Genomic DNA, 96938 nt, shown 5'->3' on the forward strand with positions numbered 1-96938 from the left:
CAACCGTAGCACTGCCCGGCGCTACCGTGGAGCGACGTGAGGGAGCAAGTAAAGGAAATGTAGTTTGCGGAAACGGTCCGAATCGCAAAACGAGCGATACGAGCATTAGAAAAGACTACCTTGCTTTCGATCAAAGCCCTGTTACGCGGCTTAACCAGCGTCCTGGCTTTGCTGTGCGTATACGCCCCGCTGCTGCATGGTTAACTCCTTTACTGTCCGTTTTCGGCCTCTTCTTGCCCTACTGCTATTGGCAGGGGGGACCTACGCCCAGCAGGCTCCGGCTCCCCGTCCTTATCGCATTACGACGACAACCGCGGCCCTATTTGCGCAGGCACAAGCCCGCCCTGCCCCAGCCAGCATAGTATCCGACAAGCAGGGCTTCACCCGCAGCGGCGAAACGTTCACCCTCCGCTTGACCAAGGGCCGCCGCCTGCGCTTGGTGAGCAAACCCACCGCTGCATTCGAAGAAGAATCAGCCGAGTTGACTTACGTGGGAAAGCTCGCCCACTTGCCCAAGTACGTGCTGCACGTGCTGTATTACGAGGGTTCGGCCTACCTGCTGGTGGACGAGACGACGGGCGTCATCGATACGCTGCAAGGACCTCCGGTGCCGAGTCCCAAACGGGGGGCAGTAGCCGCCCTCTACCAAGGCTACCCGTTCGAGGGCGCCCTAAACGGGGTCGAGGTGTTTCAAGTAGCCGCGCCGCACTTGCGCCGCAAATTCAGCATTGCGCAGGGCAAGTGGGTGCCCTATGAGCTGGCGTGGGTCGATGAGCGTAACTTTCTGATCAAGTGCCTCCCCGTGGCGGTGGAAGAAGCCATTGACAGGGGCAAATTGCCCGAGAAAACCCGGCAGAACAGCCAAAAATTCACCTATCTGCGGGTGACAATGCGTTGAATACGCGGTAGTGCTTGCCTGCATTTGGACTGCTGCAGCACGGCGAGACAAGTTTAGCGAAACGGTCGAATAAAAAGACTGACGACTCAAAGTAACAGCATCGCCAGCCGTTTTCGCTGCCAGTACAGCAACCCCACTACCGGCACCAGCAGCCACCAGTAGCTCAGCCCCTGCTCGGTCGTTGCCGTGGCCACCGCGCCCGGTGCTGCCGCCACGGGCGCCTTGGGCTTGGTGACCGTGGTGGCCACCGCGCCGGCCCCGGCCGCGACGGAGCCGGCCGGCTTGGTCAGGGCCGTACTGCCGGCCCCCGTGGCCACGGCGCTGTGCTTGATTTTAACGGTGCGCGGCTGGAGGCCGGACCGGGCCAGGTTGGCGGTTTGGGCCTTCTGCCACTGCCGGCGCTGGCGGGGTGTGCTGCCGGCCGGTGCCGGTACCAGGTACGCCGGCAGGTCGGCCAGCGAGTCGAGCACCAGGGGAGTGCTCACAAAGGCCACCGATGGAGTGGGCGGCGGGGTGTCAACGGGCCGGCTGCCCACACAGGAAGCCAGGCTCAGGGCACAAAGGGCGAATAGTAGCGGGGTTCTCATCGTTGCAGGTAAAGGGCAGCCTCGCGGCCGCGGCGAAGGGTCAGGCCCCGGTTGGGCTCCAAGACGCGGGTGCGGGGGTTGGTGACCTTGTTCCAGGCCCCGAACGCGGCCGTGATAGCGGCGGCATCGGTGCTGCCCAGGTTAGCCAGGCGCAACACGCTCGACTTGTCAAAGCCCCCGGTCCCGATGTTGAAGCAGAAGCTCACCATCGCGTCAAACTGCTTCTGGGTCACCGCGCGCGTCAGCCGCTTCGCCACGTGGGCGCCGTACTTACTATCCACGTCGCGCTGGAGCAAGGCGCTGGCTTCGGCTTCGGTGAGGGTGGCGTAGAGGTACTTTTCCTCGCCGTGCAGTATCACGTGGCCGTAGCCAATGGTGGCCTTGCCGGCCGAGCAGAAGTACTTGCGGGCCATGAACCGCTCTTCTCGCTTAATCAGGTCGAGCCCTGCTTTAGAAATTTTCATGCGTTGGTTCTCTCGGCTTCGCGCCGGCGACGGGCCTGTTTGGCCAGGTTGAAAAAAGCGGTGTGCAGGCTCGTGTAAGCCACTTGCTCGTAGGTGCCGTAGGTGCCGCGCTCGGCCAACTCGGCCAGCATTTCCAGCACCTCCGTGCCATCGCCTTTGGGCTGGGCCTTCGGAGCGGGGCCTTCGCCGGCTGGCTCGGGCTTTTTATAGAGGTCGGCGTAGGCGCGGTGCACGAAGCGCTGGGCCTTCAGGAAGTGGTGCAGCACCACGACTTTGTGCCCCAAGGGCAAGTCGGCCAACTCCACGGCGCGGGCCTCGGCAATCTTGCCGTGGTACCGCTCCCGGCGCTGCCCGTCCCAGCGGGGGTCGTTTTCGTCGATGCCCACGGCGGCCGGCCGGCAGAGCGTGGCCACCAACTGGTCGAGGGCGCGGGGCTGCGGCTGGCGGGGCCGGGCGAAGTGGTGAAAGAAGAGCGTGGCCATCGCGTACTCCACCAGCACGGCATCCGTGAGGTTGGCCTCGGGTAGCAGGTACACCCGGCCCCGGTGCTTGAAGCTGGGCAAGGCCGAGGCGTCGAGTTCCTCTTTCCAGACCCAGCCCACCAGGCTCACCAGGTCCCACAGCTGCTCGGACGTGAGCCGGCGCAGCTGCTTATCCTTCAGTTGCGGGCACCAGGCCCGCACGATGGCCAGCCGGGCGGCCACCGAATCGTGCACCAGGTGCGGGGCCGCGGCCAGCAGCTGCCGGGCCGTGAGCTCCCCGTAGCGCTCAGGCAAAAAGTAGGGCCGCTCGTCGAGACGAAAACGAATCATAGGTTGGTACTTTATTCGCCGTGGGTTGGTACTTCAGCGGGGGCGGCGGGTGGCTCCGGCAAGGGCGGCTCGGCCTCTACGGCGCGGGTAATGCGCTTTTGTAGCAGGTCGGCCACGGCTTCATCGACTAGGCCCAGCTTGCCAAACGAGATAATGAGGCTGCGCATGTGGACGATGACAAACGGGGCCATTGCCAGCTGCGAGAGGAAGAACAGGCCCGGCTCGTGGGCGGCAAACCCATGGGCCAAACCCAGCAGCACGGTGTAGGCCACCAGGCGCAGCAGCAGGTTGCGGGGCACCAGCGGCTTGCCGGCGACTAGGTTGTTGGTCACCACGTCGAGCACCACCAGCACCAGCAGCAGGTAGTAGGTGTAGGCCGGCGACCAGATGTGCATTTCCACGAAGCTGCTGAGCCCGGCCAGCACCACGGCCCCGATTTCGAGGTTGAGAAAGCGAGCGCCGAGCATCAAACGACGAACGTGGGCTTACCCGAATTATCAAACAGCTCGGCCGCCCGCACCTCGGCCAGCGGGCTTTCAGCGTCAAGGTGCCGCCGCAGCCGCTCCAGGTACTGCGTGGCCAGGCCCAGGGCTTTGCGGCTGAGCGCGCCCACCACGTCGGCCGAGGCCGCCTGCCGCTGGCGAATGCCGTCGTTGTCGCTGAGCACGCGGATGCCGGCGCCGGTGATGCTCACCGATAGCTCGGGCAAGGCCGCAGCCATGGTCAGGTGCGCCAGCGCCGGGCGCACCAGGGCCAACAATTTCTGGTCGGGTTGGCTGGGCGCCCCGCTTCGGAGCGCCGTGCGCAGGGCGGCCAGGCGGTCCTCGCCGAGCAGCGGGGCCAACTCCAGCTCTTCGACCCGTTGCAGGAACGGTAGCAGGGCCAGGTAGGCGCGGCGGCTGTTCTTAATGCTCAGGTACTTGCCCAATTCGTGGGCGCTGTGCAGCAACTGCCCCCGGCTCAGCTGGTATTGTTCCGACTGCACGTATTCGGGGAACGCGCCGGCACCGGCCTTGAAATCCAGCCACATCAGGGCCACGTCCAGCTGCTGGTCGGCCTGCTCAGCGGCCGCGTCCACGAAGTTGTGGTACACCCACTGGCGGGTGGGCGTGGCGTTGCCGGCGCTCTGCTCGACCAGGCCCAACTCCCCCATCGCCACGGCCAGAAACGGCGCGGCTTCCAGCACGGCGTAATGCACCAGGCTGGCCCGTAACCGGGTGCGCAGGGCCAGGTAGTCAGCATCGAGCTCGGCCGTGGGCAAGCCCAGCTTTTCGAGCAGCTCAAAGCCCACGGCGGGCGCCAGGTGCTTGGGCTCGGCCTGCTCCACGAACGAGAGCAGGGTTTCGAACTTCATGTTCTTGTGCAGCGTGCCCAGGGACTCTTTTAGCTCCGCAGTGGTCGTAAACAGCATAAAATGCATCTTATAAGTGAAGCCAGAGCGGCCTACATGGACTTGTTGGCCACCTTCTGCTGCCCCGTGGGGTTCTCGGCCAGCGTGGTCAGGTCCACGTCTTCGAAACCGAACTGGTGCGCGCGGTTGAAGCCCATGATGGCGTGGGCCGCCTTGAGGGTTTGCAGCAGAATTTTGCGCTTGGTTGGCGTGCGCAGGGCGATGTGCAGCTGGTAGCTGATGCGCTTTTCGGACCCCGAGCCGCCAAACTTGCCGCCCGTGTCGATGCCGGCCAGCGAGGGGTCGATGCCGTGGCCGCTGGTGTGGGCAATGTTGGCCTGGGTGTTGACCGAATCGTAGGCTTTGTCGCTCATCTTGTTCTCGATGGGCACGATTTCCCAGCCCGGCAAGGCCTTGCCCATCGCGTCGACCGCGAACTTGGACACGAAGGCCTTGTCCGCGTTTTCTACGCCGGCCAGCATCTCGTTCATGGCCCCCATCAGGTCGCGCTCGGCCGCTTTCTGCTTCTCGGCGTCGCCGAACTGGTCGAAGTAGCCCTGCGGGATTTTGATGTGGTACTTCAGGTTGTAGCCGTTGTCGAGGCCCGAGCTATGGAAGCGCGGAATCTTGTTGCTCACCTCCGTCCACTTGCGCGTGCCCCAGTAGGGCGGCATGTCGTAGTACTTCTGGCCCGGCGTCCAGTCGCGGCCGTGCAGCAGGCACTCGCCGTACTTGGTTGGATTCCGCGGGTCGTAAGCCGGCAGCACCTTGGCCTCGTCGGCCTTGAAGTTGCGCCAGTCATGGTGCAGGGCGTACTTTTCCGGCCGGGGCTTGGTCGTCACTAGGGCGCGCACCACCGTGGCGTCGAAGCTCTGGATGCCCTCCACGTAGTTTTTCGAGGCCAGCGATAGCACCGAGAAGTAGTTGGCGAAGCCTTCGAGGTTGTAGGCCAGCGACTGCATGGCCGCGTCCCCGTCGATGCTTTCGAACCAGTCTTCCATCTCGGTGTCAATCACCGGCTCGACGACGATTTTGCCTTCCTTGATGCTGCGCTTGAAGCAGCCCACGCGGGAGCCGAGCAAGAAGTCCCGGGCCGTGGTAATGAGCTGGGGCTTGATGTGGTTGTTGTAAATCAACTCCAGCATCTGCTGCGGCTGCAAGTTGTCCTTGCCCCAGGGCGCAATCTTGAGCCCGCCGCTGGTGAGCGGCGCGGCCCCGAAATTCACGTCCTGCGCCTTGTCGCTCTTCGTGAGCTCGACCAGGGCCTGGGCGCCGGGCAGGATGAAGAGCCCCGCTCCTACTTCTTTGATGTCGCGTCTCATGGCCTTAGGCGTGCTGGATGCGCTGCCCGTTGAAGTGGGTCAGCAAGATGATTTTCAGGGCGAAGGATTTGTTGGTGGCGCAGTCCACCAGCTGCAGCGTGCCCTTCTGTTTGAGCTTGTAGCGAAAGCCCCCGCTGGTCGGGCTCGCCGCCGGGCCGATGCCGGCCAGCCCGCCCTTGCGCACAGCCGGCTTGCTGCCGCGGCGCCCGTCCGTTTTGTAGTACTGAAGCGAAAAGGCGCGGCCCTGCCCGTCCTGCTCGTGCTGGTCGATTTCGGCCAGCACCGTGCGTAAATGAATCCGTTGCATGGACTCAAATTGCCGTTTTCACTCCCCGCCGGGTAGGACGGAAATAAATTATTGCGTGTTTTTCCCCTACGGCCCAGAAAATCAGCCACAACGCCCGGCCGGCAGTCGTTTTTTTATTGCGTGACGCCCGCCAGAGAGCGCGCCCTTTAGCGTTTGGCAATTGCCAAACCGGCAATTTTTCAGGTATATATGAACGGCCTACCCTGGGACGAGCACAAGCAAAAAGGGCCTTGGCAATAGCGCCAAAGCCCTTTCTCATGTAGTACAGATGGCAATTGCCGCTTGCTGCGACCAGGGGTGCTAGTCGCGGCCTAAGAAGTAGACCGGTTCAAAGGTCTGGGCCTGCCCAAACAGGTGCCCGTACTTGCGGTAGACGATGTTATCAAAGCAGTCGCTCAGGTGGGTGGCCCGCTCCTGGTCGATGCTGCTTTTCTCCGAGTTCTTGTTCTTGGTCCAGTCGGGGTTGATGGGCGACTGCTGAATGGAGATGATGAGAAACTTGCACTTGTTGCGGTTAAAGCGCAGCACGGGCAGCCGGGCGTTGTTCTCGGCCAGCAGCTGGTTGATGGCAATGTGCTTGAGGCGGTGGTCGGGGTCGAGGCCCTGCACCATCAGGGTAGATTTCCACCCACGGGCGGCCAGGCCCTGCTGAATGGTTTGGTAGAGCGTGAGATTTGAGCCCACCTGTTTGTTGTTGCCGTTGCGGTCCCCGTAGATGAGCAGTTCCTTGCGCTCGTGCCCCTCGTAGCTGTCGCAGAACTTCTCCACCAGCGCATCGAGCACCGTGGTGTCGCTCTGCTTGACCCAGAGCGCATCCAGGGCGCGGAACTCGTTGCCGTGTTCCTGGTGGACGGTAAGGGAGGTAAACGCGGCGTTAAAGTCAAAGCTGAGCTCGAGTAACCGTTTGGGGTCGCGGTCCGAGTCGATGCTGTGCGTAAGGCCGGTTTCCTCGTCGTGGGTATAGGTGTAGGTTTTCCAGACCCCGTGCTTTTCCTCATTGAAAGATGGGTAGAAGCTGTTGGGTAGCTTGGTTAGCCGCTTGTTCATCACCTCCACGTCCCACTCCAGCGGGGTCATGCCGTTGCGCAAATCGCGCAGGTACTTCTCGCCCAGCACGGCCACGTTGTCGTAGGCCGTGGATTCGAGAAAGAAGTAGTTGTCGGGTTCCTCCTTGGCCAGGTCTTCGGTGTTGAACACCCACTGGCCCGAAGGCATCCAGGGCACGGACGTGTAATCGCAGAAAGTTTGGTGGTAGGGCGAATCGGGAAAGCGGTAGATGTTGCCCCGAATCATGGGCCGCAGAATCTTGTTGACGTGCTCCTGCTTCATGAGCGCGGATTCGTCGATGTGGCCTCCGTCGTAGTTGCCGCCCCGGGCCAGCTCGGCCCGGTCCATGCTCAGCATCTGAACGGTGTAGCCGTTGAGAAACGTAATCACGTTCTCGTAATTGCTGGGCGCCTGGTAGGGCTTAACCCACTCGCTGGGCGGCCGCTTGCCCTTCACGTAGTGCCCAAAGCCGCTTTTGGGGTCAAACTCGCGCAGCCCGTGGGCCTGCCAGGCCCCTTCCATCGCCGGCACCGTGTTGCTCAGCAGCTGCGTGTAGGTCAGCCCGGCCAGAAACACCTTGGCCCGGGGCAGGTAGTTCATCTCCACCCGCGTCTGGTGGCCGGCCACGGTGGTTTTGCCCGAGCCCCGGCCGCCGACGAACGTGCGGCGCTTGTGGGTGGAGGACAGAAATTGCCGCTGCTTTTCGTTGACGTAAATGCGCCGGGAACCGCTTTTTTGCTTATTCGACATCGCTTACGTCTTCAAAGTCGGTGTCTTCCGTCGTTTCCTGCTCGCGCAGCACGGCCGGGTCGGTGCTGAAGTCCATGGGCACCGGAATGAGGAAGGCCTTGGGGTCGAGCACCGTCTTTTCGGCCTCAAAGAGGCCCAGCAGCTTATCGGCGTTTTCCTGGGCCCGAATGGCCGCGCCGATGTCGCCGTTTTTGCGGGCCAGGTTGGAGAGCAGCTTGTAATTCTCGTGAGAAATGACGCGCTGGCCCTTTTTGTCCACTTCTTCAATCGAGCCGTACAGGGCGATGCTTTCGCGCACGATGGCGTAGAGCTGCGGCTGGCTCAGCTCAAATTCCTTCTCCAGCGTGGCCAGCACCTGGTTGCGGCCGAAACCCAGGCAGAGCAGCGCGTGGGCCTTGCGGTACTTGGCCAGCATCTCCAGTTCCTCGTCCTTGAGCTCGCCGCCATCGACCAGGTGCGAACGGTATTTGTCGAGCTTATCGCCCTTTCCAAGTTTCTTCATAAAAGCAGGGTTGCCACGTAAGTAGCAACCCTGCTCAAGCCAGCAATAGGACGCAAATCCCTATCTTCGCAGTTCATCATCGGTTTTGAGATGCCGGTGTGTGAGCTGATAAGAAGGCCAGGCGCAAGTCTGGCCTTTCTTCGTTTAAAACGGCGGCTCCTCTTCGCCTGCAGGCGCGGGCTGCCGGCCGTCGATGAGCCGGAGCAGGTCGGCCGCGTAGTGGTAAGTGAGCCGGAAGCCGGCGCTGCGCTGGAAGGCCTCGGCCAGCCGGTGCCCGATGGTCTGGGGCCGGTAGCTCTGCTGACCCCGGGGGTGCGCCACGATGAACTCCCACAGCTGGCCGGGCTCCACCGGCTGGCTTTCGTGGCTGAGCACCATTGCCTGCACGTCGAGGGCCTGGCCTTCGGGGCCGCAGTAGTTGCGCAGCAGCTGCGGGGTGAAGTGGTTCGCATCGCCCCAGCGCCGCAGGCTGGCCTCGGTGGTGCTCACCAGCCCGGCCGCTATCCGGCCCCAGGGCGTCTGGTCCGGCAACTCGTCGCCGCCCACGTCCACGAAGGCGCGCAGCTGCGTCATGGGGCAGTTGCTCTGCTCAATTATCCACTCCAGTATTTCTTCGCTCGGCAGCTGCGGCGGCTGGGGCCGGCCCTGGCCATCGAGCAGGCGCAGGGGCTCAAACCCGTAGGCGGCCAGCAGCTTGGCCGTTTGCACGTTAAAATGCCGCTGCTGGCCGACGACGGAGGCGAAGGCGTAATAGCCTGGCTCATCCAGGGTGCGCTTGCGCATCACCCGGTGCTTTTGGTCACCCTTGGGCATCGGGTTCCGGGAAGAGGCTCAACACGTTGGACGGGGCCGGCACTTCAGGCTGCGGCTCGGTAGGGAACAGCGATGGCGCCGGGCTGCCAACTGCGTCCATCGCCAATTGCTTGTACTCGTGCTCGCCCGGCACGCTGCCCGAGTCGGCCAACAGCGTGCCAGTAAAGAAAAAATGGCGCCACCCCCGGCCCAGCCGACGGCCGCGCTCGTTGTGCTTGTCCAAGGCCCAATCCGGAATCTCGTGGTGCACGTGCTCGTGCCGCATCCAGTGGTAGAGCAGCGCGTGGTCAATCACGCGGCTCTTCGGGGCGCGGCAGAGCATGAGCACGGCATGCGTGAGGAACAGGCGCTCGGGCTGGTTCTTGTCCTCTTTCTTGGTGGCTTGCAGCTTGTGGTGCTGGTAGAGCGCCTGGACCTCGGCCACGATGCCGGGCACGGCCAGGCCCACGTCCTCGCTGGCCATGATGCGCAGGCGCTTCCAGATGTACTCGACGTAGTTGGAATTGAACAGTTCCACGGCCCAATACATCGCCTCTTCTTCCATGCCGCGGCGAATGCACTTTTGCAGCGCGCTCGATACCTCGAAGAAGTCGTAGCCCTTCTTGGTTCTTAAATCGTATTTGCTCATTGGTTTGGGGAATGCAGTAGCACTTCCCCGACCTGTCGGCCGGGGAAACACCACTTATTCGTTGCGTTTTAAGGATTAAGCGCGCGCCATGTAGAACTGGTGAGCGTCGATGTGCCGGCCGATAATCAGGCCGCTGGGCGCGGTCTTCAGCGCCTCGGTGGTGTGGTTGTAAATGTCCCACAGGCTGCCGTCGCCGAAGTTGGTTTTCTCGCGTAACTCGCCGCGAATGATGCGCAGCTGCGCCTCGCTCACCACCGACTCGGAATAGAACAACTCGCCCAATATCTCGTGAATGATGCGCGGGTTGACTTCCACCTGCTTCATTTTCTCGGAGTCCACCTGCAGCTTGCGGTAGTGCTCTTCGAGCCGGTCAGCGGCCTTGCCCAGCATGGTGTTGAGTTCCTGCACCAAGTTGCCGTTGTGCATGGCCAGGGCCTTGAAATCGCCCGCGAACATCATGTTCGAGCAGACAATGACGCGGGAGCCGCCCACCACGCCCACCTGCATGCTCTTGTCGTAGCTATTGCGGAAGCCCAGGCACATGTCCTGCTCGCCGTTGAGCCCCTGCACGGTCATGTGCCCGAACATCTGCTGGCCCTGCCGATTCTGCGTGTACCGCTCGTCCTTGAGCTGCAGGCCCCGCTTGTCCAGCTGCTCCTTCACCGAGGTGATGAGGTCGAGGTGGCTCAGCGGCGAGTACGTCTTCGTACTCGCCGGCACCGCCGCGCTCAGGATGAGGTCGAGCGATTCGCTCCGGAACTGCCGGCGCTCCGCGGCGCTCACCGGATGCACCGGCGCGGGCGCGGGCGCCGGCGTGGCCTCGCGCACCACGGCGGCATCGAGAATGCCCTGGGCCTCGGCCAGTGCTTCGTTGGCCAGGTCCTCATCCGAGGGCTCGGGCAGCTGCTCGAGGCGCGACTGCTGGGCGACAAAGGCGGCGTCGGAGGCCTCCATGCTCTGGCTGGCCACGACCTCAGTGGCGGGCTGCGCTGCCTCCACTGGGGCCACGACGAGCGGGGCGGTTCCCTTTTTGGCGGCGCGCTTGGTGGCTAGCTTGGTCAGGGCCTCCGCGGCCAGCTCGTCGCGCAGGGTGTCGAGGGTTTTGCCGAGTTTGCTGCCCGCCGGCAGGTTCTGCTCGCCTTGGTACTGGCCGTTGATGAAGTCGAGCAGCAGGTCGAGCTTCTGGGCGGTGGTTTCGGCCGCGAGGGCGGTTTTGAGGGCGGCGGCTACGGTGGTCTTTTTCATGGGGGTTGAGATGGTTGGTGTTAGTGTGAACTGATATGTAAAGTTCTTCATACAGAACCATTTACAGAAACCAAACAACCTTTATTTACTAATAAGATACTGGCCAAAAAAAGCCCCGCAGCGGGTGCTGCGGGGCTTTACAACGATAACATCAATTACTCTATAACGCGAAAATTAACGTCCGGAAAGCTTTCGTGTTCTTCGTAGTGAATCTGAATTTTTTTGCCTTCTACCTCTAGAATTAGAGGCGCCGACTTAAGTAATTCTATTTCACGCGAGCTAAAGGAGCCGGTTATTGAAATAGCAGCATTTAAGGTCGCCATTCCATTGACGCCGGAAGTTCCATCTACAGTTGAAAGCTGGTGCTCTACTTCAGCTACCTTATCGATAAGCGGTTTGACTTCCTTCGTTTTTAAAGCGTGTATCGTTTGCTTGATTATACTAACCTTGTCGTCAGCGGGGCATTGTTTTTCGATAGCTGCGACCAATTCTCGGTCGGCAGCCGATGAAAGCCTAAACCACTCTTGCATGGCTCTCTCTGCCTCAAAAAAGTCTTTGATGTGTTGGTGAAGCCTGTTGATGAGTACTGCGGAAAATCTACTTGGCATAATTAAAGGAGTTAGGTGCCCCTAAAAGTAGGATTTCCATTGTTAAAACGGCAGCTTCATCGTCTTTTGAAACTGGTGCTTTCGTTTGGCCAGCTTGCCATCTCGCTTTTCCTGAATCACGTCGCCGAAGCAGCGGCGCAGCAGCTCGAAGTCCAGCCGCTCGGCATCGAGGTTGCGGAACTCGGCTAGGCCGCCCTGCCCCACGAACGTATCCTTCTGAATGAACGTGAAGCGCGTATCCTTCCAGATAAGGCGGTGGTGGTAGGCATTCAGACACGAAATCCAGTAGTCCTCGTTGCAGATGATATCGGAGTTATACCACAGCTTCGAGCCGGCCAGCAGCCCGGTGGCGCACCCGGTCACGTAACCGGTCAGCGCAATCGGGGCCAGCGTTTTGTACATCGTCGGGTTGGGGTTGCTGGTGAAGCCCCACAGGTACGCGCCGGCCTGCTTGGCCGCGTATGCCGTTTCCTGGATGATTGCCATGACCCGGTCCGGCGCGACGCTCACCTTCTCGCCGGCCGGCAGGTACATGCGCCGGAAGTCCGTGATATCGTCGTCGAGTTGGAGCATGTCGCCAAAGTGCTGGTACATCCAGTTACGCTTGCGGGCCAGGCCCACCACGCTATCGGGGTGGGTCACCAGCTCCGCGTCCGGATGCGCCGCCCGGTACTCGGCGGCCTGGCTCTCGGGAATGCAGATGATGGCGCCGGGCACCACGCCCAGGGTCAGGATGCGGCCCGCTCGCTTGTGGGAGGGAATTACGACTTTGACTTCCATTTCTCGCAAAACGCTTTCGCATCGATGACGCGGGTGGTACCAACTTCCTTGGCCTTGTAGCTCTGCTCCTTGCCCAGGCCCAGCACCTCGCGCACGTAGTTGGCGTCAATCTCATTGCGGCAGACGATAACCACGGCATCGTACTTCTCCGAAAACTCGGCCACAATCGGAAACTCGGCCGGCGCCGGCGGGGCGGCCTCCTCGCCGGCCAGCTGCTCGTCGAGGGCCGCCAGCTCCAGGCCCATCTCGCTGAGCACGTCGGCGTACTGGTCGCGCAGGATTTCGTCAATCCACTCCCCTTCGTTGATGTTGGAGGCCAGCACGATTTTCATCCGCTCCTCGCCCGTCAGCGCCCGGTTGGGCACCATCACAGCGAAGTGCTCCTGGCCCCGGCCCATGCCCATGAGCAGGTTGTGGCGCTTGTTGAAGGTGAGCAGCACGCCATCGGTGTCGAGCGTGGCCGCTTCAAAGACGCCAAGCTCCAGCAGCTTGAGTTCAAGGCGGCGGCGCTTTTCGGTGGTAATCTTCCCGAAGGGGTTGTTTTCCAGCGGCACCAGCGTATCGAGCCGGCGCTGTTCGGTGTGCCAGGCTAAGGGCACTACTTTATCTGTCTTCATGTCGGATTGGGGCGCGGTGCTCATGCGGGAAGCTGCTTAATCTGAAGTTCGAGCGTATCGAGTTCCACTTGAAGTTTGGCCACCTTCTCGGCTTTGAGCTGGTCGTCGGGCGTTTTGGCGGCGGCCTTCTTGGCCTTGCTCACCTGGCTGCGCAAATTGCCCCGCTTCTGGAGCAATTCGGCCCGGTCCACGACGGGAGCCGCTTCGCCGGCCGCGGGCGCCACGGGTGCCGTGGGCTCAACCTGAGTGGGCTCGCCGGCCACCAGGCGGCGGCGCTTTTCAGAGAGGGCGTTGTACTGGTTTTGCAGGCTCAGAATTTCGCCCACCACGCGGGGGCCATCGGCCTCGGGCAAGTCGGCCAGGCTGTTGCTCAGCTGGCAGCGCTGGTTATACACGCGCTGCATCAGCTGCGTGAGCTCGTCCACTTGGCCCTGCACCGCTTCAGGCACGGCCTGAGGAGCCGGCTCTACTTCTACCAGGAGCGCGGGCATTGTCACGCTGGTCACCAAGTTCACCGACGGGGCCGTGGCGCCCTGCACGGCCTGGGCAAAGTGGTTCATCACCTCGCCCACGTCCGCCAACCGGCCCTCGCAGCCTACTTTGCACAGCTCGTAGGTGAGCTTCTCGCGGTGGCCGGCCGACTCCTTCTTGAGCAAGGTGTTGACTAGGCTGCGGTGGCCGGTGAGTTCCTGCAGCAGCAGCACGCCGGCGCGGTAGTCGGCCGCATCGCCGGCTTCGAGCCAGGCGATGACTTTTTCGAGGTTTTCCATCGGAATAACGTTGATTTCAGGTTGATTGAAACCAAAGCTATCCGAATGAGCAAGCGGCGAATAGGACGTTTTTAGTCCTCGCCCAGCAAGTTACGGAAGGTCTGCACGACCTCCAATTGGTCGGTCATGGCCAGCCATTTATAGGGCTCCGCGAACTGGTTGGTTTGAAACAGCAGCTGCTGGCCTTCTTCCAGATACTCGTCCAGCAGCGCCCGCAGCGCCGTGAGCATTACCTGAGCGCCTTCCTCGTAATCGGCCAGTCCGTCATCGAGCGCTGCCTGCAGCTGGGCGTTGCCCTGGGCGCGCTGCACCAGGAAGCCGGCCAGAGCGGGCAGGGTCGAGAGCCGAAAGCGAGTGTTGGGCATGAGCAGCGCCACGAGGAAAGCCGGAGGAATCGCTGCTAATACCTGTGACGCCTGAACGCCCTAGAATTGCGGGACTTACACCCGCACGCTCCCCCGGCCGTTTCCAGATGGCACGGCGGATGGCATTCAGGGTAAGAAGGATAACAGGTATTAGCGGGGCGAAGATAAAAGCAAAAAAGCCCCGCCGGGTGGGCGGGGCTTTTTATTACTCCAGTACGGACGGCTACTTGCTTTCGGCTTCCGCGGCCGCGAGGGCGCGCTGCGCAGCGGCCGGCGTCTTGCGTTTGAGCACGTGGGTCTTGTCCACCAGCTCCTCGGCCATTTCATCGGTGATTTTATCGAACGGGATAAAGTCGCCTTTGTATTGCAGGCCCTTCAAGCCCTCGGTGTTGACCAGGTCAAATTTTTTCAGTCCCATGATAATGGTGCTAGGGTGAAAGGATAGATTTTATAAGCGAACGACGGGCCGACTGCCCTAGGCCGCGCCCTTCAGCGGAATGGCAGCGGTGTAGTAGTAGGGCACGTGGGTGAAGCCCTCGCCCGAGAACTTAAAGTCGGTGCCGTTCTTGTCGTTGCCCTTCTTGCCCGACTTGTAATCGTGCTCGAACTTCACGCCGCGCCGCTTGTCGCCGGCGATGCGCAAGTTGCCGTTGCTGTCGCGGCCAATGACCACGAAATCGCCGTTCAGAGCCGCTTGAATCACGGCATCGGTGGCGGCTGAGCCGCGGGGAACGTACACTGCCAGGTCGTGGGCAATGCTCTGGTTGCCGGCATCGCCGGAGCTCTTGTGGTTGATTTCGCCCGTATCCTGGGCAAACTCCCACGGCACGAAGCCGCAGCCCGCTTTGGGGATGATGGCGGTCGAGACGGTCACCTTGTCGGCACCCGGTTCCGGAAACGTCTCGATGTCGCGCCGGCGAATCACGTGGATATCGGTCAGGCCGCCCGGGTTGGGACAGTCGTCGAGGATGATTTCGGCGATGGGCACCACCACGCAGCCAAGCGCGGTACCGGGAATCGTCACCACCAGGGCGGTGAGCACGTCGGTACCGTGGGGCACGACCTGGGCCAGGGCCAGGGCCTGGTCGGGAAACAGGCTCACGCCTATCAGCAACACGGCCAGTAAGAACAGGCTCATTTTGAGAGCCGAGAACACTTTTTTCATGCGTACAGAAGAAAATTAAAAGCGAGGAATGGGGTCGGCTATGAGATGCAAACGGGAGCTGAAGACCAGGACCCCGGCTGCCTGGGCAGGCAGCCGGAGCCGGAGGCTTACTCGGCCGCGGCCGCGGCGCGCAGGGCCACGCCTTTAGCCAGCGCGGCGTCGTTGCACCAGACGTACTCGGCAATGGCGAAGTCCGGTGCCGCCTCGAAGTCGGCCATGATGTCGATGTTGCGCTTGCTCTTCTCGACGATGAACGACGAGCCGGGCACGCCGCCCAGCGGGCCGGTGAGCCACACCAGGTTCTCGCGGGGCGTCACAATCATGCCGCCGGTGTCGGCCAGGCCGGGCTCGGGCGTGATGGTGATGTTGGTGCCGTCAATGGTCGTGTGCACGAACCCGCCGGTGTTGTTGGTGTTGCTGCCGAACGTGCCGCGGTAGTCGCGGTTGTAGAACTTAGCCACGGTGGGCTCGACCAGCATCACCAGGTCGCGGTTAATCAGATGCGAGGGCACCTTGTCGGCCAGGCCTTCGAGCTGGTCGATGGCGTTGGCCTGGGTCACGGGCGCCCCGGCGAAGATGTTGGCGGCCGCAATCACGCCTGCGTTGGACATGAGGGGCAGCAAGCCGTCGAAGATGCGGTTGGCCTGCTTTTTATCGGGGTTGTAAACGGCCTTGAACACGGCGTCGAGGTGCATTTCCTCCTTGCCCTTCTCCGCCATCCGGTCCATGATGTACTGCTGGAACGGCACGTCGTACACGTCGCCGCGCTTGCTCTTGTTGATGCGGCCCAGGTAGCCCTTCCACATCGCGTTGATGACGGTGGGCGTGAGCGTGTAGTCGATTTTGCACGAGCGCACCTTGCCGATGCGGTTTTTAAAGCCCACCGTGCCCTTCGGGTCGAACGTGTCCTTGCCGCCGGGCTGGAGCACCGACGAGACGAAAATCTGGGTCAGGGCCTGCTCGTCCACCACGTCCACCAGCAGCCCCATGTAGTTAAGAAACGACTGGTCCGTGATGAGGATGGTGGAAAGCAGCTGCTGCGCCTCGCGCAGCGTGTAGCTGGTAATCTTGGCGGGCAAGCCCGAGAAATCTATTGCTGCCATGCTGGATATGCCGGAAAGCTAAAGGGTGAGGAATAAGAAATGAATGGTGTTTTTCTGGGCCTACTTCTCGCCCAGGCGCTTTTTGACGCCGGCGATTTGCGAGGCGGCGGCTACTTCCCACGAGGCCTGGGGACCGTCGTGGTCGCCGTCGAGGTCGTTGCTGTTGTCCTCTTCCCGGCCGTCGGTCGCTTTTTGCTCCTTCTTCCAGTTTTCGAGGGTGGTGACCTTCTCCTGCTCCGCGCTCAGCTTCGTGCTGGCGGTGGCCAAGTCGGTTTTGGCAGTATCGAGGGCAGTTTGGGCGGCTACCTGGGCAGCGGCGGCCTGGGTGGCCTTGAGCTCGGCCGCGGATTTCTCCTGCTCGAGCAGCGCGATTTTATCGTCAGCTGCCTGCAAGTGGGCTTCGGTGACCGTGTCGGTGTTCCCCTTCAGGCCGAGAAAGCCTAAGATGTGAGCGAATTTGCCTTCCATGCGTTGTTAAAATTTTGGGTGAATGATGAAGCGGAATTGCCCGCGCCAGCGCCCGACTGGGCCAGCTGCGCGGCTTTGTTGACGGCGTCCTGCAGCGAGCCGATGGCATCGACCAGGCCGTGCTTTTTGGCGTCGATGCCCCGGTAGACTTTGCCGGTGAACACGTCCTCTTTGGTGCTCAGCTTGCCGGCCCGGCCCCTTTCCACGGCCGCGATGAAGGTTTCCCCAATCTGGTCGAGGTCGGCCTGCACCGAGGCGCGCACCGCATCGGTGAGCTCCTCGACGCCGTTCATGCGGGCCTTGTCCACGGCGCGGGTCGAGCGCAGGATTTCCACCTTAAAGCCCTGCTTTTCGAGGTAAGCCCCCTGGAAGATGTTCATGCACAGCACGCCCAGGCTGCCGGCGTAGCCGGTGCTGGCCGAGTTGATGTAGATGTAGGCGGTTTGCGCGGCAATCCAGTAAGCGGCCGAAGCGCCCAGCCCGTCGATGTAAGACACGACGGGCTTGCTGGCATTGGCCAAGGCCTGGGCGAACTCTTCGGTCCCGTCGACCTGGCCACCGGGCGAATCGATGTCGAGCACAATGGCCGAAATCTCCGGGTCGCGCAGCGCGGCCGAGAGCATGCTCATCATGTCTTTGGTGCCCAAGGAGCAGTAGCCACCGCGCTTCTGGATGGTGCCTTGCACCGGAATCACGGCCACTTTCGAGCCGCTGGTATTCGCCGAGCTGCCACCCCGTGGGCCGGCCAGCGCGGCCGCCATGCTCGTGGCCAGATTCAGGCCGTGGCCCGCCGGGGTCGGCATGCCGGCCAACTCGCCCGCCTGGCTCACCCACATCGTGGGGTAGCCTTCGGCATCGGCGTGAGCGTACTTGCGCGGCTTGGCCTCCGCCGCCGAGAGCGCGGGCAGGCCCTTGCCAATGCGGGCCAGGATGCGCTCCTTGGCCATGCCGTAGTACTTCGATTCGAGGGCCCAGGCGGAGCTGGAAAGCAGGTCGTCCATAAGTGCACCGCCTAGGAGGCAGTATACAATGTTCGCCTTTTGAGCTACCGGCCTATAGGACGAAAAAAGCCCCGCCAATGGGCGGGGCTTTCGTGCTTTTGGTAAGGGCTCAGCGTCGGGGGCGGGATTTCCAGGCCACGCCGCCCAGCATGGCCAGCAAGAGCACGACGGCCATTTTGACGACGAGGGGCGGCAGTACCAGAATCATCGAAACTTACCCATCGTGTCGGCGCGGGCAATGTGGTCCTCAATCATGCCGTCAATATCAATGGGCGAATACTTGCGCACCATCATAAAATAATCCCCCTGGTACATCGTGGTCTGGGGGGCGTTCACGGCGTTTTCCCACTCCTCGGCCGGGTTAAGGCCGTGAATGGAGTGGTGACGAATAGCCAGCAGCTGGTCGGTCGCCGGGTCCACTATGGTTTCGTTGTCGGCCACCAGCTTCTGCTCGTAGCCGTCGTGGTCAAATCCCTGGCCACTGAGCACCGGCCCGGCCTGGCCGTCAACGCTGGCGTGTAGCGTCACCTGCACGGTAATGATGGCGCTGCACACGCCTTCGCGGGTTTGCTCGTGGTCCAGCTTTTTGAAGCGGGCGACCTGCTTAAACAGGGTTTCGCCAATTACCCGGTCGCACACGGGCGTTTCAATCAGGTCGCGGGGGGGTTCGTATAATGGCATGGCTCTGTTAAAAATGGGAGGCAAGGTTGGCAAACAGGACGGCGTTGGTGGCCGCGCCGGGGTAGGTGCGCAGAAATAGAATCTCCTGCATGGCGCCGGTGTAGCGGCGGCTCGCGTCCAGGGCGGTGTTGGAGTTGGCGTTGTAGCCGCCCAAAAAGAAGGCGTAAGAGGCATTCATGACGTAGGTGGCATCAATGGCCACGGCGGCCCCGACCTGCTGGAGCACCCCGCCTTGAAACTCGTAAGCGCTTTGCGACGGAATGCTGCGAATGGCTTGCTGGGATGCGACGCGCCACGTATTGAGCGCCCACGGGGAGGCCACCACTGCGGGAAAGCGGCTGGTCGTGTCGTGCCAAATCGGAAGCACCCCGTTCAGGTATAGCCAGGAATAGCGGCCGTTGACGCTGTTCAGGAAGGACTTGGCGTACACGCTGCTGGCCGTGTAGCTGGCCGGCTTGATGGCGCAGTAGCTAATCATGTCGCCGCTGCCGGGGTTGTAGCCGCTTTGCTCGATGGCTTTGTAGACTTCGGCGCCGGTGTAAATCAGGGTGTCGATGCCGTTGAGTGGAACGACGGCGCAGCCATAAGGGCATGTGCCTTCCAGTAGCAGATCTTTGCCGCTCAGCTCAAACAAGCGGGTAACCCGACCCTGGGCGTCTTTTATCGAGCCAAACGCCGGGCTCAGCCAGGCGCCTAAATTCAGGTTGTAGTCGTATTTGAGCTTGAACCGGGAAATGACGTACTCCAGGTTTACGTTGCTGCCTCCAGCGGCGAGTACGCGGTTCTGGTGCGCGTAACCGTCGCGGACCCACGGGGGGCTGCCACCCCAACCGGGGTTTTTGATGGATAAAGCGCCCTGCATTATTCGGGTGACCAAGTGGCCACTACGTCGGCTTCGTTGGCACCAAAGCACCAAAGCGTGAGGATGGCAAATTTCGTAGCGGCTAGGCTGCTGGGCTTCGAGTTATTGGTCCAGCGCCAGGCGCTGGGAAACAGCATCGTGCGGTTGGTGCCGTCGGCAATCACGCGCACTACCTTGCTTTTGGTGTCGGCCTTGTTGAGTGTGGCTAGGAACTCCAGGTTGCCCGATAGAGTAATGCTGCGCACGTTGGCGGCGTTAAAATCCAGCACTATCGTGGGGCTGTAATTCAGCGTCGTGTGCACGTCGAGCGGCATCTTGCCGGCCAGCGCGCTGGCCAGGGCGGCCTGGGCGCGGGCGTCGGTGAAGTACTTGTTGGCGGCGCCTTCGGCCAGCGCGTCGGTGTTGGCCAGGTTTTGGCCGGCCGGCAGCTGGGCGGCCGGCACCTTGCCGCCCACTAAGTCGGCTTTGGCAGGCAACGCCCCCTCCACGGCCGAAACCCGGGCTTTGAGGGCCGTGTCGTCGTAAATGGGGGCCGTGAGCGGCGCGAAGGGTTTGTAAATCGGGTCATCGTCGAGGCCGGTGGGCACCGGGTGCTGAAACCCGACGCTGGCTTCCCGCCACTCCAAGAGCCGCGTCACGGGCGGCACCAGCGCGGCGAAGGTGTGCTGCACCACTTCGCCCTTCACGTAGTCCTGGTCCTCGAGCTGAAGCACCGGATACGAGAGGATGCGCTCTTCTTCCGTGCCGCTGGTACGCACCCAGCGGGCTTTCACCGTCGCGGTAGTGGTGGGCAACTCGTCCACCAGCGCATCAATGGGGCCGGTGGACGAGTAGATGAGCCGGAAATCCATCGGGTCCACCTTCACGCCGGCGCCGGCCGTGGCCGCGTCCGTGCCGTTGGTGGCCCGGGCGTCCATGCCCAGGATGCGGGAGCGCACCGGAATCAGGGCCGTGTCGATGGTGGGCTGGCCATTGACGAGGAGAATCGTGGGCACGCGAAACAGCGCGCCCTTGACCTGGTTGGTGGTCAGCGCCTCAAAGCGGTCACTCAGCTGCTGGCGGGCATCGGCCACGACCTGGGCCAGCACCAGACGCATATGGGCCGGCGTAATCTTGGCCAGCACGTTGTCCACGATGTACTGGGCAATAACAGCAAAAACATTATTCGGGTCGTACGGCATCAGCTAAAGCCAAAGGAGAACCCGGCCGACCAGGCGCGGCGGGCGTCGGCGGGCAGGAGCTCTTGTTCGAGAAAAAAGGGAGCCCGCGCCGGCAGCACGCCGGTGAAGGTGAAGGGCAGGGCGTTGCGGTCCGTGGGCTTGCGGCCGGTTTCGGTGCCGATGAGCAGCTTCAGCGGCCACTCGGGCGTACCGGCCAGCTTGGTGCGGCCGTTGCCGTCGAGAAACGCGGCCAGGTAGCGGCCGCCCGTCAGCCGGGCCACGGCCTCGCTCACGTCGGGCGCGTCGCCGGCCACGAGCAGCTGGAGCTTGACCTTATAGAAGTCGCCCTGCTCGTTTTGCTCGGGGTCTTCGTCGTAGCTGGCCGACTCGTCGAGGAAATAAATATCGGCGAAGTTGGCCGGGTCGAACAGGTCGAGCTCCGTGGCCACCACGCTGGCCACCGGCTCGGCGTAGCCGCGCACGTTGCCGGCCGGCCACACCCGCAGCCCGCGCAGGCCGCCGATGTTGAAGCACTCGCTGGGCGGTATGGAAATTACCGGCAGCATCAGGCGATGGTCAATTCGATTGCGCCGAACGGGAGCAACGCCCCCATGAGCTTTTCAAAGGCTTCCTGCGACTTGTAAATCTTGGTGTGGCACGGCAGCTTGGCCAGCCCCACCAGCACGCAGGCGTCGCTGTCCTTGGCCGTGGTGCCGGTGTGCATCCGGACGCCCCACTTAGCTGGCACCTTCTCGGACACGAGCAGCGGCATGAGCTTGCGAAACTTCGGGCTCTGGTTTAAGAGCACTTGGTACGTATCGGCCGGGATGGCCACCCCAATGCGTTCGAGGGTGTAGCAGAAGAAATTGCCGTTGAGCGACAACTCGCCCAGGATGCAGCCGTGGGCGGGCTTGCCGCGCTTCAGGGCCAGGAGTGCTTTGTTCATGGGCCCAAGAAGCCACATTGCCCTCCCGGGTAATAGGCCGCTTGCCGGCAGCGGCTACCGGGCGATTGGCCCGGCAATTGCCACCGGCCGCGGCAACCCTTCCGGCAACTCCCCGCCCGCCTCCCCTGCCCTTCCCGCGCCGGCCTGGGGAACAACTGGCAAATCCTGGGGAAGAACTGGCAAGTTTATTTTTTGCCGGGCCCAGCCTTTTTTTTTCGATATTCCGTTAGCGGTGCCCTCACACGCGAAGGTGTTCTCACACGCGAACCAGCTCCGCGACCACCGGCTTGCGCAGCGGCACCGTCACCGAGAGCTTGCGCACCAGGTACTCGATGCCGTCGAGCCGCACCTTGCGGGCCAGCTCCAGCCGGGCCAGGTCGAGCACGCTCAGCCGCAGCGGCTGCTTGACCACCACGCCCCGGCGCTTCACCTCCAGCCAGCCGCGCAGCAGTTGCTGGTAGGTGCCGGCCGCGCCCTCCAGCCGCAAACTCAGCTGGCCCACTACGTCGCCGGCCTGGTTCGTGGCCAGGGGCGTGACGAGCGGGTACAGGGTGCCGTCGCTGGCCGGCTGCATCCCGCGCCAGAACAGCAGGCGCAGCGCGGCCGGCCGCGGCGGGGCATCGGGCGAGGCGTTGGCCGGTTCGAAGCCCGCCCGGCTCAGCGCCGGCACTTCCATGAAGTCGGTGGCCAGCGGGTCGAGCTGCACCGCCAGCTGGGGGTCGGCCTGAAACGGGGCCCGGCCCAGGTGGGTGTAGGCAAAGCCCTGGGCGTATTCGGTGCCGTCCGTGCCGCCCACCTCCACCCCTTCGAGCGCGGGGGCCAGGTAGCGCCACGTCAGGTCCACGGTGGTGCCGCTGAAATTCCACACCCCGCTGCTTTGGTAGTACGCGCCCTGGGCCCGCACCAGCCGGGTTTCCAGGGGCGCGCCCACCAGGGCGGTGGCCGGCAGATCGGCCAGTTGCTCCACGGCCGGGCCCAGCGTGGCCGGGTCGGGGGCCTGGCGCAGCAGCTGCTCGGTGAGCAAATCGTCGGGGTCGGTTTCGTAGACCAGCTTCAGCCGCCCGGCCTCGGCAATTTCCACCTCCGCCGCCCCGGCCAGGCGGCCCGTCAGGTCGGGCACCTCGGCCGCGGGGGCCGCCACCACGTCGCGCAGCAGGCAGGTGCTCACCCGGCGGTTCACTTCGTCGATGAGCACGACCAAGCCCAGGCCCTTGCGCACGGCCCGCAGCAGGCCGGCCACGTCGAGGGCGGGCAACGCATCGGCCAGGTGGAAGCTGCTCTGCACCACGCCCGCCGCGTCCCGGCTCGTGCGCAGGGCATTGGCCGGGCTGAAAATGACGATGTCGCCCAACTCGCCGGGCAGAAAGTTGGGCTCGTCGATGACCAGCCCGCTTTCCTCAAACACGCAGCGCAGCACGTAGCGCAGGCGCGGGAACGGGCAAGCCAGCTGCCCGTACGCCGGCAGCAGCTGGCCTTCGGAAGAGCGGTAGGGCCGCGAGGCGGCGGGATTGAAAATATCGTAGAGCGGCACCACCAGGCGCTGGTAGCCCACAAAGCCCACGTGGGCGAAGCTACCCCCGGCCGGCACGCCGTACCCGGGATTCGCGCCCCCCAGCCAGGGATTGATTACGACGGGCGGGTGCGCCGGGGGCGCGGGCGGCTGGCCTTCCACGACTACCGGCGCGGGCGCGGGGTCGTAGAAGTCGTCGCAGCGCACCGGGGCAAACACGTAGTCATACGCTTCCGGATGCCGCACCACTTCGTTGGCGTGGGCCACCCAGCCCGGCACCTGGAACAGGCCCCCGGTTTCCCCGCCGCCGAAGGGCTGGGCGGGCGGCAGGTGCCGCACCCCGCCGTAGCCAAAGCTGGCCAGCATCCGGCCGGTCAGGCTCGCCCCCACCGCGCCCAGGGCTCCGCTCAGATTCACGCTGTAGCGCTTGGTGCTGGCCGAGCGCACCCGCTGGGTGCCCACCAGCAGCGGCACGCCATCCAGGCGCAATTCGGCCGGCAGTTCCGCGCCCGGCGCCACGTGGGCATCGAGCCGCTCGGGAAAGCCGTAGAGCGGCCCGTTGGGCGGGGCCGGCACGGCAATCGAATACGAAAACGTGCCGCGCACCACTTCCTCGTCGAAAACGGGCGAGTGGTACTCCAGCTGCACGCTGGTGCCGGGGCTGAGCACTACGGGGCGCTCGTCGGAAAGGAGTTCCAGCATCGGGATTAGGGCAAGTAGTTAAGGCAAGTCGGCGTAGGCGGTGGGCGCAAAGGCGTAATCAAATTCAAGGAGCATGCCCCGCAGCGGAGCCTCGTCGCTTTCCGGGACCAGCACGCGCTTGGTGGGGTCCAGCGGCCAGAGCCGGCCGCCCTTCCATTCCCAGATTTCGCGGGCCAGCACCAGCTCCTGCAGCCAGCGCAGCTGCGCCGCCTTCAGCCAGCCGGTGGCCAGCTTCAGTTTGCGGGAGCCGGTCACGTCGAAGGCCTGGCGCTCGGCGGCCGGGCTGCTGCTACCGGGCACGGCCGGCAGCTCAAACCGGTCGGCCGAGGCCTCCAGTACGCCTTCGAGCCGCCCTTCCGTGCGCAGCGTGTCAAACCCGCCCAGCGAGTTGGTGAAGTGCAGGTAGCGGCTGCGCGCCGTTTCCGGCACCAGCTGGTAGGTGCTCACCCCGCTGAGCGGTTCGCCCAGGGGCGAGTAGAGCGCCACGCTCATCGAATCGGTATCGGCCCGGGGCCGCACCGGAATGGCCAGCAGCTGGGCCAGCGGGCCGCGCCCGGCGCTCAGGTCCACCGCCTCATCTTCCACTTCGGGCGGGGCTTCGGCAAAGCCGGTGCGGTAGTAACTCCGGCGCACGGTGAGCACCGCAGGCGCGGCGCTCGGGCAGAGCCAGAACAGCCATTCGGGCTGCTGGGCCGTGAGGCGCTTGCCGGCCGGCTGCCAGCTCAGAAACGGCGGCTGGCCGAAGGCCTCCAGCCGGTAGGCGAAGTAATCCACGTGCCGGTGCTCTACCGGCAGCCCGCCGCGCAGGGCCGTGCGCAGGGCACTGGTGACAAAGGCGGCGGGTACGCCCTCGGCCAGCACCGTGGCCGTGCGCACGAAGTAGTTAACCAGCGGGGTGCGGCACAGCACGGTGGCCAGCGTGGACGTGGGCGGTACCACGGCCGTAAGCAGCGGGGCCAGCAGCGTATCGAGGCGAAAATCAACCCGGCCGCTGGCGCTGGCCCGGCGCCGGGCGCGAAACACCAGGGCGAAATCCTCTTCCCGGTGCTGGCTCTCGGCGTAGAGCTCCAGCAGCACGTCGGCCCCGGCCGGCGCAGCCACCGGGTACCAGAGCGGCTGCAACACGAAGTCCACGGCGCTGGTGGGCCCCACCGGCGCGGCGGGCGGGGCGGGCACGGCCACGTCGAAGGCCACCGAGCGGGCGCAGTTGGCCACGCCGGTGTCGTTCACGGTGAGCACGTGGCGGCCGGGGCCCAGGCCGTAGAACTTGGGCGAGGCCTGCGGCAAGCCGCCATCGAGCCGGTAGCGCACCGCGCCGTGGCTGTCCTCGTACTGGGCCGCCAGGTTGGCGCCGGTGGCCGTGGCCGTGAGCTCGTAGTACACGCTCAGGTTGCAACTCGGCGGCACGGCCGGCACAAAGCCGCAGCTGAGGCTATCCGCCGTGGGCACCAGAGTAAACCCGCCCGCCCCGTCGTGGACGTAGCTCAGGTAGGTGGTGCCGTCGCACTTGCTGAAAAACTCGCCCTCGACGCTGTAGTTCTCGGGCGGGTTGTGGTTCTGAAAGTCGTCGTAGCCGCCCGTGGTGTGGGTTACCGTCTCGTTGACCTCGTCAAATTCGTAGCGGTCCACGTCATAGGTCGAGCCGTACACCTGGGGCGTGTTCGGGTCCTGGTAGTTGGTCTGATTCGAGTAAGCCAGCAGAATTAAAATCATGCGCCCTGCCCTCCTTCCTCGTCGGCCCAGCGGCTGGGCTCGTATTGCATCTCCACGTAGCTGCTGAGCTCAAACTCGAAGCGCCAGCCGATTTCGTTGTCCACCGTGAGCGTGGCGATGGGCTCGAGCGGCCGCTCGTTGAGCGTAAAACTGAACTTGCGCTTCTTGCGGTCCCGCACCATGCGGCTGAGCACGTCGAGGGCAATCTGCTCGCTGGCTGCCCAGCCGGCATCCTGCGCGTCGTAATCGTCACTGGGCACGTCCTGAAGCACCACAAACGCGCACTGCCGCCGCCCCAGGGGCGCGGTGCCGTCCTTCTCGCTAAAGCCCAGCGTGGGCGTTTCCAGCCACAGGCACGGATAGGTCATGCCGCTGCGGCTGCCACTAATAATGCGCCCGGCCGAGCCGTGCACGAAGCTGCCGGCCAGGGCCCGGTTGGCCCCGGCCAGCTGCCGGAAATAGTCAATAAAATCGGGGAGCTTGTGTGGGTCCATGACCCAAAGAAACAGCGGGCGGTTACCCCCTATTAGGACGCAACCGCGTAGTCGGAGCGCAGGGCCGAGCCGCCGTTTTCGTACATCAGCTCGTAGTGCTTGTTGCCCTTCATGATTTTATCGCGGTAGTCGCGGTACACCTTGCGGGCCTCCTCCAGGTCGTAATCGCTGGGGTTGATTTCGTAGAGGTTGTAGAACGAGCGCAGCGCGGCCCGCTCGTTTTGGGTGACGGCCACCTGGCCCTTGACAAACGCGATGAGCTGCTGCTGAAAGAACTTGTCGAGCGTTTCCCCGATTTGCTTGGCCGAAGCCGGCGTGAGCGTGTGGTGCCGCAGGGCCGTGGGCAGGCTGATGAGCAGCACCGGGCCCTGGGCCGGCACCGGCCGGTCCAGCTGCCGGAAGGGCAGCTTCTCCACTTTCATGCGCACGGTGCGCCCCATGTAGGTGTTTTGGTGAATGTTGACGGGTTCCGGACCCAGTTCCTTTAACAGGAATTGCCGCACGTGGGCCTGTACGGGAAGGGCGAAGACAGGGCTCTTGCTCAAGGAAAAGAATTAGGAGTAGAATATGCTCAAATGTATCGGTGCGTAACGCGGGGAATTAGGACGAAAGTGCGGCGGTTGCGGCCGCTTCCAGCGCGGTTTTTACTTTCTGAACGGTGTTGGTGGAGCAGTTCGCCAATTTCGCAACGTCCCGAACACTCAGCCTCTTCTGCAAATGTTCAACCACTTTCGGGTATTTGCTAATGGTTTGTGCCGACGACTTCGTGGACCCGGCCGGCCGGCCCTTCTGCGCGCCGGCCGCGAAGGCCGCGGCCTGGCCGGATTTGATGCGGTGGCCCATCCGTTCGGTTTCCATCTCGTCCACTTCCATGAGTACGGTCATCACCAGGCGCGCCATCGGGTTCACCTTGCCGTCGGGCAGCAGGTAGCCCAGCTGAATGTTGAGGGCAAAGACCGACACGCCCAAGTCGGCCAGCTCTTCGACCACGGCCCGCGTCTCGCGGGCCCGCCGGCCCAGGCGGCTAAGCTCGGTGACGAGCACCATCCGGATGCGGCCCGACTTGGCCAGGTGCAGCAGCTGGTCGAGGTCGGGGCGCTTGGCCCGGCTGCGGCGCGAGCCACTCAGCTTCTCGGCGATGGTGGCCACCACCTCGTAGCCGGACCGGTCGGCGTGGCGCTGGGTGTCGAGCAGCTGCCGGCCAAAGTCCTGGGCTTCCTTGCTCACGCGGGCGAAGAGGGCAACGGGTAGCGGGTCGGCGTGTGTCATATTAAGCAAGTGGTTTTCGAGCGACAATTTTAGGGAAGTAAAAACGCCCCGGAAACGGTCGGTTAAGGGGTGTTTTTGCGCAATACTTTTTTTGAGACAAGAATCGAAATTGTTCAGCTTGTGGAGCGCATCACGGTCAGTTAGTTTTGAAGTTGGTCCCGTGCGGGATGTTAGTCTGGTAATGATTTAGGTAATTAGTTAAAGTAAATTGTGATGAAGATTCCTGCTTTCCATTCCCAGTGGCGGGGCTTGGCATTGGAAGATGCCTGGCACGACAACGACGAGTGTTTTATTGTCAAAAGCATTCCCCGAGCCCATCGAATTCCGGGCAAGGAAACGGTCACGCGCAAGCACTGCCGGTACTGTGTTTTGCTCAATGAGCCCGCAACCAGCAAACCGCTGCCTCGGCTGCTTTCAGCGGAATCCGACTACTAGGTGTGTTCTCACCAAACGCAACGCATCGCTCCTAGGGGAGCGGCTCTTTTCCTCCTTGTTCAGTACCACACCGTACCCAAAGGGTTTTTAGGTAAATTTGATGAGGTGCTCGAGATTGAGCGATACCTGCTGCACCTTGCCCAGCACCACGTGGCCCGAGTAAGAATGGGGCCACACGTAGAGCATGAGGGCCACCAGCTCGTCGCACCGGAGGCGAAACTGGACGGGCTTGTTTTTGGGCACGCCCACGCGGCGGAGTTCGCGGTCATCGAGGCGCTTGAGCCGCTTGGCCACGCGCAGCAGGGCCGGCAGCGCGACCACCACGCCGGCTGATTCGACGCGGAGGCCCTGGTTCTGGTGAAGCCGGATGGCATTGCGGCGGCCGCAGTCAGCCACGGCCCACCAGAGCTGGCCGGCTTCGCCGCGGTTAAGTTCAATCACTTGGTCGAGGTGTGGAAAACTCATAGCCACTGCCCGTTTTTCATGCGCGCCACCTCCTGCCCGGTGTGCACGTCGTAGAGGATGGCCACGTTGATTTTGGCGTGCACGCTCTCGGCGTACTTCTTGAGCCGCTTAATCTCCAGCTCGCGCGGGTCGAGCGGCACGTAGGTGCTGGCGTTGCTGCGCCCGTAGAGCGTGCGGGCGTTGCCGTCCTTGAAGTAAACGAGCAGCTTGGTGTGGGCGGCGGCCTTGAGCTTCTCGCCGGGAGTGGGTGCCGGATGGGACATGGAAATGGGCTGAGATGGGTTGGGGTGAGCTGAATGAAGAATGAGTATTAGGCGTTGCGCTAGACTTTGCCGCCGGCGGCGATGAAGTAGAACTTGTCCAGGGCCCGGGGGTCGCGCAGGGCCTGCACCTTCTTGAGGTGCTTGTGGTAGAGTTGGGCGGCCGTGAGGGCCAGCACCCGCTTGCCGGCCGTTTTTAGCCGCCAGCCCCGCATTTCCGCTCCCGCCCGACGCAGGGTGGTGGCCACGTGGTACTCGTGGCGGCGCAGCATCTTCTGGGCCAGCCATTCCTCGGTTTTGACGAAGCCCAGCCCGTTTTCGCGGTCGAAATAGCCCCGGCCCTTCACGATTTCGGCGTAGGGCGCCGGCAGGAACCGGCCCGGGTTGCGCTTGAGCCAGTCGGCCACCAAATCCACCCGCTCGAGGGCCTGCTGGTGGTAGAGCTCGTACTCCCGCTCCGAAAGCCCGGCCTGAAAACCGGCGAATACGCCAAACCAGATGGCGTTCTGGGCCTTGGCGTGCTGCGCCTCGTCAAAGGCCACGTCCCCGTAGAGCTGGGGCCGAGCATAGGCCCAAAACGACATCACAAGCCGCTTTTGAGCCAGCGTCGGCCCCGTTTTCGGCGCGCTGGCCGCGGTCTGGGCCAGTTTGCGGGCCTCGGCCCTCGGCCGGCGCCGCGCCCCAGCCTGCCCCGTTTCTGCCGCTGCCCCGAGCGGTTCCGGGTCGGGCTGCGGCCCTGTGTTGCCAGTGAGTGTTGCCTGTGTTTCCAGTTTTGGAGCCGGCGGCGTTGCCACCACTAACTTATCCACCTGGCTAGTTTCCAGTTTCCGTGTTTCCAGTGTTTCAAATGCTACACTAAGCGGAAATTTTGTCGGCTCACTGTTGAGAATCGCGCCGATTTGCAAGCGGTCCAAATCGCTTTCCACCGGCATTTCGGGGGCTTGCCACACGTATTTGGGGTTTATCCACAGCTCAAAGTCGGCGCGGGTGCCGTGCCAGGCCTTGCGCACCAGCGCGCCCATCTTGAGCAGCAAATCGATGTGGGTGCGCACGCTGCGCGACGACATCGAGCGGCGCTTGCCCAAGCTCTTGCAGTTCACCGCAATCGGCGGGGCCTGCGGGGCCGCGTCGGTGCCCACCTGGGCAAAGTCAAAGCCCGGCTCGCGGTTGCTCCGCTCCAGGGCCCGCACGCTCATGAACACCAAATCGGTCATCAACTCCTTGGCCGTGGCCGGGGCTGCCTTGGGCTGCACGTAGTAGTGCTCCGTGCGGGCCGGCACCAGCACCTGCCCCTCGGCGTCGAGCCGGGCCTGGTGGGTGCGGGAGCGCAGCTGCAACGGCATGGCCGCGCACTGGGCTTCGAAGTCCTGGTGCCAGAGCCGGCGGGCCTTGGCGAGGGTAAGGGGAAGAGGCAGCATTTAAAAGAGAAAGGGAAGAAAATGGTGGCGTGGGCAGCGGAGGCGTGTCCTCCCCTGCTCCCCAGCGCCGGAGCTGCAGCTGCAGACCCTGTGCTCCCTGACCGGCTTCGACGCCGGGTGCCTGCTGCGCGCAGGGGCCCTCGGTGGGCTCAGGAAAATGTATCACGTTAGCAGCCGCCCTCCGGCACCAGCGCCCCGTGCTGCTGGCACAAGGACCGGAGCAGTTCGGCCTGGGCCTCCATGGCCTCGGCGATGCGCACCAGGGCGCTGGCCTGAATGATTTCAGCCGAAACCGTGCTCTTCTCCCCCACGCGCACCCTGTCACCGGAGGTCGCGTGAATTTTGAACTTGCTGATGTCGGCCAGCGAGCGAACTTTTGGCTCCACGTTACTCACAGCTGCCGCCCCCTTTCTCCGTGCTGAGCACGGCATCCAGCCCGCGCAGGCGGCTAGTCAGCGAATCAACGATGAAACGGGTGCCTTCCTGGTGGCTGGCATCGGGCTGCCAGGCCCCGCAGGCGTATTGCTCCAGGCAGAACTCGGCTTGCTTGAGTTGCTCGAGCACTTCGACCCGCTCCACCCGCAGGGCCTGCCGGCGCAGCGGGTCGGGCTTCGGCAACTGCGAGAGCGGGCGCAGGTTGATTTGGCGGCCCAGGTTCATGCCCAGGGCCAGCGTGAACGCCACCAGACCCTGGTCGGTGGCGTTCGAGGTGTACACGTTGATGGCCTCCATGCTCAGGCCGCGGCTTGCAGGCTGGAACCATGGCTTGCCGCATCGGCCGCGTCATCGGCCACCATCTCCTCCAAGCGCACGGTGTGCACCTTGCGCAGGGTGAAGAGGCGGGCCATGCGGTCGAGGACCGTGTTTTTGGCGGCTTCGGAGCCGATGCTAGCCAGGTCGCTCGATGCGCTTGTGATGGCGTCGTTGTACTGCCGGAGGGCTTCCTGATGGTCTTCGATTTCGAGGTCCATGAACTCGTCGGTGGTTAAGGTTTCGATTGACATGGGGGGTTGAGATGGGATTGGGGTGAACTGAAAAAGTCTTAGGAAGCCAGGCGCAGGGCCGGTAGCGCGCCCGCCGGAACGGGAAGCGCCGCCGGCAGCTGCGGGGCCGGCAGCTGGGCCAAATCGTAGGCCTCGCCCCGGCCGAAAGCCAGCAGCGCGGGCCAAGGAATGCGGGGCTCGGCCTCGCCGAACGTGAGCACGGCCAGCTTGATGAGCTGCTTGTTGCGGCCCCGCTTGCCCACTTTCGTCCAGCGCTGCACCGCCGAGCGGCTCACGCTCAGGTGCTCCATGACCTGCTCGATGGTGAGCAGCACCACGGCCGCGCTGGCCTCGGGCGCGGGGGCCGGGCGCTTAATGGCTTCGATGTGGCCCAGGATGGTGCGGAAGCACTCATCGAGGTAGCCCACGGTGGGCAGGTCGTCGCGTCTCATGAGGCGGTAGCGGGGGTTTTGGTGAGGGTAGCGCGGGCAGCTGCTAAGCGCTGGCGGGCCGCGTCGAAGTCATCGTTTTGCAGCACCAGCAGGCGCACTTCCTTGAGGCGGCGCACCTGCGTGGCCGCGAAGCACACGGCCGGCGTGGGGGTGCCCGGCCGCAGCACGCCCATGCTGCACGCGGCCCAGCTGACGGGGCCACTGGCCGGGTGGTGGTGGGCATACTGAAAGTGGAACTGCTCCCCCGTTAGGCTCGTCCACGTACCCGTCACCAGCGAGAGGCTGGGCGTGGGCGTGGGCTGCTCGAGTACCTGAAAGCCCACGCTGCGCAGCCACTGCGCGATATGCGGGCCCAAGTCGCGGGGGCCGGGCGGTGGCGCGGAGCCGTAGGGGGCGCGGGCTCCCATCAGGCGGCTTTGGGAAGCAGCAGTTGAAACTCCTGGCGCGCGTCCGTCCAGTCAATCTCGCGGATGCCCGCCGGCGGCGAGGCCACCAGCCACACCTCGTCCTGGGTGCGGCCCTCTTCGTGGGCGCTGCGCAAATCCAGCGGCATCGAGCCGTTGACGTACACCGTGAAATGCCCCGCTTGGTAGCAGTAGCCTAATATGGGTTCCACGAGGGCCGCGCCGGCCGGCAGCTCCGAGACGCGCACGCGCTTGCCGCTGCGGGCATCGGTGAGGGAAACGACGGGCTTAAGCATTGAGGTAGGCCTGCGTCGTGGTCATTGGGGCCGGCATGCGGCCGACCAATTGCAGGCTGCGAAAGCGGGCCCGACGTACTTTCTCTCCCTGCACCAGAATGGGCAGTTCTTCCACAAAGCGCGGGTGCTCGGCCATGAGCTCCTCGCCCCGCCGGTCCAGCTCGTCGAGCGGGATGAGTTTGACCACCGCGCTGGGCAGGTGGTGCGTGACGAGTTCGTGCATGTCGCGGATGCACGGCTTTTTGCGGGGGGCTGGGTCCGCCAGCGCGTCGGTGTTGAGATGCATGGGTGAGCTGAAAAAGGGTTAGGAAATAGGAAACAGGGCTTCCTGTACCTGCTTTTCAGCAGGCAGCAGCTCGGCCGGAATGGAGAAGTCGGGCAGCCCGATGCGCACCAGGTCGATGAGCCAGGCCAGTTTGATGTAGCGCCCGTGGCGCACCCCCATCAGTTTCACAGAGGACGCTTCGTGTCCACCTCGGACAGCCACGTCCACGGCGCTGGCGTGCAAATCCTCGCACACCAAAGCGAGCAAGTGGAAATATTTCTGCCTATCGGTCATCGTGTTTGGGCGCTTTCGTCAATGCCTTGCTTTATTGCGAGGGCATTGAGTTGTACACGCCACAAACATACGCTAATGAGTCATTATAGACTCACCATTTTAAACTCAAATTATTGGCCTTTGAGCCAATTATAACTCAAGTGACTGTAAACGAGAGACTAAATTTTTTGATTAATGAGTTGAATTTGAGTGCTAGAGCATTCAGCGCTGCCATTGGCATGCCTGATTCCAACACCAGAAACTACTTAACTAAAGGAACTAAGCTCAACTCAGAGTACCTGGAAAGTATTGCGAGCCATTTTAGCCGAGTCGATTTAAACTGGTTATTGACTGGTAAAGGCAAGCCTTTCCTACCCGAATCAGGTGAAAGCGCTGGTTCAATGACCATCAATCAAAAAAATAATTCTGGGAATTCTATCAACGGCAACCAGGGCACGGCCACCCAGAACAACCACCACTACAACATTGCCGACTGCGAGAAGGACCGCGACACCTACAAAGCTGAACGCGACCTAGCCCGCACTGAAAACGAACTCCTCCGCCAGCAACTCGCAATGCAGGAGGCCCTGATTGCCGCCAAAGACGAAACCCTCACGCTGCTGCGTGGCAGCCACAACCGCCCTAATTAATTGCTTCCTTTCCCACCGCAATGGGCCTAAAATACAGTCTATACACCCCAACTGAATCGCTTGTAATCTATATGAAGGACAAAAGGAACCGCCAATACTGGTGCCAGGCCTTTTGTTGTACTCGTCCACAACTGCGCGATGCTGTTGCCGCAGTTGGCCCCAAAGCCGAAGACGTTCGCCGGTACTTGCGGGGAGAGATGCCCGACAACCAGTAAACCCTTACTTCTTTCCTCATTCTTCTCTTTCTACCCACTATGACCAACGACCAAACCCCGCTCGTTCGGCCGGAAAATGTGCACATCGACCTCGAACAAGCACATGAACTGCCCGGCTGGTGCCAGGCCTTGATGTGCACCGAAGACCAATTGCGGGAGGCCGTGTCCACCGTGGGCGGTAAGGTGATTTCCGTATACCTGCATTTGCAGCTAAATAAAATAAGTCCTCTACACGCTCTACCTCGTCCTGAGCAGCCTAATTAAACGGACAAGCCGCCCGCACGCAATTCCCACCCGCCCTGTCTCCGCTTCTCCCATGAAAACATTCACCGTGACCGTTCAGGGCATCTCCCAGGAGGTTCCCGTGCTGCACACCACCATTACGTGCACGCTCGATGGCGGGGCGCTTGTTCATACGTCGCACGATGGGATACACGAAGCGCCTGCGCTGGTGGTTGACCAAACCTGCGACGAGGCCATTTCACGCTTGGAGAAAGCCCGCAAAACCAAATGAGTCTCTCCTACCAACCCGCTGAACTCACTCGGGTGAACCTGCATTCCACTGTGGAGGTGAACTACTGGTGCCAAACCCTCAACTGCACCGAAACCCGGCTGCGCAACGCCGTGCTGGCCGTCGGGCCGCTGGTGGCGGATGTGCGTGGGTATTTGAACCGCTGAAGCAATTGACGCTGCTACCACCATTTGCCACCCTGATTTTTACATGAAGCAAGCCTTTACTACTTATCTCCTTACCGGGAGCCTGTTACTTGCCGCTGCCACAACCCACGCCCAGACCACGTTTCGCATCGGCCCCAAACTGGGCTACAATCGTTCTTTCGGCGGCTTCGAGTACCCCAACCAGGACTATTTGAAAGTGACCAACTCCTCCCGTAGCGGCGTGGAGGCGGGCGTCGTGGCCCACGTGGGTTTCTCCGACCACTTTGCGGTGCAGCCGGCCGTGCTCTACGCCCAGAAGGGCTTTGGTTTCGTGGAAGACGCCTACGATGCGCCCTACAACTACACGTACAAAGGGGAATACAGCTTCCACTTCAACTACCTGACCGTGCCCGTCAACCTGCTCTACAGCTCCCAGCCCGGCGGCCAGGGCTTGCAGGTGTTTGCCGGCCCGTACGTGGGCTGGCTGCTGGGCGGCGCGTTTACCTCCTCGCAAACCGGCCGGTACGCGAGCGGCGGCGGCCCAACCAACTCCAACCAGGGCAAGGTAGAGGCCGGCGATACCTACCACAACAACCCCAAGGAGGCCTATGTCTCTAGGGGCGTGGACGCCGGCGTGCAAGGGGGACTCGGCCTCGGTTTTGCCGGCGGAATCCAGGTGCAAGCCAGCTACAGCCAGGGCCTGCGCAACCTGGGGGCCAAATACGAATCCGGTCTGAGCACGCGAACCCCGCCCACCTACCGCAATCATGCCTTCCAGATTTCGTTGTCCTACCTGTGGGGCCCGAAGAGCTAAATAACCCACAGCTGCTTTTCAGGAAGCATTTTCTACCCGACTGACTCACATGAGGAGAACCTTTACTAGCTCGCTACTGGCCAGCTGCCTGTTGCTAGCCGCTTCTTCGGCCAATGCCCAAACCACGTTCCGCATTGGCCCCCAAGTAGGCTACAACTTGTCCTCCAGCAGCATGCGCTACCCCAACTTACACCCCTACATGTCCCTTAACAACTACTACCGCAGCGGTGCGGAGGCCGGGCTTGTGGCACAGGTAGGCTTGTCCGACCACTTTGCGGTGCAACCGGCGGTGCTCTATGCGCAGAAAGGCTATGGCTACGTCGTTCACAACAACTACGACCCAAGTACTTTCACCTATTCTAGGGAAACCGCCTTCCGCGTAGCTTACCTGACAATGCCCGTAAACGTGGTCTACAGCCAGCGGCCCAATAGCGAAGGGATGCAGGTATTTGTGGGTCCATACCTGGGCTACCTGCTGGGTGGCACCTACACGTTCAGCGTTGACGAGACGAATGTCAGTGGGTCCTCGCGCAGCGTGACCAATAAGGGCAAAGTGGTGGCCAGCGACAGTTACGACAACTTGCCTGACAGCAAGTACGAATCCAAGGGCTTGGACGTGGGCCTGCAAGCAGGGGTGGGTTACGGCTTCGCAGGAGGGCTTCAGGTACAGGTCAGCTACAGCCAAGGCTTGCGGAACCTCGCGGCCACGTATGAGAACGGCCAGGATTTTTCCATCGCCCCGGTCTACCAAAATCCGTCTTACCGGAACCGCACCTTACAGCTCTCGTTGGCCTACCTGTTTGGCCCGAAGAGCTAGGCTCTGATGGCTACTTCCCATTACGACTTCCGCGCATTGCCCTTCGAGCAGCAGCTGCCGCTGGTGTGGGTCGAAGGCACGTTCCTGGCCCGGCGCTGGGAGGAAGAGGACGGCGTGAGCCTCTACCACATGGACGGGGGATTCTTCTGCGAGGTGTACCTAGAAGTGGAAACCTACAAGGTAGTACGCGTGCGCACTTTCACGCGCATGGAGCGCTTGGAGGACTATGCCTGCTACGTCAATATTGACGATTTGACAGAACCGAAACGCTGAATAAGCAGAGCTTAATACAAACGGACCAAGTTGCCGCCAAAGACGAAATGCTCGCGTTACTACGCGGCTGCCATAACCGACTAAACTAACTATGTCGACTGAAAAGGACACTGAGCTTAAGGAAGCTGGATTGACAAGCGAGGGGATGCAAGCAATTCGCCAAGATTTTGTCAAAAAAGTCACCAGCTATGAGCATACGGCGCAATACATCACCAATCTTTTACTCAAGACCCCAGGCGTTCATTCTGTCCGATATCGGGTAAAAAACCCTTTACACTTACACAAAAAGATTGTCAGAAAAAAGCTGGAGAATAATGAGCGAGTCATCACGCTTGCTACTTATGAGGAAGAAATCACTGATTTGGCTGGTATCCGGATACTGCACCTATTCAAAAGTGATTGGCAGCATATCCATAAGTTCATAATGAACACATGGACGCTGAAAGAGAGGCCCATTGCATATCACCGCCAGGGCGACTCGCCAGCTTTTCTGAAGATGTTTGAGGAATGCGACATCAAGGAGCATCCGTACGGATACCGCTCGGTCCATTACATTATCGAGACATCGCCGACTAAGGCAAAGCGCTACATAGAGCTCCAGGTGCGAACAATATTTGAGGAGGGATGGAGCGAAATCGACCATAAGGTACGATACCCCAGTTTTTCTGACAATCCTTTAACAAACAGCCTGTTGATGATACTTAACCGACTTGCTGGCAGTGCCGACGAGATGAGCAGCTTTGTGCAGGAACTGAGCATACACTTAGAGCAATCTCAGCATGAACTAGAGAAGATGCAGGAGGAGCGGGACGAGCAAATAGCTAAGTTGAACAGCCTCATTGATAATCCAGAAACATCCAAGCAAATTAAATCAACGCTGGAGGGAGTAGCAAAGTCTATTAGCCATTCTCCGCAATTCATCTTGCCACCTGATGCAATGGCAGGTGTCCTCAATGTAATAAAATCTAACTTTTTGAGCATTAATGAGGGTATTTTTAGAAACGCAGGTGCGGGTGGGTTGGCTAATCTGCACCAGACTAACGCTATTGACAAAGTAATGGATATGGTTGCGGAGGAAGCCGAAAAGACAAATCAGCATCTTCAACGTCAGAAAAAGGGAATTAAAACTAAGCGTAAGCCAAAACCCAAGCCTACAACTTCACCTGATGCATAAAATATTGAATACTCGCTTTGTAATATACAAAACCTCATATAAAAAGATTTGCTGTGAAGTAGCTAAAACTAAAACGAGCTGCCCAAGGAGCAGCTCGTTATGAATGATACCCTGCTAGCAGTGCATTATAACATTATCGCGGCGAAGGAAGAATTGCTGGCACTGCTTAGAGGCAGTAGGAACCAACCAAATCAACTTTCTGATTCAACATTATTTAATGCTTCTGCTAACAAACCCTCTCTATGTATTTTTAACATTTCTTCGTTAGCAGCACGCTGAATGCTCGCAACTTGAGCAGGATGAAGTTCGAATAAAACAGCATCAGTAACTGTATCTCTAATTATGGCATGCTCTAAAGCGCCATCATGCATCCTAGCTCCGTTAAGGTTAACCTCATGAAAACGAGCAGCACTAAAGTTTGCTCCAAGAAGCTTTGCTTTTTCTAAATTAGTCTTTATAAGAGTTGCATCTTCAAAACTTGCTCCATCGGCCTTCACGCCCTCCATATTTGTGTAATTCAAATTGGCTTGGATAAATATCGCATGCTGTACTTCCGCACCTCGTAGTACTGAATTGGATAAGTTGGCACTGTAAAAGTCGACTACTGCCAATTCTGTTTCTTCAAGGTTCAAAAAGTCCAAGTGATATGCCGCGAGTGCTGATGCTGGACTATATCGCTGACCCTGCACTCGCCTAAACCAAGCGCCAAATACTAGGCGAGTGGCATGTGAAATTGGGCTAATTTCTTGTGTTACCCTGGCGCAGGCTGACATGCAGACTAACAATGCCTCCTCAGCATTCCGCGCCATAAAATTTTCTTGCTTGAAAGTAGTTCGGGGTAACTGTTCCATTGGCATCCCACTACGCAGCACTAAGCTGAAAAGCTCGGCAAAACAAGACTGGATTTTACGCGCTTTTGCTTTCCCCTTCAAACGCAATTCGTTTTGTACAAAACGAAAGAGATAAGAAGTCATAGGGCTTGGGCCAGCCAGCTGAACCCAGCGCCATAATGCTTCGCGCTCATCCCATCCTTCATCTGAGCTTTCCCTCCTATTATCTCGCTCCTTGGCGACTTTCTCCATCGCCCGTACAATTCGCCTAGCTGTTAAGTACTCGCCAAAGCTCTTGTGCGTAAACATGAATGTAGCATCGCCGCTGGAGCTCCGTCGGCCGTATTGCCGGAAGAAAAACGCAGCAAGAAGGCGTAACACTCCAGCTTTGGCTCCTTGCTCGAATGTTTTCAAATGACGGTCAAGTCCATTATTGAAGCAGTGCTCTTCTATCTCTCGTACTGTGGTTGTTCTTCCATCGCCGTGCCACGCGGCCAGCCCTACTTCTTCCAATACCCGCGCAAAGCTTTCCAACGTCATTCCCTCTATCTGTGTGTACCGGCGCTTATTTTCATAAGCTCTTTCATGCACAGAACTCACTAAGTCAGCATAGATTTTATTCAAGTTGACAGCTTTGGTAAAATCCAAAGCCCCTCTTGTATAGCTCAATGCGACAAGGTAATTCAGTAGAGGTTGGGAAGTAACCTCATTTAAATCATCACGGTCTAGGTGCTTTGGAAGCCCTTCATATTTTTTGCCCGTTAGTTCTCCATATTGCTGCCACCATATATCTCGTTGGTCGTAGTCATAGAGGTCATCAGGGTCAATTATCTCTTCCTCATTATTGTCATCATCATTAACTTCTTCTTCAATATAATAGGGTAACAAAGTCAATAACTGGTGCGGTCTGCGACTACTAAATTCAGTTTCATTGTCCTGCAGAACCATTTCTCTACCGCTAATAATGGCCCTTAACTTTAGAGTTTGGCTATTACGCTTTTCGAGGGTCAGGTCTACTTCCCTAACAAATGCTCGTGCCGTTTCAACTGCTGCTTTTCCTTGGCTAGCTAGCTCATCAAGCCCATCAAAAATTATGAGCAAATTAGTTTCTCCGTTAGTCGGGCTAAGTGGATTATGGGGAAGAATATTCTCTTCCGTGACAAAGTCCCCAACTGCTTCTGTCAAATCTTTTGATGAATCAAACCGATGCAACGGAATAAACAGAACTTTTATTTCCGTGGAATTAGCGATATGGGCTGCAAATATTTTGGCGAAAGAAGATTTACCACTACCAGGACCTCCACTAATTATTCGAATGGCATCGTCTTTTTTCCCGTTACCTAACCAAGTTGAGAGTTCATTTTTCAGCTCTACTATTCTTTTAGTCCTTTTACGCTTGTCCATCCCATCCAATTCTTTATGAATGGGAAAAACTTCATAGTAAGCTCGCAGAGGCACATAGATTTGCTTTAAACTAAAGGCCTCTTCGAATGTGCTTTCATTGATTGCTAACTCAAGTCGGGAAGCGTAGGACTGCCAAGCCCACATTTGGTTACTTGCATCCTGGAACGGCGTATCCGTACTGTCTAAAAGGGGTTGGTACAGCTTGGAATGCTTTTTCCACTCCTCATTAAGCGCATACAAGTAGTACGCTGGAAAACGGCCACCTACCGCATTTGCTATATGCGCTTCTAGACCCATAAGTTCTAGCCACCTGCACAGAAGTGCTTGGAAGCTTTTCACAACTTTTAGTTCAGTCGGCTTTTGAAAGAAAGCCTTGTCAATGGGGATATCATGCTCACTTATCGTAAAATCGAGCACAGTTTTAGTGGAAGACGCATACGGCTTAGTGCCAAAAAAACCAGATTTAGCGGTTTCTCCAACTAACTCAAACATTGAGGCCGTAGCAGCCCGCCGAATAAGTATATAGGCGATAGCTGGCGGCTCAGTGCCAATACCTAATGCCTTCACTGCATCAATACTGTCGCTTGCTACCTCATCCCATTTTCCTTGAAAGGAATGCATGACTCCTTTCGCGAGAGCAGAGAAAAGGTCCTTACCATCTACGGCCAGTGACCTACCTGTTATTCCTTTGGGTTTAGATGCTTTTTGAGATGGTGATGCCATTAGTTTGGTAGATATTGGATATAGCACAATAGTACAGCTTGTACATTACATTCAACAGCCACGATTACTTCGTATTAAGACAGGCTTTCTCCACAGTAGTTGCTGTTTGCGAAAGACTCCCAACTAGTTCTGCTAATGATGCCTAATTTATACTTGACCGCAACAATTCTTTTTTTGCAATCTATAGGTTATTAAAATGGAAGTAACCCGCCAGCTACGCCTCGACGCCCTCACCAAAAAAGGCCTGGCTCCCATCCAGCTCACCTTTTGCTGGGACCGGCTGCGGTTGCGCCTCGGCTCGGGTGAAACCTGCGACCCCAAGCACTGGAACCCCAAGCGCGAGGAAGTAAAGCCCGTCCCTGGCAACTTCGCCGCTGCCACCAACCTCGTGCTCGAGCGCTACACCCAGGCCGCGCAGGCAGCGGAGCGCGCCGCCCAGGAAACCCGCACGCTGCTGCCCAAAGAGCAGATGCTGGCCGAAATCAAGCGGCGCTACCAACTGCTCACCGCCGGCGACGAGGCCCAGGCCGAAAGCCCCGAAGTAGCCCCGCTGCCGGTGGTCGAGGCCGCTCCGCCCACCTTCCTGGAATACTACGACCAGTGGCTGGGCGAGCAGACCCGCAAAACCAGCCACAAGACCGGCCAGGGCCTAAGCAAGTCCTACCTCGACAGCCTGGCCAACACCCGCGCCGTGCTCGAGGACTTTGCCGGCCGCGACACGCAGCCCCTCGCCTTCCCAGCCGTGGACCACGCCTGGTACGCCCGCTTCCGCGAGTTCTTCTATCAGGGCAGCTGGGGCACGTCGGTCAACACTTTCGGCAAGCACGTGCGCCACCTCAAGTCCTTTCTGGCCTGGGCCGAGGACCGGGAGCTGCCGGTAAACCGCAAGTACCGCAAGTTCGAAGCGCCCGACGAGTACATCGGCGCCGACGCCCTTACCCAGGCCGAGCTGCTGCGCCTGGCCGCCGTGGACTTCCACACGGCCGAGGCCCGGGCCTACGTGCAGCAGCAGTTCGAGCAGCTCGACCCGGCCCTGCAGGCGCAGGCCGCCACCAAGAAAGGCATGCGCGTGAGCCAGGCCGACCCGCGCCGCGTGGCCGAGCGGCTGCGGATGCTCGAGCGCAGCCGCGACAAGGTGCTGCTCTGCTGCTACCTGGGCCTGCGCATCTCCGACGCCGACAAGCTCAGCCCGCGCCAGCTCCACGGCGATTTGGTCAAGCTCAAGGCTACCAAGACCCGCAAGGACTGCTACATCCCCTACTTCGACGACGACGTGTTCCGCCCCGTGGCCCTCGTGCAGAAGTACGCGGCCCTGCACTTGGCCACCTGCCTGCCGGTGGTCAACGGCTTGTCGGATTACCTGCCCCACGTGCAGCACCTGGCCGGGCTCACCCGCTTCAAGCTCACGAGTAAAATCGGCCGCAAAACCTTCGTCACGCTCAAGATTAGCCAGGGCGTGCCGCGGGCCCAGGTCATGCAGGCCACCGGCCACCGCACCGAGTCGAGCTTCAACCGCTATTTGGGCGTGGTAGAAGAAGAACTGCTGGCGACGTTTCGCAAAACGGCCCGTACGGTGGATAAGGCAGCTGCGGAGAAGCGCTCGGATGCGGCGTAATGCCTCAGGGCTGCTACCTTTCATTCCTTACTTCTTCACTCCCCAACTCCCCTGCCCATGTTCACCAAACACGCGCCCAAGCTCCTCGTCCTGCTCTTGACCCTGCTCATCGGCGGCGGCATCATCGCGGCCAAATCCCCTGCCGAGCCCAAGCAGTACGACTACGTTACGGTGGTGCTCTACAACCGCACCACCTTGACCCTCTCCTACAAAGACAGGTTCGAAGAAAAAAAGGTCGCCTTTGCCGGGGAGAAGCACGTCTACAACTTCACCCCGCTGCTGGCCCAAATCGGGGAATTGGAAGCCCAGGGCTACGAGCTGGTCGTCGCCGACTATCAGCCCGGTTCCGAGTCCAGCCGGCAGTCGAATTACGCCCTCCTGCGCAAACCCCGCTAGCAGGCCACGCCCTACGCGCCGAGTTGCTCCACGGCAAAAGGGGGGCACTTCTGTGGCAAAAAACTGTGGCACGGACGTGCCCACCGCCGCTTGAGCTGGCTTAGTCCTCGGACCCAAAACCGCCACCACAGCGCATAGAGGCCATTTGGCTAAGTCTGCCTGAGCCTGAATAAGCGCCTGGACGTCCCGTCCAGACCGCTACCGTTTGTAAAAACACCCTGTAAGTCATGCACTTGCAGGGTGTTTTTGTTTTCGGGTAAAACATAGGTAAAACAAGTGGGATTCTTCCACAGAGTTGGCGTGAATTATTCCCCAGCTCGCCAAGGGAAAGCTTGACGCTATGACGGCCCACTTGAGGGCGCGAAGTGGTACCCTAACAATTTCCTGATTGAACGCTCTGTGAGCGTAGCCACCAGCCTCCGCAGGTCAGTTAGTGAGCCGATGAGCGTGAGCACAGTCACAACGGTCAAAATAATTTTGACGATTGAGTTATCCGCGTAGCGCACGTTGAGGAACACCAATAGGAGCACCACGCCGAAAAAGGCTGCCCAGGCTATCACTGCACTAAGCCTTTTGACTCGTTCCAGAAAACGTTCAGCGAATTGATCTGCCGTAAAACGTTGCTCTGGGTTGAGCAGCCCCTTGGCCTCAAACGCCGCCCGGATGGCGCGCATGGAGACGATAGTCAAGAACTCTGACTCAAACCAGGGAAAGGGGTGCCGCCATAGGTGCGACACCATCTTGTTCAGCCGCTCGGCATCGGGCTGGCCTTGGTCGGTCATTAATCGGAACACCACCGAAATCTGGTGGTAATCCTCCCGAGCGTTGTGGTTGCCGGCCAAGATGTTCTCGAAGGTCTTGTTCACAAGACGCTTTTCGTTCTCGTCAACTGGGCGCAATCGAATCACCTGCCGCAGCCAGCCGTCGTCCAGTTGGAACTTGCGTACCGTGCACACGAGAGCGAAAACGAGATAGTCATTGTGCACCCACTCGGTGTCTGGTCGCAGTCGGCGGGTGCTCAGCTTTAGGTAGAGCGCCGCGGCAGTTGTACGGTCGTTGTCGCGCACGCTGGTCAGCAGGTGCTTCACGGCGCCTTCGTTATCGGCCGGGTCTAGGGCACCCAGTGGTGGCATCGGCTGCCCGTCAAGGAAGTCGATGAAGAAGCAAACGAGCGGGGTGGCTCGTAGGGGCTTCCAGTAATCCGCTTTGGCTTCTAGAGAAACCATTTCTTTTCGCGCAATTGGGAGTTGGCAATCCCCGCATTCCAGCCCGGGATGCTACGCAGGTCACTGAGCTGGCGCGTCAGTAGGTTGGCGTACAGGAGCGTCGCGGGAGTATAAATCGGCTCGAAATTGCGGAAAGACAGGCGGCTGAATTTGAACACCTGCTGCACCACGTACTGGACATCTAGGAAGGTCGACTTCTCGTGAATGCTGACCAGCACGGGCGTGGGAACGCCGTGCCGAACATTTCGCATCTCCTTATTACCCACGAGCTGAACCAAGCATTGGCGCGAGCCCAGCGGCCAGGCATACCCCCTACTCGGAACAAACGCTCCCTTACCGCTCGTCCGAGAGTCGTCGTGCAGCAGGTAGGGATGACGTTCCGCCAACGTCACAAAGGCGAACTTGATGTCATACTGCGGGTATTCATTCACCAACTGCGCCACCACGTCAGCCTCCAAGTTCTTGATGGGCTTGAAGATGTGAAAAATCAGGCGGATGCGGTCCTGCGGGCTCCAACTATACTCGCTGGAAAGCCGGTCAAGCGCATCCTTCAAGTTGCTGAGAAGGGTGGCAAAATACTCGTCGAAAGGTACGTGGCGCGTTCGGCTATTGGTCAGGTACTTCCCATCGGCCGCGAAGAAGGTGCTGATGCCGACAAAACGGGTTTGGGCAGCACCGGCATACTGGCTATCACGAAGGATGGTGTGGCCAATGCCGATAACCAACTCCCGGTCCACGCTCTGGTCCACTGGAATGGTCCAAGGGGTGCCGCCCAGCTTGGCGTAGAGTTGCAGCGCGATGCCGTCGATGGTGAACGTGGGGTTCGCAGCCGTCTCCGGCTTGATAAACTGCACGACTGTGCCCTGCATGTACAAAAATGACTTTACCCGGAAGTACGGGTTATCCACATTGGGCAGGTTTCGGAAGTCCGCTGACGTCTCCATAATGGCCAAGTCGAAAGCTGCGTCCAGCTTCTGCACACCTCGGTCGATGGCCGCGAGGTAGGCGGCGGCCGAGTAATCTCCAATTTCCTCGATGATGTAGGTCATTGAGGTCAGCCGGTACTTGTTCACCATACCGTTGCCGAAGAAGCTGTGTTGCGGAATACCGTCTCGTAACTCGGCCAGGAACTTGGTGAAGATGCTCGCGTTTTGCCTGTGAAAGACCACGAGCACCTTGGGGGCATTGAGTGAGAAGCCCACGGACCTGCTATACGGCCCGTGCTGGTTCAGGCCTTGCGATGGGAAGAAGCTCTGACGGGTCTTGCTGATGTCAAAGATGAGGCTCGGCTCACTCAAGGAGAAGCCAGTGGGTGCGGTTACCGTGTTCCGGTCACTGATGCGAAAACCAAAAGCGTCTTGGTTACGATACTCCAGTCGCCGCAGCCACTTGCTTAAGGACTCAATCTGGCTCATGACCACATCGGGCTTGAGCTGCCGGGCCTCAAGCTCTTTGATGGTACGCATGATGGTGTCCGCACGGGGTTCCCCCACGTTCCACGCCAGAAAGGCAGTAATGTTAACGCGGGAGTTGTGGAGGTGCAGTTCGTGCAGGGGGTAATCTGCGGGGCCCTCATTGGTCAGCACGGTGGCTACTCCGCTGATAATCCGCTGCACGGGGCCGAGCAGGGATATTTCTGGTGCAACAACCCCATCCGAGTAGTCAAGCGCCTGGATGCCAATAACTTCGCGCCCCACTAGGTCGAAGCCCGTTTCGGCTAAGTCCTGGCAGGTCCGGTTCAGACGCCATTTGTAGCGGTGGTTGACGAGCATTCCAAAGGTCAATTGCTCCGCGTTGCTTTCATTCTGCCGGAATTGCACCTCGGTGATGCGCTTGAAAGTTAACACGTCGCGCAGTGGTTCGGGCACCACGTCGGCCGCCAAATCCAGCTCGCGGCGACGGGCAGCGAAGCGGAAGGGATAGAACTCTGGTTGCAGGTCTGGTTGGTCTCGCTTCACCGCCCGGAAGAAAAGGTGTTTAATCAGCGAGCTGACCACCTGTGGCTCCTGTTGAATGGATAACCGCGCCGTTTCTCCAATCGTAGCCGCACCCTCCTCCCCTGGTGAGATGTAGATGTAGTCGCCGCGTCGAAAAAAGGAATGCGTACTGTTGTGCTCCTGACGCAGACGCCCAAGCAGCCCGTCTTGATACGGCACGCGCTGTACGTCAAACTCCGTGAAGTCAAACTCAATTGGGTAGAAGTTGGATTTCATAGGTCGCTTTTTTCTAGCAATTACACAACTGGCTTCAATATGATAAGTCAGCAGTAATTACTAGCACAGGGCCTCTTAAAATGTCATCTTCGTCCTCAGTGTCTACTAAGATTCCTGTTATCTCGGAAAAAACCTTCATAGCAGCCGGATTTGCTTCGCCTTCAGAGTCAAACACGGAATAAATCAGGTATCCATTCCCATTGGCAAGTACATCTACCAAAAAAGGTGCGCAACCCAGAATCTCTGCAGCTGATTCTGAGCTCTGAATCACCTGGCCGCTCACCTCATTTAAACAGAACTCTGCTCCCACGATAGCGACCGGAGCTTCACTTGGCTGGTAAAGTGTAGTATTCATTCTAATGTCTTTTGCTTCCAATGTGCAAGGTAGCTTATTCGATAGGCATTGATTTTTCTCGCACAAATATCTCTTAATATGCGTTAGGCAGGTATGGCCGATGTGCATAGCAAGGATACTCGCAGCTTCAACATGTCCCGCATCAGGAGTAGGGATACAAAGCCTGAAACCATAGTTCGACAATATTTGCATCGAGAGGGTCTTAGGTTTCGCTTACATCATCCTGATTTGCCAGGCAAGCCCGATATTGTGCTGCCACGTTTTCAGACTGTAGTACTGGTGCATGGATGCTTCTGGCACGCCCACGACGACAAACCATGTTTTCGTCTGCCATCATCCCGCACCGAATGGTGGCAGCGTAAACTTGGTTATAACAAGGCTCGAGACTGGCAGCAGCAGCGTGAGCTTACCATGTTAGGCTGGCGTGTGATTGTAGTATGGGAATGTGAGCTAAAATCTTCCCAACGCGCTGAAACATTAAAGCATCTTATTCAGGAAATACTACACCCCCTTGACGACAGTTACGATTAATAAAAGAAAAAAAAGAGCGATGGCATAAGTGATAGAGTTGTGTTTTTCGAGGCTACTTTGCGTCGGGCATCCATACTCTACCATGCATGAATTATATCTACTGGAATAAATTAGTTGCTGATTTCCTTTTCACACCATCCCGTAAAAACCAAGAAGTTTTCCTCTATTTGACGGAAGACGATATTGTACAAGCCTTAAAAAAAGCTGCTGCTGGTTCTGGCACACAAGAGTTGGTTCGCCGAATGGCTGAATGGGAGGAAGGGGACATACTTTCCGATTTCTGGAAAGCACTGAGGGAAGGACCTCTATTCTGGCGCTGTCCTCCAAATCGCGCGCATCAAGACTACTGGGTGGGTGAAAATGGCCGTTCCAAGCGTCAATCCCGACCGGCTCCAACTAATCCCGCTCAATGCGCGACGTATGCACTTGCAGACTGGAGACGCGCCCCAGCATCCAGTACTAATACTAGCAGCCGCAAATTCTATCATGAGCAGGGTGCCCTAGCACAAACTACTCCGTTGCACCTGCTTTACTTGGCTTGTTTCACCATGCCATTCAGCATGGCAGATGCCACACAGCTTAATGCTGGCTTTTATGAGATTTGGCGGGCTTTCTTTCTAAGCAAGGGACTCATCTCCGGCGGCCATCATTTTCCTGACAACTCCCTCACGCAGCTCAACAGCAATTGGGCTGCAATGTGGGAGGAACTGGCACGCTGGAGTCAGGAAGAACTCGGTAGTGAGCGGGGTATATTACGTGCCAGGCAATTAGGGGGCTACAGTTATGTTGGGTGGCCACAATCACAATGTCTGCTACCTCCCACTGCATTAAATCAACTGCCCCGGTTTTTTGCATACCATCACCTTATGCCTGGCAGCCGTATTGCAGCTGGGGAATTGCGTCAGCTTTTGCTACAGGGGCCATTGGTACTACCTGCTGCGACTCTTAGAGAGCTGCGTACCGACACTGTTCTTGGACAAGCCCTTACCGATATTGTATCGCGCAAGCTGCAAGCATGGAGTGGAAGCACGGGGTATCGTGAGCGTAGAACAGTAATCCGCAACGGTGTTCCAAGAGTAGAGGAAATCACCCTCCGTGGCAATACATATGGTACGCTTCTGCCGTTCCTGCCAATCGACCTCGCTGAGAGCGAAATGGTCAGCTGGTCTTATCGGCTTTCTATTAGAGCTCCGCTGCCAGAGAATCTTACAATTACTGTCCCAGGTCAGCCGCCAGTAGCGGTACAACCAACTTCAGCGGAATGGTCTTGTGCTATTCCAGGTGTTTTGCCCAGTCCCATCCTTCAGGAATTTACGGATGCTCACAACGGGTGGACACTTAGTGCCAAACTCCTTCCATTGCAAGTTTTTGCACCAGGTGGACGCTATGGGTTCTATCAATATTGGGCTCCAATCCCAGCTTTGGAGCACGGTACTGAGCTATTGGTATTATGTGAAAGAGAACTCGCCAGTGGAGTCCGTCAACTCGCCCAATGCGCCAACGCTTTTCAAGACTGGTCAAATTTTGCTGGGCTTCCGGCTAATTACAGTCTGTTTTGGCTAAGTAATTTACCTGCCAATACTTATTCATTTATTGGAGCTCCGGTAGCTATTGAAACATACATCAGGGCCCAAGGAGGTCTTGACTGCGGTTTTCGTTCTTTCCTGAGAAGTTTGCCGCCGTCGTTTCGCCTAATAAACGGAGCAGTAGGGCAGCAACTCGGCTGCACACTCCTCAACATCGGCCAGACGGCCGAGTTGCTGCCAGATAACCGAGCCCCACATGACCAAAGCGGTTGGATTCTGCCTGCCGATTTACCATCAGGACAGCCATTCCGCATAACCGGAATCGGGAAAGCAGAGCTCCAAACACTGCCGTTTAAGTTACAAGAGCCTGCACTGCCTACCTCCTACCAGGTCCCATTGCGAGGTCCTCGCGGAGAGGTTGCAAGCCCCGAGGAAACATTGGTTTACAATGGCACTTGCTTGTCGGGTCACATCGGCCAGCTACACCAATTGCACCTACGAAACGGGGGAGTTCAGCCGCAGTTTGAGCCAGTCATTCCTTTTGGTCATCTTGCCCCGCCAGCTACTGCTTTCACGCAAGATAATTTTGGAGACTCACCCAATGACTTACTACTCCACTACCTGTCAAGCGTAAGCAAGCTAACCAACCAGGCCTTTGGCGAGGCTCTGCAAACCATACACGATGCACGACGTCTTTCTTGTCCTGCACCAGCCCGCTATCCCACACCCACTACTGCCGACCGACAAGCTGCATTTCGCTTGTATAGCCAACTCGGCTTTGGTGATTATGATTCTCTTGCTGGTACAATTCAGGTACTGCCCCCTGCCTTGCTGCGCCTCCCGATTGCCGGTAGTGCCGGGCGCCGAATGCTGCTCACGGGGGCCCGCACCCCACAGCTTTTACTGCAGTTGCGTTCCGCTGCCGAAGCCCATGGGGTCCTGCTGACGATTAATAGTCAATTCAATGGCGAAAGTATCTGGAATAGCCTTTCTGACCCCGAAACAACCATTAGTTCTGCTACTACTCAGGCCTTTCGTCAACTCCTGCCCAACCGTGTAGAGCTGTTAGCCCATGGCCACCCAACGCAGGGATACGGTGATGATAAACTTAAAGGCCTGGCAGCGCAATGTGGTATCCAGTTTTGCGGCGATATGATCTCAGCCGACCTGCTGCAATTCTCAGGAAGCCTTATTGAATATCAACAGGCGCTGGCTCCTTACACCGAGGAACTGCCCACCGACTGGAAGCAGTCATGGTTTGACCCGCAAACGCTTAAATGGTACCCTGGAGCCGGTGACCGCGCCTTTTGCTTAACCGAATATGAGTACCGGGTGTACCGGCGGCAATGCTTCCTATGGCAGGATGGTATTCCCTACGCAGTTGATAAGAGCTGGGGACGGTACCTAGTATTGCAGCAAGCTAACCAACAGGTCCTGCACTACAACCACACCCGGCAATTGCTCAAGGTGCCAGCTGCCGCTCCCTTTCCTGAAATTCCCGCCCGCGCCGTTGCCCTTCTGAGCGGTTATGCCCCAGCCTTGGAGTGGGACACGCGTGAGAAGAGGCTTTACAACGTGTACCAAACCGGAAACACCTACACCCTACTGCATAGCCGCCTATATTCTGTCCTTGGTCAGCGGCTTCACGAAACTCTCTAATCTACCAGAATGAACGACCCTATTGGTTCCTTCGATACCATCCGCGACAATTTTGTTCGCTACGTTGAAACTGCCTTCCGCACCAAGTTCGATGAGCCTGGCGAGTTTGAGGACCTGCGCAACAAGCTTCTTCATCAGGATGGTGTACTCTATCGCCAGCCTTGGGCAGAACCTTTGCCAGAATACCAAAGCAGCGGCAAAACCGTGGCCCTGCTTACAGACGCTGACTTGCCCGGCCTCTCACCTATGCAGAGTGACCTATTCCGCGGATTAATTCAGGCCGGACTAATCGACAACCCTGCTGTCGAGCTGTACGAGCATCAAAAACAGATGCTATCTAATGCTCTGGAGCATAAGCACTGCGTCATCACTTCCGGGACGGGTTCCGGTAAAACAGAATCCTTTCTACTGCCACTGCTGGCACAGATTACAAAGGAAATTCCAACCTGGCCAGCTGCTGGCACCATGGAGCCTCCTGCCAAAAACTGGTGGTCAGGGACTAACCGTTTAACCAATGGCCAAGTAGCTGACGCAAATGGTGCTTCCACCAGCGGCCTTAAGGCTGCTGCGCAGCAGCGCGGGCACGAAAATACTGGCCGACAGGCCGCGGTGCGGGCGCTCATCCTGTACCCAATGAACGCCTTGGTCGAAGACCAGATGACACGACTGCGCCGGGCTCTCGACTCCGACGATGCCCGCCAGTGGTTCGATATGAATGCCCGTGGTAACCGCATTCACTTCGGTCGTTACACCGGTGCCTCTCCTGTAGCGGGGTCCCTGCGGGAGCTTGACGCCAATGGCCGCTTAAAAATTAATGGCTACAAACTGGAGGAACTGCGTGAAGAATTAAGCCAGTACAGCCGCAACGTCGACGCTATCAATGAGTTTACTAGTCTGCCCGCCAATCAGACGCGCCGCAAAGACTTAGTATCATTTTTTCCACGGCTCGATGGAGCCGAGATGCGAAGCCGGTTTGATATGCAGGATGCTCCGCCCGACATCCTTATTACAAACTTTTCGATGCTCAGCATTATGCTGATGCGCACCCTCGACGGCCCAGTTTTTGAAAAAACACGCAACTGGCTGGCAGCAGATTCCAGCCACATTTTTCACTTGGTCATTGACGAACTGCACCTTTACCGTGGCACCGCCGGCACTGAGGTTTCTTACTTGCTGCGGCTCGTACTTGACCGCTTGGGCTTGAACCCGAACCATCCCCAGTTGCGCATCCTAGCCAGCAGTGCCTCGCTCGAAACCGAAGGAAAAGCTGGCGAATACAGCAGCCAATTTCTGGAAGACTTTTTTGGGGTCCCTCCTAAAGAGGACGGTACTTCTTCTTTTGAAATCATCAGAGGCCAGGAGATAGACGCCGCGCTTCCCAGCGAAGCATTACTACCTCTCCCTCTCGCGCCATTTGCAAGCCTTGCCAAAGCTTCGGATGCTAATACCGAACTACCAGATGCCGACGCCGCTTTAGCGGCGGATGCACTTAATACCTTCAGCCATTGCGCGCCTATAAGTCCTGCCCCTGCTACGGGATTAGAGGCATTAGCAACCAGCCTTTGGTCATCTGAGCTCCGTCTGCGTGAAAGATTATACAGTGCATGTCGCGTTACTGATACAGAAACCGGACGCACCAAATTGCGGGCGGTTCCAACATTGCCAGCCGTTGGTGATAAGTTAGCTCCTGGCTTTCACTACTTGGCTGAATCACTTTTTGGTCAAGGCCATACCCAGCAGCAGTTGCATGACGCCCTAAGGGGACTTTTCATTGCTCGAGGCTCCTTTGAAGGCAAATTCCCCGCAATAGAGAAGATGGCCCGCTCTAATGCACGCAGCCTGCCGCGGTTCCGTTTCCACTTCTTTTTTCGCAACATTGATGGCCTCTGGCTTGGCTTGCCGAGCTCCGACGACATGGCACCTGATAGCGAAGGAAAACTAATTCGCAGACCCTATGGTGAGTTACTAGCTCATACCTCATTGCGTACCACTGCCGGACAACACGTTCTGGAAGGCCTGTACTGCGACCGCTGCGGCACCGTTTTTTACGGCGGAGCGCGCTTAAACTGGGACTTACCTGGCATTACCGATGGGAGCAAATTTCAAATGCTTTCTGTGAGTCCAGATATTGAGGGAATCCCCGAAAAAGCTGCGGAGACACTGGTTGAACGGCGCAGCTATGCCGATTATGCTGTGTTCTGGCCCCAAGCCGGGCAGGAGTTTGTACAACACGAGAGGGCCAGGGGAAATGGCGACTTCTGGAAGCAACCTGTGATTCGGGGGGCAACGGTAAATAGTGAATCGTATTGGCGACCTGCCCGCATTGATAGCCGGAGTGGCCGGGTAGAAACCGGCGAAAACTTTGCCCCCAGCACTGGAACCGATGGACCAGACTGGATATACGGCCGAGTATTTCGGGTTGATGGCACACCTAGTACGGAGACAGCTCAACGCTTACGGGCAATGCCGGCAGTTTGCCCTGGCTGTGGTGCCAACCACGAATTGGGCGTATACCGCCTCAGTTCAGTGCGTGGGTTTCGGACTGGTTTCGGCCAAACAAGCCAAACTTTCGCCAAAGAGTTATTGCTACAATTGCCCGCAGGGGCCGATACCCGCAAACTCGTTGTCTTCTCTGATAGCCGAGATGACGCTGCTCAGGTGGCCAATGGCATCGAGCGCAACCATTATGGTGACCTTTTACGTGAACTGCTAACACAGTATTTGCAACAGCATGTGGCCACAGGGGCTGAATTGGTAACAGCAATCTCTAGTCCCTCACTAACACCAGAGGAATTTGAAGAAATCCGAAAAAAGCAGCCCACGCTGAGCCTCAAAATTCGAACTTGGTTACGACGGGCAAAGGATATTACCAGTGGTTTCGAAGATGAGCGAGTGGAAGCTCAGGAAGCCCTACGTGAGCTTGCTCTCCTGAACCAGCGTGTTGTTTCAATTAAGAGCTTGGCGCAAGGATTGGACGTCGCGGGGCAGGCGCCTGTCGGGGGTGGTGCTTTGCTGCGCGAGTTTCTTAAGCTTGGTGTTAATCCAGGTGGTAATGATTTAGAGTTACAGTACACTGATGCTCAGAATCACCGAAATCCATGGTATCAGGGAGTTGACTATTCCCAGCCAAACCAGCCCAAATGGAACAGCGTTAATGTTGGATTTGCCGACCGTATCAGCGAAGGCCTTACCCAGCGAATTGCCGAATTGCTATTCCGGCGGTTATTCTACTCTCTGGAAGCTTCCGGGTTAGGAACACCAGTTGTCAGGCCTGAGCCGGAAGCAGCAACCCTTTCTGCCTTACCGACTTCGCTGAGAAGTCACTCTTCGGATATTCTCAGCGCTGTGGTTCGGATTCTTGGTGACAAGTATAAATACGTCGGTAGTGAATACCAGCGCGACAACCAGGATGCCCTTCAGAACGCCGAGGACTTTCCCGGTGCTATAAAAAAATATTTAAAGGCGGTGTGCGCCCACCTTGAAGGGTCTGACGCTAACTGGTATGATGTAGGGGAATGGGTTCGCCAGCAGTTGCGTCGCTCAGCTAATGGCATGCTACCTGCCATCAATGCGTTCGGGAATGTTGACGTTATTAACCTCTGGCTTAAAGCAGCCAGAGCTGCTGACCCTTACTGGAAATGCAAAACCTGCCACCGCATTCATCTGCACCGTGCCGCGGGCATTTGTACTAGTTGCCGAAAGCTGCTTCCTGCCACGGCCCACTCCCGAAACGGTGTTCCGCAAACCTGCCGGCATTTGTGGAAGAAAAATTATCTGGCCTACCACGCTGCACTGCACCCCCGCGAATCCATCCGCTTACACTGCGAAGAACTCACGGGTCAAACCGACGACCAGTTTGAGCGCCAGCGGCACTTTCGCAATGTCATTCTGTCGAATGATGGCCCGGCGCAAGTCCGGCAAATAGATTTGCTTAGCGTTACCACAACATTGGAGGTAGGCGTCGACATTGGAGCTCTGCAGGCAGTAATGCTTGGTAACATGCCCCCACAACGCTTCAATTACCAGCAACGTGTGGGCCGGGCGGGCCGCCGCGGGCAGGCATATTCAGTTGCATTTACGTTCTGCCGCGGGCGCAGCCACGACGAGTTTTACTTTGCCAACCCACACAAAATTACGGGTGACGACGCGCCCACACCATTCCTAGCCATCGACCAGCCCCGCATCCTACGGCGGGTACTCGCCAAGGCAGCCCTTCGCGAGGCATTTAGTGCTGCACAGGCGGCTGGAGGCGGAGTTCATGGTGAGTTTGGTGGTACCGTTGAATGGGCCGGCTACCGTTCATCTGTGTCATCTTGGCTAGAAGACAAGGGAGAAGCATGGGCCACAGACATCCTGGGTGTAATGACCGGACGCAAAAACGCCCATCTCGTTCCCGAGCTTGTTGCTTGGGTTGGTGACTGCAAGAAAGGTTTACTTTCTGACGTAGACCGGGTGATGAACAGTAACACCCCAGGTGAGAGCACTGCAGATAAGCTTGCTCAGGGTGGTGTGCTGCCCATGTTTGGCATGCCTACATCTGTGCGCAACCTGCAATTGGGTGCCCGCCGCGACCAGCATGGGCGCTGGACCCTGCCTCTCATCGACCGTCCTCTCGATATGGCTATCTACGAATTTGCCCCCGGCGCTCAAAAGCTGAAGGACAAATTCTACCACAAGGCTATTGGCTTCACCTCAACACTTGACGAGAAGCGAGGTCCTAACAACAGTTCAATAATCACTAACCAAGACGACGGCCCCTTCTTGCTTCGGCGCTGGATGCTCTCCTGCCCCGTCTGCTATTTCACTAAAACATACGAAGCTGACCCCGATCAGCGTATTGCTCCGCCTGCTCCCGAATGCCCCAATCCCAAGTGTAAAGCGCCTCTGCTACCGGCTGAAAATGGTATTAGCTCGGTGCATATTTTCGAAGTCGTGTCGCCTAGGGCATTCCGGACTGATTACAGTGCCGGCCATGATGACCGTGAGCAAACTGATTCATCTACTCAGCGTCCGCCTCTTCTAGCAGAAACCAATACCACAAGCGCCAAACCTGCAGAACTATCGCTTGGCAACGGTTGGGCGCTTCTAGCTGATGATGATATCACCTGGCGACTGAACAAAGGCCCACGCGATGCATTTTTTGCTGGTGAGTTCCGTCCTAGCTGGCAGGAGCGGCAAATAAATGCCACCACTTGGACCCGTAAACAATGGATGTTTAAGGAGGATGGTGTTGAGCGAGTAGCCCTGGCAGCCAATAAAAAGACCGAAATCATCCGGTTGCATCCCGCTACGGTACCCATTGGCATCAACCTTGATTTCACCCGTTCGACCGGACCGCAACGCGACGGACTCAAGTCCGCTTATTACTCGGCTGCGTTTCTGTTGCAGCGAGCCATTTCTGATAAGCTTGATATAGAACCAGATGAAATTGAAATTGGTGGCATCACCCAAATAAGTTTAAATGATGCCCGTCGCCTAGAACCCATGGTTGGGCAAATCGTGCTCAGTGATGCGTTGCCAAATGGCTCGGGCTTCGTCCGGCGTATGTTTGAACATCTCAACGCCACCCCTCTGTTAACTGAGATGCTGAATGGCGCCCGCGCAGGCACCTACTTAGGAACAATCCACAGTTCAAATCACAAGAGAGACTGCAAAAGCGCCTGCTATCAATGTCTGATGGGCTACCGAAACATGAGTTACCATGCTCTGCTCGATTGGCGGCTGGCCCTAACACTACTACGCATCATGCGTGACCCTGATTATCTCGCAGGTACCGATGGTAAGTTCGACACCCCCGAACTTGAGGGCTGGCTCGACACTAATCATCAACAGTTGCAAATTTTCGCCACCAGTTTCTTTTCCACACCTACCACTCCAGGCGAAATTCGTTGGCTAACCCCTAAAAACGGCCCTGCAATACCTGCCCTGGCCTGGGGCCCTAATAAGCGGAACCTAGCGTTAGTAGTGCATCCCCTTTGGGACCTGAAACACCCAGCTGAGAAGACTTGGCTGAATGAAATCCTGGCTTTGGCGCGTTTGGCAGTCGCTGAGAATGAGGGTGGCCTATTGCAATTTATCGACTCGTTTAACCTAGCCCGCCGCTCTGGGCAGTGTTACCAGTGGTTGCGGGGAAGCACCAATGGCCAGCCTCACAATCTGGTGTAGTCTAATGGCTATTACAATCACTGCCCCTGCCAGGATTTCTCCTAGCCAGTATTTTCGGGTACTTGCCTGTCCATATCAATCACTACTCGCCTCGACACCTGAAGCAAGATCGTTACCTGGCATGTTTGGCAGCGGGGGCGCGTCTGAAGTGGGGACTGTTGTGCACGGCATGCTGAAACGGTCGGTTGCGACCGACCTCTCTGATGCAGTCGCATTTGAATCTGTTTGGCAGGAACTGTTAAGTGAGAAGGAAGCAGACCTAATTCGGAATGGAGCTTCCCATCTTGTTCCTTTGACCTACCGAGCTAACGGCTATGCAGTTACCAAGCTTCTTTTAAGCTGGCACCTTGCCATGATGCCCAAGGCTGCCCCATTTCCTGGTGACTCAGATATTCCATTTGGTGCCGAGAAGTGGTTATCAGACAACTCCGGCTCCGTAGGTGGTATTGCTGACCTCATTCGCTTGGGAATCGACGGGCCCGAAATTGTCGACTACAAAACCGGTTCAATTTTTCAACTTAATTCAAACGATGAAGCTGAAATAAAGCCAGTTTATTCTCAGCAATTGCAGCTTTACGCGGCCCTTCTCCATGAGCAGACTGGTCACTTTCCCGCACATCTTTTTTTAGCAGATTTAGCTGGCAAGGAACACGAAGTAGAATTTACCGAACTTGGCTGCCTCCAACTTTTAAGCAACGCTCGTCGCTTGCTTACTCAAATGAAAGCAGCCGTAAACGCCGGCAATCCTGAGTCACTTGCAATTCCAAGCCAAGAGCAGTGCCGTTACTGCCAAGTACGTCCATTATGTAGCCCATATAACGATTGGACTGAACAACTGGGAGCATAATTAATTACCTGCTCGGGGTGTATCCGTGCCATAGCCGTACTTTTATTCTTTATTCCAATTCCGGTTTTACCTAATCTGCCCTGCTGTGTCTGCTATCCCTCCTCCTCATTTAACCGTTACCCATCAAATACCTGTCCTTTCCTTTTTCACAGGTGGCGGCCTACTCGATATGGGTTTTGAAGAAGCGGGCTTTGATATTGTGTGGACTAACGAATTGGACCCTGGCTTTGCTAAGTTATATTCTGAAGGGATAACTAGTTGGCGGAGAAAACACAAACCTAGTGCCCCTGAGGCTCGGATTTCCCACATTGGAAACCTGCTAGACATTACACCTGCCGAGATTGCACGACAGGCATTCCCTAAAGGCAAACCCTCACTGTTTGGCATTATTGGAGGGCCACCCTGCCAGGATTTCAGTATCGCTGGCTCTCGCCAGGGTATTGAGGGCGAGCGCGGCAAAATAACTCCTGCTTACTGCCAGGTTATTAACGAACTGCAACCAGCGTTCTTTGTTTTTGAAAATGTTACCGGTCTACTTCAAAAAAATCACCGGGCCGAGTTCGATAAGCTCCGGGACGCATTCAATAGGCACTACATCACTGATTTCGCTCCCCTCAACGCCTTGGATTATGGAGTGCCTCAAAGCCGGGAACGATTGCTGCTCATCGGTCTGCGCCGTGACTTAGTGCAAGTACCCAAATCCGGCCTTTTCTCGGATGCTATACCACCAATCGGCTGGGCAAACTGGAAACGTGAGCAAAGCCACGCTGGCCTGCGCACTCAGTTTCAGTGGCCAAGAGTTGAAGAATTAGAAGTTAGGCCCGCCGCTCCACTGAACCCTCAGCAATTGGAATTATGCGTCAGTCGTTGTTTGCATTCCGAAGAAGATACATCGCTCCCCAACGCCTGCGACCGATTCAAACTCTATTCCGCTATTCCTGCCAAAACCCCCGAAGGCCTTGTAAATAACCGGTCTTTTAAACGCTTACACCGTTACCGTTACAGCCCCACGGCATGCTACGGCAATAATGAGGTACACCTCCACCCATTTGAGAATCGCCGCCTCTCTGTAAGGGAAGTACTCCGTATTCAGAGTGTTGACGATAGCTATGTATTATCAGAGGGCCCTCCTCTGGGCAGCAAATTTAAAATGATTGGTAATGGTGTGCCTGTCGCTCTTGCCAATGGTGTGGCTCGCACCATTACCCGCCTACTACAAGAGTTTTGCGGGTTTCAGCAGGTTTCAGCGCCAATAGGTATGAGTTCACCCGCTCATGTATCGCAATATACCTTCAAGCGTCCCATCGACATCAACGATGAGGTGCTTTTTGACTTTTAGCAGTTTTAATTCAACGCACCCCAACAATACGCGCCATAATTATTACTGACAATCAACAGATTACTTGTCCGCCATCAAACTCTCTCCTACCTACTCGGCTACAGTAAATGCCATTGCAGAGCTTTACCTTACCCGCCGCCGACAACCCTCGCTGCGGACGCTGGTGCCAGCGTTAGCCCAATGGGTGCAGGCTAACCAAGAACATAACCGCCTAGAAAGCGGCCACCTGAATGTATTCAGGTTCATGCGGCCTGGCGAAATAACCCACAGTCGCTTGCTGGCATTCTTCCTGGACGCGCAGGCGGCCCATGGACAAGGAACATTGTTTCTGACGCAATTTTTGAAGCAAATAGATATCTGCGAGCCAAGCTGCGGCCCTTGGCTAGTTACTGCTGAGGCCGGGCGTGTGGATGTACTGCTACGCCGTGCCCACCCTCACGCCGTGGTAGTAATAGAAAACAAATCAAACTATGCGCCCGACCAGCCCAATCAGCTTTACCGTTACTGGCACAAGCAGATTTACCTCGCTCAACTAGCCCGTAAATGCTCTGCTGCTGAGCGACAAACTCCATCCCGAACCCAATACCGGGTGATATATCTTGCTCCGGCAGTGAATAAGCAGCCAGACTCACACGCCATATGCCGCCCCGATGGCTGGGAACTAAAGTGGCCAGAGTTACCATCTGTTGTGCCTTTGGGTTTAGTTGAGCACCATCAATTTGGACTTTTAATCGTGGCATGGCTCACAGCCTGCTTAGCCCAACTTCCGCCTAATAATCACCGATTGCGCCAGTTCACACAACAATATCTTCAGTTCTGGCAGACCTTGTAACTTTTCCATCATTATGGAAGCCGAAGAATTACGCCAGTCAGTGCTTTTGTTTGATACGCCCGACAAGTGGAATGCATTTTTGGAGTTGAGCCGCCAGACTGACCGGCTCAAACGCATGATGACACGCCCGGCCGTTGAACGTGCCGACCGATACTTTCAGCTAGAACACCCCAAACCCAAATGGTCGTTCCGGCAGTTCAGTCCCGACGAGTTCAGCATGGTGTGGTATCTAACAGAATATGGGGAGTACTCCATCTGCCTCGTTTTTCACTGGGATGGAATATTCGTTCTCGAAGCACGGGGTGGCTGTAACGATGTAGCTAAAACAACCGCCCTGCTCCAGGAAGCCCGATTTCGGATACTGTTGGAATGCTTTGAGCGGATAGATACTTGGTGGGATAACCACTTACTCGCTAAGGAGAAGTTCAACTTTAGCTTTGGTACTTCAGCCGATGGCCACTACGGCCCCTTTCGCCTGGCTTGGCATGCACACTACAATACTGAGAGCTTAATAAACCAGTTAGGAAGAAAGCTCGCGCCTTTCCAAACTCCTGAGATGACCCAGCTGCTCTCGGAATTAAATGCATTAACAAAGAAGTAATATTAACCCGTTGGTTAGTAAATAATTAAGCTTACAACTATTCCGAATTGTGGGCCGGTACTTGACCGTGCTAAAGGGTTCTATTTGTGTAGGCACAAAAGCTCCTCCGTGTGGAATATTTACATTAGTGGCTGTGCAGGCTGCCTCTTTAGATTTTATCGAGCTTCTGCAGTATTTAGCGCCTAATAGGCATGTGATTTTTTGCGCTTCTTAATGCTGCATTCCCCTCATCTGGTCACCGCTACTGATTTAACTGAACGCCACTACAGGCTTGAAGAACGCGGGTTATTCCCAGACCTTGTTCAGCGCTTAATCCTGAGTTCTGACTTGTCGGTGCGTGGCCTTCAGTTTCGTTCTTATGAAAGCATTGCCATCAGTGGCTGGGATGGGATTGTCGAACAAGCGGATGGTTCCACCTTCGTACCCACCGGTGCTTCCCGCTGGGAAATTGGTACCAACGTGGATGCCCAATCTAAAGTCAAAAGTGATTTCGAGAAGCGCAACGCGCCTCCAGCTCCACCAAAAAAACGAGGCCGGCCCAAGAAGAATCCGCCTGCTACATCCGCAGTAGGGGTTACGGCAGTAGGGGCTCCGACCGCACCTCCAGTTGGTATAGTGTCACCAGAAGAGCTAGTGTTCCGTGGCAAAACGACATTAGTTTTTGTAATCGGACGAGAATGGCCCGACAACAGAACATGGGCAGCTGCGCAAACAAAAGCAAATGAATGGAAGGCCATCCGTGTATTTGATGCGAGTGACATTTACACCTGGCTCACCCAGCACCCTGGTCTTCATCTCTGGCTTTCTCGGCAGATGGGAAAGCCTGTACGAGGCACCAACGACCTTGAAAACTGGTGGGCCGACTGGGCTTTCTCGATAAACATAAGGATTCAGCCGGACTGGCTGATAGCTGGTCGACAACAGCACAGAGACCGCCTAATAGAATGGCTTAAGGAGGGAGATGCTATTTTCCCTATTTTTGGAAAATCCACTCGGGAAGCTCAAGCGTTTCTGGCCGCCTGCGTTATGTCTCTGGCAGAGGATGACCGCTTGACGCTTCTGGGACGCATTGTGCTAGTGGCACGAGAGGACGTCTGGGAAGAATTAGTTTGGGAAGAGAAAAAGTTAATTCTGGTTTTCGATTTCTTATCGGAAAGACAGTACGTGTTATGCTCGATGGCCGCTCGACAAGGTCACCGGGTAATAATAACTAACCCACAGCAAGACGAAAGAAATATACCAAGTAATAGCCTGCTACCTCCAATTGGGGTGGAAGAATTACGGGCGTTACTGATTCAGCAAGGAATGCCAGCGCAACTTGCATCAACCAATACCCAGCTGGCCAGCCAGCTATTTACTGGGTCAAACTCGCAGGTCATGAAATGGCCTTTTTTGAACCCTAATTATTAGCTTTCTTAACGTCTTGAATTATGCTGCATAAGCTGCTGGCTACCGCTTCCGACCTCGAACATTGGGCTGACCTGCTTGAGGGAAAATCAACCTTCCCAGAGCTACTACGTCGGCTCATTAGCAGGACGACCCGTTCGCTCACCAGTATCAGCTTCTCATCCGCTGAGGGCGTTCAACTAGGCGGGTGGGACGGAATTACGACAGCTGAAGAAGCCACCAAATTTGTACCCGCTAACTCAACCGGTTGGGAGTTGGGTACTAATAAAGGTCAAAAAGGCAAAGCTGATGATGACTATGAAACCCGAACGGCTGAACCATTAGAGTTGAAACCAAGCGACGCCACGTTCATCTTTTGCACCCCGCGTCGCTGGGGGCAGCGCCGGAAATGGGCAGCTGCGCGCCGCGGCGAAGGAAGGTGGCGCGACGTTCGGGCTTACGATGCAGACGACCTTATTGCTTGGCTTACAGAGTCACCAGCCACGCACATTTGGCTTTCCCATCTACTTGGCAAGCATCCTGAGGGCGTGCAAGATTTAGAAAGCTGGTGGGATGGTTGGGCAGCCCAAACAACGCCGGTGATGCAAGGGCACTGGCTGCTCGCTGGACGCTCAATCGCGCAGAATGCTCTTGTTACTTGGCTGACTGCGGCTCCTGCGACTCCCCAAGTTCACTCACTATTCGCCAGCACCGCCGACGAGGCGCGCGCTTTTGTTGCCAGCTGTCTCCTAGCCCTGCCCTTGCCGGAACGCACAACCTTGTTAGCTCAGACTGTTGTGGTGAGCAGCGAGTCGGCTTGGCAGCAACTTATTTTATTTAACGAGCCGCTGCTTCTGCTAGTGAACTTCGAGTCAGAACGTATAAATCAGCTTCAAGCAGCGGCTACAAGGCAGGGTCATAGGGTGTTGCTGCCTCGTGCAGCCAATGAACTCCGAGATGGTTACACCGCTATTCCTCCCCTGCAACGGGAAGCACTGCAGCAGGCATTAGAGCAGGCGTCGTTTACTCGGTTAGATGCTGCTGAAAAGGCCAGCCTAGCCCGGCGCAGCTTCACCGCGTTTCACCGTACGTTACTAACTGATAAATCTCTACACCACCTCTGGTGGCAAGATTCTGGTGTTGCCAGGCAACTTTTGCCACTACTTCTACTCAACCGTTGGCAAACGACTTCGCCAGGCGACCAACTGGTAGTAGAAATGCTAAGTGGCCAGCCCTATCAGGCAATGGAAACGTTGTTGAGGACATGGGCACAGCAGCCTGCGGCCCCGGTACGCCTGCTTGATAGAGAATGGTTTATACTTGACCCTGCAGATGTATGGGAGCAAACGGCCGCCTATCTCACTTCTGACTTGCTCAAAAGCTTCAGCGAAGTAGTGCAGCATGTACTAGGTGCACCTTTAGCCCGCTTTGACTTAGCCCCAGACGAAAGACGTTTTGCCGGGTTGCGCGGCCCGCAGGATGATTATTCCAATACATTACGCCACGGCCTTACTACTTCATTAGCTCTGCTAAGCACGCATACTCCGCCAGCTGCACCAGCTCGGCGTGTACCTGGCTGGGTTGGAGGCCAAGTACATCAGCTTGTTGCTAATGCATTGCAGGATGCAAATGGCTACCTGCTGGCTTCTCTCGACAACCACTTGCCGCCGCTGGCGGAAGCGGCCCCAGACGTATTCCTGTCTACTATTTTGCAAGGCCTGCGCAACTCTGCTCCGGCGTTGGTGAAGTTGTTCGAGGAAGAGGCTGGTCTTTTTCACAGTACGGCTCACCACACAGGTTTACTTTGGGCTTTGGAGGGCTTGGCCTGGCCTCCCCAGTACTTCCCCGATGCTACCCTGGCACTGGCCATCCTGACGCGCCTTGACCCAGGGGGGCAATTGGCGAACCGGCCAATTAATTCTCTACGGACTATCTTCTTGACATGGCGGCCACAAACCAACGCTAGCGTTGAGGAGCGGCTTACAGTACTGGACCGCATTCAACAGATGGAACCAGAGGTAAGTTGGCGGCTATTAAAGCTACTGCTGCCCAGTGCACACGATACATCGTTCGGCACTCACGTCCCGACTTTTCAGTGGCGAGACTGGGGGGTTAACCCTGACCAGAGAACACCTATAAAAGAATACCACAATTACCTAATTGGCCTGACTGAACGGGTGCTTCACGCGGCGGGTACTATTCCTCAACGGTGGGGCCAGTTGATGGGTGAGCTCCCGGAATGGATGGCCCGACTGCCAAATGCTGGCTTGCGTAAGCAGGTTTTAGCCGCTCTCAGCCAGCTGGCATCGGTGCCCTTGTCTGAATCCGACCGCCTGACTCTGCTTCAAGAATTGCGCGACCTTCTCAACCGGCACCGCTCGTTTAAACAAGCCGACTGGACATGGAGTGAAGCGCAGTTGGCTCCTTTAGCGTTACTCTATGAGGAGCTCCAGCCATCGGATTTAATTAGCCGGCACGCTTGGCTTTTCGAGCAATGGCCTAAATTACCGGAAGGAATAGAACGCCGCAGCAGTGCAGATGCGGAGGAGGTTATTAGCAAGCGTCAAGAACAGGCGCTGAGCGAAATACTAGCTGCACTAGGCAATGAAGCGATTTCGCAGTTACTACCTGTTATAACAAATCCTTTTTGGCTAGGGCGCATTTGCGGGCAGAGTACGCACATTAGTGACGCTGAAAAATTGCAGCTTTTTAAGCGCTACGCAGCAGCTGTTGAGGAGCGCGAAGCCGACTTCGGGCGTGGCCTCGCATCCAGTTTTATACTTGCGCTGGGAGAAGAGAATGCCCGCATCGAGGTTCTCAGCGAAAATATTGCCTGGCAGCCCAACCAAGCCGGCATATGGCTGGCTAACATGCCAATGAAGGCGACTACCTGGCATCTGGCGAAGGAGTTAGGCCCGGAAGTTGTGGCCGAATACTGGAAGCGGGCATGGCACTACGTGAAAAATGATGCTGAAGCACCCGAAGCAGTACAAAACTTCCTAACACATGGCCGTCCAGAAGCTGCCGCCAATGTACTTACAATGCTACAGCATCACGACAATGAGCGGCTGCCTGCGTCCTTGGTATTAGCTACGTTGGAAGCTCTGCTCGCAGCTCAGCTTAAAACAGACCAACCGCTGGTTCAGCGCTACGAGTTAGAAACACTGCTGAGCGAACTACCCTACGCCCCGGTTGAATACCGTAGCCAAGCTATAAAGTTGGCCTTTCTCTTCAGTTCAGCGGTACCCCTTGAAAACCCCCAACTCTTAAACGAAGAGCTTGAGCGCAATCCTGCCTTTTATATTGAACTGCTCGAAGGTCTTTACAAACCTGACAATGCGTCTGAAACTGAAATTGAAGCCTTACCCGAGCAAGAACGCGAAATCAAACAGCTATTCGCTAGTCAGGCGTGGAGTATCCTGCACCACTGGGAATCCGTGCCAGGTGTACAGCCAAATGGCACCTTAGATGGACCCTACCTACACGACTGGGTAAACCAAGCCAGGGAATTAGCATCTGAGAAGCGGATTATAAAGGGATTCGACATTCAATTGGGGTTGCTTCTAAGCCACGCCCCTGTCGGCACCGACGGCGTCTGGCCTCCTCAGGCAGTCTGCCAGTTGCTGGAAGAGGAAGGCGCCAACGAAACTGTAGCGCGGCACATTCACATGGGCCGATATAACATCCACGGCCGGACTCACACGGTGGATGGCGGCCGACGAGAGGAGAATTTAGCCGCAGATTATGCCAATTGGGCTCAAAAGCTGCAAACACGCTACCCTACCACGGCCCGTATCCTGCGGGGCTTACATAATGATTTCAAAGCTCAGGCCGAGAACGAGCGTCATCGCGCCGACCGCGAAGACCAGTTTGGTTACTGAATTTGTGTCACTTAACTTAAACTGTTGTGGTATTTAACTAATTGGGCTATGCCAATGTAAAAGACATAAAATTCGAGTGATGTTTTGATACTAATTTCAGGCTGTCGGGCTGACTAGCGTTGCTATACACCACCGCGTAGCCATTGCCCGTGGTGAAGTCCGCCGCACTACCCGCCAGCACAAACGCCGCCCCGTAGTTATTCGGTCCAAACCCCGACGGGTTCGGCCGCGACTGCTGCATGTTAAACAGCCAGGTCAGCTGGTCCGCGTTCTGCCGCAGCACCGGGCTGTAGCGCGTCGACACGTCCCGAGACGCATACTCCTTGCCCAGCACCCCGCTGCTCAACTTCAGCTGGTTGCTCATAATGGCCGCGCCCGTGCCCGCCGTGGTTTCGGTTTCCACACAGCCCGCGCCCACCGTCGGACTGTCCGGCCGGTTGAAGTCATCTAATAGCGTAGGAACTGGTGCTTGCGCCCTTATTGTGGTCGGGAATAGTAGCAATAGGCTATGAAAAAGCCAGTGTCGAACAGTAACGGGTACAAGCATAATAGTACGGGTAATATGTGAAGAGAGAGTGAATGTACGCCGATGTATAAGGAGATTTTCGGGCGAATACTAACGCACGCTTTTAGGGTCTCCATTGAAGGTTTGTGTATGTAGTTTCTTACTCATTAACCTAACAAGCAGAAAGCCTATTAGCATTAGATACTAACATAATTGAATGACTTTATGCTAACTTTATTAGTAAGACTGTCGTTACTTGCGTCCTACAACACCCAAAGGACATGGATACCATTGACATTTTACAAGTTGCTCGCGAGCCCGTGTGGCTCATCGAGTGCGAAACCGCTATCCCTGCCGGATTTCCAAGCCCAGCCGAGGATGAACGCGGCGAGCGCATCGACCTCAATCGAATACTGCTGCCGCATCCGACTCACACCTACCTGGCCCGGGTAAAACGAGGGACGCCGATTTGAGAACCGTGTTTGGACGCAAGTAACCGGCTGCTCTTTGCGAGACATTCAAACGTCACACGTTTAGAAGGGTGAGTGCGCGTGATTGAAAGGGTAGTCGAAACAAGCGCATTTCTGGGTCCTGGTCAGCGTGTGCACGGCACGAAGCCTCTAGTACGAAGCCCCCAGTACATTAGATAGCTAACTCGGTAAGTAGACGGGCAACGAATCTGGACCTAGACGCTTTCAAGTGGTACATGAAGGGACCCAACGAGCATGTGGGAAACTCCGTCTCAATTTGAGGGAAACCGCCTTGTCAGAAAAAAATGGGGAAAATGGGCCGAAGCAGGTGTGCACGAGCGGCGTGTACCAAGTGAACTCCCCCCCGGTACATCGAGAGAACCAACCCACCCCCACCTCACAGATTGGAAGCGTCAAATTTCTCACATCCCGGATAGGGTCATGAAGGCTGGCCGCATCTATCTTGTCCGCTCATCTACAAGCACCTCATCGTGGCAGAACAAAATGAACAGCGCAAAGAGGACAAAAAATTCGCAGCTCTGCTCATCGGAGGATTCGTAGCTGGTTCCATTCTCATGATGTTTCTAGGTGAATACACCTTCTCCGGAAAATTGGTTGGTGTGGCGAGCACTGGGCTTCTCATCTGGGGCGTTGTGGTACTCATCGGCGATTCAAAGTAGCAGGCAGCATGGCCTGGCCTAATTTCCCAAACCGATTCACCGCGGTATTGCTCGCCCTAATGGGCAGCATGTTCATCTGCAGCTGCTCCACCGAGAGAGAGCCAGTCGCCGAAGAAGCAGAACTTGTTGCCCGCTGTCGCACCGTTTTGAGACACCACCTGAAACCGGGAGTCAACCAGGACATGGCCTTCTACGCCGACCTCTCCCGCCCATCGGACCAAAACCGCTTCTTCGTCGTGGACATTCAGCACAATCGGGTGCTGGCCCAAGGGCTGTGCTGCAACGGGCGCACGGATGTACTAGGCAATGTCCGCTACTCGAACACGTACGGCTCCAAATGCAGCTCCCGGGGGGTGGCCAGGGTGGCGTACCGCTACCGGGGGCAGTTCGGCAAGGCCTACAAGTTCCAAGGCCTGGACCCGACCAACAGCAATATGTTCGCCCGAGCTGTGCTCTTGCATGCGCACGGCTGCATCCCACCCCAACCCCAACCGGAACCCATCTGCGTCAGTGAAGGCTGCCCCACCGTGAATCCCGCGTTTCTCGAGACCCTGGCCGGGTACACCGACCACAGCCCCAAGCCCATTCTGCTCGGCATCGAGTAGCGACAATTTCTGCTACTGCTCCTTATGGGCAGAGTCATCCGTTTGCCAAGCTCGCTACTGGCCTTCCGCATTTTCTGGCAACTTCCAGTCAGGGTGGTAGAAGCGGGGAGAAAACAAGTGCTTGCCCTCGTGTTGCGGCAGCTCATTCAGAATTGGAGGGTCCAACCCGTGGTGGGCCAGGGACATGGGGGATGTTTTACGACGTCGGGCATCCCTTTTGGCCTTCTTATATGCCTTGACTGCGGACTTGAAGATTTTCTCGGCGAATGAATCGACGCCTTTCACTACTCCCGGTTTCCCCACATTCTCTAGCGTAGTGCTGGCGAACTCTTTCTCGGCCGTGAGAAGCTCCTCTTTGATTCCCGGGGTCACGCCGACGTACTTCTTCAACCCGGCTGCCATCAGTTTCTTCACGTGGGTCGCGTAGGCAGGGGTCGTCAGGATGGAATCATGGACGGTAAGCAAAGGTGCCTTAGGCAAGCGCCCGGCAATGTCCTTGGCCACCCCGTGTAGAAGAATCCGCGCCTCCAGGCGCTGCAATAGCAGCGGAAGCAGCTTGGGAGCCAATTTGTGAACAGCCCGAATGGCTGCTGCTTCGACGGGATAGTGGTGTTGGAACTGGGCGAAAATTCGAGAGTTGAACTTCTTGGCTTTTGGCTCGAAAAACATCCAGATGCCCTCCTCTTTCATCTTCTCGACCTGCGGTGGTGTAGGCTCACCCCCGGTCACTTTGCGGGCAAAGTCCTTGTAGAATCCCTCCGACCACGCAATTTTCGGAAATACCTGCTTTTTTGCGAACTGTGTGTCAGACAGTTCCGAAAGAACTAGCGGAATCTTGGAGTAGTATGATGGATGGTTGGCGTCTGGTGTAATCAGTATGTGGTGATTCGAGAAGTTTCTGCCCGACACCACCGACGCCCAGCTCAACGAGTTGGCTTCGGCTCTTTTGTAGAATTCCTTCGACAACAGAACGAGTAGTAAGTACGGTTGAGAAGACCGTACGTCAAGCGACACCAATGGCTGGCCGTCGTACAGCAAAAACGACCGTAGTTCGCGCTTCATGCGAACCAGAAGCGAGTGGAGGCGTTCGTCTCGCCCGGTGTTGGATGGCCGGAATTCGCCAGCGACCAGCCTCCTGATTGAATCCAGCTGGTGGTTCACCCGAAGCACGGCCCTGCCCAGCAATTCAGCTTGGTCTTCCGGCGGGTAGCCAGACCGTGCGACGAGAGCTTGGACGCGGGGAAATGCTGCTTCAATGAAATAGTGCAAATCTTCGACCCGTGCGGTGAGCCGGGTCCCCTTCAACCAAACTGTCAGGTGCTTGAGAGAGTTTTCTCCTATCTCGGCCTTGTTAGCCCCGGCAACCTGATGCTTCAGGTAGCGCCGCTGGATAGTGCCGTCGAGCTCTTTAAACTCGGGGGCCGACCGGTCCATGGCCGGTGAAAGGCGGTACCGTCGGCTTCGACCCGGCCCGTAGGTCTGGCTTTCGGCCTCCACTACTCCTTCCCGGCATAACACCTCGAGGACGCGCTTGTACCGGTTGTCGCAATTCGCCTTCAGTAGGTCAGCGTTCAAGGGCAGATAGCCCGTCTTCTCAAGTTCCCTAAGGGCCCGGCCGTCGTATCGGTACCTGACTAGTGCGTTCAGGATATAGTAGGCCGTGTTCTTCAGATTTTCCTTTTCAACCGTAGTCGTCGGCACATCGTCGAATTCGCAGCGAAATACATCAGAAAACGAAAAGGCGGCTGGAACGCGCATAGGAGTTCGCTGCGAGGCCAGGCTTTTTCGGGCAGGACGGGGCGACATGTAGTGGGCTTTAGGCCCGAAAGTAAGCAGCGCTCCTTACCCGCACTTTGGGATGGCCCCAGTCCCTTGGCGTCTAAGGGTTCAGCGCCCTCTCAATCTACTAAAAACCCCGTTTTCAACCTGGAACCGGGGGTTATAATTTGCGGGCTGGCTAGAGGTTATCGTGCTGTGCTGTGTCCTACGTCTATTCCCTCCGCGGCTGCCGAATAATACTTCGGTAGTCAAGCTTCGATGATACTGACGCGTGGGTTTTAACAACACGGTTGCAAATCGATTTAGCCCCCCAGCTATTCTCATCCGCCGAATGAGTAGTTTATTTTCTGTATAGATTTGAGCTTACTACAGCTTCAGTCTTCTTTACTCGAAAAGTCTCGGCCATTAGCATCCATTTGGATGTTCCAGAAACTACTAAACAGCTTTGAAATGAATCCCGAAGGGTCTCCTATGCCAACTGTGTCACCTACTGAACAGGATATGTGGGTGAGAACACCTAAGTCCCGTCCTGCAAAGCTCTCTGATGAACAGATAAATTCTAAGTATGACTTGAAAGCTGAACGAATTGTCACAGAAACAAACCGCGAAAAGCTTCAAAACTTCTATGAATCTCTGTTGCGACCGGGTTACATGGACCCGCGGCCACTGTATCAAAGGCGCCAAAGGTGGGATGCAGAAAGGCAGTCCAAGCTTATTGAATCGTTGCTTATAAATATCCCTATACCACCCTTGTTTGTGTATGAGACAAGGCCGAACGTGTATGAGGTTATGGATGGACAACAACGGATATCAGCAATTCGGGCATTTTATTCCAATGACCTTGTATTAGAAAAGCTAGACCGTTGGCCTGAGTTGAATGGACGTACTTACAACAAATTGCCTGAACGTATAAAGGCTGGAATTGATAGACGGTCCATTTCGTGGATAACAGTCTTACATGAGTCCGCAGAGAGCGATGAGGATGCCCTAATATTAAAACAACTTGTTTTCGAGCGACTCAATACGGGTGGGGTGAAGCTCAGCAATCAAGAAATAAGGAATTCGCTATATCAAGGCCCTTTTAATAAAATGTTACAACGGCTTAGCCGGAACCAGGCATTTAGAGAAGCGTGGGATATACCCCCATTTACTGAAAAGGAACTCAAAGAGACACCAGATGAACTACTGGATAACAAGTTCTACCTACAACTGGATGATATAGAACTCATCTTACGATTTTTCGCATTAAGACATGCTGAAAATTATCAGCGAGGAATGCAGGGGTTTTTAGATTTATACATGCTAAGAGCTAGGGCATTTAATGAAGAGGATATACTGTTTTTAGAAGGCATGTTCAATCGCGTGATGGATATAGCTTCGGGTATTTATGGAAATAAGTTATTCATTCCATTCATCCCTAAAAAAGATGGCTGGGGTTTGTCTCCCCAAAAAGCATACACAGATGCGATAATGGTGGGTCTCTCAAACTTTCTTGATAAGAAGGATGAGCTTTGGGATAAAAAAGACCTGATACTGGATGCAACCAAGCAACTTTTTAAAGAGGACTCAGCTGGCGTTTTAACGGGCCGTGGCAACACAAAAAAGGATGTTCTAGCGCGTATCGAGCTTGTGCGTGGCATGTATCAAAGCATTCTAGCCGTATAGATATGCTCTCTGTAGGACTTGAGAATCTCCGAAAAAATATAACTCAGTTACAGTTAATAGCCCAGGTTAACGAAAATATTCGCAAGCATTTTGCAGAAGACGGTGATTTAACTCAATCTGCAATAAAAATAGGTGCTTCAAACTATCTTGCTGCTCAAAATATATTGCCCTCACAACTGCGGTGGCGCATTAATGATTACAGCGCGTTTGTAACACAGCTTTATGCTCTGTACGAAACATTTGTTTTTGATTTAATTCGGCAGTGGTTGGGAAGCCTACAAAGAATATTTCCTGATTGGAATGATTTGCCGCCGAAAGTCGGTGCGAATTATCGCTATGGTATTGGGGGCCTTTTACAACGATTCGGGGGGGCAAGGACAGAGCACCTAACCGAACTATCGCTTATTGAAGGACTATACGCAGGGTTATCAGGTAATGGAAAGTACTCATTTATATCCGAAGCCTTTTCTGATGGATTACCTAACTTGCGCCATAACGAGCTAATTAGTTTGTTTGCAAAAGTTGGGCTTGCTGAAGTGGCACCGTGGCTTAATGATAGTAGTTCCCAACTAGGATTAATGTGTTCAGCCGAATCGTACAGCGTTGAAGGACAAATAAAAAATTTTATTAGCTATAGAAATGACTGTGCTCATGGGCCTATTGGGGTAGATGACCTTTTAGGAATGAGTGAACTGCTTGCTTTAGGTGACTTTATCTTTCTCCTTTGCGAGACGCTTGTTCAATTTGTGCAATGGAATATTTGCGAACAGGATAAGAGTCAGACGTTCTGTGTTCATCTAGGCAATGTTACAGAGTATTTTAAGCAAGCAAATGCTCTGATACTTACGACTAATTCAAATGAAATAAAAGTTGGCGAATGGGTTGCCGTGAAAAGCAGTTTGCGGTGCAACTATGCACATGTGACCTCCTTGCGGGTCAATAATGTTACTGTACAAACTGTAAACCCTAAATCAGGAGATGAAGTGGGCGTTATGTTAAGCAATGGCGCTAAGATTGGAGCTGAAATTTTCAAATTTAATATTTAGAACATGTTAAGAAATAGAGTTCAAAACCCAAAAAAAGCTTTATGAGAAAAATATTTATCCTTTTGCTGGCAATTTTAACTTTAGCGGGATGCAATAATAAACATCCTGAAACAATTTATGGTATCAAGTTAGGTTACCCTGCAGAAAGTGAAATAAATAAGGCTATTAAAGAAGGGGATTTGGTTCCATCTGAAGCTGGTAACATAATGACTCTTTCCAATAGCGCAAAGGGGTCAGTGTTTTATAATACCTACACTGATACCGAAGGGGAGAAAATGCTGGAAAGTGTAAATATTAAATTTTATACCAAAGGCCTTTTCTCGCTTCGTGCCGGTGAAGGCGTCCATTATCTTAATTTCAAGGTCAATGAAGAAGACAAAAACTTTATTGTTGATAGTTATTTTAAGAAATATGGGGCAATTGCAAAAGAAGAATTGAAAAGCGACGCCTCCTACTCCGACGAAACTGAGGGCAGATATTATACTGTTAATATAAATGAGGGTGAGTCCGTCTATAGCTATTATTGGATTGAAAAAAATAGGGTCATAAACCTAACAATCTTTAATGATATGTGTGATGCGAATTATTACTTTAGGAGTGAATATTCAAAAGAATTGCATTCGACAATTGACAAAACGCTTAATGATAAAAGGCAGGATTTCTAAAAGAGTGCTGAAACTATCAATCTACAATTGTACAACCTAAAAGAATTAACCAAGAGCATGATGACGGCCACTTGGACCTTGCTGCACTTGCGCCGCTTGGCCTCGTCGTAGCCCGCCCGGTGCCCGCTCATGGACGTGCTTTGCAAGGTGCGCGAATCGAAAACCACGGCGCTTGGGTCCGCCGCCCGGGCCTCGTTCAGGCGCAGCACCTCGCGCAAATCCTCGGTCAAGCCCACGAACACGCGGGCGCCGCGCCAGCGCGCCCACTGCTGGTAGCACGTGGCCCAAGGCGGCAAATTGTGCGCACCACATAGCGCAAAGCGTTTAACAGTTCACGCAAAGCGTATTGCCGTTGGCCCGCATCCTCACGCACCAGAAAAATACGGCACCGCCTTAGCTTCGGTGCAAGCTCACCAAGTAGCACCATTTGTACACGCGGTAGCGCCAGAAGAAGAACAGCATCAAGGCAGGGTGCAGCAGCACGAAGAGCAACACATTGAGTTGCTGGTAGGAGATATGAGGCAAGTGGGCAGTGACGACCATCAGGCGCACACAGACCCAGAAGGTGAAATCCATGACAGGGAGGTCGGAAAAAGCGCGGATGCGAGCGTGGGCACTCATTCCAAACGGGCCTTTCATTGGTTTCGGGGAGCGATGCCGAACACGTCGCTTCTCGTAATACATAGATGGCTACCACGACGTTTTGCTGCTCGACTTGGCCAGCTTGATGGCTAGGTTCGCTTGTTGTCATCTTCTACGTCGAGGGCACCTTGAGCCTTGGCATCAACGGGCCGGGGGTGCCGCAAGTGGCCGGATTAAGGCCCTGGGTTGCGCTTCCATCTACCTGTACCAACGCGAAAAAAATTGGAAATTTTTCCACGGCTTGTATGCACGAGCCCAGATACCAAGACAGGAACATCCCCCGGGCCTCGAAGCGAAACGGCGACACCCCCGCCTCGACGAGAGAACATACCAACTACCCAGGTGGGTCAGTCCAAATCTCACCAGTTTAAATTCATCAGATGCACTCATGAACATCCAACAATCATCACGAACAAGGTGCCGAATCCGGCTCCTGCTCCAAGGCCCGAGCGGCTCCGGCAAATCTCTCGGCTCGCTGCTTATCGCCAGCGGCCTAACGGCGGGTCACTGGCCCAACATCGTCGTCATTGACACCGAGTACGGCTCGAGCCATCTCTACGCCGAGCAAGGCCCGTATCGTGTGCTCACGCTCGAGGCTCCGCACACCCCGGAGCGCTACATCCAAGCCATTGAGGCCTGCGAAGCGGCCGGAGCGGAAGTCATCATCCTCGACTCGCTGACCCACGAGTGGGAAAACCTGCTTGACTACCACGCCAACCTGCCCGGCAACTCCTTCACGGCCTGGAGCAAGGTGACGCCACGACACAACGCCCTCATCAGCCGGATGCTTACCTCCTCGGCCCACGTCATCGCGACGGTCAGAGCGAAGACCGAGTACGTGCTAGCCGACAAGAATGGCAAGCAGGTGCCTGAGAAGGTCGGTATGAAAGCCATCCAGCGCGATGGCCTTGATTACGAGTTTGACCTGGTGCTTGAGCTCGACCGCGCCTATAACGCTACCGCCACGAAGGATCGGACCCGACTCTTCGCTGGCCAACTCCCTTTCCGACCAGGGTCAGCGACGGGCGAAGCCTTGTTGGGCTGGTGCCAGGCTGGCACCGAGCCCCCTCTCCCTCCCACCCCTACAGCCAGCCAGCAGCTCGTTTCCGAATGCGAGAGCCTGGCCGCCTTGGCTGAACTCTACTACACCCTCACGCCCGAACTACAGGCTGCGCTGAAACCGGATTTTCAGCAGCGCAAGCACCAGCTACTTACGCTTCCAATTACCCAATTTTCCTCATCCCAAACCCAATCACAATACCATGGAAACCTCCCTCATGCGGCTTAGCGCCCCCACTCATCCGATGCACATTGCCCGCGAGGCCGATTCGAGAGAGTCGGCCTCGTTCGATTTTCAGGCTCCGGCTGAATCAACTTCGCGGGCCTTCATCGAGGCCAACACCGTCTCCAGCAGCTTCGCCGAGATTCGGCGCGACCACATCATTCCCGTGTTCGTGAAGGACAACGAGCCACTCATAAGCCAGTCCGACTTCATCCAGGTCACCGCCGAAGCCGTGCGCGAGGTATTCCGTGGCGAGCAGATTCTAGCACCTCAGGTGCGGGTGTCGCACCCCATCAAGGGCCGCATCCCCGAGGCTAAGGACAAGCCCGCCGCCCAGCTTCACGATTGGGAGCGCACTATCTACTACGAGCGAATGATGTTCTGCATCGAAGTCCCGACTCTGTTCGAAACCGTCGGCGGCAACCCGCTCACGCTGGTGGTCGGGGGGGTGAAGGCGTACAACCTCGACAGCCTTTACAACCGCAAGGGCGCTGTTGAGCACTTCAAGCTGTTCATCGGCTTTGAGAATCTCGTTTGTACCAACCTCTGCGTCCGAAGCGACGGATACGCCGGCGATGTGCGGGCAAGCAGTCTGGAGCAGCTCCAAAAAGCCATTCTAAGCCTCTTGCGCAGCTACGACCCGCGCCGCCACCTGCGCCAGATGCAGGCCCTCACCGAGTACTCGCTCACCGAGCACCAGTTTGCCCAGCTCGTCGGCCGCTGCCGCCTCTACCAGCACCTTCCGGTTGCGGTCAAGGCGAACATTCCAGCCCTGCTCTATGGCGACCAGCAACTCGCCGCGGTGTGCAAGGACTACTACCGCGACAAGAGCTTCTGCCGCGACGAAAACGGTGACATATCGCTCTGGAAGGCATATAACTTGTTCACAGGCGTGAACAAGAGTACATACATCGACCAATTCCTCGACCGCAGCGTCAATGCTTTGGACTTCGCTGCGCAGGTGCAGGACGCGCTGGAAGGGCAAAGCGCCAGCTGGTACCTTCGCTAGACACCTTGCTTCCAGGACCCCATCCAGGCATTAATATGCTTGGATGGGTTTATTTTCAAGCGGTTATATTATAATGGCGTATCAGTAATTCAATTGATTGGCTTGGGGCTGCGTCTCTTGGTGATAGAGCGTAGCCTGAGTTGGAGTGCCCGCTACAAAAGCTTAACCTACGACGATGACCGACCGTCTGTCAACTTGCAATAACTCCACAGATTGATAATATTGATAATACCGTCTAGATATTTTCAATCAAAGACTTACCGATAACTTGTTCAATTTGGTGAAGGGGCTTGGCAGCCTTTACAGAACCCATTTGTACAGCTAGTTGCAAATCCACACGAGCTGCTTCTGCAAGTCCTAGGCGAGAATGCAAAAGCCCACGATAATAGTAGTAGGAAGCAGGGTCGTCACATCCACTCTTGTTTTTATTTTTTTCGAGTATGCGTATTGCACGGTTAAAATCATTATAAGATTTTTCAAAGTCACCTACCGCATAGTAAAGCTGTCCTCTTGAACCGTAAAAAGTATCATCATTTTGCTGCAATGAAATTGCATGATTGAGCAAAGGCAATGCCTCATAATACTTGCCTAATTCCATTAGAGAAAAAGCTTTATTATTTAAAACTAAAGCAAAACTCGGGTATTTCGGATGGTTGTAATCTTCTCTGTTAATGATTTCGTCGTAATCCCTGATAGCACTAATTCTATTATTTACAGAGCCATAAAGCCTTGCTCTTGCAAAGTAATTACTGTACGAGGTTGGGTCAAGCTGAACACACTTGGTCATGTCAGCAATCGCCTTATCGTATTTTTTCAAATGCGCATAACACTGACTTCTATACCAGTACCCATCAATACTGTCAGGAGCGATACTAATTGTCTTTTGATAAAACTTTATTGCCGCATCATATTTTCTTTCATTATGGAGCGATTGAGCATATAAGATATAAGCTTGATAATTCTCATCATCATACTTAATCGCGTCTAAAAGTCGGTCCGTGTCTGCAGTCGCACCCTTATCATATCCCTGGGGATAATTGCGTATATTTTCAACTGACTGTAAATAGTCCGCCACCTCGTCATTAGCTAAACTAGTTCGGATAAGTGATGTTGCTATGAACGCGATAAACCCCAAGAGCATTGTTAAAGCAATCACAATTATTATTTTACGTCTTGACATTTGTTCAAAAGAAATTTAGTTACCCGGACAAAGCTAACATTATTGTGCATAAATGGAAAGCCCTACCAGTAGAAGTTATTGAATTTTACCAATATTTTTAAACATCTTCAGGAGAGGGGGCGGGGGTGTGGTTTACACGGAAGACCTTTACGAATTCACGAACTTCACCACACCGCCATCTAGAGCCTGTTATTGTGTTAGCATGGCTAATTGCTTAGCTAGATCAAGTACCGTGTCTACAGCACGCGCTTGTAAATCAGGCGGGTACCCGTATTTATTCAAAACACGCTTCACCAAACGGCGCAGGTTGGCTTGTGCACTTTCCTTCATCTTCCAGTCTATAGCGGTATTCTTGCGAACAATGTCCACTAGCTCACGGGCAATGATACGCAGCTTATCGTCGCCCATCACCTAGTTGTACAATGCTGGCAGGAGTGTAGAACTGCCTGCCTTTCTTGCCCTCAGCATCGGCAAATTGGCCGAGGAAGTATTCGTACACACGGCCCAGCAAGTACTTGCTCATGTGCCCGCTGCCCCCATGCTGATGGTGCCGATAAGCTGGCCCAGCCGCATCTTGTCCAGCGTAGGCCGACCGTAAATTTTGGGAAGTATGCCCTTCAGTCGGGCGTTATCGCGCTCGATGGCTTCCATTGCTTCGTCCAGTTCGGTGCCGATGGTCGGCAGCTTGGCGTGGCTTTGCAGGTGCTTACAGCGGGCCGCTGGGGGTACGTAGTACACGTTCTCGTGTGTACTCGTCACGGTCTTCCAGCGTGCCGTAGCGGGCTTCTGGCTCGGCCACGTAGTAGTCGCTTTTGGGGTCGCTCAACTCCTGGTCGAGCTGTTGGTGCCGGGCCTCGAAGGCATCGAAAATGTATTTGAGGAAAATCAAGCCGAGAACAACGTGCTTGTATTCGGCGGCATCCATGTTGGCGCGCAGCTTGTCGGCGGCGCTCCAGAGTGTTTTCTCCAGTTGGGTATAGGTTATAAAAAGCATGCCCGGAAACCGTCAGTTTGGTTACCGGGCATGCAATATAAGGTTTCCGGCCCCTCAGCGGAGGTTAGCGGCAAAGTCAAGCTGATGCAAAATGAGAAGCTATGGCTTTATAGCAACTTCAGCAATTATCGGAATGGGGCGATAAGCTGCTTTTGAGTGGCGAGTGGCCGGGTCCCCTAATGGTTCAATAGGGTCAGAACGGAAACTGCTCCAGCCCATCCTGCTCATCCGGTTTATACCGGATGGGTTTCACCCGCCGCTGGAATATGGCCCGGACTACCCTGGACGGAGGCGCAAGAAGATAACTGAACTCTGGCAGCAAAGAAAACGGCTTTGGAAATACCTCCCCCAAGCCTTCTATTTCACACTCCCGGAGCCCGCAGCCTAAAAATCTGTAGGCCTTGCCATTTACCTGAAATTGCTGCCCCCTTATCATTGGATACCCGTGAACCGGACACTCCCAACGGCCGAGTCGCCAGAGGCGAACCAGTATGCTGGGCTCCATTGCCGCGGGTGCTTTCTTCCCGACTGGCTTAGCGTCCATTTTCGGTGGTGTTTTCGTTCGAGAAGAAGGTTTGCGGCGACGGCTCAGAATCTGTGCCGTCGCCCGGAACATACGGGCGCTGCTCACCGGGGCCAGGTTCAACGACTGAGCGCTGGTAATCGTCGTAAAGCCTCCTGGCCGTTTCGAAATGAGCGACAATGGCCTGTTCCACATCCGAGACAGGAATATTGAGCCGCTGCCCCAGCTCCGCTTGTGAAAAAAATTTCCGCAACCACCGTTCCTGGCCCAAGAACACATCTTCGGCTGAAAAAGGGGGAAGAGGGTTCATCGGCCCGCCAAAGAAGCGCTCAAACATGGAACGCGGGCTTTGTTCCTCAGGCCAAGAAGCGCTTGGCCGGCTTACTTCCGGATTTTCAGGAAGGACAAACAAGTCAGTAAAGGTCGGGGCATAATATGCGCCCTGTTTCTCGATGGTTTTCATGATGATGAAGAAAAATAAATGATGGAGGTGTAGGTGTGTTGGCCCGTGATAAAACAGGCAGAAGTTTTTAGCAAGGGCATGCCGGCACGGCACACCAGTGGGCATAGAGTGCCCTGGTCGGTCAGGACCTCGAATTTTTACTTCCATTTTGTTTGTGATTTGGCAGGACCAGGGCTGTCCGAGGCCAATGGTCCAAGCCCGATGGCAAACGTGGGTCACCGTTGCGTTCTTCCTTGCCGTCTACTGCGGGTTGATGCCAGCCAGGTGATTATTTTGCGAACGACTTGTGGGCGTGGTTCAGCAGCAAGCGGTCAATCTCCGGCCTGCTGTAGTAAATTTTGTTTCCAATCTGACTGAAGCTTAGCAGCCCGGCATCCCGCCAAGTCTGAAGGGTCCGCCTGCTTACTTTCAGCAGCTGTTGGGCCTGGGCGTTGCTAAGCCACTGGGAAGTATCGACGCGCTGCTCACGCTCAAACAGGCTTTTGACAAGCGCGAAGGTTTCCTCCAGGAGTGCCCTATAGGCAGCGCTGTCGAAAACAATAAGTTCTACTGGGGGTGGTGCCATTTACATTGGGTTTAAGGTGAAGTAACCTGTACATCCTCGAGGATATGTGCCAAACGCACACGGCCGCTACAAGTTTCACATTAAACCACTGACCCACAGAGCATTCTGTAGAACTTTTCATAAAAAACCCGTACCTCTCATAGGCTTGAAGGCCTTTTTGGAGAACTTAAAATCTCCAGGAAGAAATTTGAAAAAAAATCAAAAGCAGGCCCTCCGTGCCCCCGCCGTATCGATTTTGCGCCCAATTCAACTCATAAACGCCACGAGGGCAGCCGGCCACAAAGGAGGAAAAGCAGCCAAAAAAGGTCCCGATGCACCCAGGTCCGCATACTAATGATTAAAGACGTCCATTGCCTCGTCAAGCTTTTTCAACTTTGGCGTAAATCTGGGTGGTTTTGATGGATGCGTGTCTCAACAGTTTAGACACATACTCTATCGGCATCCCCTTGGAAATGGCCAGGGTTGCGAACGTGTGCCGCGAACTGTGAAAGCTAATAGGAACGTCCAATTTGGCCCGCCGGGCAATGGTCTTTAAATCCTTGTTGACGTAGGTCGTAGCGGAAGAAAGGGCTTTGAATAAGACTTTTGGAGTAGAATAGTCCCGTACTGAACTCAAAAAGGGGAAGATGTAATCCGACGGCTCTACCCCTTGCTTCTGATAAAGGCTCAGAATCTCCAGCGGTCGAGTGGTCATTTTGATGACGACAGCATCCCGTGTCTTTTGCATGGTTAGGCGGAGGTGAGATGGTCCAGCTAAGCCAGACACAAACGGGACGTTTTTATGAGTTGGGTTTCGAAGTGATTAGGAGTCAAGTAGCCGAGGAGTGCCGGCTTTTAGTGTTGTCAGTGGAGTTTGCGGTCAAGTGGGCGCAGAAAGAGTGAGTTGCTGACGGTGTCAGCCCTTTTACTGCATTAGATTCGCTTTCCTTTCCCCGATACGTATGTTTTTATTCCCCCTTCGCTCCTACCTCCTATTCATTACGCTGGCCCTGACGGCTTGCCAGAAGGATGTAGTTGCTCCAAGTCCGACTCCGACGCCAACCCCGGTTCCTTTGCCGCCCCCCCAGGCGCTACCGGAGCACCTCACCTTAGGCAACCCCAGCGGGGCCAAGGCAGAGGTGACACAGCCCACCAACTACTTGCTGTCGAAGGCACAGTACGCCTTGTCCTACCACCGAGACCAGGGCAAGCCCAACTGGGTCAGCTGGCACCTGAGCAGCACGTGGCTGGGGTCCGCGGCTCGCCAGGATGACTTCCGGGCGGACCCCGAACTCCCTGCCGCTTGGTATAGGCCCGGGGCCAGCAGCTACACCGGCTCGGGCTTTGATCGCGGCCACAATTGCCCTAGCGCGGACAGGACCAGCACCATGGCGGACAACTCGGCCACGTTCTTCATGACCAACATCATGCCCCAGGCCCCGCGCAACAACCAGCAGACCTGGGCGAACCTGGAAGACTACTGCCGCAAACTGGTCAGCGAGGGCAACGAGTTGTACATCATCTGTGGCAGCTACGGCCGGGGCGGCATCGGCACCAATGGCTACGCATCTACCGTAGACCAAGGCCGCATCACGGTTCCCGCCCGTTGCTGGAAGGTCGTGGTGGTGCTGCCCGTGGGGAATGACGATGCCTCCCGGGTGAGCGGCACCACCCGCGTCATTGCCATTGACACGCCCAACGATAATGGCCTCAGCACGACGTGGGGCACGTACCGGGTTAGCGTGGACGCCCTTGAAGCCGCCACGGGCTATGATATTTTATCGGCCGTACCGGCGTCGGTTCAACAGGCCGTGGAAGCGCGGGTGGACACCGGTCCCACAAGCTAGTACCCGCTCCTCACTGCACCCGCAACGGGTAGCGGACCGCGGCATGACCGGGCGTGCGCACCACCAGCACGTAAGAGCCCGCTGGCACGGTCCCCAGCGTCACTTCCCCGGCCTCGGATACGGGCCGGGTCACCACCCGTTGTCCCACGAGGGTGTAGAGGTCGGCCTCCGCGAGTCCCCGGCCGCCTGGTGCCGCTCCCAGCTGCAGCCGCTCGCCCGAAGGCAGCGGGTTGGGCCAGCAGCCGGTGACGGGCCGGCCCGCTCCCACGGTACCCGTGACGGTGCCTGCCTGAAACACGAGGCCCGCGGGGCCGGTGCCGGCCGGGGTCTGCACGCTGACTGGCCCGGTGGTGACGCCCACCGGCGCCACAGCCGTCAAGGTCGTGGGCGAGGTCACGGTAAACGAAGCGGCGCGCTGGCCATTGAAATAGACCGCCGTGGCCCCCGCCAGGCGGGCTCCACGAACCGTTACGCTCGTGCCGGCTGCCCCCTGAGCGGGCGAGAGGCTGGCCACGACGGCCAGCGGCCGGTCGGCCAGCTTGGCCAGAAACCCGGTGTGCGCGCCGGGGTTGCCCACGAGCGTCGTGGCGCCGAACCCGATGCCAGGGCCGGTGTGGTTGCCGGCCGCGTACACCCCGCCCCGGTGGTCGAGGGCCACGCCTTGCCCAAACTCGTCGTAGGTGCCGCTGCTCGTCGTGGCCACCCAGTCGAACGCGCCGTTGGGGGTGAGCTTGGCCACGTAGCACTGGCCAAAGCGCCGTCCCAGGTTGGGCAGCACAATGTCGCCAAACGTGCCCCCGATGCCGTAATCCTGGAATTGACCGATGACGTAGGCGCTGCCGTCGTCGTCCACGGCCACGTCGCTGGCCACGTCGTTGTCGGTGCCGCCCGCCCCCACGGCCCAGAGGTAATTGCCCTTCGCATCGAGCTTGGCCACGTAGGCATCAAAGTTGCCGCCGCCGCGATTGGGGATGGTAATAGAACCGAAGGTCGCCGAAGGGGGGTAAAATCCGCCGACGACCCAGACGTTGCCGGCGTAGTCCACGCCCACCCCCGCGGCGTAATCGTAGCTGGGGCCGCCCGCGCTCCGTACCCAGAGCCACTGACCGGCCGGGTCCAGCTTGCCCACGAATCCGTCCTGCAGGCCGTTGGCCGTGAGCGTGAACGGCCCAAACGTGCTGGTGTGCCCGAAGGCGCCGGTGCAGTACACGTGGCCGGCTTCGTCCAGCGCGAGGGAGCCGGTGCGGTGGCCGCTGGGTACGGCCCATACCCAGGTGCCCTGCGCGCTCAACTTGGCCACGAACGCGTTCTCCGTGGTGGGCTGGCCCTGCAGGGTGGTGGCCCCGAACTGCACCGTGGCCCCCGAAAAGGTGCCGTTGAGCACGAGGTCGCCGGCGGCGTCTACGACCACCGCGCCGACGTTGCCGGCCTGGGGGACGGACAGGGCCCATTGGCACCCGCCCTGCGGGTCGAACTTGGCGACGAAGCCAAAGATGTTCCCGCCGGTGGTGAGGGCCACGGGCCCAAAGGCGGCGGAGTAGCGGAAGGTGCCCGTCACGTACACGTTGCCGGCCGCGTCCACGGCCAGGCCAAACCCCATGTCATCCCCCCGGTCCCCGGCGCGCACGGCCCACAGGGCGCGGCCGGTGGCGTCGAGCTTGGCCAGGAAAACGTCCTGTTCCCCGGCGCTGACGAGCGTTGTGGCGCCGAATTCCACCGACCGCTTAAAACTGCCGGTCACGTAGGTCTCGCCCGTCCGGGTGACGGCCAGGGCGGTTATGTCGCAGTCGTGGCGGTCGACGGTGCCGACTTGCCCCAGGGTAGTAGTCCCTACGCCCACGGCCCAGGCGTACGGCGGTGTCTGGGCCTGGGTGGGCAACGGACCCATGATCAGAAAGAGCCCGGCCCAGAGCCATAGCAGTCGGGGTAAGGGTAGCAGTAGGGGCATAGGGCGCGGGGAGGAGTAGATACCAGGGATAAACCTACGCGTTACGGCGCGTATTCCCCGGTGGAAGCAAACCCAGCAACGGACAGAGGGAATTTTTCTCTCAGGCGACGCCAGGAAAAACAGGGAGTTGTTCCTGCGGGGAGCACGAATAGGCAGCTAGCAATATTAGTTGCTAACAAAATTAGAACAATTCTGTACTAACTTTATTAGCAAAGCTTTCGTTACTTGCGCTAAATTCCTCCTGTTTACTTCGTTTTATTCTTATGTGCAGCATCGACATCCTGCAAGTTGCTCGCGAGCCGGTCTGGCTCATTGAATGCGACACGCCCATTCCAGCCGGGTTTCCCAGCCCGGCCGAAGACGAGCGCGGAGAACGGATTGACCTGAACAAAATCCTGCTCCCCCACCCCACCCACACCTACCTGGCGCGGGTCACCGGCACGAGCATGGACGGCCCGCCTTCCAACATCCCGGACGGGGCCCTGCTGGCCATCGACTGCGCGCTCAAGCCCCAGGCCGGTCAGGTTATCGTGGCCGCCGTCGACGGCGAATTTACCGTCAAGCGGCTGGAAAAGCGCGGGGTCGCCTACTGGCTGGTGCCCGACAACCCCGCCTTCGCGGCCATTGAGGTCCGGGGCAAAGACCATGTGAAGGTCTGGGGCGTGGTGACCCACGTGGTCACCGAACTCATCAACGGCAAACTGCACGAACATGTACGCGCTCGTCGACTGCAATAACTTCTACGTCAGCTGCGAACGCGCTTTCCAGCCGAGCTTAGAAGGCAAGCCCGTCGTGGTGCTCAGCAACAACGACGGGTGCATTGTGTCGCGCTCGGCCGAAGCCAAGGCGCTCGGCATCCCCATGGGCGAACCCCTGTTCAAGGTGAAGCCGCTGGTAGAGCAGCACGGCATACACGCGCTCTCCTCCAATTACGCCCTGTACGGCGACATGAGCGGGCGGGTGATGGGCTACCTGGCATCGATGGCCCCCGAGCTGGAAGTCTACTCCATCGACGAAGCCTTCCTCAGCCTGCACGGGATGGAACGCTGGCACGGGCCCCTGGACGCGTACGCCCGGCAGATTCGGAGCGAAGTGAGGCGGCGTACCCACATTCCCACCTGCATCGGGCTGGCTCCAACCAAGACCCTGGCTAAGTTAGCCAACCGGGTGGCGAAGAAGGATGCCCGCCTGGGCGGCGTGCTGCTGCTCGACACGCCCCAACGGCGGCAGTGGGCGTTGGAGCGCGTGGCCGTGGAGGACGTGTGGGGCATCGGCCGGCAGTACGCCGCCAAGCTGCACCACATGGGCATTACCACCGCCGCCGGGCTGTCCCGGTGCTCCGAGGCGGTGGCTCGTAAGCACCTGGGGGGTGTGGTGGGCGCACGCTTGGTGCGTGAGCTGCAAGGGTATCCCTGCCACCAGCTGGCGCCGAGTGAGGACGGAACCCTCAAACGGCAGAGCATTCAGCACACCCGCTCGTTTGGCAAGCCGCTGCAGCACTACGAGGATGTGCTGGGAGCCGTGGCATCGTTTGCTTCGCAGGCGGCCGAAAAGCTACGTCGCCAGGACAGCGCCGCCAACGTGCTCACCGTATTCCTCAGCCAGAATCGCTTCGGGTCTACGCCCTCCCCGCACACCCGGTCGGCCCAGGTAACGCTGCCCGTGGCCACCAGTGACACCCCCGATCTGGTGCGTTTCGCCCGGGCCCTGCTGGGCCGGCTTTGGCAGCCGGGCCTGACCTACGTCAAGGCGGGCGTGATTCTCGATGGCTTTGAGGCAGGGGAGCAGAAGCAGCTCAGCCTGTTTGCGCCGGATGGCGGCGAACGGGCCGAGCGGCTCATGCAGAAGCTCGACGCGTTGAATGCCCGGTTTGGTAAAAACAGCGTCCAGGTGGCGACGGCGCTGGGCGGAGCGGGCAAGCAGCCGGGGGTTTGGAAGGGGCAGCAGCACCGCCGCACACCGGCCTATACCACCTGCTGGGAGGAATTGTGGCAGGTTGGGTAACCCGGCATCTTGCAAATCACAGTTCAACAGGTTCGTGCTACATTTCCCCTTCGTTTAGCATACTATGCAGCGCAACATCCAGCCCCAGTCCTTCTTATGTTTCCTGGTCATTCAACTGAGATCATCTGGTCCCGTTGGCTCGGTCGGCACCATGCTGTGGGTTGATCAATTAGCCGTCATTGAGACTTCATGGCCTGAAGAACTCACATCTATTCCATCCATTTTTGCTCCCACTTTATGCCCCTGCTCACCATTCTCGACGAAACCGCCAGCGGCGACATCCTGCACCGCCTGGAACTGGAAATCAACCAGGAGATGCTCACCGTGCGCGAACTCATTGCCCGCCGCGTGCAAGACGAGGTGACGGCCTATAACGAGCGCCAAGGCGGCGTATTCCAGGGCCTGGTGCAGCCCATCGAGTCGGAGCGGGTACTCAACGGGTACCGGTTGCGGCCCAGTAAGCGCATCGACGCGGAGCAGCAAGTGTACCGCGCCCTCGAAGCATTCCAGCGAAACGGCTTTTTTGTATTGGTGAACGAACGGCAGGTGGAAAGCCTGGATGAGGAGGTGTGGTTGGGCGCTGGTGCAACGGCCAGTTTTCTGAAACTCACTCCACTGGTCGGTGGCTGACATATGGGCCTGCTCGACCGTTTCCTCGACCTATTTAAACGACCCGCCACCATGTCTGCTACCCAGACAGTAGTGTTAAAATTGTCCGTCCCCGATGGTGCAAATGCCGAGTTCGACGCGCTACAGGATGTGGTAGCGGAGCTGGTGACCCAGGCGCTGAGCAAGAGCTATAGCACCAAGCTCACCGAACTGCCCGCTTACCAGGCCGTGCGGGCACAGGATGCCGCCTATCAGGGCCGGGTGGCGCTGGCGCTGGCCACGGCCTTGAACCATTGTACGCCGGCCGATTACCGCTCCGGCTACACCATAGGGGAATTGTTGGGTGCGTTGCTACGCGGGACCCTGGGGCTGACCGAGGACGATTACCTACGGCTGTTCCGGCTCTACAATCTGACATTTTCGGCGGCCGTCCCGTCGCCCTACCTCTGGCCGTATTTTCCGGTTGCTCTCACGCTGGCTCAACTGAGCCGTTTGGTGAAAAAGCAGGGCCGGCTCGGCCAACCCATGCGGGAATACTTGGGCCAGCTGCTGCGCTACAGTGCCACCGGCCAGGGTGATTTAATCAAAATCCGGCTCAAAACCCAGGAAGTTCTGAACCTGGCCGGCGAACAACAAGCCCCCACCGTGGCCTTCGTCGAGGGCGACCCGTTCGGGAAGCAGCTAAACCAGTTCCTGGCCGGCCTCAACCCCTTGGCTGCCGCCGAATGGGCCGGGCTGCTCCAACTCTGGCAAAAGGCGACGACCGGTCAGCCCACGGCCAAGCTGCGCAAAGCGCTGGATGCCTCCTCCTCCGCAATCGGCCCCGACGCCGTGCGCCAGCAGGGGCGCGCCTGGCTGCAATTGCTGGCCGACATCCCCGTGGTGGAACAGCCGCAAGTACACGAGTACGGCAACGGCACCGTGTACAACTACTCCACTTGGGACTTTTTGATGGAGTCTAATGCCATCGTGGCCAAGGGCCTGGTCTGGACCGTGCAGCCGCTGGCCGACGCGGCGCTACTTCATCTGTTGACCGCGCTCGCGTCCAAGTGCTTTCGCAAGATTCCGGGCAAGGGGCCGTTGGCGCCTGGCCTGGGCAACGCCTGCCTGCTGGCCCTCTCGCAAAACGGCTTGCCGGGCGTAGCGGCTCTGGCGCGGGTACGGAGCAAAATCCGGCAGACCAATACCCAGGAGCTCATCGCCCGTTACATCGCCAAGGAATCACAGCAGCTAGGCGTGAGCCCGGCCGAAATTGAGGACATGGCCGTGCCGGATTTCGGACTCGAGCAGGACCGGCGCGTGGAGGAACTTGGCGACTACACCGCAACGCTTCTGCTCGCCGACGGCAAGGCCGAAGTACAATGGCAGAAAGCCGGCAAATCCCTTAAAAGCGCCCCGGTGGCCCTTAAAAGTACCCACGCCGCGGAGCTCAAGGAGCTGAAAGACGCCCAAACCCAGACCCAGCAGACGTACGCCGCCCAACGCGACCGGCTCGACCGCAGCTTCGCGGACGAGCGTCGGTTGCCTTGGCCGTGGTTTGCGCAGTACTACCTCGACCACGGGCTACTGCGCCTGCTGACCCAACGACTGATTTGGCGGTTTCATTACCCCGACGGCACCCACCGCGATGCGCTCTACCTCGACGGGGCCTGGCAGGACGCCAACGCCCAGCCCGTGCCGCTTCCCGGAGACGAGGGCCACGTACAACTCTGGCACCCGGTGCTATGCGATGCGGCCGAGGTGCTGGCCTGGCGCGGGCTGCTGGAAGCGCACCGGCTGCGGCAGCCGCTGAAGCAAGCGTTCCGAGAAGTGTACCTGCTCACGCCGCCGGAGGAGCGCACCCGCACCTACTCCAACCGCATGGCGGCGCACCTGCTCAAGCAGCACCAGTTTAATTCCCTGGCCAAGCTGCGGGGGTGGCGCTACCGTCTGCTCGGGGCCTACGACAAGGGTTACGATTCCGAAATTGCCAGCCTGTCCCTACCCGCCCACGACCTGACGGCCGAGTACTGGGTGAGCGAGGTAAACGCCGACGGGGCATGGAACGACACGGGCATTTACCACTACGTGAGTACCGACCAGGTACGCTTCACGCGCGGCAACGAGCCGGTGCCGCTGCCCGAGGTGCCGCCACTGGCCTTTTCCGAGGTGATGCGCGACGTGGACCTGTTCGTAGGCGTGGCCTCGGTGGGCAACGACCCGCAGTGGCGCGACAACGGCGGCCTGGCCCAGTTCCGGGACTACTGGGAAAGCTACAGCTTCGGCGACCTGGGTGAGGTGGCCAAGTCCCGCAAGCTGGCACTGGAACGGCTGGTACCGCGCCTGAAAATTGGCCGGGTCAGCGAAATCAAGGGCAATTTCCTGGTAGTGAAGGGCCACCGCCACACCTACAAAATCCACCTGGGCTCGGGCAATATCCTGATGGAGCCCAACGACCAGTACCTGTGCATTGTGCCCGACCGCTCGGCCAAAACGCTGGGGGCCAGCGATGTATTCCTGCCCTTTGAAGGCGACGCCGTGCTCTCGATCATTCTCAGCAAGGCCCTGCTGCTGATGGACGACGACAAAATTACCGACCAAACCATTTTGCGCCAGCTCTGAGCAGAACGGAGCAGTTACGTGGGGCGTAGGTGCGGTACCTGGGTCATTTGATGCCCATGGAATGTATGAAACATAGTGCGTCATGCAAATGGAAGGGACAACAGCTACGCTGCACCCCGTCTGTGCCATGTGCAGAAGCCAGTTGTGGACCACCAATGATTCGCGGGCACAATGGGAGTCCTTTGAAATGCGTCTGTTAGCTTTGACGGTTCACGCTTTTCAACTTATGCTTCTGCCCCTTCTACCCAGATACCAACTTCGCCGTGTCAGCAGCAAACGGCTGGTCTTCACAATCCTTGCGATAGGAGCATGGCAGGCACCCGCAACGTTTGCGCAGACCTTTGAAGCACCGACGGTGTATGCTCTGGGAACGAACCCACAAGGTGTTGCCCTGGCCGACGTGAACGGAGATTCACGGCTGGACCTGATTGCTTCCATCACGGCGGCGAATTCGGTGAGCGTTTTTATCAATCAACCCAGCGCATCAGGGGCATTCTCCACCGCGACAACGTACGCCAATGTGGCCTCTTTCCCCGTGCGGCTAGTCGTTAAGGACGTGAACGGTGACGCTCGACCTGATATCATACTGGCGATGCAGCAAGGCGCGGGGGTCGGCATCATGCTGAACTCCGCTACGTCCCCTGGAACCTTTTTGCCACTGGTCTCCTATGCAACCCTGGGGGACCCCCGAACGCTGGCCATTGGCGACGTCAACAGCGACGGTCGGCCAGATGTGGTGGCTCTGAACTTGACCGACGGCACTGTGGGCGTGCTGCTAAACTCTGCTGCAGCACCAGGTACATTCCCCAAGACCGCGACGATATACCCCGCCGGGGGAGCCAATTCCCAAGGTATTGCGCTGGGCGACGTCAACGGGGACGGCCGTCTGGACCTGGTTGTGGGGGGCGGGGGAAGCGGCTCCGTCGGCGTCCTGCTGAATCGGTCAGCTCTTCCGGGTACCTTCGCTCCGGCTGTGAGCTACGATAGCGGGGGCAGCTACCCACAAGACGTGGCCGTAGGCGATGTGAACGGCGACGGTCGGGCTGACATCGTGGTGGCTACCGGTAACAGCGGCAGCGTAGGCATCCTCCTGAATTCGGCCACTACCCCGGGCACCTTTCCAGGAAAGGCAACCACGTACTCCACGGGGGATAACGGTGCGTACAGCGTGGTGTTAGGCGACGTCAATGGCGACCGTCACCCTGATATTGTCACTGGCAATTACAATACTTCTGCGGGCACCGCCAGTGTTGGCGTGTTCGTGAATTCCGAGACCTCGCCCGGTACGTTTCCAGCGGTCTGCACAAACTTGGATAGCGGGGGCACGAGCACCCACGACGTGGCGGTGGGGGACGTGGACGGAGACGGGCGCCTGGACATTGCCGCGGTAAACTTCGCCAGTTCAACCGCGGCCATTCTGCGCAACAAAGGAACCTACCTGACAACTGCGGTGCCATCAACTGCCCTTGTTCGTTTGTACCCCAACCCAGCCCACAACCAGTTTACCTTGGAACTGGCGCGTATGGCGGGAGCCGCCAGCCTCGAAGTCGAGTTGTTCAACGGCTTGGGCCAAGTGGTATTCCGGCAGCAAGCGCCCCTGTCGGTTGAAGGCACGCGTCTACTGGTTGACACAAAAGACTTGTTAGCCGGCGTGTACACGCTCCGTATGCACGCCGGCACGACTCTGCTGACGCGACGCATCGTGGTGCATTAGTCCGTCCGGCAACGGGGTGACCAGGTATTTTTGAACATACAAACGGCCAGGCATAAGCCTTGAAATCAGGTTCCCGGCATTGCCCTACCCTCTCGCTTATTGCCGACAGGGCGATCACACTTGTATGCAGCATGCTGGTAATCCACCCCTTTTCTCGTTTGGCTATTTGAACAATGCCCCTTGGCCGATAGACCTTGACCGCCGTTAATCTGGCAGTAATACCCGTGGGTAATTAAAGCGCTTTGCTACCCGGTACGGTCCAGCGCGAAAGGGGTGCTCCTGACGTTGGTCCTATTCATTCGTGAAGCGAGAGGTGGGGCCTGTAAATACTAAACCCTCCACCAGAAACCGTACTCTGGCGGCTGTGCAGAAGGCCCAGCCGCGGCCCTGGCAATAGCACCGTTGCCCTACACGCAAGTCCTGGAACTGCTGTGAGCTTTACAATGGCCCCGGGTACGCTAGCGGGAAGCTACCCGCTTTTCGGGTTCGATGCCTCGTTTCAGGGCTGTGTGTACCCTTAGCAGCAGCCAACTTCCGGGCTCGCCGCTATTTAGGAAATACTAGTCATTGAAAACATCCATGGCTTGGTCCAGCTTGGTGTTAACAATCTTGGCGTAAATCTGAGTCGTCTTAATAGAACTGTGTCCCAGAAGCTTGGACACATACTCAATGGGCATCCCCTTCGTAAGGGCCCGGGTTGCAAACGTGTGGCGGGAGCTATGAAAGCTTATCAGTGTTTCAACTTCGGCCCGCTTGGCGATGAGCTTGAGGTCTTTGTTTGCGTAGGCCGTGGCCGAAGCAATAGCCCGGAACAGCACCCGGGGCTGCGTATAGTCCCGCCCGGCTTTCAGGAAAGGAAAGATGAAATCAGACGAGTTCGCCCCGGTCTGACGGTACAACTGCAGAATTTCCAGGGCCCGGTTGGGGAGCTTGATTGAAACGGGTTCACCGGTCTTTTGCATCACCAGCCGAACGTGCGATCCCGAAAAATTGGCCCACTTCAATTGCAGCAAATCCGAAATCCGGATGCCCCCCGCGTAGGTGGCAAACACAAACAGGTTGCGGTGGTGGAACAGGTTACTGGCCTCAGGCAGCGGCAACTGCCACAGCTTCTCCAACTCCTCTTCGCTCAAATAGGTCTTGGTCGTTTTCTCCAGCCGAAGCTTGAACTTCAGGAAGGGGTTCATAGCCGGCGTAATGAGGTCTTCCTGAATGGCGTCGTTCACCAGCTTGCGGAAGATTTTCAGGTTGGAATGAATGGTGTTAACAGTATTGCCTCGTTCATCCCCCAGGTAGCGTTCGTACCGCCGCAGAAAGCTGACGGTCATCTCATCAAAAAGCAGGTCTTTCGTGCCCAGGTAGGTTCGCAGCTTTGAGTAAACGGCGGACGCCTTATCCAGGGTGCCCATCTTACCGGCGCGCTCAAGGGCGGCCAGGTACCGTGTGAAGTATTGCAGGAAGCTTTCAGAGGACTGTGCCGACAGCGCCTTTTTGAGCCCTTTTAAGGCAACGGGCTCCGGTTGCATTTCCAGGTCCAGCGATAGGGCCTCCGCTTCGGCCGCTTTCTGCGCGAGGAAGAGATTGACGCGGGTGGAGTTGGGGTGGGACTTCTTCACCCGCCGCAGCTCCTCGTTCCAATCAGCGGGCCGGATTCGGAGGCCCAAGGCGATGTACTGAGTTTTCCGGTCCCTGATGAGCCGCAGGTAAAGGGGCGCTTCGCCGGCCTTATTCGCCTTCTCTTTCTTGAGTAGAATCGTTACGCTTGCCATCGGTGCAGGAGGTTGGTACAGAGCTTAAAGGTAGGGCGCCGATGGATGGGGTAAAACATTTGGTAAAACATTTAACTCATTTTTATTCAATTTCCTGCTTCGATATGCACTTCGCAATCCTGTAAAAACAGCTTTAAACAGGCATTTTGAAGCATATTGAAGCAAATTAGTGCAATTAGCACGGTCCCGTCCAGACCGCCAGTTTGCATAGAAAAGGCCATTTCCGCAGCGGAAATGGCCTTTTTCTTTTTACTGTGGCAAATACTGTGGCACGCCTACCGGATTCCGGTGCTGTTTCGAACTGCCTCGCGCTCGCCTAATCGCTCCTCCACGTTCTCAGTATCCTCGTCCTCCCACACAATCCGGAGCCGGGTGGGCAGGGCCCGAATCGCGTCCCGAGTTTCGCGGGCCACCTGCAGCTGCTCGGCGTTGCCAGCCGCGGTACCGCCGCCCGGCAAGTCGCCACCGGGGGTGCCCCCCTCGGCGTAGTAGCCCCGTGGGCGCACCGGTGCCCCGCCCCGGTTCAGGCTGGTGTCAAGCAAATCATCAATCAGCGGCTTGTTGTTAGCGTAGGTGTCGCGGCTCAAAATCATGTAGGGTTCGCCCCGCTCCCACTCGCCCAGCTGCTGGCCGGTGGCCCCGTCAATCATCTGAATGCCGCCGCCGCGGTGCAGCTGGCCGACGTTGGCCACGCCGGCGACGGCGTTGATGCCGCCCTGGGCGAAGCGGCGCACCTTCTCCCGCCACGTGGGCTTCGGGGCGCCGGTGATACCGCCTTTGGCAAACTCCGGAATCGGGGTAGCAATGATTTTGGCGACGCCCGCCGCCGCCGCGATGCCGGTGGCAATCTGGAGCGGCACGTTCGGGGAGGCCTCAATCACGGCCAGCACGCCGGCAATGATGGCCTGCGCGATTTTGTATTCCTTTTCCTTTTCGGCGGCCTGCTTCTTAATCGAGCGGGTTTTGGCGTCGTAGTTGGCCTCGATGCTGGATTTCTGGGCCTCGTACTGCTCCTTGCTCAGCATGCCGGCTTTGTACTCCTGGTCGAGCTTGAGCAGGCGGGCCTTCTTGTCCTTTTCCAGCTTGGCCAGCTGCTTATCCGAATCAATTTTCTGAAAGTCCCCGACAATCTGGATGCCGGTTTGCACCTGCTGGAGCGCAAACTGGCTCTTTTCCCGCTCCGTGAAATCCGCAAACGCCCGGCGCTCCTGCTCCAGTACCGCGACGTCGGCGTGAAACTGGCGGATGATGGCCAGCCGCTCGTTGACCGTCAGCTGCTCGTTGGCCAGGTCCGCCTCGAGCTGGCTCTGAAGCAGCCCTTTTTTGATGTCAAACTCTTGCTCGTTGGCCTGCTCGCGGGCCTCGCTGAACAGGCCGGCCGTGTCGCGGGCCTGCTGCACCCGGCGCAGGGCAATCTCGGCGTCCGACTGCTCAATGCGCCGGTCGATGGCCGCTTGCTTGGTCACCCGTTCCTCCTCGAGCGCCAGCAAGTCCACTTGCAACTTCTCCTGAATCAAGCGGCGCTGCTCGGCCACCTGGGCGTCGTTGCCCTTCAGCTTCACCGATTCGGCTTCGGCCGCGGCGCGTAGCTCGGCCGCCCGGCGCACGTACTCGTCCCGCTCCAACGCGGCCTGGCGTTTGAGAATAGCGGCGGCGGCTTCGGCTTCCTCCAGGGCCTGCTTTTCGGCCAATTTCCGGTCTTCCTCGGCTTGCTTGGCTTTGTCGGCTGCCTGCTTTTTGCGGAAATCCGCGTTGAGCTTGTCCAACGCCACCTGGGCCTCGCCCTGAATCAGCACCCGCTCGTTGGCCGTTTTCTTGGCATCCGACAACTCAATGTCCCGCGCCACGAGCACCAGCTGCTTTTTGAGGTTTAGCTCCTGCGTGCTGCCTTCCTGCACGGCCACCAACTCGCGTTGCAGGGCCAGCTCGCGCAGCCTCAGGTTTTGCACGGCCTGGGCCTGCGCGGCGTCGGCCAGCGCGGCGGCGGCGGCATCGGCCGTTTTCTTGTCGCGCGCCAGCTTCTCGGCAGCGGCCTTATCGGCGCGGGCCGTATCGGCTTTTTTCACCGTTTCCTCCCGGCTCGCCTTGTTGGCCTGCTCCTTGGCTTCCTGCGCCCGGTAGCCCTCGTGGTAGGCCTTCGAGAAATTGGTGCCGGTTTTCTTCAATTCTTCCAGCCCGGCTTTTATCAAGGCCGGGTTAAAGGTGAAGACACCGGCCAGCAGGTTCGCCACGCCCGCCAGCGAGTTAAGCGCCACGTCCTTGATGTTGGTGAACACCAATTTGGCGACATTGCCCAGGCCCGCGATGGTGGCGCGCACCCGCTCACTCGAATCGTAGAGCGTGATAAAACCGCCCACCAGCAGGGCCACGGCCGCAATGACGAGGCCGATGGGGTTGGCGGTCATCGCCGCGTTGAGCAGCCCCTGGGCGATGGCACTGGCCCGGGTGGCCACGGCGCGGCCCTTCTCCAGGGCAATGCCGTAGAGAATCGACGCGTTGGTGGCTATCTGCTGGGCATTAAGCGCCAGCAGGGCAATGGCCAAGCCTTTGAGTACGGCGCTGTTTTCGCGCACGAAGGCCGGGATGCCCCGCAGAATGTCCAGAAACAGGCCCGAGTACTGGAGCGCGGCGATGTAAATCGGAATCAGCTGCTCGCCCAGCTCGCGCCGGTACTGCGCAAAGCTTTTCTCGGCCTTGGCAATCTCGGCCGCCGCGTTGGTGTTTTTCTTGTTGAACTCTTCCGTCAGGCTGGTGCCCTTGGCCATTTCGGCGCTGGCCAGGGCCTGCTTCTGACGCACGATGTCCGTCTGGTTGGCCAGCAGGGAAACCACTTTGGTGGCCTCCTGCGACTTAATACCCAGCGCGTCGAGCGTGGCCACGATTTCGGTGTTGCTGGCCCCTTTCAGGCTTTCGGCCAGCTGCACAATCACCTCGTTGGGGTCGGAATTGAGCAGGCTGATAAACTCTTTCTGCGTCAAGCCCAGCTGCTTGGCAAACCCGGCCGTGTCCTTCGAGGCGGTCAGCAGCACGTTGGTCAGGCCCCCTGAGGAAATCTCGGCCGACAAGCCCAATTCCTGAAAGGCCGCGCCCAGGCCCAGGGTCTGGGAAATCTCGGGCGCCAGGTCGCCCAGCTGACCAATTCTAGCCGCAAATTCGGCCACCACCGGCGCAGTTGCCGAGCCATCTGCCCCGAGAGCGTTGAGGGCACTTCCGATTTTGGTAATGGCTTTGTCCGGCTTCAAGTCCGCCGTGTCCTTGAACAGCTTTTGCAAGCCCCCAATGGATTTGGTCACGTCATCGACCCCGCCCGTAAACTCATCGCCCAGCGCCACCACGGCCTGGTCTACCGACACCGTGAACTCGTCCACGTCCTCGGCCGCCACGCCCAGCTGGCCACCGGCGATGGCGATGCCTTCCAAATCCTGCTGCGCGGTGCGGGTGTCGATGCCCTCCAGCTGCGTGCGCAAGGCCTTGGCCCCGGCCGTGGTCACGTTCAGGCTCTTTTCCATGTCGGCAATGGCATCGCTGCCCTCGGCGGCGGCCGTGATGCTTTCGCTGCCCAATTGCTTGAGGCTGCTCACCACGCTTTCGACCCCTAGCTGAATGCCGGCAAACGCGGCCGACTTTTTCACGAACGACAAAAAGCCGTTGCCCGAATCTTCGAGCTGGTCCTTCACGCCCTTGGCTTCGGCGCGGACCTTGGCCAGCTGGTTGTCCACTTCGCCCAACTCCTTGGCCTTGTCCACAAACGACTGCGTGTGGGGCGTGAGCAGCGCCAATTCGCGGTTCAACTGCCGCGAGAGGGCGGTGAGCTGCGCGGAATTGAGCGAGGTGAGTCCGATTTCCTTCTGCAACTCGCCCATGCGGGTGGTCACGGTGGCCAGTTCCTTGCCCTTGTCCACGTACTCCTGGGTGCCCTTTTTGAGGCCCTTCATATCCTCCTGCAGCAGCTTGGATTTGCGGCTCAGGTTGTCGAGTTCGGTGCGCGACTGCGACCCGTCAATCTCCAGTTTTATCTGGACGTTGTCTTGCCTTACGTTTCCCATGAATTAGGTGCGGAGGGTGCTGGCGATGTGCTGGCCGGCCTGGGCGGCGTAGCGGGTGGTGAGAGCATCGATGAAGCGGTTGATGCTGGAGTAAAAGGTTTTGGCGAACCAGGCCTTGGGCTTGACCTCGCTGTTGTCGCGCAGCTTGGCGCGGGCAATGCCCCAGGCGATGCGATTGATGGCCACGGCCTGGCTCAGCGGCGCTTGACCGAAGCGGTAGCCGGGGATGTAGGCGAAGGCCCCTACCCCGACCTTTTTCACGAAGGCCTCGATTTGCTCGATGGGCGGGGCCTGGGTGCGGTTCAGGCCCTTCATGTCCCGAATGCGGCCGTACTGCTCGAAGGCAATGCCCATGCTGGCCACGTGCTGCGCACTGGCGGCGACCACCTCCGACCGCAGGGACTTGAGCAGGTCTTCGGTGAGCACCAGGCCCTTCTTCTCGATGGCGCCGGCCAGCTGGGCCAGCGCCCGGGCGGCGTAGTTGCCCACTTCCTCGTCGAGGATGCGTTGGAAATCGGCGGTGAAATCACTCATGCCCCCAAGATGCGGGCGCGAGGAAGCAGGGCATAGGACGCAAAAAGCCCCGCTCAAAGGGGCGGGGCTTGTGCTGTATTTCGGGATGAGGGTACTTTGACGGAGCAGTTTACAAGACTCATCTCGGATTCGAGTATCGTGAACCCAATCTGGACCGTAGCGTGCCTTCGCCAGCCAAGTAAGCGCCCACGTGCAGCAGTTTAGTGAAATGAGGGGGGTTAAGGACTGCGGTCTTGCCTGCCCGGAAGCGAGTCACGCGGGTGCCAAAACATTTAGTGACTCTTTGACTTAAAAAGCAGGTGTATATCTTCTTCCCTGCCTTGCTTTCAAATGGCCGTTTCTCCATTGTTAAGTACTAAATCAGGCCGCGAACGAGCGGTTGCCTTTGCGTTAGCCTTTGCTGCTGGCACTCCCTTGTCTCCAGGACCGAAAGAACGAGCGTTATTAGCCCTATTCATTCAGGGAGTATTGAACCTAGACCAACTGCAGCGCCGGTTGGACGTACCCCAGGCAGGCGCCAACGTCAAAGATGAAAGCCGCAAACGGCTGGGAGCCCGGACACAAGTCTTTGATAACGTTCTGACCAATTGACTAGATGCCCGCAGCCACGCTCCAGTTACGCCGGCAGGGCCAGGGAATAGTCAGTTGTTTGCCAGGAGACGGCGTATACCCGTCCAACCCGCGAAGCCCCACTCCATGCTCCCCTTGAACCCAAGGGCCGCCGGGCGAAGGCCCGGTCAGTTAGTATGTTGTGAGGTGGTCTAGGAGAGCCGGACAGAAGAAGGACGTATATTTCTTCTGTTATGACAGCCAAAAAGAGCGGGTCGTCGCCCGACCAACGACGCAAATACGACGAGGCGTTTAAGGCCGAAGCCCTGCGCCTGGCCAGCGAGAGCCGGAGCACGCAAGCCGCGGCCCGGCAGTTGGGCATCAGCCCCAAGCTGCTCTACCGCTGGCAGCAGGCGCAGGTGGTGGCCGAAGTGGGCAGCGTGGAAGTGGCCCGCGACCCCGAGGTGCGGGCCCTGCGGGCCGCGAATAAGCGGCTGGCGCAGGAACTCGACATTTTAAAAAAAGCCTTGGCCATCTTCGCCCAGCCGACCCCGTGAGCGTGTACCAACACATTGCCCGACGGGCCAGCAAGGCACCAGTGCGTCAGCTCTGCCGGGTGCTGCAGGTCGCGCCCAGCGCGTACTACGCCTGGCACCGGCAGCAGGGCCAACCGGCTCCGGAACCGGGCTGGCACGTGGCCGTGCGCGAGGCATTTGCGCGCCACAGCCAGCGCTACGGCACGCGCCGGTTGCGCGCCGAAGTGCAGGCCGAAGGCCATCCGGTGGGCCGTTGGCGCATCCGCCGCGTGCTCCACGCCCACGGCCTGCGCGCCCAACAGCCCCGCTCGTTCGTGCCGCGCACCACCAACTCGGACCCGGCCGTGCGCGCCGCGCCCAATCGCTTGCT

101 protein-coding genes are annotated in these 96938 nt (G+C 57.6%); 38 read left to right on the forward strand and 63 right to left on the reverse strand.

Annotated features, from left to right (window positions below; genetic code table 11):
- Positions 1-247 precede the first annotated feature (247 nt).
- Entirely contained in the window at positions 248-898 is a 651-nt protein-coding gene (locus tag I2I05_RS18810) for a hypothetical protein (RefSeq protein WP_196283802.1), read from the forward strand.
- An 86-nt stretch (positions 899-984) separates the two neighbouring features.
- Here I2I05_RS18810 and I2I05_RS18815 read toward each other — a convergent pair whose 3' ends face one another.
- The 32 genes from I2I05_RS18815 to I2I05_RS18970 all read right to left on the reverse strand — a co-directional run bounded on the left by I2I05_RS18815 (position 985) and on the right by I2I05_RS18970 (position 26979).
- Positions 985-1485, reverse strand: coding sequence for a hypothetical protein (locus tag I2I05_RS18815; protein ID WP_196283803.1), 501 nt, complete (start codon positions 1483-1485; stop codon positions 985-987).
- Complete coding sequence (locus I2I05_RS18820) at positions 1482-1949, reverse strand: lysozyme (RefSeq protein WP_196283804.1); 468 nt, start codon at positions 1947-1949, stop codon at positions 1482-1484. Before I2I05_RS18820 ends, I2I05_RS18815 begins: the two co-directional genes overlap by 4 nt.
- Complete coding sequence (locus I2I05_RS18825; protein WP_196283805.1) at positions 1946-2761, reverse strand: hypothetical protein; 816 nt, start codon at positions 2759-2761, stop codon at positions 1946-1948. The genes I2I05_RS18820 and I2I05_RS18825 overlap by 4 nt, the downstream gene beginning before the upstream one ends.
- Positions 2762-2772: 11 nt before the next feature.
- Complete coding sequence (locus I2I05_RS18830) at positions 2773-3228, reverse strand: hypothetical protein (protein ID WP_196283806.1); 456 nt, start codon at positions 3226-3228, stop codon at positions 2773-2775.
- Entirely contained in the window at positions 3228-4172 is a 945-nt protein-coding gene (locus I2I05_RS18835) for a DUF6712 family protein (protein WP_196283807.1), read from the reverse strand. The genes I2I05_RS18830 and I2I05_RS18835 overlap by 1 nt, the downstream gene beginning before the upstream one ends.
- Before the next feature lie 32 nt (positions 4173-4204).
- Positions 4205-5473, reverse strand: a complete 1269-nt coding sequence (locus tag I2I05_RS18840; RefSeq protein WP_196283808.1) for a hypothetical protein — start codon at positions 5471-5473, stop codon at positions 4205-4207.
- Positions 5474-5477: 4 nt separating this feature from the next.
- A complete protein-coding gene (locus I2I05_RS18845; RefSeq protein WP_196283809.1) occupies positions 5478-5780 on the reverse strand; it encodes a hypothetical protein in 303 nt (100 codons plus the stop codon).
- Positions 5781-6080: 300 nt separating this feature from the next.
- Positions 6081-7577, reverse strand: coding sequence for a hypothetical protein (locus I2I05_RS18850; protein WP_196283810.1), 1497 nt, complete (start codon positions 7575-7577; stop codon positions 6081-6083).
- The gene (locus tag I2I05_RS18855) at positions 7567-8079 is read right to left on the reverse strand and encodes a hypothetical protein (RefSeq protein ID WP_196283811.1); all 513 of its coding nucleotides are present in this window, start codon (positions 8077-8079) and stop codon (positions 7567-7569) included. Before I2I05_RS18855 ends, I2I05_RS18850 begins: the two co-directional genes overlap by 11 nt.
- A gap of 144 nt (positions 8080-8223) precedes the next feature.
- On the reverse strand, positions 8224-8892 hold the full coding sequence (locus tag I2I05_RS18860) for a hypothetical protein (protein ID WP_196283812.1): 669 nt from the start codon (positions 8890-8892) through the stop codon (positions 8224-8226).
- Positions 8879-9520: an AAA family ATPase gene (locus I2I05_RS18865; protein WP_196283813.1), complete on the reverse strand. Its 642-nt coding sequence runs from the start codon at positions 9518-9520 to the stop codon at positions 8879-8881. The genes I2I05_RS18860 and I2I05_RS18865 overlap by 14 nt, the downstream gene beginning before the upstream one ends.
- A gap of 75 nt (positions 9521-9595) precedes the next feature.
- A complete protein-coding gene (locus I2I05_RS18870; protein ID WP_196283814.1) occupies positions 9596-10765 on the reverse strand; it encodes a DUF932 domain-containing protein in 1170 nt (389 codons plus the stop codon).
- A gap of 155 nt (positions 10766-10920) precedes the next feature.
- Entirely contained in the window at positions 10921-11373 is a 453-nt protein-coding gene (locus I2I05_RS18875; RefSeq protein ID WP_196283815.1) for a hypothetical protein, read from the reverse strand.
- Positions 11374-11415: 42 nt separating this feature from the next.
- Positions 11416-12153: a GREB1-related protein gene (locus tag I2I05_RS18880; RefSeq protein ID WP_196283816.1), complete on the reverse strand. Its 738-nt coding sequence runs from the start codon at positions 12151-12153 to the stop codon at positions 11416-11418.
- Positions 12135-12794: a hypothetical protein gene (locus I2I05_RS18885; protein ID WP_196283817.1), complete on the reverse strand. Its 660-nt coding sequence runs from the start codon at positions 12792-12794 to the stop codon at positions 12135-12137. Before I2I05_RS18885 ends, I2I05_RS18880 begins: the two co-directional genes overlap by 19 nt.
- On the reverse strand, positions 12791-13540 hold the full coding sequence (locus I2I05_RS18890; RefSeq protein ID WP_196283818.1) for a hypothetical protein: 750 nt from the start codon (positions 13538-13540) through the stop codon (positions 12791-12793). The genes I2I05_RS18885 and I2I05_RS18890 overlap by 4 nt, the downstream gene beginning before the upstream one ends.
- Positions 13541-13611: 71 nt before the next feature.
- Positions 13612-13905, reverse strand: coding sequence for a hypothetical protein (locus I2I05_RS18895; protein ID WP_196283819.1), 294 nt, complete (start codon positions 13903-13905; stop codon positions 13612-13614).
- Between the two features lie 223 nt (positions 13906-14128).
- Positions 14129-14323 carry a hypothetical protein gene (locus tag I2I05_RS18900; protein ID WP_196283820.1) on the reverse strand — a complete coding sequence of 65 codons (195 nt, stop codon included), beginning with the start codon at positions 14321-14323 and terminating at the stop codon, positions 14129-14131.
- Positions 14324-14380: 57 nt separating this feature from the next.
- The gene (locus I2I05_RS18905; protein ID WP_196283821.1) at positions 14381-15070 is read right to left on the reverse strand and encodes a hypothetical protein; all 690 of its coding nucleotides are present in this window, start codon (positions 15068-15070) and stop codon (positions 14381-14383) included.
- Between the two features lie 107 nt (positions 15071-15177).
- Positions 15178-16173, reverse strand: coding sequence for a hypothetical protein (locus I2I05_RS18910; protein WP_196283822.1), 996 nt, complete (start codon positions 16171-16173; stop codon positions 15178-15180).
- A 60-nt stretch (positions 16174-16233) separates the two neighbouring features.
- Positions 16234-16641: a hypothetical protein gene (locus tag I2I05_RS18915; RefSeq protein ID WP_196283823.1), complete on the reverse strand. Its 408-nt coding sequence runs from the start codon at positions 16639-16641 to the stop codon at positions 16234-16236.
- Positions 16614-17642, reverse strand: coding sequence for a S49 family peptidase (locus I2I05_RS18920; protein WP_196283824.1), 1029 nt, complete (start codon positions 17640-17642; stop codon positions 16614-16616). Before I2I05_RS18920 ends, I2I05_RS18915 begins: the two co-directional genes overlap by 28 nt.
- A 204-nt stretch (positions 17643-17846) precedes the next feature.
- Complete coding sequence (locus I2I05_RS18925) at positions 17847-18323, reverse strand: hypothetical protein (protein ID WP_196283825.1); 477 nt, start codon at positions 18321-18323, stop codon at positions 17847-17849.
- A gap of 7 nt (positions 18324-18330) precedes the next feature.
- Positions 18331-19185 carry a hypothetical protein gene (locus I2I05_RS18930; protein WP_196283826.1) on the reverse strand — a complete coding sequence of 285 codons (855 nt, stop codon included), beginning with the start codon at positions 19183-19185 and terminating at the stop codon, positions 18331-18333.
- A complete protein-coding gene (locus I2I05_RS18935; RefSeq protein ID WP_196283827.1) occupies positions 19185-20366 on the reverse strand; it encodes a hypothetical protein in 1182 nt (393 codons plus the stop codon). The genes I2I05_RS18930 and I2I05_RS18935 overlap by 1 nt, the downstream gene beginning before the upstream one ends.
- Entirely contained in the window at positions 20366-20911 is a 546-nt protein-coding gene (locus tag I2I05_RS18940; protein ID WP_196283828.1) for a hypothetical protein, read from the reverse strand. Before I2I05_RS18940 ends, I2I05_RS18935 begins: the two co-directional genes overlap by 1 nt.
- Complete coding sequence (locus I2I05_RS18945) at positions 20911-21291, reverse strand: DUF5675 family protein (RefSeq protein WP_196283829.1); 381 nt, start codon at positions 21289-21291, stop codon at positions 20911-20913. The genes I2I05_RS18940 and I2I05_RS18945 overlap by 1 nt, the downstream gene beginning before the upstream one ends.
- 256 nt (positions 21292-21547) lie before the next feature.
- Positions 21548-23503, reverse strand: a complete 1956-nt coding sequence (locus I2I05_RS18950) for a hypothetical protein (RefSeq protein WP_196283830.1) — start codon at positions 23501-23503, stop codon at positions 21548-21550.
- A gap of 18 nt (positions 23504-23521) precedes the next feature.
- Positions 23522-25216: a hypothetical protein gene (locus I2I05_RS18955; RefSeq protein ID WP_196283831.1), complete on the reverse strand. Its 1695-nt coding sequence runs from the start codon at positions 25214-25216 to the stop codon at positions 23522-23524.
- Positions 25213-25710 (reverse strand): hypothetical protein, encoded by a 498-nt coding sequence (locus tag I2I05_RS18960; RefSeq protein WP_196283832.1) that lies wholly within the window; start codon positions 25708-25710, stop codon positions 25213-25215. The genes I2I05_RS18955 and I2I05_RS18960 overlap by 4 nt, the downstream gene beginning before the upstream one ends.
- 32 nt (positions 25711-25742) lie before the next feature.
- The gene (locus tag I2I05_RS18965) at positions 25743-26255 is read right to left on the reverse strand and encodes a hypothetical protein (RefSeq protein ID WP_196283833.1); all 513 of its coding nucleotides are present in this window, start codon (positions 26253-26255) and stop codon (positions 25743-25745) included.
- Positions 26256-26310: 55 nt separating this feature from the next.
- Positions 26311-26979, reverse strand: a complete 669-nt coding sequence (locus I2I05_RS18970; protein WP_196283834.1) for a recombinase family protein — start codon at positions 26977-26979, stop codon at positions 26311-26313.
- Positions 26980-27192: 213 nt separating this feature from the next.
- Between I2I05_RS18970 and I2I05_RS18975 the strand changes: the two genes are divergently transcribed.
- On the forward strand, positions 27193-27414 hold the full coding sequence (locus I2I05_RS18975; RefSeq protein WP_196283835.1) for a hypothetical protein: 222 nt from the start codon (positions 27193-27195) through the stop codon (positions 27412-27414).
- Positions 27415-27501: 87 nt separating this feature from the next.
- On the opposite strand, the gene I2I05_RS18980 is transcribed toward I2I05_RS18975, so the two are convergent.
- From I2I05_RS18980 to I2I05_RS19030, 11 genes are all read right to left on the reverse strand, one after another.
- Complete coding sequence (locus I2I05_RS18980; protein WP_196283836.1) at positions 27502-27879, reverse strand: hypothetical protein; 378 nt, start codon at positions 27877-27879, stop codon at positions 27502-27504.
- The gene (locus tag I2I05_RS18985; RefSeq protein WP_196283837.1) at positions 27876-28142 is read right to left on the reverse strand and encodes a hypothetical protein; all 267 of its coding nucleotides are present in this window, start codon (positions 28140-28142) and stop codon (positions 27876-27878) included. Before I2I05_RS18985 ends, I2I05_RS18980 begins: the two co-directional genes overlap by 4 nt.
- 59 nt (positions 28143-28201) lie before the next feature.
- Entirely contained in the window at positions 28202-29557 is a 1356-nt protein-coding gene (locus tag I2I05_RS18990; RefSeq protein ID WP_196283838.1) for a hypothetical protein, read from the reverse strand.
- Between the two features lie 167 nt (positions 29558-29724).
- Entirely contained in the window at positions 29725-29943 is a 219-nt protein-coding gene (locus tag I2I05_RS18995) for a hypothetical protein (protein ID WP_196283839.1), read from the reverse strand.
- A gap of 1 nt (position 29944) precedes the next feature.
- Positions 29945-30289: a hypothetical protein gene (locus I2I05_RS19000; RefSeq protein WP_196283840.1), complete on the reverse strand. Its 345-nt coding sequence runs from the start codon at positions 30287-30289 to the stop codon at positions 29945-29947.
- 2 nt (positions 30290-30291) lie between these two features.
- On the reverse strand, positions 30292-30561 hold the full coding sequence (locus tag I2I05_RS19005; protein ID WP_196283841.1) for a hypothetical protein: 270 nt from the start codon (positions 30559-30561) through the stop codon (positions 30292-30294).
- Positions 30562-30599: 38 nt separating this feature from the next.
- Positions 30600-30992, reverse strand: coding sequence for a MerR family transcriptional regulator (locus I2I05_RS19010; protein WP_196283842.1), 393 nt, complete (start codon positions 30990-30992; stop codon positions 30600-30602).
- Positions 30989-31399, reverse strand: a complete 411-nt coding sequence (locus tag I2I05_RS19015; protein WP_196283843.1) for a hypothetical protein — start codon at positions 31397-31399, stop codon at positions 30989-30991. The genes I2I05_RS19010 and I2I05_RS19015 overlap by 4 nt, the downstream gene beginning before the upstream one ends.
- Positions 31399-31692 carry a hypothetical protein gene (locus I2I05_RS19020; protein ID WP_196283844.1) on the reverse strand — a complete coding sequence of 98 codons (294 nt, stop codon included), beginning with the start codon at positions 31690-31692 and terminating at the stop codon, positions 31399-31401. Before I2I05_RS19020 ends, I2I05_RS19015 begins: the two co-directional genes overlap by 1 nt.
- Complete coding sequence (locus I2I05_RS19025) at positions 31685-31978, reverse strand: hypothetical protein (RefSeq protein ID WP_196283845.1); 294 nt, start codon at positions 31976-31978, stop codon at positions 31685-31687. Before I2I05_RS19025 ends, I2I05_RS19020 begins: the two co-directional genes overlap by 8 nt.
- An 18-nt stretch (positions 31979-31996) precedes the next feature.
- Positions 31997-32251, reverse strand: coding sequence for a hypothetical protein (locus tag I2I05_RS19030; protein WP_196283846.1), 255 nt, complete (start codon positions 32249-32251; stop codon positions 31997-31999).
- Between the two features lie 380 nt (positions 32252-32631).
- Here I2I05_RS19030 and I2I05_RS19035 point away from each other — a divergent pair, with 380 nt between their 5' ends.
- From I2I05_RS19035 to I2I05_RS19075, 9 genes are all read left to right on the forward strand, one after another.
- Complete coding sequence (locus I2I05_RS19035; RefSeq protein ID WP_196283847.1) at positions 32632-32880, forward strand: hypothetical protein; 249 nt, start codon at positions 32632-32634, stop codon at positions 32878-32880.
- A gap of 71 nt (positions 32881-32951) precedes the next feature.
- The gene (locus tag I2I05_RS22465) at positions 32952-33095 is read left to right on the forward strand and encodes a DUF3606 domain-containing protein (RefSeq protein ID WP_394368745.1); all 144 of its coding nucleotides are present in this window, start codon (positions 32952-32954) and stop codon (positions 33093-33095) included.
- A 39-nt stretch (positions 33096-33134) separates the two neighbouring features.
- Positions 33135-33359, forward strand: coding sequence for a DUF3606 domain-containing protein (locus I2I05_RS19045; RefSeq protein WP_196283849.1), 225 nt, complete (start codon positions 33135-33137; stop codon positions 33357-33359).
- Positions 33360-33411: 52 nt separating this feature from the next.
- On the forward strand, positions 33412-33609 hold the full coding sequence (locus I2I05_RS19050; RefSeq protein WP_196283850.1) for a hypothetical protein: 198 nt from the start codon (positions 33412-33414) through the stop codon (positions 33607-33609).
- Positions 33606-33773: a DUF3606 domain-containing protein gene (locus I2I05_RS19055; RefSeq protein ID WP_196283851.1), complete on the forward strand. Its 168-nt coding sequence runs from the start codon at positions 33606-33608 to the stop codon at positions 33771-33773. Before I2I05_RS19050 ends, I2I05_RS19055 begins: the two co-directional genes overlap by 4 nt.
- A gap of 43 nt (positions 33774-33816) precedes the next feature.
- Positions 33817-34566 carry a porin family protein gene (locus I2I05_RS19060; RefSeq protein ID WP_196283852.1) on the forward strand — a complete coding sequence of 250 codons (750 nt, stop codon included), beginning with the start codon at positions 33817-33819 and terminating at the stop codon, positions 34564-34566.
- Positions 34567-34615: 49 nt separating this feature from the next.
- Positions 34616-35383 carry a porin family protein gene (locus I2I05_RS19065; RefSeq protein WP_196283853.1) on the forward strand — a complete coding sequence of 256 codons (768 nt, stop codon included), beginning with the start codon at positions 34616-34618 and terminating at the stop codon, positions 35381-35383.
- A gap of 6 nt (positions 35384-35389) precedes the next feature.
- Positions 35390-35656 carry a hypothetical protein gene (locus tag I2I05_RS19070; protein WP_196283854.1) on the forward strand — a complete coding sequence of 89 codons (267 nt, stop codon included), beginning with the start codon at positions 35390-35392 and terminating at the stop codon, positions 35654-35656.
- Positions 35657-35747: 91 nt separating this feature from the next.
- Positions 35748-36830, forward strand: a complete 1083-nt coding sequence (locus I2I05_RS19075) for a RelA/SpoT domain-containing protein (protein WP_196283855.1) — start codon at positions 35748-35750, stop codon at positions 36828-36830.
- A 191-nt stretch (positions 36831-37021) separates the two neighbouring features.
- On the opposite strand, the gene I2I05_RS19080 is transcribed toward I2I05_RS19075, so the two are convergent.
- Positions 37022-39787 carry an NACHT domain-containing protein gene (locus tag I2I05_RS19080; protein ID WP_196283856.1) on the reverse strand — a complete coding sequence of 922 codons (2766 nt, stop codon included), beginning with the start codon at positions 39785-39787 and terminating at the stop codon, positions 37022-37024.
- Between the two features lie 196 nt (positions 39788-39983).
- Here I2I05_RS19080 and I2I05_RS19085 point away from each other — a divergent pair, with 196 nt between their 5' ends.
- Together I2I05_RS19085 and I2I05_RS19090 are read left to right on the forward strand one after the other, a co-directional pair.
- Positions 39984-41402, forward strand: a complete 1419-nt coding sequence (locus I2I05_RS19085; RefSeq protein ID WP_196283857.1) for a phage integrase SAM-like domain-containing protein — start codon at positions 39984-39986, stop codon at positions 41400-41402.
- A gap of 57 nt (positions 41403-41459) precedes the next feature.
- The gene (locus I2I05_RS19090; protein WP_196283858.1) at positions 41460-41798 is read left to right on the forward strand and encodes a hypothetical protein; all 339 of its coding nucleotides are present in this window, start codon (positions 41460-41462) and stop codon (positions 41796-41798) included.
- 338 nt (positions 41799-42136) lie between these two features.
- On the opposite strand, the gene I2I05_RS19095 is transcribed toward I2I05_RS19090, so the two are convergent.
- From I2I05_RS19095 to I2I05_RS19105, 3 genes are read right to left on the reverse strand one after another with little or no spacing between them, the layout of a single operon-like run.
- A complete protein-coding gene (locus tag I2I05_RS19095) occupies positions 42137-43024 on the reverse strand; it encodes a hypothetical protein (protein ID WP_196283859.1) in 888 nt (295 codons plus the stop codon).
- On the reverse strand, positions 43012-45237 hold the full coding sequence (locus I2I05_RS19100; protein ID WP_196283860.1) for a Piwi domain-containing protein: 2226 nt from the start codon (positions 45235-45237) through the stop codon (positions 43012-43014). The genes I2I05_RS19095 and I2I05_RS19100 overlap by 13 nt, the downstream gene beginning before the upstream one ends.
- A 34-nt stretch (positions 45238-45271) precedes the next feature.
- Complete coding sequence (locus I2I05_RS19105) at positions 45272-45613, reverse strand: hypothetical protein (protein ID WP_196283861.1); 342 nt, start codon at positions 45611-45613, stop codon at positions 45272-45274.
- 72 nt (positions 45614-45685) lie between these two features.
- Between I2I05_RS19105 and I2I05_RS19110 the strand changes: the two genes are divergently transcribed.
- The 9 genes from I2I05_RS19110 (at position 45686) to I2I05_RS19150 (ending at position 64359) form a co-directional block, all read left to right on the forward strand.
- The gene (locus I2I05_RS19110; RefSeq protein WP_196283862.1) at positions 45686-46123 is read left to right on the forward strand and encodes a very short patch repair endonuclease; all 438 of its coding nucleotides are present in this window, start codon (positions 45686-45688) and stop codon (positions 46121-46123) included.
- An 86-nt stretch (positions 46124-46209) separates the two neighbouring features.
- A complete protein-coding gene (locus I2I05_RS19115) occupies positions 46210-49308 on the forward strand; it encodes a hypothetical protein (protein WP_196283863.1) in 3099 nt (1032 codons plus the stop codon).
- 9 nt (positions 49309-49317) lie between these two features.
- Positions 49318-55473, forward strand: a complete 6156-nt coding sequence (locus I2I05_RS19120; protein WP_196283864.1) for a DEAD/DEAH box helicase — start codon at positions 49318-49320, stop codon at positions 55471-55473.
- A gap of 4 nt (positions 55474-55477) precedes the next feature.
- A complete protein-coding gene (locus I2I05_RS19125; protein ID WP_196283865.1) occupies positions 55478-56320 on the forward strand; it encodes a RecB family exonuclease in 843 nt (280 codons plus the stop codon).
- A gap of 85 nt (positions 56321-56405) precedes the next feature.
- Complete coding sequence (locus tag I2I05_RS19130) at positions 56406-57659, forward strand: DNA cytosine methyltransferase (RefSeq protein ID WP_196283866.1); 1254 nt, start codon at positions 56406-56408, stop codon at positions 57657-57659.
- A 64-nt stretch (positions 57660-57723) separates the two neighbouring features.
- Positions 57724-58491: a PD-(D/E)XK nuclease family protein gene (locus I2I05_RS19135; protein WP_196283867.1), complete on the forward strand. Its 768-nt coding sequence runs from the start codon at positions 57724-57726 to the stop codon at positions 58489-58491.
- Positions 58492-58504: 13 nt separating this feature from the next.
- A complete protein-coding gene (locus I2I05_RS19140) occupies positions 58505-59092 on the forward strand; it encodes a hypothetical protein (RefSeq protein ID WP_196283868.1) in 588 nt (195 codons plus the stop codon).
- A 213-nt stretch (positions 59093-59305) separates the two neighbouring features.
- Positions 59306-60502, forward strand: coding sequence for a hypothetical protein (locus I2I05_RS19145; protein ID WP_196283869.1), 1197 nt, complete (start codon positions 59306-59308; stop codon positions 60500-60502).
- Positions 60503-60522: 20 nt separating this feature from the next.
- Entirely contained in the window at positions 60523-64359 is a 3837-nt protein-coding gene (locus tag I2I05_RS19150; protein WP_196283870.1) for a hypothetical protein, read from the forward strand.
- Between the two features lie 46 nt (positions 64360-64405).
- Here I2I05_RS19150 and I2I05_RS19155 read toward each other — a convergent pair whose 3' ends face one another.
- A complete protein-coding gene (locus tag I2I05_RS19155) occupies positions 64406-64906 on the reverse strand; it encodes a hypothetical protein (protein ID WP_196283871.1) in 501 nt (166 codons plus the stop codon).
- 239 nt (positions 64907-65145) lie between these two features.
- Here I2I05_RS19155 and I2I05_RS19160 point away from each other — a divergent pair, with 239 nt between their 5' ends.
- The 3 genes from I2I05_RS19160 (at position 65146) to I2I05_RS19170 (ending at position 66619) form a co-directional block, all read left to right on the forward strand.
- Positions 65146-65337, forward strand: a complete 192-nt coding sequence (locus tag I2I05_RS19160) for a S24/S26 family peptidase (RefSeq protein WP_196283872.1) — start codon at positions 65146-65148, stop codon at positions 65335-65337.
- A 488-nt stretch (positions 65338-65825) separates the two neighbouring features.
- Positions 65826-66014 (forward strand): hypothetical protein, encoded by a 189-nt coding sequence (locus tag I2I05_RS19165; protein ID WP_196283873.1) that lies wholly within the window; start codon positions 65826-65828, stop codon positions 66012-66014.
- Positions 66015-66160: 146 nt separating this feature from the next.
- Complete coding sequence (locus tag I2I05_RS19170; protein ID WP_196283874.1) at positions 66161-66619, forward strand: murein L,D-transpeptidase catalytic domain-containing protein; 459 nt, start codon at positions 66161-66163, stop codon at positions 66617-66619.
- 54 nt (positions 66620-66673) lie between these two features.
- Here I2I05_RS19170 and I2I05_RS19175 read toward each other — a convergent pair whose 3' ends face one another.
- A complete protein-coding gene (locus I2I05_RS19175) occupies positions 66674-68377 on the reverse strand; it encodes a helix-turn-helix domain-containing protein (RefSeq protein WP_196283875.1) in 1704 nt (567 codons plus the stop codon).
- Between the two features lie 441 nt (positions 68378-68818).
- Between I2I05_RS19175 and I2I05_RS19180 the strand changes: the two genes are divergently transcribed.
- From I2I05_RS19180 to I2I05_RS19190, 3 genes are read left to right on the forward strand one after another with little or no spacing between them, the layout of a single operon-like run.
- Entirely contained in the window at positions 68819-70063 is a 1245-nt protein-coding gene (locus tag I2I05_RS19180; RefSeq protein WP_230688429.1) for a DUF262 domain-containing protein, read from the forward strand.
- A 2-nt stretch (positions 70064-70065) separates the two neighbouring features.
- The gene (locus I2I05_RS19185) at positions 70066-71109 is read left to right on the forward strand and encodes an MAE_28990/MAE_18760 family HEPN-like nuclease (protein WP_196283876.1); all 1044 of its coding nucleotides are present in this window, start codon (positions 70066-70068) and stop codon (positions 71107-71109) included.
- Between the two features lie 41 nt (positions 71110-71150).
- Positions 71151-71774, forward strand: a complete 624-nt coding sequence (locus tag I2I05_RS19190; RefSeq protein ID WP_196283877.1) for a lipoprotein — start codon at positions 71151-71153, stop codon at positions 71772-71774.
- On the opposite strand, the gene I2I05_RS19195 is transcribed toward I2I05_RS19190, so the two are convergent.
- Together I2I05_RS19195 and I2I05_RS19200 are read right to left on the reverse strand one after the other, a co-directional pair.
- Positions 71771-72070: a hypothetical protein gene (locus I2I05_RS19195; RefSeq protein WP_196283878.1), complete on the reverse strand. Its 300-nt coding sequence runs from the start codon at positions 72068-72070 to the stop codon at positions 71771-71773. The two genes, I2I05_RS19190 and I2I05_RS19195, sit on opposite strands and share 4 nt — an antisense overlap.
- A 97-nt stretch (positions 72071-72167) precedes the next feature.
- On the reverse strand, positions 72168-72350 hold the full coding sequence (locus I2I05_RS19200) for a hypothetical protein (protein WP_196283879.1): 183 nt from the start codon (positions 72348-72350) through the stop codon (positions 72168-72170).
- A gap of 454 nt (positions 72351-72804) precedes the next feature.
- Between I2I05_RS19200 and I2I05_RS19205 the strand changes: the two genes are divergently transcribed.
- Positions 72805-73704 (forward strand): AAA family ATPase, encoded by a 900-nt coding sequence (locus I2I05_RS19205; RefSeq protein WP_196283880.1) that lies wholly within the window; start codon positions 72805-72807, stop codon positions 73702-73704.
- On the forward strand, positions 73679-74707 hold the full coding sequence (locus I2I05_RS19210; protein WP_230688430.1) for a DUF3871 family protein: 1029 nt from the start codon (positions 73679-73681) through the stop codon (positions 74705-74707). Before I2I05_RS19205 ends, I2I05_RS19210 begins: the two co-directional genes overlap by 26 nt.
- Before the next feature lie 235 nt (positions 74708-74942).
- Here the strand turns inward: I2I05_RS19210 and I2I05_RS19215 are convergent, their stop codons facing one another.
- The 8 genes from I2I05_RS19215 to I2I05_RS19240 form a co-directional block, all read right to left on the reverse strand.
- Complete coding sequence (locus tag I2I05_RS19215) at positions 74943-75887, reverse strand: tetratricopeptide repeat protein (protein WP_196283881.1); 945 nt, start codon at positions 75885-75887, stop codon at positions 74943-74945.
- A 189-nt stretch (positions 75888-76076) separates the two neighbouring features.
- Positions 76077-76295 (reverse strand): type I restriction enzyme endonuclease domain-containing protein, encoded by a 219-nt coding sequence (locus tag I2I05_RS19220; RefSeq protein WP_196283882.1) that lies wholly within the window; start codon positions 76293-76295, stop codon positions 76077-76079.
- A complete protein-coding gene (locus I2I05_RS22195) occupies positions 76282-76410 on the reverse strand; it encodes an SAM-dependent methyltransferase (protein WP_262895179.1) in 129 nt (42 codons plus the stop codon). Before I2I05_RS22195 ends, I2I05_RS19220 begins: the two co-directional genes overlap by 14 nt.
- Positions 76407-76625 (reverse strand): DNA methyltransferase family protein, encoded by a 219-nt coding sequence (locus I2I05_RS21990; RefSeq protein WP_230688431.1) that lies wholly within the window; start codon positions 76623-76625, stop codon positions 76407-76409. The genes I2I05_RS22195 and I2I05_RS21990 overlap by 4 nt, the downstream gene beginning before the upstream one ends.
- Positions 76594-76881 carry a type I restriction-modification system subunit M N-terminal domain-containing protein gene (locus tag I2I05_RS21995; RefSeq protein ID WP_230688432.1) on the reverse strand — a complete coding sequence of 96 codons (288 nt, stop codon included), beginning with the start codon at positions 76879-76881 and terminating at the stop codon, positions 76594-76596. The genes I2I05_RS21990 and I2I05_RS21995 overlap by 32 nt, the downstream gene beginning before the upstream one ends.
- A gap of 533 nt (positions 76882-77414) precedes the next feature.
- Positions 77415-77867 (reverse strand): hypothetical protein, encoded by a 453-nt coding sequence (locus I2I05_RS19230; RefSeq protein WP_196283883.1) that lies wholly within the window; start codon positions 77865-77867, stop codon positions 77415-77417.
- 268 nt (positions 77868-78135) lie between these two features.
- The gene (locus tag I2I05_RS19235; protein ID WP_196283884.1) at positions 78136-78432 is read right to left on the reverse strand and encodes a helix-turn-helix domain-containing protein; all 297 of its coding nucleotides are present in this window, start codon (positions 78430-78432) and stop codon (positions 78136-78138) included.
- 358 nt (positions 78433-78790) lie between these two features.
- Entirely contained in the window at positions 78791-79159 is a 369-nt protein-coding gene (locus tag I2I05_RS19240; protein WP_196283885.1) for a tyrosine-type recombinase/integrase, read from the reverse strand.
- 214 nt (positions 79160-79373) lie between these two features.
- Here I2I05_RS19240 and I2I05_RS19245 point away from each other — a divergent pair, with 214 nt between their 5' ends.
- Complete coding sequence (locus I2I05_RS19245) at positions 79374-80258, forward strand: DNA/RNA non-specific endonuclease (RefSeq protein ID WP_196283886.1); 885 nt, start codon at positions 79374-79376, stop codon at positions 80256-80258.
- 10 nt (positions 80259-80268) lie between these two features.
- On the opposite strand, the gene I2I05_RS19250 is transcribed toward I2I05_RS19245, so the two are convergent.
- On the reverse strand, positions 80269-82146 hold the full coding sequence (locus I2I05_RS19250) for an IPT/TIG domain-containing protein (RefSeq protein WP_196283887.1): 1878 nt from the start codon (positions 82144-82146) through the stop codon (positions 80269-80271).
- A gap of 323 nt (positions 82147-82469) precedes the next feature.
- On the opposite strand from I2I05_RS19250, the gene I2I05_RS19255 reads away from it, so the two are divergent.
- The 5 genes from I2I05_RS19255 (at position 82470) to I2I05_RS19275 (ending at position 89134) form a co-directional block, all read left to right on the forward strand.
- Positions 82470-82943: a LexA family protein gene (locus I2I05_RS19255; protein WP_196283888.1), complete on the forward strand. Its 474-nt coding sequence runs from the start codon at positions 82470-82472 to the stop codon at positions 82941-82943.
- Positions 82918-84210: a Y-family DNA polymerase gene (locus tag I2I05_RS19260; RefSeq protein WP_196283889.1), complete on the forward strand. Its 1293-nt coding sequence runs from the start codon at positions 82918-82920 to the stop codon at positions 84208-84210. The genes I2I05_RS19255 and I2I05_RS19260 overlap by 26 nt, the downstream gene beginning before the upstream one ends.
- Before the next feature lie 237 nt (positions 84211-84447).
- A complete protein-coding gene (locus tag I2I05_RS19265; RefSeq protein WP_196283890.1) occupies positions 84448-84840 on the forward strand; it encodes a hypothetical protein in 393 nt (130 codons plus the stop codon).
- Positions 84841-84891: 51 nt separating this feature from the next.
- Complete coding sequence (locus I2I05_RS19270; RefSeq protein WP_196283891.1) at positions 84892-87420, forward strand: DUF4132 domain-containing protein; 2529 nt, start codon at positions 84892-84894, stop codon at positions 87418-87420.
- A 400-nt stretch (positions 87421-87820) separates the two neighbouring features.
- A complete protein-coding gene (locus tag I2I05_RS19275; RefSeq protein WP_196283892.1) occupies positions 87821-89134 on the forward strand; it encodes a T9SS type A sorting domain-containing protein in 1314 nt (437 codons plus the stop codon).
- 560 nt (positions 89135-89694) lie between these two features.
- Here the strand turns inward: I2I05_RS19275 and I2I05_RS19280 are convergent.
- From I2I05_RS19280 to I2I05_RS19290, 3 genes are all read right to left on the reverse strand, one after another.
- Positions 89695-90903, reverse strand: a complete 1209-nt coding sequence (locus I2I05_RS19280; RefSeq protein WP_196283893.1) for a site-specific integrase — start codon at positions 90901-90903, stop codon at positions 89695-89697.
- 275 nt (positions 90904-91178) lie between these two features.
- Positions 91179-94949 carry a phage tail tape measure protein gene (locus I2I05_RS19285; RefSeq protein WP_196283894.1) on the reverse strand — a complete coding sequence of 1257 codons (3771 nt, stop codon included), beginning with the start codon at positions 94947-94949 and terminating at the stop codon, positions 91179-91181.
- 3 nt (positions 94950-94952) lie between these two features.
- Positions 94953-95483: a hypothetical protein gene (locus tag I2I05_RS19290; RefSeq protein WP_196283895.1), complete on the reverse strand. Its 531-nt coding sequence runs from the start codon at positions 95481-95483 to the stop codon at positions 94953-94955.
- An 803-nt stretch (positions 95484-96286) separates the two neighbouring features.
- Between I2I05_RS19290 and I2I05_RS19295 the strand changes: the two genes are divergently transcribed.
- Complete coding sequence (locus I2I05_RS19295) at positions 96287-96589, forward strand: transposase (protein WP_196283896.1); 303 nt, start codon at positions 96287-96289, stop codon at positions 96587-96589.
- Positions 96586-96938 (forward strand): IS3 family transposase (locus I2I05_RS22390; protein WP_196283897.1); only part of this gene is annotated, 353 nt, incomplete at its 3' end. The genes I2I05_RS19295 and I2I05_RS22390, both read left to right, overlap by 4 nt.

It is taken from the genome of Hymenobacter jeongseonensis (assembly GCF_015694725.1).
Lineage (GTDB): Bacteria > Bacteroidota > Bacteroidia > Cytophagales > Hymenobacteraceae > Hymenobacter > Hymenobacter jeongseonensis.

What these genes read in the sequence shown, in the direction of transcription:
- I2I05_RS18960 (WP_196283832.1), bottom strand. Translation starts at nt 25,710, where the DNA reads ATGGACCCACACAAGCTCCCCGATTTTATTGACTATTTCCGGCAGCTG.
- I2I05_RS19010 (WP_196283842.1), bottom strand. Translation starts at nt 30,992, where the DNA reads ATGAGACGCGACGACCTGCCCACCGTGGGCTACCTCGATGAGTGCTTC.
- I2I05_RS19060 (WP_196283852.1), top strand. Translation starts at nt 33,817, where the DNA reads ATGAAGCAAGCCTTTACTACTTATCTCCTTACCGGGAGCCTGTTACTT.
- I2I05_RS19045 (WP_196283849.1), top strand. Translation starts at nt 33,135, where the DNA reads ATGACCAACGACCAAACCCCGCTCGTTCGGCCGGAAAATGTGCACATC.
- I2I05_RS18860 (WP_196283812.1), bottom strand. Translation starts at nt 8,892, where the DNA reads ATGCCCAAGGGTGACCAAAAGCACCGGGTGATGCGCAAGCGCACCCTG.
- I2I05_RS19270 (WP_196283891.1), top strand. Translation starts at nt 84,892, where the DNA reads ATGTCTGCTACCCAGACAGTAGTGTTAAAATTGTCCGTCCCCGATGGT.
- I2I05_RS19285 (WP_196283894.1), bottom strand. Translation starts at nt 94,949, where the DNA reads ATGGGAAACGTAAGGCAAGACAACGTCCAGATAAAACTGGAGATTGAC.
- I2I05_RS19230 (WP_196283883.1), bottom strand. Translation starts at nt 77,867, where the DNA reads ATGAAAACCATCGAGAAACAGGGCGCATATTATGCCCCGACCTTTACT.
- I2I05_RS19160 (WP_196283872.1), top strand. Translation starts at nt 65,146, where the DNA reads ATGGATACCATTGACATTTTACAAGTTGCTCGCGAGCCCGTGTGGCTC.
- I2I05_RS19000 (WP_196283840.1), bottom strand. Translation starts at nt 30,289, where the DNA reads ATGGAGGCCATCAACGTGTACACCTCGAACGCCACCGACCAGGGTCTG.
- I2I05_RS18900 (WP_196283820.1), bottom strand. Translation starts at nt 14,323, where the DNA reads ATGGGACTGAAAAAATTTGACCTGGTCAACACCGAGGGCTTGAAGGGC.
- I2I05_RS18940 (WP_196283828.1), bottom strand. Translation starts at nt 20,911, where the DNA reads ATGCTGCCGGTAATTTCCATACCGCCCAGCGAGTGCTTCAACATCGGC.
- I2I05_RS19175 (WP_196283875.1), bottom strand. Translation starts at nt 68,377, where the DNA reads ATGCGCGTTCCAGCCGCCTTTTCGTTTTCTGATGTATTTCGCTGCGAA.
- I2I05_RS19085 (WP_196283857.1), top strand. Translation starts at nt 39,984, where the DNA reads ATGGAAGTAACCCGCCAGCTACGCCTCGACGCCCTCACCAAAAAAGGC.
- I2I05_RS19070 (WP_196283854.1), top strand. Translation starts at nt 35,390, where the DNA reads ATGGCTACTTCCCATTACGACTTCCGCGCATTGCCCTTCGAGCAGCAG.
- I2I05_RS18825 (WP_196283805.1), bottom strand. Translation starts at nt 2,761, where the DNA reads ATGATTCGTTTTCGTCTCGACGAGCGGCCCTACTTTTTGCCTGAGCGC.
- I2I05_RS19155 (WP_196283871.1), bottom strand. Translation starts at nt 64,906, where the DNA reads ATGCTTGTACCCGTTACTGTTCGACACTGGCTTTTTCATAGCCTATTG.
- I2I05_RS18865 (WP_196283813.1), bottom strand. Translation starts at nt 9,520, where the DNA reads ATGAGCAAATACGATTTAAGAACCAAGAAGGGCTACGACTTCTTCGAG.
- I2I05_RS18855 (WP_196283811.1), bottom strand. Translation starts at nt 8,079, where the DNA reads ATGAAGAAACTTGGAAAGGGCGATAAGCTCGACAAATACCGTTCGCAC.
- I2I05_RS18920 (WP_196283824.1), bottom strand. Translation starts at nt 17,642, where the DNA reads ATGGACGACCTGCTTTCCAGCTCCGCCTGGGCCCTCGAATCGAAGTAC.
- I2I05_RS22465 (WP_394368745.1), top strand. Translation starts at nt 32,952, where the DNA reads ATGAAGGACAAAAGGAACCGCCAATACTGGTGCCAGGCCTTTTGTTGT.
- I2I05_RS18935 (WP_196283827.1), bottom strand. Translation starts at nt 20,366, where the DNA reads ATGCCGTACGACCCGAATAATGTTTTTGCTGTTATTGCCCAGTACATC.
- I2I05_RS18885 (WP_196283817.1), bottom strand. Translation starts at nt 12,794, where the DNA reads ATGAGCACCGCGCCCCAATCCGACATGAAGACAGATAAAGTAGTGCCC.
- I2I05_RS22195 (WP_262895179.1), bottom strand. Translation starts at nt 76,410, where the DNA reads ATGAGCAAGTACTTGCTGGGCCGTGTGTACGAATACTTCCTCGGCCAA.
- I2I05_RS18850 (WP_196283810.1), bottom strand. Translation starts at nt 7,577, where the DNA reads ATGTCGAATAAGCAAAAAAGCGGTTCCCGGCGCATTTACGTCAACGAA.
- I2I05_RS18870 (WP_196283814.1), bottom strand. Translation starts at nt 10,765, where the DNA reads ATGAAAAAGACCACCGTAGCCGCCGCCCTCAAAACCGCCCTCGCGGCC.
- I2I05_RS18880 (WP_196283816.1), bottom strand. Translation starts at nt 12,153, where the DNA reads ATGGAAGTCAAAGTCGTAATTCCCTCCCACAAGCGAGCGGGCCGCATC.
- I2I05_RS18930 (WP_196283826.1), bottom strand. Translation starts at nt 19,185, where the DNA reads ATGCAGGGCGCTTTATCCATCAAAAACCCCGGTTGGGGTGGCAGCCCC.
- I2I05_RS18975 (WP_196283835.1), top strand. Translation starts at nt 27,193, where the DNA reads ATGAAGATTCCTGCTTTCCATTCCCAGTGGCGGGGCTTGGCATTGGAA.
- I2I05_RS19100 (WP_196283860.1), bottom strand. Translation starts at nt 45,237, where the DNA reads ATGAAATCCAACTTCTACCCAATTGAGTTTGACTTCACGGAGTTTGAC.
- I2I05_RS18980 (WP_196283836.1), bottom strand. Translation starts at nt 27,879, where the DNA reads ATGAGTTTTCCACACCTCGACCAAGTGATTGAACTTAACCGCGGCGAA.
- I2I05_RS18815 (WP_196283803.1), bottom strand. Translation starts at nt 1,485, where the DNA reads ATGAGAACCCCGCTACTATTCGCCCTTTGTGCCCTGAGCCTGGCTTCC.
- I2I05_RS19200 (WP_196283879.1), bottom strand. Translation starts at nt 72,350, where the DNA reads ATGGATTTCACCTTCTGGGTCTGTGTGCGCCTGATGGTCGTCACTGCC.
- I2I05_RS18890 (WP_196283818.1), bottom strand. Translation starts at nt 13,540, where the DNA reads ATGGAAAACCTCGAAAAAGTCATCGCCTGGCTCGAAGCCGGCGATGCG.
- I2I05_RS19180 (WP_230688429.1), top strand. Translation starts at nt 68,819, where the DNA reads ATGTTCCAGAAACTACTAAACAGCTTTGAAATGAATCCCGAAGGGTCT.
- I2I05_RS18945 (WP_196283829.1), bottom strand. Translation starts at nt 21,291, where the DNA reads ATGAACAAAGCACTCCTGGCCCTGAAGCGCGGCAAGCCCGCCCACGGC.
- I2I05_RS19075 (WP_196283855.1), top strand. Translation starts at nt 35,748, where the DNA reads ATGTCGACTGAAAAGGACACTGAGCTTAAGGAAGCTGGATTGACAAGC.
- I2I05_RS19245 (WP_196283886.1), top strand. Translation starts at nt 79,374, where the DNA reads ATGTTTTTATTCCCCCTTCGCTCCTACCTCCTATTCATTACGCTGGCC.
- I2I05_RS19295 (WP_196283896.1), top strand. Translation starts at nt 96,287, where the DNA reads ATGACAGCCAAAAAGAGCGGGTCGTCGCCCGACCAACGACGCAAATAC.
- I2I05_RS19205 (WP_196283880.1), top strand. Translation starts at nt 72,805, where the DNA reads ATGAACATCCAACAATCATCACGAACAAGGTGCCGAATCCGGCTCCTG.
- I2I05_RS18925 (WP_196283825.1), bottom strand. Translation starts at nt 18,323, where the DNA reads ATGCCATTATACGAACCCCCCCGCGACCTGATTGAAACGCCCGTGTGC.
- I2I05_RS19235 (WP_196283884.1), bottom strand. Translation starts at nt 78,432, where the DNA reads ATGGCACCACCCCCAGTAGAACTTATTGTTTTCGACAGCGCTGCCTAT.
- I2I05_RS19080 (WP_196283856.1), bottom strand. Translation starts at nt 39,787, where the DNA reads ATGGCATCACCATCTCAAAAAGCATCTAAACCCAAAGGAATAACAGGT.
- I2I05_RS19190 (WP_196283877.1), top strand. Translation starts at nt 71,151, where the DNA reads ATGAGAAAAATATTTATCCTTTTGCTGGCAATTTTAACTTTAGCGGGA.
- I2I05_RS18990 (WP_196283838.1), bottom strand. Translation starts at nt 29,557, where the DNA reads ATGCTGCCTCTTCCCCTTACCCTCGCCAAGGCCCGCCGGCTCTGGCAC.
- I2I05_RS19025 (WP_196283845.1), bottom strand. Translation starts at nt 31,978, where the DNA reads ATGCATCTCAACACCGACGCGCTGGCGGACCCAGCCCCCCGCAAAAAG.
- I2I05_RS19220 (WP_196283882.1), bottom strand. Translation starts at nt 76,295, where the DNA reads ATGGGCGACGATAAGCTGCGTATCATTGCCCGTGAGCTAGTGGACATT.
- I2I05_RS19185 (WP_196283876.1), top strand. Translation starts at nt 70,066, where the DNA reads ATGCTCTCTGTAGGACTTGAGAATCTCCGAAAAAATATAACTCAGTTA.
- I2I05_RS18835 (WP_196283807.1), bottom strand. Translation starts at nt 4,172, where the DNA reads ATGCTGTTTACGACCACTGCGGAGCTAAAAGAGTCCCTGGGCACGCTG.
- I2I05_RS18840 (WP_196283808.1), bottom strand. Translation starts at nt 5,473, where the DNA reads ATGAGACGCGACATCAAAGAAGTAGGAGCGGGGCTCTTCATCCTGCCC.
- I2I05_RS19035 (WP_196283847.1), top strand. Translation starts at nt 32,632, where the DNA reads ATGACCATCAATCAAAAAAATAATTCTGGGAATTCTATCAACGGCAAC.
- I2I05_RS19050 (WP_196283850.1), top strand. Translation starts at nt 33,412, where the DNA reads ATGAAAACATTCACCGTGACCGTTCAGGGCATCTCCCAGGAGGTTCCC.
- I2I05_RS19110 (WP_196283862.1), top strand. Translation starts at nt 45,686, where the DNA reads ATGGCCGATGTGCATAGCAAGGATACTCGCAGCTTCAACATGTCCCGC.
- I2I05_RS18875 (WP_196283815.1), bottom strand. Translation starts at nt 11,373, where the DNA reads ATGCCAAGTAGATTTTCCGCAGTACTCATCAACAGGCTTCACCAACAC.
- I2I05_RS18910 (WP_196283822.1), bottom strand. Translation starts at nt 16,173, where the DNA reads ATGGCAGCAATAGATTTCTCGGGCTTGCCCGCCAAGATTACCAGCTAC.
- I2I05_RS19240 (WP_196283885.1), bottom strand. Translation starts at nt 79,159, where the DNA reads ATGCAAAAGACACGGGATGCTGTCGTCATCAAAATGACCACTCGACCG.
- I2I05_RS19280 (WP_196283893.1), bottom strand. Translation starts at nt 90,903, where the DNA reads ATGGCAAGCGTAACGATTCTACTCAAGAAAGAGAAGGCGAATAAGGCC.
- I2I05_RS18915 (WP_196283823.1), bottom strand. Translation starts at nt 16,641, where the DNA reads ATGGAAGGCAAATTCGCTCACATCTTAGGCTTTCTCGGCCTGAAGGGG.
- I2I05_RS19145 (WP_196283869.1), top strand. Translation starts at nt 59,306, where the DNA reads ATGCTGCATTCCCCTCATCTGGTCACCGCTACTGATTTAACTGAACGC.
- I2I05_RS19255 (WP_196283888.1), top strand. Translation starts at nt 82,470, where the DNA reads ATGTGCAGCATCGACATCCTGCAAGTTGCTCGCGAGCCGGTCTGGCTC.
- I2I05_RS19250 (WP_196283887.1), bottom strand. Translation starts at nt 82,146, where the DNA reads ATGGGTCCGTTGCCCACCCAGGCCCAGACACCGCCGTACGCCTGGGCC.
- I2I05_RS19290 (WP_196283895.1), bottom strand. Translation starts at nt 95,483, where the DNA reads ATGAGTGATTTCACCGCCGATTTCCAACGCATCCTCGACGAGGAAGTG.
- I2I05_RS19020 (WP_196283844.1), bottom strand. Translation starts at nt 31,692, where the DNA reads ATGCTTAAGCCCGTCGTTTCCCTCACCGATGCCCGCAGCGGCAAGCGC.
- I2I05_RS18845 (WP_196283809.1), bottom strand. Translation starts at nt 5,780, where the DNA reads ATGCAACGGATTCATTTACGCACGGTGCTGGCCGAAATCGACCAGCAC.
- I2I05_RS19265 (WP_196283890.1), top strand. Translation starts at nt 84,448, where the DNA reads ATGCCCCTGCTCACCATTCTCGACGAAACCGCCAGCGGCGACATCCTG.
- I2I05_RS19210 (WP_230688430.1), top strand. Translation starts at nt 73,679, where the DNA reads ATGGAAACCTCCCTCATGCGGCTTAGCGCCCCCACTCATCCGATGCAC.
- I2I05_RS18985 (WP_196283837.1), bottom strand. Translation starts at nt 28,142, where the DNA reads ATGTCCCATCCGGCACCCACTCCCGGCGAGAAGCTCAAGGCCGCCGCC.
- I2I05_RS18970 (WP_196283834.1), bottom strand. Translation starts at nt 26,979, where the DNA reads ATGACACACGCCGACCCGCTACCCGTTGCCCTCTTCGCCCGCGTGAGC.
- I2I05_RS19150 (WP_196283870.1), top strand. Translation starts at nt 60,523, where the DNA reads ATGCTGCATAAGCTGCTGGCTACCGCTTCCGACCTCGAACATTGGGCT.
- I2I05_RS19055 (WP_196283851.1), top strand. Translation starts at nt 33,606, where the DNA reads ATGAGTCTCTCCTACCAACCCGCTGAACTCACTCGGGTGAACCTGCAT.
- I2I05_RS19260 (WP_196283889.1), top strand. Translation starts at nt 82,918, where the DNA reads ATGTACGCGCTCGTCGACTGCAATAACTTCTACGTCAGCTGCGAACGC.
- I2I05_RS18905 (WP_196283821.1), bottom strand. Translation starts at nt 15,070, where the DNA reads ATGAAAAAAGTGTTCTCGGCTCTCAAAATGAGCCTGTTCTTACTGGCC.
- I2I05_RS19065 (WP_196283853.1), top strand. Translation starts at nt 34,616, where the DNA reads ATGAGGAGAACCTTTACTAGCTCGCTACTGGCCAGCTGCCTGTTGCTA.
- I2I05_RS19140 (WP_196283868.1), top strand. Translation starts at nt 58,505, where the DNA reads ATGGAAGCCGAAGAATTACGCCAGTCAGTGCTTTTGTTTGATACGCCC.
- I2I05_RS18830 (WP_196283806.1), bottom strand. Translation starts at nt 3,228, where the DNA reads ATGCTCGGCGCTCGCTTTCTCAACCTCGAAATCGGGGCCGTGGTGCTG.
- I2I05_RS19090 (WP_196283858.1), top strand. Translation starts at nt 41,460, where the DNA reads ATGTTCACCAAACACGCGCCCAAGCTCCTCGTCCTGCTCTTGACCCTG.
- I2I05_RS21995 (WP_230688432.1), bottom strand. Translation starts at nt 76,881, where the DNA reads ATGCTTTTTATAACCTATACCCAACTGGAGAAAACACTCTGGAGCGCC.
- I2I05_RS18955 (WP_196283831.1), bottom strand. Translation starts at nt 25,216, where the DNA reads ATGATTTTAATTCTGCTGGCTTACTCGAATCAGACCAACTACCAGGAC.
- I2I05_RS19015 (WP_196283843.1), bottom strand. Translation starts at nt 31,399, where the DNA reads ATGGGAGCCCGCGCCCCCTACGGCTCCGCGCCACCGCCCGGCCCCCGC.
- I2I05_RS18950 (WP_196283830.1), bottom strand. Translation starts at nt 23,503, where the DNA reads ATGCTGGAACTCCTTTCCGACGAGCGCCCCGTAGTGCTCAGCCCCGGC.
- I2I05_RS19030 (WP_196283846.1), bottom strand. Translation starts at nt 32,251, where the DNA reads ATGACCGATAGGCAGAAATATTTCCACTTGCTCGCTTTGGTGTGCGAG.
- I2I05_RS19095 (WP_196283859.1), bottom strand. Translation starts at nt 43,024, where the DNA reads ATGGTTTCTCTAGAAGCCAAAGCGGATTACTGGAAGCCCCTACGAGCC.
- I2I05_RS18820 (WP_196283804.1), bottom strand. Translation starts at nt 1,949, where the DNA reads ATGAAAATTTCTAAAGCAGGGCTCGACCTGATTAAGCGAGAAGAGCGG.
- I2I05_RS19125 (WP_196283865.1), top strand. Translation starts at nt 55,478, where the DNA reads ATGGCTATTACAATCACTGCCCCTGCCAGGATTTCTCCTAGCCAGTAT.
- I2I05_RS19115 (WP_196283863.1), top strand. Translation starts at nt 46,210, where the DNA reads ATGAATTATATCTACTGGAATAAATTAGTTGCTGATTTCCTTTTCACA.
- I2I05_RS19215 (WP_196283881.1), bottom strand. Translation starts at nt 75,887, where the DNA reads ATGTCAAGACGTAAAATAATAATTGTGATTGCTTTAACAATGCTCTTG.
- I2I05_RS19005 (WP_196283841.1), bottom strand. Translation starts at nt 30,561, where the DNA reads ATGTCAATCGAAACCTTAACCACCGACGAGTTCATGGACCTCGAAATC.
- I2I05_RS19120 (WP_196283864.1), top strand. Translation starts at nt 49,318, where the DNA reads ATGAACGACCCTATTGGTTCCTTCGATACCATCCGCGACAATTTTGTT.
- I2I05_RS18895 (WP_196283819.1), bottom strand. Translation starts at nt 13,905, where the DNA reads ATGCCCAACACTCGCTTTCGGCTCTCGACCCTGCCCGCTCTGGCCGGC.